106 protein-coding genes (2 of these 106 only partly in view) are annotated in these 115,343 nt (G+C 59.5%); 69 read left to right on the top strand and 37 right to left on the bottom strand.

The genetic code is table 11. The features are described 5' to 3' along the window. The 47 genes from PI739_RS10395 to PI739_RS10165 all read left to right on the top strand — a co-directional run. On the top strand, nt 1-551 hold the 3' end of the coding sequence (locus tag PI739_RS10395; protein WP_003436081.1) for a flagellar basal body P-ring protein FlgI. The gene continues 559 nt to the left of window position 1, outside the view; 551 of the gene's 1,110 nt are visible here — the last part of the coding sequence; the start codon falls outside the window, past its left edge; its stop codon occupies nt 549-551. Nucleotides 552-561: 10 nt separating this feature from the next. Further along, the gene (flgJ, locus tag PI739_RS10390; RefSeq protein WP_003436082.1) at nt 562-1,806 is read left to right on the top strand and encodes a flagellar assembly peptidoglycan hydrolase FlgJ; all 1,245 of its coding nucleotides are present in this window, start codon (nt 562-564) and stop codon (nt 1,804-1,806) included. Between the two features lie 10 nt (nt 1,807-1,816). Then, nucleotides 1,817-3,877, top strand: a complete 2,061-nt coding sequence (gene flgK, locus PI739_RS10385) for a flagellar hook-associated protein FlgK (RefSeq protein WP_054081556.1) — start codon at nt 1,817-1,819, stop codon at nt 3,875-3,877. Between the two features lie 13 nt (nt 3,878-3,890). Then, nucleotides 3,891-5,483, top strand: coding sequence for a flagellar hook-associated protein 3 (locus tag PI739_RS10380; protein ID WP_054081557.1), 1,593 nt, complete (start codon nt 3,891-3,893; stop codon nt 5,481-5,483). Nucleotides 5,484-5,572: 89 nt separating this feature from the next. Continuing rightward, nucleotides 5,573-9,145: a glycosyltransferase gene (locus PI739_RS10375; RefSeq protein WP_072366884.1), complete on the top strand. Its 3,573-nt coding sequence runs from the start codon at nt 5,573-5,575 to the stop codon at nt 9,143-9,145. Between the two features lie 114 nt (nt 9,146-9,259). Further along, nucleotides 9,260-12,166, top strand: coding sequence for a TIGR00180 family glycosyltransferase (locus tag PI739_RS10370; RefSeq protein WP_271351803.1), 2,907 nt, complete (start codon nt 9,260-9,262; stop codon nt 12,164-12,166). Nucleotides 12,167-12,473: 307 nt separating this feature from the next. Further along, nucleotides 12,474-13,400 carry a ketoacyl-ACP synthase III gene (locus PI739_RS10365; RefSeq protein WP_003436094.1) on the top strand — a complete coding sequence of 309 codons (927 nt, stop codon included), beginning with the start codon at nt 12,474-12,476 and terminating at the stop codon, nt 13,398-13,400. Nucleotides 13,401-13,728: 328 nt separating this feature from the next. Then, nucleotides 13,729-14,577: a flagellin domain-containing protein gene (locus PI739_RS10360; protein WP_003370106.1), complete on the top strand. Its 849-nt coding sequence runs from the start codon at nt 13,729-13,731 to the stop codon at nt 14,575-14,577. Nucleotides 14,578-14,649: 72 nt separating this feature from the next. After that, a complete protein-coding gene (locus PI739_RS10355; protein ID WP_003370107.1) occupies nt 14,650-15,042 on the top strand; it encodes a flagellar protein FlaG in 393 nt (130 codons plus the stop codon). Between the two features lie 83 nt (nt 15,043-15,125). Continuing rightward, the gene (fliD, locus tag PI739_RS10350; RefSeq protein ID WP_003370109.1) at nt 15,126-16,607 is read left to right on the top strand and encodes a flagellar filament capping protein FliD; all 1,482 of its coding nucleotides are present in this window, start codon (nt 15,126-15,128) and stop codon (nt 16,605-16,607) included. A 124-nt stretch (nt 16,608-16,731) separates the two neighbouring features. Then, nucleotides 16,732-17,121, top strand: coding sequence for a flagellar export chaperone FliS (gene fliS / locus PI739_RS10345; protein ID WP_003370112.1), 390 nt, complete (start codon nt 16,732-16,734; stop codon nt 17,119-17,121). A gap of 24 nt (nt 17,122-17,145) precedes the next feature. Then, complete coding sequence (fliT, locus tag PI739_RS10340; RefSeq protein ID WP_003370114.1) at nt 17,146-17,442, top strand: flagellar protein FliT; 297 nt, start codon at nt 17,146-17,148, stop codon at nt 17,440-17,442. A 177-nt stretch (nt 17,443-17,619) separates the two neighbouring features. Further along, nucleotides 17,620-19,095, top strand: coding sequence for a transcriptional regulator FleQ (fleQ, locus tag PI739_RS10335; protein ID WP_003316803.1), 1,476 nt, complete (start codon nt 17,620-17,622; stop codon nt 19,093-19,095). A gap of 122 nt (nt 19,096-19,217) precedes the next feature. Next, complete coding sequence (locus PI739_RS10330; protein WP_003370117.1) at nt 19,218-20,432, top strand: sensor histidine kinase; 1,215 nt, start codon at nt 19,218-19,220, stop codon at nt 20,430-20,432. Beyond that, nucleotides 20,432-21,847: a sigma-54-dependent transcriptional regulator gene (locus PI739_RS10325; RefSeq protein ID WP_054081562.1), complete on the top strand. Its 1,416-nt coding sequence runs from the start codon at nt 20,432-20,434 to the stop codon at nt 21,845-21,847. The genes PI739_RS10330 and PI739_RS10325 overlap by 1 nt, the downstream gene beginning before the upstream one ends. 243 nt (nt 21,848-22,090) lie before the next feature. Then, nucleotides 22,091-22,420, top strand: coding sequence for a flagellar hook-basal body complex protein FliE (gene fliE, locus PI739_RS10320; protein WP_002554293.1), 330 nt, complete (start codon nt 22,091-22,093; stop codon nt 22,418-22,420). Nucleotides 22,421-22,435: 15 nt separating this feature from the next. Beyond that, the gene (fliF, locus tag PI739_RS10315; protein ID WP_003436100.1) at nt 22,436-24,220 is read left to right on the top strand and encodes a flagellar basal-body MS-ring/collar protein FliF; all 1,785 of its coding nucleotides are present in this window, start codon (nt 22,436-22,438) and stop codon (nt 24,218-24,220) included. After that, on the top strand, nt 24,213-25,229 hold the full coding sequence (gene fliG / locus PI739_RS10310; protein WP_003316807.1) for a flagellar motor switch protein FliG: 1,017 nt from the start codon (nt 24,213-24,215) through the stop codon (nt 25,227-25,229). The genes fliF and fliG overlap by 8 nt, the downstream gene beginning before the upstream one ends. A 15-nt stretch (nt 25,230-25,244) precedes the next feature. Continuing rightward, nucleotides 25,245-26,063: a flagellar assembly protein FliH gene (gene fliH / locus PI739_RS10305; RefSeq protein WP_003370126.1), complete on the top strand. Its 819-nt coding sequence runs from the start codon at nt 25,245-25,247 to the stop codon at nt 26,061-26,063. After that, nucleotides 26,053-27,411 carry a flagellar protein export ATPase FliI gene (gene fliI, locus PI739_RS10300; RefSeq protein WP_003370128.1) on the top strand — a complete coding sequence of 453 codons (1,359 nt, stop codon included), beginning with the start codon at nt 26,053-26,055 and terminating at the stop codon, nt 27,409-27,411. The genes fliH and fliI overlap by 11 nt, the downstream gene beginning before the upstream one ends. A gap of 6 nt (nt 27,412-27,417) precedes the next feature. Continuing rightward, nucleotides 27,418-27,867 (top strand): flagellar export protein FliJ, encoded by a 450-nt coding sequence (gene fliJ / locus PI739_RS10295; RefSeq protein WP_002554288.1) that lies wholly within the window; start codon nt 27,418-27,420, stop codon nt 27,865-27,867. A gap of 83 nt (nt 27,868-27,950) precedes the next feature. Continuing rightward, nucleotides 27,951-28,298: an STAS domain-containing protein gene (locus PI739_RS10290; protein ID WP_003370131.1), complete on the top strand. Its 348-nt coding sequence runs from the start codon at nt 27,951-27,953 to the stop codon at nt 28,296-28,298. Next, nucleotides 28,258-29,964: a fused response regulator/phosphatase gene (locus PI739_RS10285; protein ID WP_003370133.1), complete on the top strand. Its 1,707-nt coding sequence runs from the start codon at nt 28,258-28,260 to the stop codon at nt 29,962-29,964. The genes PI739_RS10290 and PI739_RS10285 overlap by 41 nt, the downstream gene beginning before the upstream one ends. 34 nt (nt 29,965-29,998) lie before the next feature. Further along, entirely contained in the window at nt 29,999-30,355 is a 357-nt protein-coding gene (locus tag PI739_RS10280) for an Hpt domain-containing protein (protein WP_003370135.1), read from the top strand. 108 nt (nt 30,356-30,463) lie between these two features. Next, entirely contained in the window at nt 30,464-31,867 is a 1,404-nt protein-coding gene (locus tag PI739_RS10275) for a flagellar hook-length control protein FliK (protein WP_054081563.1), read from the top strand. Nucleotides 31,868-32,489: 622 nt separating this feature from the next. Further along, entirely contained in the window at nt 32,490-33,002 is a 513-nt protein-coding gene (gene fliL, locus PI739_RS10270; RefSeq protein WP_003370139.1) for a flagellar basal body-associated protein FliL, read from the top strand. A 9-nt stretch (nt 33,003-33,011) separates the two neighbouring features. Beyond that, nucleotides 33,012-33,980 (top strand): flagellar motor switch protein FliM, encoded by a 969-nt coding sequence (fliM, locus tag PI739_RS10265; protein WP_003412410.1) that lies wholly within the window; start codon nt 33,012-33,014, stop codon nt 33,978-33,980. 61 nt (nt 33,981-34,041) lie between these two features. Beyond that, nucleotides 34,042-34,500 carry a flagellar motor switch protein FliN gene (fliN, locus tag PI739_RS10260; RefSeq protein ID WP_003370145.1) on the top strand — a complete coding sequence of 153 codons (459 nt, stop codon included), beginning with the start codon at nt 34,042-34,044 and terminating at the stop codon, nt 34,498-34,500. Continuing rightward, entirely contained in the window at nt 34,501-34,941 is a 441-nt protein-coding gene (gene fliO, locus PI739_RS10255; protein WP_003436111.1) for a flagellar biosynthetic protein FliO, read from the top strand. Next, nucleotides 34,941-35,693 carry a flagellar type III secretion system pore protein FliP gene (gene fliP, locus PI739_RS10250; RefSeq protein ID WP_003370151.1) on the top strand — a complete coding sequence of 251 codons (753 nt, stop codon included), beginning with the start codon at nt 34,941-34,943 and terminating at the stop codon, nt 35,691-35,693. The genes fliO and fliP overlap by 1 nt, the downstream gene beginning before the upstream one ends. A 25-nt stretch (nt 35,694-35,718) precedes the next feature. Next, nucleotides 35,719-35,988, top strand: coding sequence for a flagellar biosynthetic protein FliQ (locus PI739_RS10245; protein WP_002554277.1), 270 nt, complete (start codon nt 35,719-35,721; stop codon nt 35,986-35,988). 6 nt (nt 35,989-35,994) lie between these two features. After that, nucleotides 35,995-36,780 (top strand): flagellar biosynthetic protein FliR, encoded by a 786-nt coding sequence (gene fliR / locus PI739_RS10240; protein ID WP_032609911.1) that lies wholly within the window; start codon nt 35,995-35,997, stop codon nt 36,778-36,780. Then, complete coding sequence (gene flhB / locus PI739_RS10235) at nt 36,781-37,917, top strand: flagellar biosynthesis protein FlhB (protein ID WP_003370155.1); 1,137 nt, start codon at nt 36,781-36,783, stop codon at nt 37,915-37,917. Nucleotides 37,918-38,166: 249 nt separating this feature from the next. Continuing rightward, a complete protein-coding gene (flhA, locus tag PI739_RS10230; RefSeq protein ID WP_003436113.1) occupies nt 38,167-40,296 on the top strand; it encodes a flagellar biosynthesis protein FlhA in 2,130 nt (709 codons plus the stop codon). An 11-nt stretch (nt 40,297-40,307) separates the two neighbouring features. Next, nucleotides 40,308-41,636, top strand: a complete 1,329-nt coding sequence (flhF, locus tag PI739_RS10225) for a flagellar biosynthesis GTPase FlhF (RefSeq protein WP_003436114.1) — start codon at nt 40,308-40,310, stop codon at nt 41,634-41,636. Nucleotides 41,637-41,751: 115 nt separating this feature from the next. Next, nucleotides 41,752-42,585, top strand: a complete 834-nt coding sequence (gene fleN / locus PI739_RS10220; protein ID WP_003412391.1) for a flagellar synthesis regulator FleN — start codon at nt 41,752-41,754, stop codon at nt 42,583-42,585. Next, nucleotides 42,582-43,322 (top strand): RNA polymerase sigma factor FliA, encoded by a 741-nt coding sequence (gene fliA, locus PI739_RS10215; protein ID WP_002554271.1) that lies wholly within the window; start codon nt 42,582-42,584, stop codon nt 43,320-43,322. Before fleN ends, fliA begins: the two co-directional genes overlap by 4 nt. 256 nt (nt 43,323-43,578) lie before the next feature. Continuing rightward, on the top strand, nt 43,579-43,953 hold the full coding sequence (locus PI739_RS10210; protein ID WP_161420660.1) for a chemotaxis response regulator CheY: 375 nt from the start codon (nt 43,579-43,581) through the stop codon (nt 43,951-43,953). 19 nt (nt 43,954-43,972) lie between these two features. Then, entirely contained in the window at nt 43,973-44,758 is a 786-nt protein-coding gene (locus tag PI739_RS10205) for a protein phosphatase CheZ (protein WP_003370183.1), read from the top strand. 33 nt (nt 44,759-44,791) lie between these two features. After that, nucleotides 44,792-47,068: a chemotaxis protein CheA gene (locus tag PI739_RS10200; protein WP_054081565.1), complete on the top strand. Its 2,277-nt coding sequence runs from the start codon at nt 44,792-44,794 to the stop codon at nt 47,066-47,068. Between the two features lie 50 nt (nt 47,069-47,118). Continuing rightward, nucleotides 47,119-48,279 (top strand): protein-glutamate methylesterase/protein-glutamine glutaminase, encoded by a 1,161-nt coding sequence (locus PI739_RS10195; RefSeq protein ID WP_003436116.1) that lies wholly within the window; start codon nt 47,119-47,121, stop codon nt 48,277-48,279. Continuing rightward, nucleotides 48,279-49,019: a flagellar motor protein gene (locus PI739_RS10190; protein ID WP_003436124.1), complete on the top strand. Its 741-nt coding sequence runs from the start codon at nt 48,279-48,281 to the stop codon at nt 49,017-49,019. The genes PI739_RS10195 and PI739_RS10190 overlap by 1 nt, the downstream gene beginning before the upstream one ends. Nucleotides 49,020-49,025: 6 nt before the next feature. Continuing rightward, nucleotides 49,026-49,913 carry a flagellar motor protein MotD gene (gene motD, locus PI739_RS10185; RefSeq protein ID WP_003370193.1) on the top strand — a complete coding sequence of 296 codons (888 nt, stop codon included), beginning with the start codon at nt 49,026-49,028 and terminating at the stop codon, nt 49,911-49,913. Between the two features lie 45 nt (nt 49,914-49,958). After that, nucleotides 49,959-50,747: a ParA family protein gene (locus PI739_RS10180; RefSeq protein WP_003370196.1), complete on the top strand. Its 789-nt coding sequence runs from the start codon at nt 49,959-49,961 to the stop codon at nt 50,745-50,747. Between the two features lie 75 nt (nt 50,748-50,822). Continuing rightward, nucleotides 50,823-51,725, top strand: coding sequence for a CheW domain-containing protein (locus PI739_RS10175; protein WP_003436127.1), 903 nt, complete (start codon nt 50,823-50,825; stop codon nt 51,723-51,725). A gap of 57 nt (nt 51,726-51,782) precedes the next feature. Further along, a complete protein-coding gene (locus PI739_RS10170) occupies nt 51,783-52,262 on the top strand; it encodes a chemotaxis protein CheW (protein WP_003370201.1) in 480 nt (159 codons plus the stop codon). Beyond that, entirely contained in the window at nt 52,263-52,664 is a 402-nt protein-coding gene (locus PI739_RS10165) for a DUF2802 domain-containing protein (protein WP_003370204.1), read from the top strand. A gap of 318 nt (nt 52,665-52,982) precedes the next feature. On the opposite strand, the gene PI739_RS10160 is transcribed toward PI739_RS10165, so the two are convergent. Both PI739_RS10160 and fnr read right to left on the bottom strand, forming a co-directional pair. After that, nucleotides 52,983-53,531, bottom strand: a complete 549-nt coding sequence (locus PI739_RS10160; protein WP_003370206.1) for an adenine phosphoribosyltransferase — start codon at nt 53,529-53,531, stop codon at nt 52,983-52,985. Nucleotides 53,532-53,592: 61 nt separating this feature from the next. Further along, a complete protein-coding gene (gene fnr / locus PI739_RS10155) occupies nt 53,593-54,327 on the bottom strand; it encodes a fumarate/nitrate reduction transcriptional regulator Fnr (RefSeq protein WP_003370208.1) in 735 nt (244 codons plus the stop codon). A 152-nt stretch (nt 54,328-54,479) separates the two neighbouring features. Here fnr and PI739_RS10150 point away from each other — a divergent pair, with 152 nt between their 5' ends. Further along, nucleotides 54,480-54,947 (top strand): hypothetical protein, encoded by a 468-nt coding sequence (locus tag PI739_RS10150; protein WP_003436132.1) that lies wholly within the window; start codon nt 54,480-54,482, stop codon nt 54,945-54,947. A gap of 14 nt (nt 54,948-54,961) precedes the next feature. On the opposite strand, the gene hemN is transcribed toward PI739_RS10150, so the two are convergent. From hemN to PI739_RS10110, 8 genes are all read right to left on the bottom strand, one after another. Continuing rightward, nucleotides 54,962-56,344, bottom strand: coding sequence for an oxygen-independent coproporphyrinogen III oxidase (gene hemN, locus PI739_RS10145; protein WP_054081566.1), 1,383 nt, complete (start codon nt 56,342-56,344; stop codon nt 54,962-54,964). 95 nt (nt 56,345-56,439) lie between these two features. Next, on the bottom strand, nt 56,440-57,123 hold the full coding sequence (locus tag PI739_RS10140; protein WP_054081567.1) for a sulfite exporter TauE/SafE family protein: 684 nt from the start codon (nt 57,121-57,123) through the stop codon (nt 56,440-56,442). Next, nucleotides 57,116-57,319, bottom strand: a complete 204-nt coding sequence (gene ccoS, locus PI739_RS10135; protein WP_003370219.1) for a cbb3-type cytochrome oxidase assembly protein CcoS — start codon at nt 57,317-57,319, stop codon at nt 57,116-57,118. The genes PI739_RS10140 and ccoS overlap by 8 nt, the downstream gene beginning before the upstream one ends. Further along, complete coding sequence (locus tag PI739_RS10130; RefSeq protein WP_054081568.1) at nt 57,298-59,772, bottom strand: heavy metal translocating P-type ATPase; 2,475 nt, start codon at nt 59,770-59,772, stop codon at nt 57,298-57,300. The genes ccoS and PI739_RS10130 overlap by 22 nt, the downstream gene beginning before the upstream one ends. Before the next feature lie 2 nt (nt 59,773-59,774). Next, nucleotides 59,775-60,311 (bottom strand): FixH family protein, encoded by a 537-nt coding sequence (locus PI739_RS10125; RefSeq protein ID WP_054081569.1) that lies wholly within the window; start codon nt 60,309-60,311, stop codon nt 59,775-59,777. A 10-nt stretch (nt 60,312-60,321) separates the two neighbouring features. Next, entirely contained in the window at nt 60,322-61,734 is a 1,413-nt protein-coding gene (gene ccoG / locus PI739_RS10120) for a cytochrome c oxidase accessory protein CcoG (RefSeq protein WP_054081570.1), read from the bottom strand. Nucleotides 61,735-61,798: 64 nt separating this feature from the next. After that, complete coding sequence (locus tag PI739_RS10115) at nt 61,799-62,251, bottom strand: type II toxin-antitoxin system VapC family toxin (protein ID WP_003436144.1); 453 nt, start codon at nt 62,249-62,251, stop codon at nt 61,799-61,801. Beyond that, nucleotides 62,251-62,502: a type II toxin-antitoxin system prevent-host-death family antitoxin gene (locus PI739_RS10110; RefSeq protein WP_002554250.1), complete on the bottom strand. Its 252-nt coding sequence runs from the start codon at nt 62,500-62,502 to the stop codon at nt 62,251-62,253. The genes PI739_RS10115 and PI739_RS10110 overlap by 1 nt, the downstream gene beginning before the upstream one ends. Nucleotides 62,503-62,975: 473 nt before the next feature. Here PI739_RS10110 and PI739_RS10105 point away from each other — a divergent pair, with 473 nt between their 5' ends. Next, nucleotides 62,976-64,649 carry a metallophosphoesterase gene (locus PI739_RS10105; protein WP_271351799.1) on the top strand — a complete coding sequence of 558 codons (1,674 nt, stop codon included), beginning with the start codon at nt 62,976-62,978 and terminating at the stop codon, nt 64,647-64,649. Nucleotides 64,650-64,719: 70 nt separating this feature from the next. Here PI739_RS10105 and ccoP read toward each other — a convergent pair whose 3' ends face one another. The 4 genes from ccoP to ccoN are packed head-to-tail and all read right to left on the bottom strand — an operon-like array spanning nt 64,720 to nt 67,941. Next, complete coding sequence (ccoP, locus tag PI739_RS10100; RefSeq protein ID WP_003436155.1) at nt 64,720-65,697, bottom strand: cytochrome-c oxidase, cbb3-type subunit III; 978 nt, start codon at nt 65,695-65,697, stop codon at nt 64,720-64,722. Continuing rightward, nucleotides 65,694-65,885 carry a CcoQ/FixQ family Cbb3-type cytochrome c oxidase assembly chaperone gene (locus PI739_RS10095; RefSeq protein WP_003436156.1) on the bottom strand — a complete coding sequence of 64 codons (192 nt, stop codon included), beginning with the start codon at nt 65,883-65,885 and terminating at the stop codon, nt 65,694-65,696. The genes ccoP and PI739_RS10095 overlap by 4 nt, the downstream gene beginning before the upstream one ends. A 5-nt stretch (nt 65,886-65,890) precedes the next feature. Continuing rightward, a complete protein-coding gene (gene ccoO, locus PI739_RS10090; RefSeq protein WP_003370233.1) occupies nt 65,891-66,499 on the bottom strand; it encodes a cytochrome-c oxidase, cbb3-type subunit II in 609 nt (202 codons plus the stop codon). Beyond that, entirely contained in the window at nt 66,499-67,941 is a 1,443-nt protein-coding gene (gene ccoN, locus PI739_RS10085) for a cytochrome-c oxidase, cbb3-type subunit I (protein WP_003370235.1), read from the bottom strand. The genes ccoO and ccoN overlap by 1 nt, the downstream gene beginning before the upstream one ends. A 673-nt stretch (nt 67,942-68,614) precedes the next feature. Between ccoN and PI739_RS10080 the strand changes: the two genes are divergently transcribed. Continuing rightward, entirely contained in the window at nt 68,615-69,304 is a 690-nt protein-coding gene (locus PI739_RS10080) for an alpha/beta family hydrolase (protein ID WP_223886382.1), read from the top strand. Between the two features lie 318 nt (nt 69,305-69,622). On the opposite strand, the gene PI739_RS10075 is transcribed toward PI739_RS10080, so the two are convergent. Both PI739_RS10075 and PI739_RS10070 read right to left on the bottom strand, forming a co-directional pair. After that, nucleotides 69,623-71,215: an immunoglobulin-like domain-containing protein gene (locus PI739_RS10075; protein ID WP_271351797.1), complete on the bottom strand. Its 1,593-nt coding sequence runs from the start codon at nt 71,213-71,215 to the stop codon at nt 69,623-69,625. A gap of 51 nt (nt 71,216-71,266) precedes the next feature. Next, nucleotides 71,267-73,147: a hypothetical protein gene (locus PI739_RS10070; protein ID WP_032609916.1), complete on the bottom strand. Its 1,881-nt coding sequence runs from the start codon at nt 73,145-73,147 to the stop codon at nt 71,267-71,269. Nucleotides 73,148-73,915: 768 nt separating this feature from the next. Here PI739_RS10070 and PI739_RS10065 point away from each other — a divergent pair. Next, nucleotides 73,916-75,781, top strand: coding sequence for an autotransporter outer membrane beta-barrel domain-containing protein (locus tag PI739_RS10065; protein WP_187599598.1), 1,866 nt, complete (start codon nt 73,916-73,918; stop codon nt 75,779-75,781). Nucleotides 75,782-75,845: 64 nt separating this feature from the next. Here the strand turns inward: PI739_RS10065 and PI739_RS10060 are convergent, their stop codons facing one another. The 3 genes from PI739_RS10060 to acnA all read right to left on the bottom strand — a co-directional run bounded on the left by PI739_RS10060 (nt 75,846) and on the right by acnA (nt 81,662). Beyond that, nucleotides 75,846-76,370 carry a hypothetical protein gene (locus PI739_RS10060; protein WP_187599530.1) on the bottom strand — a complete coding sequence of 175 codons (525 nt, stop codon included), beginning with the start codon at nt 76,368-76,370 and terminating at the stop codon, nt 75,846-75,848. 748 nt (nt 76,371-77,118) lie between these two features. Beyond that, complete coding sequence (locus tag PI739_RS10055) at nt 77,119-78,684, bottom strand: methyl-accepting chemotaxis protein (protein ID WP_003436183.1); 1,566 nt, start codon at nt 78,682-78,684, stop codon at nt 77,119-77,121. Between the two features lie 233 nt (nt 78,685-78,917). Continuing rightward, entirely contained in the window at nt 78,918-81,662 is a 2,745-nt protein-coding gene (gene acnA, locus PI739_RS10050) for an aconitate hydratase AcnA (RefSeq protein WP_003436185.1), read from the bottom strand. Between the two features lie 192 nt (nt 81,663-81,854). Here acnA and rlmM point away from each other — a divergent pair, with 192 nt between their 5' ends. Beyond that, nucleotides 81,855-82,928, top strand: a complete 1,074-nt coding sequence (gene rlmM / locus PI739_RS10045) for a 23S rRNA (cytidine(2498)-2'-O)-methyltransferase RlmM (RefSeq protein ID WP_060708020.1) — start codon at nt 81,855-81,857, stop codon at nt 82,926-82,928. A 645-nt stretch (nt 82,929-83,573) separates the two neighbouring features. Here rlmM and PI739_RS10040 read toward each other — a convergent pair. From PI739_RS10040 to PI739_RS10020, 5 genes are all read right to left on the bottom strand, one after another. Beyond that, complete coding sequence (locus PI739_RS10040) at nt 83,574-85,034, bottom strand: aldehyde dehydrogenase family protein (RefSeq protein WP_003436187.1); 1,461 nt, start codon at nt 85,032-85,034, stop codon at nt 83,574-83,576. Between the two features lie 184 nt (nt 85,035-85,218). Beyond that, nucleotides 85,219-86,079: a GNAT family N-acetyltransferase gene (locus tag PI739_RS10035; RefSeq protein ID WP_271351795.1), complete on the bottom strand. Its 861-nt coding sequence runs from the start codon at nt 86,077-86,079 to the stop codon at nt 85,219-85,221. A gap of 38 nt (nt 86,080-86,117) precedes the next feature. Next, nucleotides 86,118-87,302 (bottom strand): NAD(P)/FAD-dependent oxidoreductase, encoded by a 1,185-nt coding sequence (locus tag PI739_RS10030; RefSeq protein ID WP_271351794.1) that lies wholly within the window; start codon nt 87,300-87,302, stop codon nt 86,118-86,120. Nucleotides 87,303-87,321: 19 nt separating this feature from the next. Continuing rightward, entirely contained in the window at nt 87,322-87,714 is a 393-nt protein-coding gene (locus tag PI739_RS10025; RefSeq protein ID WP_271351792.1) for a RidA family protein, read from the bottom strand. Continuing rightward, on the bottom strand, nt 87,704-88,840 hold the full coding sequence (locus tag PI739_RS10020) for a DSD1 family PLP-dependent enzyme (protein WP_054081580.1): 1,137 nt from the start codon (nt 88,838-88,840) through the stop codon (nt 87,704-87,706). Before PI739_RS10020 ends, PI739_RS10025 begins: the two co-directional genes overlap by 11 nt. Before the next feature lie 96 nt (nt 88,841-88,936). Here PI739_RS10020 and PI739_RS10015 point away from each other — a divergent pair, with 96 nt between their 5' ends. Then, nucleotides 88,937-89,821, top strand: coding sequence for a LysR family transcriptional regulator (locus tag PI739_RS10015; protein ID WP_003370269.1), 885 nt, complete (start codon nt 88,937-88,939; stop codon nt 89,819-89,821). A 110-nt stretch (nt 89,822-89,931) separates the two neighbouring features. After that, complete coding sequence (gene recR, locus PI739_RS10010; protein ID WP_003370271.1) at nt 89,932-90,534, top strand: recombination mediator RecR; 603 nt, start codon at nt 89,932-89,934, stop codon at nt 90,532-90,534. A gap of 21 nt (nt 90,535-90,555) precedes the next feature. Here recR and PI739_RS10005 read toward each other — a convergent pair whose 3' ends face one another. Next, nucleotides 90,556-90,879 (bottom strand): EscU/YscU/HrcU family type III secretion system export apparatus switch protein, encoded by a 324-nt coding sequence (locus PI739_RS10005; RefSeq protein WP_003370273.1) that lies wholly within the window; start codon nt 90,877-90,879, stop codon nt 90,556-90,558. Beyond that, complete coding sequence (gene fliK, locus PI739_RS10000; protein ID WP_271351791.1) at nt 90,879-92,504, bottom strand: flagellar hook-length control protein FliK; 1,626 nt, start codon at nt 92,502-92,504, stop codon at nt 90,879-90,881. Before fliK ends, PI739_RS10005 begins: the two co-directional genes overlap by 1 nt. Nucleotides 92,505-92,693: 189 nt before the next feature. Between fliK and ccmA the strand changes: the two genes are divergently transcribed. Genes ccmA through PI739_RS09950 form a run of 10 tightly spaced genes read left to right on the top strand, consistent with a single transcriptional unit; the run spans nt 92,694 to nt 100,081 of the window. Beyond that, nucleotides 92,694-93,335, top strand: coding sequence for a cytochrome c biogenesis heme-transporting ATPase CcmA (gene ccmA, locus PI739_RS09995; RefSeq protein WP_032609920.1), 642 nt, complete (start codon nt 92,694-92,696; stop codon nt 93,333-93,335). Further along, entirely contained in the window at nt 93,332-94,003 is a 672-nt protein-coding gene (gene ccmB, locus PI739_RS09990) for a heme exporter protein CcmB (protein WP_003370279.1), read from the top strand. The genes ccmA and ccmB overlap by 4 nt, the downstream gene beginning before the upstream one ends. 54 nt (nt 94,004-94,057) lie before the next feature. Then, nucleotides 94,058-94,861: a heme ABC transporter permease gene (locus PI739_RS09985; protein WP_248695708.1), complete on the top strand. Its 804-nt coding sequence runs from the start codon at nt 94,058-94,060 to the stop codon at nt 94,859-94,861. Continuing rightward, nucleotides 94,858-95,034, top strand: a complete 177-nt coding sequence (ccmD, locus tag PI739_RS09980) for a heme exporter protein CcmD (RefSeq protein WP_003370283.1) — start codon at nt 94,858-94,860, stop codon at nt 95,032-95,034. Before PI739_RS09985 ends, ccmD begins: the two co-directional genes overlap by 4 nt. After that, complete coding sequence (gene ccmE, locus PI739_RS09975) at nt 95,031-95,498, top strand: cytochrome c maturation protein CcmE (protein ID WP_003370285.1); 468 nt, start codon at nt 95,031-95,033, stop codon at nt 95,496-95,498. The genes ccmD and ccmE overlap by 4 nt, the downstream gene beginning before the upstream one ends. 3 nt (nt 95,499-95,501) lie before the next feature. Continuing rightward, nucleotides 95,502-97,475: a heme lyase CcmF/NrfE family subunit gene (locus PI739_RS09970; RefSeq protein ID WP_099266293.1), complete on the top strand. Its 1,974-nt coding sequence runs from the start codon at nt 95,502-95,504 to the stop codon at nt 97,473-97,475. After that, nucleotides 97,472-98,008: a DsbE family thiol:disulfide interchange protein gene (locus PI739_RS09965; RefSeq protein ID WP_187810170.1), complete on the top strand. Its 537-nt coding sequence runs from the start codon at nt 97,472-97,474 to the stop codon at nt 98,006-98,008. The genes PI739_RS09970 and PI739_RS09965 overlap by 4 nt, the downstream gene beginning before the upstream one ends. Then, a complete protein-coding gene (locus PI739_RS09960) occupies nt 98,005-98,472 on the top strand; it encodes a cytochrome c-type biogenesis protein (protein WP_187810171.1) in 468 nt (155 codons plus the stop codon). The genes PI739_RS09965 and PI739_RS09960 overlap by 4 nt, the downstream gene beginning before the upstream one ends. Next, complete coding sequence (gene ccmI, locus PI739_RS09955) at nt 98,469-99,662, top strand: c-type cytochrome biogenesis protein CcmI (RefSeq protein WP_103736387.1); 1,194 nt, start codon at nt 98,469-98,471, stop codon at nt 99,660-99,662. The genes PI739_RS09960 and ccmI overlap by 4 nt, the downstream gene beginning before the upstream one ends. An 11-nt stretch (nt 99,663-99,673) precedes the next feature. Continuing rightward, nucleotides 99,674-100,081: a hypothetical protein gene (locus PI739_RS09950; protein ID WP_103736386.1), complete on the top strand. Its 408-nt coding sequence runs from the start codon at nt 99,674-99,676 to the stop codon at nt 100,079-100,081. Between the two features lie 59 nt (nt 100,082-100,140). Here the strand turns inward: PI739_RS09950 and PI739_RS09945 are convergent, their stop codons facing one another. Further along, a complete protein-coding gene (locus tag PI739_RS09945; protein WP_003436204.1) occupies nt 100,141-101,139 on the bottom strand; it encodes a sulfate ABC transporter substrate-binding protein in 999 nt (332 codons plus the stop codon). A gap of 103 nt (nt 101,140-101,242) precedes the next feature. Next, nucleotides 101,243-102,076 (bottom strand): ion transporter, encoded by an 834-nt coding sequence (locus tag PI739_RS09940; protein ID WP_054081586.1) that lies wholly within the window; start codon nt 102,074-102,076, stop codon nt 101,243-101,245. 234 nt (nt 102,077-102,310) lie between these two features. Here PI739_RS09940 and PI739_RS09935 point away from each other — a divergent pair, with 234 nt between their 5' ends. After that, entirely contained in the window at nt 102,311-102,853 is a 543-nt protein-coding gene (locus PI739_RS09935) for a GNAT family N-acetyltransferase (protein WP_060708011.1), read from the top strand. Between the two features lie 20 nt (nt 102,854-102,873). On the opposite strand, the gene PI739_RS09930 is transcribed toward PI739_RS09935, so the two are convergent. Genes PI739_RS09930 through PI739_RS09910 form a run of 5 tightly spaced genes read right to left on the bottom strand, consistent with a single transcriptional unit; the run spans nt 102,874 to nt 107,927 of the window. Then, the gene (locus tag PI739_RS09930) at nt 102,874-104,307 is read right to left on the bottom strand and encodes an efflux transporter outer membrane subunit (RefSeq protein ID WP_003370304.1); all 1,434 of its coding nucleotides are present in this window, start codon (nt 104,305-104,307) and stop codon (nt 102,874-102,876) included. Next, nucleotides 104,304-105,188 (bottom strand): efflux RND transporter periplasmic adaptor subunit, encoded by an 885-nt coding sequence (locus PI739_RS09925; RefSeq protein WP_003344172.1) that lies wholly within the window; start codon nt 105,186-105,188, stop codon nt 104,304-104,306. The genes PI739_RS09930 and PI739_RS09925 overlap by 4 nt, the downstream gene beginning before the upstream one ends. Beyond that, nucleotides 105,185-105,394: a DUF1656 domain-containing protein gene (locus tag PI739_RS09920; protein ID WP_003315925.1), complete on the bottom strand. Its 210-nt coding sequence runs from the start codon at nt 105,392-105,394 to the stop codon at nt 105,185-105,187. Before PI739_RS09920 ends, PI739_RS09925 begins: the two co-directional genes overlap by 4 nt. Further along, a complete protein-coding gene (locus PI739_RS09915) occupies nt 105,391-107,478 on the bottom strand; it encodes an FUSC family protein (protein WP_044308509.1) in 2,088 nt (695 codons plus the stop codon). Before PI739_RS09915 ends, PI739_RS09920 begins: the two co-directional genes overlap by 4 nt. Continuing rightward, nucleotides 107,475-107,927, bottom strand: a complete 453-nt coding sequence (locus tag PI739_RS09910) for a MarR family winged helix-turn-helix transcriptional regulator (protein ID WP_003417773.1) — start codon at nt 107,925-107,927, stop codon at nt 107,475-107,477. Before PI739_RS09910 ends, PI739_RS09915 begins: the two co-directional genes overlap by 4 nt. A 535-nt stretch (nt 107,928-108,462) precedes the next feature. On the opposite strand from PI739_RS09910, the gene PI739_RS09905 reads away from it, so the two are divergent. Then, the gene (locus PI739_RS09905) at nt 108,463-109,131 is read left to right on the top strand and encodes a polysaccharide lyase family 7 protein (RefSeq protein ID WP_011268396.1); all 669 of its coding nucleotides are present in this window, start codon (nt 108,463-108,465) and stop codon (nt 109,129-109,131) included. A gap of 19 nt (nt 109,132-109,150) precedes the next feature. Here PI739_RS09905 and PI739_RS09900 read toward each other — a convergent pair whose 3' ends face one another. Continuing rightward, on the bottom strand, nt 109,151-110,539 hold the full coding sequence (locus PI739_RS09900) for a heavy metal sensor histidine kinase (protein ID WP_271351790.1): 1,389 nt from the start codon (nt 110,537-110,539) through the stop codon (nt 109,151-109,153). Further along, nucleotides 110,518-111,207, bottom strand: a complete 690-nt coding sequence (locus tag PI739_RS09895) for a heavy metal response regulator transcription factor (RefSeq protein ID WP_002554192.1) — start codon at nt 111,205-111,207, stop codon at nt 110,518-110,520. Before PI739_RS09895 ends, PI739_RS09900 begins: the two co-directional genes overlap by 22 nt. Nucleotides 111,208-111,377: 170 nt before the next feature. Between PI739_RS09895 and PI739_RS09890 the strand changes: the two genes are divergently transcribed. From PI739_RS09890 to PI739_RS09880, 3 genes are all read left to right on the top strand, one after another. Then, nucleotides 111,378-111,983: a hypothetical protein gene (locus PI739_RS09890; protein ID WP_002554191.1), complete on the top strand. Its 606-nt coding sequence runs from the start codon at nt 111,378-111,380 to the stop codon at nt 111,981-111,983. Between the two features lie 74 nt (nt 111,984-112,057). Next, complete coding sequence (locus PI739_RS09885) at nt 112,058-112,678, top strand: cytochrome b/b6 domain-containing protein (protein WP_003370324.1); 621 nt, start codon at nt 112,058-112,060, stop codon at nt 112,676-112,678. Then, nucleotides 112,675-113,445: a molybdopterin-dependent oxidoreductase gene (locus PI739_RS09880; protein WP_003370326.1), complete on the top strand. Its 771-nt coding sequence runs from the start codon at nt 112,675-112,677 to the stop codon at nt 113,443-113,445. Before PI739_RS09885 ends, PI739_RS09880 begins: the two co-directional genes overlap by 4 nt. A gap of 676 nt (nt 113,446-114,121) precedes the next feature. Here PI739_RS09880 and efeO read toward each other — a convergent pair. Continuing rightward, nucleotides 114,122-114,946: an iron uptake system protein EfeO gene (efeO, locus tag PI739_RS09875; RefSeq protein ID WP_003370329.1), complete on the bottom strand. Its 825-nt coding sequence runs from the start codon at nt 114,944-114,946 to the stop codon at nt 114,122-114,124. A 29-nt stretch (nt 114,947-114,975) separates the two neighbouring features. Beyond that, a protein-coding gene (gene efeB / locus PI739_RS09870) for an iron uptake transporter deferrochelatase/peroxidase subunit (RefSeq protein ID WP_003370331.1) crosses the window boundary here: on the bottom strand, nt 114,976-115,343 show its final stretch. 955 nt of this gene lie beyond the right edge of the window; 368 of the gene's 1,323 nt are visible here — the last part of the coding sequence; its start codon lies off the right edge, out of view — the gene reads right to left on this strand; its stop codon occupies nt 114,976-114,978.

Genomic DNA, 115,343 nt, shown 5'->3' with positions numbered 1-115,343 from the left:
GCAACACCCTGACGCTGAACCTGAATCGCTCCGACTTCACCACTGCCAAGCGCGTCGTGGACAAGATCAACGACATGCTTGGCCCTGGCGTCGCTCAGGCGCTGGACGGTGGTTCGGTGCGCGTGACTGCGCCGCTCGACCCAAGCCAGCGTGTGGATTACCTGTCGATTCTGGAGAACCTGGAAATCGATCCGGGCCAGACCGCTGCCAAGGTCATCATCAATTCGCGGACCGGCACCATCGTCATCGGCCAGAACGTCAAGGTTTCACCTGCTGCCGTCACCCACGGCAGCCTGACCGTGACCATCACCGAAGACCCGATCGTCAGCCAGCCGGGCGCATTGTCCGGCGGCCAGACTGCGGTAGTGCCTCGCTCGCGGGTTAACGCCCAGCAGGAACTGCACCCGATGTTCAAGTTCGGTCCAGGCACCACGCTGGATGAGATCGTTCGCGCGGTCAATCAGGTGGGCGCTGCGCCCGGTGACCTGATGGCCATCCTCGAAGCCCTTAAGCAGGCCGGCGCGTTGCAAGCCGACCTGATCGTGATCTGAGGATTCGAGCATGGATATGCCCAAGAGCGGAATTTCGTCGGCGGTCGATTCGGGTGCCTACACCGACGTCAACCGTCTGGCGTCGCTGAAGCATGGCGACAAGGACAGTGTGGAAAACCAGAAGAAGGTGGCCCGCGAGTTCGAGTCGCTGTTCGTCAGCCAGATGCTCAAGGCCATGCGCTCGGCCAACGAAGTGCTGGCCAAGGACAATCCGATGAACACCCCGGCCACGCGGCAGTATCAGGATATGTATGACCAGCAGTTGGCGGTCACGCTGTCTACCCGTGGCAACGGTATCGGTTTGCAGGACGTGCTGATGCGCCAATTGTCGAAAGACAAGGGGATAAACCACGCTGCGCCGGTCAATACGACCGACGCTGCAACGGCCGCTACTGACGCTGCGCCGGCCAAGACCGGTCTGGCGACCAGCGTCTATCAGCGTCCGTTGTGGGCCACGCGCTCGGCGGCTGCCGATCAGGCGGCGGCTGCGGCCTCGGCGTCCGGAGAAGGGCGCAACGACATGGCGCTGCTCAACGCGCGTCGTCTGTCGCTGCCCGCCAAACTTACCGATCGTCTGCTGGCCGGCATCGTGCCTTCTGCCACCACAGCCGTCAGCAACAGCCCGGTGCCGGCTCGTGCGACAGCCGGTACTTCAGGCAACAACGGCGACTGGACACTCGATCCGAACCTGGCACCCGCGCCGGAGTATGTGCGCTCCATGGCCCAGCCACCGCTGGCACCGGCCAAGCGCGCGTTCAGCAACGCCGATCAGTTCGTCGAAACCATGTTGCCACTGGCCAAGGAAGCCGCAGCGCGTATCGGCGTCGACCCGGTCATGCTGGTGGCGCAGGCGGCACTGGAAACCGGTTGGGGCAAATCGATCATGCGTCAGCAGGACGGTAGCAGCAGTCACAACCTGTTCGGCATCAAGGCGGCGGGCAGCTGGAAGGGTGCCGAAGCGCGTGCGATCACCAGCGAGTTCCGCGACGGCAAGATGGTCAAGGAAACGGCGGATTTCCGTTCCTATGATTCCTACGCCGACAGCTTCCACGACCTGGTCAGTCTGTTGCAGAACAACAGCCGCTATAAAGAAGTGGTCAATTCGGCCGATAAACCGGAACAGTTTGTAAAAGAATTGCAGAAGGCCGGTTACGCCACTGACCCGGACTATGCCAGCAAGATTTCGCAGATTGCGAAGCAGATGAAGAGTTACCAGACTTACGCCGCTGCAGCGGGCTCTTCCACGACTTTATAAGGTTTGACTCATGTCGCTGATTTCAATTGGGCTCTCAGGTATCAATGCCAGCAGTGCCGCGATCAACACCATCGGTAACAACACGGCGAACGTGGATACCGCAGGTTACTCGCGTCAGCAGGTGCTGACCACGGCTTCGGCGCAGATCGCTCTTGGTCAGGGTGTAGGCTACATCGGTACCGGCACTACGCTGTCGGACGTACGTCGCATCTACAACAGCTATCTGGACACCCAATTGCAATCGAGCACCGCCCTCAGCGCGGATGCAGTGGCTTATTCCGGTCAGGCCAGCAAGACCGATACATTACTGTCAGACAATGCGACGGGGATCTCCGTGCAATTGGCGGACTTCTTCACCAAGATGCAGGGCATCGCCACCAGCGCCACGCAGTCGGCCGAACGCTCGTCGTTCCTGACCCAGGCTGGCGCGTTGAGCGCACGCTTCAACTCGGTTTCGTCGCAGTTGTCCACGCAGAACGATAACGTCAACACGCAGCTCAACACCTTCACCAAACAGGTCAACGAGCTGACCACCACCCTGGCGAGCCTGAACAAGCAGATCACACAAGCGTCTGCGGGCAACGCCACGCCGAACACCCTGCTTGACTCGCGCAGTGAAGCGGTTCGTCAGCTCAACGAGCTGGTCGGTGTGAAAGTGGTCGAGAACAACGGTAACTTCGACATCTATACCGGTACCGGACAATCACTGGTCAGTGGCGGCACGTCCTACAAGATGTCGGCCAGCCCGAGCCCGTCCGATCCGTTGCAGTACAACGTGCAGGTTGCCTACGGCCAGACCCAGACCGATGTGACCTCAGTGCTCACTGGCGGCTCGATCGGTGGTCTGTTGCGTTACCGCAACGAAGTGCTGGTGCCTGCGACCAACGAACTGGGCCGTACCGCGATGGTATTGTCGGACCAGGTCAACAGCCAGATGAACCAGGGCATCGACAGCAAGGGCAATTTCGGTTCGAACCTGTATTCCAGCATCAACAGTGCCGAAGCCATTACCCAGCGCAGCATCGGCAAAACCACCAACAGTGTCGGCTCCGGCAACCTCAACGTCACCATTGGCGACACCAGCAAGCTGACCGCCAACGATTATGAAGTGACGTTCAGCGACTCGTCGAATTTCACCGTACGTCGTCTGCCCAACGGCGAGAGCGTCGGTGCCGGTTCGCTGGCTGACAATCCGCCCAAACAGTTCGACGGCTTCAGTGTGAGCCTCAACGGCAATACGCTGGCAGCCGGTGACAGTTTCAAGGTTATCCCGACCCGCACTGGCGCGTCGGGGATCTCGGTGGTTCTGACCGACGCCAAGGATATTGCAGCGGCCGCGCCCTTGACGGCAACGGCGGGATCCAGCAACTCCGGTACTGGTGGCTTCACCCAGCCGGTGCTGAACACCAGGTCGGATATCTACGACAGCACCCAGACCGCTGACCTGCGCAATGCGCTCAAAGACTCCACCCCGATGAAACTGGTGATGGGTGCGGTCAGCAGTACCGGCGTGCAGAGTTACACCCTGATCAATGCGAGTGGCGGAGCGGTGCTCGACCAGAACGGCAATGCCGTTGGTGGCTCGATCATCCAGGGCCAGGCCAACACGATCAAATTGAACGTCGGCTATACCGACACCACAACGACGCCGAGCAGCAGCACTGCGTTCCAGCTGGAAATGACCATTTCCGGCTCGCCGGTTGCCAATGACACATTCAGCATCGGCATGACCGGTGGCGGCTCGTCCGACAACCGCAACGCGTTGGCAGTGGTCGGCCTGCAGACCGCCAAGACCGTCGGTGTCGTCAACGGTGGCGTGGGCACCAGCCTGTCCGGTTCGTATGCAGATACGGTATCGGTTGTGGGTACGCTGGCGAGCCAGAGCAAGAACGATGTGACCGCCACTGCGGCCGTTGTCAGCCAGGCCAAATCGTCACGCGACTCGGTCTCGGGTGTATCGCTCGACGAAGAGGCGTCCAACCTGATCAAGTATCAGCAGTACTACACCGCCTCTTCGCAGATCATCAAGGCGGCACAAACCATTTTCAGCACGCTGATCAACAGTCTTTAAGGAATCGTGAGCCATGCGTATCTCGACTACCCAGTTCTTCGAATCCACGAACACCAATTATCAGCGTAACTATTCGAACCTGAACAAGACCAGCGAAGAGGTCTCCAGCGGCATCAAGCTCAATACCGCAGGCGATGATCCGGTAGGTGCCGCGCGCGTACTGCAACTGGCGCAGCAGAACTCCATGCTGACCCAGTACGAAACCAATATCGGCACGATCAATACCAACGCGGTGACCACCGAGACCACGCTGACCAGCATCATCGACACGATGCAGGCTGCGCGGGAGCAGATCGTATCGGCAGGCAGTGGCGCGTTTACCGACTCGGACCGGCTCGCCAAGGCTGCGGCCCTCAAGCAGTACCAGAGTCAGATTCTGGGCTTGATGAACAGCCAGGACCCTAACGGTCAGTACATATTTTCCGGTTCCAAGGCCTCGACGCCACCGTATTCGCTGAACGCCGATGGCTCCTATAGCTACAAGGGCGACCAGACCAGCGTCAATCTGGCGGTAGGTGATGGTTTGGTCATGGCCAGCAACACGACAGGTTTCGAGGCCTTCGAGCAGTCGGTCAACACAACCCGTACCTCTGCCACACTGCTTTCGCCTGCAACCGATGACGGCAAGATCGGCCTCAGCAGTGGCCTGGTGACGTCCACTCCGACCTATAACTCCAGCTACCAGGGCGGCGAGCCCTATACGCTGACTTTTCTCAGCGGCACTCAATTCAAGATCACTGATGCCAGTGGCACTGACGTGAGTTCCGATACCTCGACTGGCGGCAAGTTTTCCCACGGCTCGTTCGATGCCCAGACGTTTACCTTCCGCGGCGTGGAAATGACGCTCAACGTCAACCTGCCGGCCGCTGACCGGGTCTCGGACGCTACCGCAGATGCGGCGCTGGCCAATCGCAGCTATCAGCTGGCGTCGACACCGGACAGTGTTTCCACCTCGCGCAGCGCCGGCAATACGTCAACGGCGACCGTCAGCAGCTCTGTCGTGGGCAATACCGCTGCGGACCGGACTGCTTTCAACAATACCTTCCCGACAGACGGCGCGATCCTCAAGTTCACCAGCCCGACCGATTACGAGCTGTACGCTGCGCCGTTGACCACCAGCAGCAAGCCAGTGTCCAGCGGCACCATGACCGGCTCGACGGCCAACGCCTCCGGTGTGAACTTCAATATCAGCGGTACACCGGCTGCCGGTGATCAGTTCATCGTCGAGTCTGGCACGCACCAGACCGAGAACATTCTCAATACGCTGACAGCGGCGATCAAAGCCCTGTCGACGCCCACCGATGGCAACCTGGTGGCCTCGCAGAATATGACGGCAGCGCTGAACTCTGCGCTGGGCAACATGAGCAGCGCCATCGAACAAGCTTCTACGGCACGTTCCAGTGGCGGCGCGCGTCAGCTGGCGGCAACCGCCCAAGGTACGACCAACGATCTGCTCAAAGGCAACAACACTACTGAGCAAGGTACTTACGTAAACGCTGACATCGTCGAGGCGACCACCCGCCTGACATTGCAGAAAACCATGCTGGACGCTTCTCAGCAGGTGTTTACCATGCTATCCAAGTTGAACCTGTTCAGTCAGCTTTGAGTTCTGACGTTGAGCATCCGCCGTCTTTTTTCAGCGGTGAGGGGGGCCACTCGACTGAAGGGCCCCCAGCCGCTCGCGAGTCAGTCATAGTGAATTCAGTCCCCCTCGTCAGTATTGTCATTCCCGCCTTCAATTCGCGCTTCTTCCGCGCAGCGCTGCAAAGTGCGCTCGACCAGGTCTACGACAATCTCGAAATCATCGTCTGTGACGATTGCCGTAGCGACGAGATCAAGGCGATTTTCGACGAGCTGGTAGCTCCCGACAGCGACCGGGCCCGTTACCTGCGCAATCCTCAGCGCCTGGGATTTCAGGGCAATCTGCTCAAGTGTCTGGAGCAGGCGAGCGGCGAATACATCAAGTTTCTCTGCGATGACGACCGCCTCTATAACTACTGCGTTGCGCATCAGGCGCAAACCCTCGATACCTACAAGGATGTCCAGCTCGTCGTCAGCAAACGCCATCTGGTGGACGTCGATGATTATGTCCTGCCGGCCCGCATGGAAAACGTTGGTCTGGTGCCTTACGACGCTGTGTTCAAGGGCGAGGACATGCTGGCGATTTTCGAGCGCACGCCGCGCAATTATCTGGGCGGTTTCAGTGGCGCGATGATGCGTCGCGCCGATGTGCAGGAATACCTGCCGTCCATTGCGCTGCCGCAAGGCTTCGTTGCGCTGCTGGATTTCACGCTGTTCATCTGCCTGCTGCGGCGCGGCAATCTGGTTGTGCTGCACAGCATCCAGAGTACCGAACGCCTGCACCCGGGGCGCTTCAGCAGTCAGGGCGATATGTACCAGAAAGCCACCACCGAATGGGGCTGGCTGAACGAAATGCTCAAGGCGCGCAGCGGCGAAGACGCACCGGCTCAGGGCTGGGTACGTTTTCTGCCTCTGCGCCGCGCGCACGAAGAGCCGCGCGAGTGGGACGAGGTCGGCCTTTACGGGGTGATGGCGGGTCGCCAGGGCGTGATGATGAGCCGCGTCGGCAGTGCCAGTGACAGCTATGCCGAACTGTACGCCGAATGGCTGTCCTGCCGCCGGTTTTCCGAGCCGCAAAAAAAGCTGCTCGAACAACGCATAGTGAGTTGGGCATGGCAGCCACGTATTGTGCCGGTGATCATCGATCAGCAGGGTGATGCCGAAGCCCTCGACATCACCTTGCGCAGCCTGGCCGAACAGGACTATGCCGCAGACTCGGTGGTGGTACTGACCAACGCCAGTGTCGACGATCCGCAGGTGCTGCGTTTTTCTCTGCAGCCGGACTGGGCTCGGCAGCTGAACGAAGTATTGCCACTGCTGGAGAGTGCCGACTGGGTCTACCTGTTGCGCGCCGGTGACCGGCTGACGCAGCCGGCGCTGCTGATTCTGGCCGAGCGTATTGCCCAGACTCCCGGTCTGCTGTGTGTCTACAGCGACGAAGGCGCGCTGGTTGAGGACGAGTCCAGAGAGCCTATTTTCAAACCGGGCTTCAACCTGGATCTGCTGCGTGCCTATCCCTATGTCGGGCGCACGCTGGCGTTCGAGCGGCGAAATCTGCTGGACATGGGTGGTTTCGATCCGGCCTTCGATGAACTCGCCCCGCACGATGTGATCTGGCGTCTGGTCGAGGGGGCAGGGCCGCAGAGCATCGAGCACATCGCCGAAGTGCAGGTCGAGTCGCGTCTGGCATTCGCCGACTGGCTGTCACTGCCTTGTGTCATCGAGCACAGCGAACCTCTGGTTGCGGCCCACCTGTCGCGGATCGGCAGAGAGCACGTCATTCATCACGATCAGTTGCCGTTGCTCAATCGCATCGAGTACGTTCATCCGTCGCTGCCTCTGGTCTCGATCATCATCACCGCCAGGGATCAACTCGGCGCCCTGGAGCGCTGCATAGACAGTCTGCTCAGCAACACCACCTACCCGAATTACGAAGTCCTGATCGTCGACAACGCCAGCGAAAGCGCCGAAGCGCGGGCATGGTTCACGGCGATGAGTGAGCTGGGCAGCGACAAGCTGCGGATTGTTTCCCTGTCCGAGGCTGGCAGCGAAGCAACCGCCCAGAATCATGCCGCCGGTCAGGCGCGTGGTGATTATCTGCTGATGCTCAGCGCCTATGCCCTGATCCATCAGGCGGACTGGCTGCAGGGGCTGATCCACCATGCCCAGCGTCCCGAGGTCGGGATCGTCGGTCCACGCATCCTCAATCCGCAAGGCAATATTCTGTACGCCGGCATGGTCATGGGCATGGATGGCCTGGCCGGTCGGCCGTTCATCAATTTCCCCGCAGGGGCCAGCGGCTACATGCAGCGTCTGCAGTTGACCCAGAACTGGAGCGCGGTCAGTGGCAATTGCCTGATGGTGCGCAAGGAGGTGTTCGACGCTGTTGGCGCACTGGAGGCGGCGACCTTCACGCAGGGTCTGCAGGACCTGGACCTGTGCATGCGCGTCGGGCGCGAGGGTTACCTGATCGTTGGCACCCCGGATGCATCGCTGGTACTGGCCGAGCCTGCTGCCGTTGAACGTAATGAGGCGTCTCGCCAGGCGCTCGATGACGAGCAGAAATCGTTCTTTCAGAAGTGGCTGCCGAAAATGGCCAGGGATCAGGCCTACAATCCCAACCTGTACCTCAACGAGGCGCTGTCGTTCACCCTCGATCCCGGTCTGCTGGCGGGCTGGAGTCCGTTCTCCACCCGCCATCTGCCTTTCATTTTCGGTATGGCGGTCAACTCTTCGGCGGTGGGTCACTACCGGGTCAGCCAGCCTCTGCTGGAGTTGATGGCGGCCGGGCGGGTGGTTGGCCGTATGACTTACGAGACCGCGACGCCCGTCGAAATCGAGCGCCAGTCGCCAGATGTCATCGTCTTTCAGGGCCGGTACACAGAAGCCAAGGTCCCGGACATCGAGCTGGCAAAGAACTACTCCAATGCCATGCGTATTTTCGAGCTCGATGACTACATCGCCGATGTCCCCGAGCGCAATGAGCACAAGCGCAACATGCCGGACAATATCGGCGCCATGCTGCGCAAGGGCATAGGTCTGTGTGATCGCGTGGTGGTCTCGACTCACCCGCTGGCCGAGGCGTTGTCGGGCATGCACAGCGACATTCGCGTCGTGCCGAACATGCTGGCGACGCATTTGTGGAGCAATCTCAGGAGCCAGCGTCGCAGCTCCGACAAGCCGCGTATCGGCTGGGGCGGCGGAACCAGCCATCGCGGGGACCTGGAGCTGATTGTCGATGTGGTGCGCGAACTGGCTGATGAAGTCGAGTGGGTATTCTTCGGCATGTGCCCGGACCTGCTCAAGCCCTACATCCATGAGTTCCATCCGGGGGTCAGCCTGAAAACCTACCCGGCCAAGCTCGCCAGCCTGAACCTTGATCTGGCACTGGCGCCGCTGGAATTCCATATTTTCAATGACTGCAAAAGTAACCTCAGGTTGCTTGAGTACGGCGCCTGCGGCTACCCGGTGATCTGTTCCGACACCGAAGCGTATCGGGGCCATCTGCCAGCGACCCGTGTGTACACCAACAGCTCGGATGAATGGTTGCAGGCAATCCGCATGCACTTGTCCGACCCCAATGCCAGCTACCGCATGGGTGACGAGTTGCGCGAGACAGTACTGCGCGACTTCATGTTGCGCGGCGAAAACCTGCAATATTGGGCCAACGGCTGGTTGCCGGACTGATCCGATCCGTTTGAACACGCACCAGCAGGTTGCCTGCCGGCGCGGTCACGCTACGCTCTTGCTTCAACGCCCGCTGCGGTTGAAGGCGCAATCGATTCGTTATAAGGAAAGATCATGCAAAGCCATTCGGGAAATGAACATAACGCTTTGAATCAGCGTCTGACCCTGTTGTTGATGGCCAGGGACCAGCCAGACTTCCTGCGCCGCGCCTTGAAGTATTACAGCGAGTTTCCGTGCAACCTGGTAGTGGTGGATGCATCGGCCCAGCCTGATGCGGAAATTGCCGCGAGCGCTGGCTTGCATTACCTGCAGAGTGACGCGCTGGTCAATGCCAGCCTTGGCGTCAGGGTCGCAGAGGGGCTCAAACAGGTGACCACACCCTTCGTGGTCCAGGCTCCGGTCGACAGTTTTTTGCTGCCTGATGCACTGCGCGCAGCGCTGAGCTTTCTCGAGGCCAACCCGACCTACGGTGCCTGTCAGGGCTACAGCCTGAGCTATCAGGCGCAGGTCGGTCAGGTGGACTATTTCCGCCGCGATCGCAAAACCTGCGAAGACTATGCCGCAGATGATGCGGGCGAGCGGGTTCTGGGTTTCATGAGCGAAAGTCTGTCGCTGCTCAGCGCAGTGACGCGCACGGAACTGGCGCAGCAGTGGTTCACCTCGGTTGCCGATGACACCGAGCCGCACTGGCAGGAAATCGGCCACATGAACTACCTGGTTGCTGCGGCCCGCCTGCGCATCCTGCCAATCCCTTATGCACTGCACTTCACCTCGGGCAAGCAGGTCGAGCTACGTCACGGCACCGCCATTGCCGCAGCCGTCAGACACACTGATCCCAAAGCCAGGGCCGCCCGCGACGCATTCGCCGAAAAACTGGTCGCGCTGCTCGGCGAAGGCTCGGGCTTTGAAGGCGCACAGGGCCTGCAAAAGATCCAGGCTGGCCTTGCAGTCATGGGCGAATGCCTTAAGACCCAGGCTTTCCAGGGCGATGAGAAAATCATCAGCGCGGTGTGGAATGTCGGCCTTGAGCAATCGGACGCGCTGTTCGAGCCTTGTCAGTTTGTCGAAATGCCGTTCTACAACCAGGCGTTGTTCGATGAGCTGGCCAAAATCGAATTCCTGATCCACATCATGCCAGCGGGTCGTTTGCAGCTGGAAGGGCTGGAAGCGGTGCTGCTCAAGCAGGCTGAATTGTTGCGCGAGCAGAGCAACCCGGATGCTGAAGCGCGCATCAGCCGCCTGTGGTATGCCTACGAAACCTACGCTTTTAACCTGGGTGTCGTGCAGAGCCTGATCGCGGAGTTGATCAGCAGCAAAGGCAAGGACAGTGAAAAGCAGATCGAAATGGTTTCGGCCTGGAGCCAGCGTCTGCAGGCGGCATCCGGTTTCGACAACGGTCGGCTGTTCGATGGCATGGCTTCCGGTCGACTGCTCAACTGGCTCGATTCGCGCGATCCGGCGCCTGAGGCCCTCAAGCAGATCAGCGACAGGCTCGCCAGCAAACCGGCCGGGTCGCAGATCGGTATCTTGCTGCTGGACCTGGACGCGGACGTCTTCAAGCTGCAGGCCACGTTCGACAGCCTGATCAACAGTCACTACAAGGCCTTCAGGGTGGTGGTGTTCACCACCGGGGAATTGCCAGCGGTGACCACGCTGCACAATACCCTGCACTTTGTGAAAGTCACCGAAAGCAACTACGTCGACAAGATCAACCAGGTCGTCAAGCAGTCACCCAGCGACTGGCTGATGCTGGCACGGGCCGGCGAAGAGTTCACCCGCAGCGGTCTGCTGCTGGCCAGCGCCGAGCTGATCGATGCGGCGCAATGCCGGGCTGTTGCCGTGGACGAGATTCAGCGTCAAGCCAATGGCACACTGACCCCGGTGTTCCGTCCCGGCTTCAACCTTGATCTGCTGCAAAGCCTGCCGGCATTGATGGCTCGTCACTGGCTGGTGCGCCGTGAGTTGCTGGTCGAGGCGGGTGGTTACTCGCGCGAGTTTCCCGAGGCGCTGGAATTCGATCTGTTGCTGCGTCTGATCGAGCAGGGCGGCATGAGCGGTCTGGCCCATCTCAGCGAACCGTTGCTGATCTGTGATGCGCCCGAACTGAAAGACAATCCGGACGAACAGAAAGCGCTCAAGCGCCATCTTGGCAAGCGCGGTTATCAGGCGGAAGTCAGCTCGGCGCAGCCTGGCACCTACAAGATCGATTATCGCCACGCCCATCGGCCGGTGGTTTCGATCCTGCTGCACAGCCAGGACAACCTGCCCGAATTGCAGCGCTGCCTGCAAAGCATTCTGCAACGCACCCGCTATCAGCGTTATGAAGTGCTGATCGGTGACAACGCCAGCACCTCTGCCGAACTGTCGACCTGGCTTGACCGGCAGGAGCAGGTGTCGGGTCGCGTGCGGGTGTTCCGTGCCGAACAGCGCATGAGCCCTGCGGCCCTGCGCAATCTGATCAGCCAGGAAGCCGGTGGCGAATACCTGATCCTGCTGGATGCCGAAAGTCAGATCGTCAATGTCGGCTGGATCGAATCACTGCTCAACCAGGCGCAGCGCCCGGAAGTGGGCGTAGTAGGCGCCAAGCTGGTGAATGGCGAAGGCGCAGTGACTCAGGCCGGTCTGGTGCTGGGACTGAATGGCGGCGTGGGTTCGGGGTTTGTCGGCGAGCCGAAGACCGCCACCGGCTACATGCAGCGCCTGGTGGTCGAGCAGAACTACTCTGCCGTGTCATCGGCCTGCCTGATGATTGCCAAGGAGCTGTACAACGCTGTGGGCGGTCTGGATGAAGATCTATTCGCCGAAGCGCTTGCCGATGTCGATCTTTGCCTCAAGGCTGCGCAGGCCGGCTACCTGACGGTATGGACGCCGCATGTGCAGGTGGTGCATTCCGGTGTGGTGCATGCCCCGCAGCAGGCGCGCGAAGCATTGATGGACAAGTGGTCAGCGCAGTTCGCACAGGATGAGGCCTACAACGCCAATCTGGATCTCGACGGCAAGGGTTTCACTCTGGCCGGCTGAGTCGTCCGCCCTCGTAAAACCGGCTGCTTCGCGGCCGGTTCGCTGCCTTGAAGGCTTCCTCGCAGAGAGCAGTCGGCAAGGATCAAGTGCCTGTTCCCTCGACGCAAATTATCGTAAAGCATGCAGACGGGAGTGACCTGCGGGTCATAACGTGCATCTCCACTGTATTGTTTTACAGGGAGCGACATGCGCCTGACTTGCTTTAACCTGCCAAGCGCCCTGAAAATGTCCGTAAATCACCCCTATTCGGTAGCGCTCCGATTTCATCGGGACGAAAAATGACCTGTTTACTCATCGGGAAGCCATGATGATTGGCATTAAAAGCATAGCGAGTTACGTGCCTGTTGCAGGTGTCGATAACTACGCTCAAGGCGCCAAATTCGGCAAGGATGAAGAATTCATCCTTGGGAAGATCGGCTCCACCTTTCTGCCGCGCAAAGACGCCGGCCAGGAAACCTCGGATCTGTGCGTTGAGGCAGCCAATACGCTGTTTGCCAATAACCCGCAGCTCAAGCGCGAAAGTATCGATGTGCTGATCGTCGTCACCCAGAATGGCGACGAGGAAGGGCTGCCGCACACCGCGGCCATCGTTCAGGACAAGCTGGGGCTGTCGACCAACGTTGCTGCATTCGACATTTCGCTGGGCTGTTCCGGCTATGTGTACGGCATTTATGCGATCAAGGGCTTCATGGAAGCGGCAGGCTTGAAAAACGGCCTGTTGATCACTGCCGATCCGTACTCGAAAATTGTCGACCCGGAAGACCGCAATACCACCATGCTGTTCGGTGATGCTGCGACGGCCACCTGGATGGGCGAGGGGGCCGAATGGCAGCTGGGCAAGGCGAAATTCGGTACTGATGGTTCCGGTGCGCCACATCTCAAGGTCAGCAACGGCATTTTCTTCATGAACGGTCGCCAGGTGTTCAACTTCGCACTGTTGAAAGTGCCAGCGCATCTGCACGAGCTATTGGCCGAGTCTGATTTGACCCCCGACGACATCGATGCCTTCTGTATTCACCAGGGCAGTGCGGCGATCGTCGATGCGGTCGCGCGGCGCTTTGAAGACAAGCCCGAGAAGTTTCTCAAGGACATGGTCGAAACCGGCAATACCGTGTCATCCAGCATTCCGCTGCTGATCGAAAAGCACGTGCTCGGCTCTTCATGGACGCGCGTCGCCTTGAGTGGTTTTGGTGTGGGGCTTTCCTGGGGCTCTGCAATTATCTATAAAGGCTGAGTTTACTTCGCCTGACAAAGAACGCCTGCGGATAAATCCCCAGGCGTTTTTAAATTAAATAGTGATCCACGTCACACTTTTAACTTCGTGGCACAACGCACTCGCCTGTCGCCACTTCTGACTGTCACGAATTTCTCTCTGTTGCGTCGCGGGTTTATGCCCCCAAACCCTTGTTTTATAAGGGGTGTCACGGTGATGGCAAAATATTAAAAAAAAACACTCAAGCAACCTGCCATCGCGACGATAACTATTACGAAGGTTCTCTAGGCACACCCGGCGCTTGCAGGGGCCGGAAGCCACGTAGTACCAAACCAACGAGGAATTCATCATGGCTTTAACAGTAAACACCAACGTAGCATCGTTGAACGTCCAGAAGAACCTGGGTCGCGCTTCCGACGCCCTTTCGACCTCGATGACTCGTCTGTCTTCCGGTCTGAAAATCAACAGCGCCAAAGACGACGCTGCTGGCCTGAACATCGCCACCAAGATCAACTCGCAGATCAAAGGTCAGACCATGGCGATCAAAAACGCCAACGACGGTATGTCCATTGCTCAGACCGCTGAAGGCGCGCTGCAAGAGTCGACCAACATTCTGCAGCGTATGCGTGAACTGGCTGTTCAGTCGCGAAACGACAGCAACAGCGCTACTGACCGCGTTGCACTGAACAAAGAATTCACCCAGATGAGTTCTGAGCTGACCCGTATCGCCAACAGCACCAACCTGAACGGCAAAAACCTGATCGACGGTTCTGCCAGCACCATGACTTTCCAGGTTGGCTCCAACTCCGGCTCCGCGAACCAGATCACTCTGACTCTGAGCGCCAGCTTTGATGCAAACACCCTGGGTGTCGGTTCGGCAATCACCATCGTCGGTTCCGACAGTGCTGCTGCAGAGACCAACTTCTCTGCTGCAATGGCCGCTATCGACTCGGCTCTGCAGACCATCAACAACACGCGTTCTGATCTCGGTGCTGCACAAAACCGTCTGACCAGCACCATCTCCAACCTGCAGAACATCAACGAAAACGCCAGTGCTGCACTGGGTCGTATCCAGGATACCGACTTCGCTGCTGAAACTGCACAGCTGACCAAGCAACAGACTCTGCAACAGGCTTCCACCTCTGTTCTGGCTCAGGCTAACCAGCTGCCATCCGCTGTACTGAAACTGCTTCAGTAATATCAGCGTGAGTTTTAGCGGGGGAGTACTTAACAGTGCTCTCTCGCTTTTTTACTTTCTGAGGTGATGGTCATGGATATGAGTGTGAAGTTGAACGTGACTTATCCGGCCGTTCAACCGACGAGTCAGGCCCCTGTGCCGGACGCGTCCGTTGACAAGCCTGCCGATAAGGCGCCCGTCGAGCGTGTTGCCGCCACGGCTGAAAGTAAAGGCTCCGGTCTGCACAAGGATGATTCCAAGGACGATGCCAAAGTCAAGGCAGCCGCCGAGGACATCCAGAAGTTCTTTCACGAGGTCAAGCGCAATCTCGAGTTTTCGATCGACGAAGATTCTGGCAAAGTCATTGTCAAAGTGATTGCAAGCGATTCCGGTGAAGTAGTACGACAGATTCCCAATGCAGAAATCCTGAAGCTGGCCGATAGCCTGAGTGATGCGAACAGTTTGTTGTTCCGCGCCAAGGCCTGATCGCCGGTACGGTATGTGTTGTCGGGTCATTCGCCTTTTGAAAGGGCGGCGAACCCCGCAGCATTCTTGAAGGGAGAAGCACCATGGCAAGTCCGATTACATCTTCAACAGGCCTGGGTTCGGGGCTGGCAATTTCCGCCATCGTCGAAGGTCTTGTCGGTGCTGAAAAAGCGCCCAAGCAAAACCAGATCGACAAGCAGAGCGCCTCCACGACTGCATCCCTGTCGGGTGTCAGCCAGTTGACGTCTGCACTGGCTGCTTTCCAGAAAACACTGGACACTCTCGCCAGTTCCACCACACCTGCTTTCCAGGGCTTTGCTGCCACGTCTGCCAATGAAGCGGTGGTCAAGGCCACTGCGGGCAACACGGCAGTCAATGGCACCTATGCGATTAATATAAGCCAGTTGGCAACACCTTCGAAGGTGGCTACCGCCGCGCTGGACTCGACGCAGTCGAGTGCTATTCCGAGTGGTACGCTGAAAATCACTCAAAATGGCACTGATTACAACGTGGCGATCGACAAGACCTCGACGCTGCAGGAAGTGCGCGACAAGATCAACTCGACGCTGCAGGGTAAAGGCATCACCGCCAACATCATCAACGACAACAACGGTTCCAGGCTGGTGTTCAGTTCGACGACCACCGGCAAGGGCAGTGACATTTCGGTGACGGGTGCTTCCGGCCAGGAAGCACTTAACATCGATGGCACCAAGTTGATGAGTGAATCCAGTACTGGCACTGATGCCAATGGAAACGCCATTCCTGGCGCCGGTGCGATTACCGCTGTCGCCAAGGACGCCGCATTCACGGTCGATGGCCTGAGTCTGACCAGCAAGACCAATACCGTGAGCACGGCCATTTCCGGTCTGACATTCGAGCTGGTCGCGCCCAGCGCTTCTTCTGCTGCTTCGGCATCGACCACGGTCACGGTCGCCACCAACACCGATGGTCTGAAAACCTCATTGCAGTCGTTTGTCGACTCTTACAACACGCTGGTTTCACTGGTGTCCTCGTTGACCAAGGGCACTGTCGACAGTGAGGGTAAATACACTGCCGCTGCATTGACCGGCGACTCCACCCCGCGTGCGCTGTTGGCAACGATACGCGACCAGATTTCCACTGCCACGTCGAATGCCGGTTTGAGTTCCCTGGCGCAATTGGGGATCAAAACTCAGCAGGCTGACGGCAAGTTGTCGTTGAACACCACCGAATTGACTACAGCGTTGAGCGACAAGAAGCTGGGCAGCCAGATTCAGGCGATGTTCACCGGTGTGACCAGCGCTGACGGCACGACCTCGGGTGGCTTGATCGCACGCTTGAACACTGCGCTTGAACCCTATACGAAAGCCGACGGCGTTCTGGCTGGCAAGACCACCAGCCTCAATAAAGTGCAGACTCGACTGGCCAGTGATCAGGAGGCGCTCAACCGTCGTATTACCACGTTGACGGCAACCCTCACCAAGAAATACAACGCAATGGACTTGGTCGTCGGGCAGTTAAAGGCAACGGCTTCAAGCATTACTTCGATTTTTGAAGCGATGAACGCCCAGAAAAACGCCTCGTAAAAAAACGAGTGTGGAAGTATCAGCAACCCGACTCTGTGTCGGGTTTCTGCTTTTGGGCTAAAGTTTCTGCGCACTGCGTCGATAGCTTGAGTATCAGTATTCTGGATTTGTTACGAGGCCCCTTATGAATCCGATGTTAGCGTTGCGGCAGTATCAGAAGATCGGCTCCCAGGCTCAGACCTCAGAGGCCAGCCCTCATCGTCTGGTGCAAATGTTGATGGAAGGTGGCCTCGACCGCATCGCTCAGGCCAAGGGCGCCATGGCGCGCAGGGACGTCGCCAACAAGGGCGTACTCATCAGCAAGGCCATCGACATTGTGGGCGGTCTGCGTGAGGGGCTGGATCTGGAAAATTCACCCAGTGACACGCTGCTCAGGCAGGACAGCCTGTATCACTACATGATGACGCGCCTGGCGGAAGCCAACGCTCGCAATGATCAGAAGATACTCGATGAAGTCGCTGGCCTGTTGATCACCGTCAAGGAAGGCTGGGATGCAATCGGTACCATGCAATAACCCGCTGTTCCGAGGAGAATAGAAATGAGTGCTGCGCTCAAGCGTATCGAAGAAACCCGGGAAGCCTTGGTAGGGGCACTGGCCGAGCGTGACTGGGAGGCTATCGTCAAGCTTGATCTGGCGTGTCGCGAGTGTGTCGACGCGGTGGTGAGCGAAGCGCCCGATGACGAACCTGCTCTGCGCAGCAACCTTGAGGAGTTATTGGGGGTCTATCGGCAATTGATTGATGTTGCCACCGGCGAGCGTCAAGCGGTTGTCGAAGAAATGACTCAAATCCAGAATGCGAAGAGTGCTACGAAGGTATACCATCTGTTCGGTTAATGTTTAATTGTCATTTTTATTGTTCGACAAGAATTTCGCCATAAATTTGACTGTGTTCGTTTTTTTGACTTAACTAGTGATGTTTACTATTTTCTGGCGTCTCAAGGTTTATACATCTGAGAAGCCAAGCTGCCCCCCAATCATGGGCATTGAGTTGACTAGGGAAGTTGCTATTGCATGTGGCGTGAAATCAAGATTCTGCTAATCGATGACGATAGCCAGCGCCGCCGGGATCTGGCGGTGATCCTGAATTTTCTTGGCGAAGAAAATCTCTCCTGTTCCAGTCAGGACTGGCAGCAGGTGGTCGGCTCTCTGGCGTCTCCACGAGAAGTACTGTGCGTACTGGTCGGCAGCGTAAACGCGCCGGGCAGCCTGCAAGGGCTCCTTAAGACCATCGCGGCATGGGATGAGTTCCTTCCCGTGCTGCTGATGAGTGAAAATTCCTCTGTCGAATTGCCCGAGGATTTGCGCAGGCGAGTGCTCTCCGCACTCGAAATGCCACCCAGCTACAGCAAGCTGCTCGATTCGCTGCACCGTGCCCAGGTCTACCGCGAGATGTACGACCAGGCGCGCGAGCGCGGCCGTCATCGTGAACCGAACCTGTTCCGCAGTCTGGTAGGTACCAGCCGCGCGATTCAGCACGTGCGGCAGATGATGCAGCAGGTCGCTGACACCGACGCCAGCGTACTGATCCTTGGTGAGTCGGGGACGGGCAAGGAAGTGGTTGCGCGTAACCTGCACTACCACTCCAAGCGCCGAGATGCGCCGTTCGTGCCGGTCAACTGCGGTGCCATTCCGGCCGAACTGCTCGAAAGCGAGCTGTTCGGACACGAGAAGGGCGCGTTTACCGGCGCGATCACCAGCCGTGCCGGCCGCTTCGAGCTGGCCAACGGCGGCACCTTGTTCCTTGACGAAATCGGCGACATGCCGCTGCCGATGCAGGTCAAGCTGCTGCGCGTCTTGCAGGAGCGCACGTTCGAGCGTGTGGGCAGCAACAAGACGCAGAGCATCGATGTGCGCATCATCGCCGCAACGCACAAGAATCTCGAGACCATGATCGAGCTGGGCAGCTTCCGCGAAGATCTTTACTACCGTCTCAACGTGTTCCCGATCGAGATGGCGCCGTTGCGTGAGCGTGTCGAAGACATCCCGCTGCTCATGAACGAATTGATTTCGCGTATGGAGCACGAGAAGCGCGGTTCGATTCGCTTCAACTCCGCAGCCATCATGTCGCTGTGTCGCCATGCCTGGCCGGGCAACGTCCGTGAGCTGGCCAACCTGGTCGAGCGCATGGCGATCATGCATCCGTATGGTGTGATTGGTGTGGCCGAGCTGCCAAAGAAGTTTCGCTACGTCGACGACGAAGACGAGCAGATGGTCGACAGCATGCGCAGCGAGATCGAAGAGCGTGTGGCGATCAACAGCAATACGCCGAACTTCGCTTCCGGCGCGATGCTGCCGCCTGAAGGGCTCGATCTGAAAGACTACCTCGGTGGTCTGGAGCAGGGCCTTATTCAGCAGGCGCTGGACGATGCCAACGGCATCGTTGCTCGCGCTGCGGAGCGCCTGCGCATTCGTCGGACCACGCTGGTCGAGAAGATGCGCAAGTACGGTATGAGTCGTCGTGAGGGCGATGAACAGGCAGATGATTGACGCCGGTTTTTTGTGCCAAAAACCAAGCCCCTGATTTTTCAGGGGTTTTTTTTAGGCACGGGGATTGCTAAGTCTCTCTTAACACACCGTTTACTGACGGTTCGCCACGAGAGAGATGAATCATGTCCCAGGCCGCCCAACTGACTTCCGCCCTATCTGTTCAGGCTCAGTACTCCCCGGAACTGGAAAGTCGTCAGGGGCTTGAGCAGGCATTCTCGCTGTTCAATCAAATGTCGGCGCAACTGACCGACTCCTACGGCTTGCTTGAAGCGCGCGTCACTGAGCTCAAGGGCGAACTGGCTCATGCCGGTGCCCAGCGCCTTCAGGAGCTGGCGGAAAAAGAACGCCTGGCCAACCGACTGCAGAATCTGCTCGATCTGCTGCCCGGCGGGGTGATCGTCATTGATGGCATGGGCGTCGTGCGCGAAGCCAATCCGGCGGCCATCGATCTGCTTGGGCAGCCGCTGTTGGGGATGCTCTGGCGTCATGTGATCAGCCGCTGTTTTGCACCCCGTGAAGATGATGGCCACGAAGTCTCGCTCAAGGATGGCCGCAGGCTTTCCATTGCCACGCGTTCGCTGGATGCCGAGCCAGGGCAGCTGGTGCTGCTCAATGACCTGACCGAAACCCGTCATCTTCAGGAACAGCTGGCTCGTCACGAGCGCCTGTCGTCACTGGGCCGTATGGTCGCTTCTCTGGCGCATCAGATTCGTACACCGTTATCCGCTGCCATGATCTACGCCAGCCATTTGACCGAGCAGGAACTTCCGGTGGAAACCCAGCAGCGTTTCGCTGCGCGGCTCAAGGATCGTTTGCATGAGCTGGAGCATCAGGTTCGCGACATGCTGGTGTTCGCCCGGGGCGAGCTGCCGTTGACGGATCGTCTGGCGCCCGGTGCTCTGTTTCAGGCGCTGCAAAATGCTGCTGCGACGCATGTTCAGGGCGTGTCGGTACGCTGGCAGTGCGACAGCATCGATGGCGAGCTGCTGTGCAATCGCGACACATTGGTCGGCGCACTGCTCAATCTGATTGAAAACGCTGTCCAGGCCAGCGCTGGCCGGACACTGCTGAAGATTCACGCCTACAGTCGCGGCAATGTGCTGCGGATCTGCTTCAGCGATAACGGCAGCGGCATTGACAAGGCCGGTCTGGCTCGCATCGGTGAGCCGTTCTTTACCACCAAGACCACCGGCACAGGGCTTGGTCTGGCCGTGGTAACTGCGGTGTCGCGTGCGCATCAGGGGCGCGTGCATTATTTGTCGCGGGTTGGCCGTGGTACCTGCGCCATTATCAGTCTGCCATTGATCCCGGCTTCCAGTTCGACAGGTAATAACTGATGCCGATCAATGTGCTGCTGGTCGAGGATGACCGTTCGCTCCGCGAAGCGCTTGGGGAAACCCTCGAGCTGGCCGGTTATGGCTATCAGGCGGTCGGTTCCGCCGAAGAGGCGCTGGTGGCCGCCGAGGCGCGGCCCTTCAGTCTGGTGATCAGTGACGTCAACATGCCGGGCATGGACGGTCACCAGTTGCTGAGTCTGTTGCGCAGCCGGCATCCGCAATTGCCGGTGTTGCTGATGACTGCGCATGGCGCAGTCGAGCGCGCGGTCGAGGCCATGCGCCAGGGGGCTGCGGATTACCTGGTCAAGCCCTTCGAGCCCAAGGCGCTGATCGCGCTGGTTGGGCGGCACGCACTGGGTCGTCTGGAGCCTGCCGAGCGCGATGGGCCGATTGCTGTCGAGCCCGCCAGTATCCAGTTGCTGAACCTGGCCAGCCGCGTGGCGAAAAGCGATTCCACCGTGCTGATCTCCGGCGAGTCCGGGACCGGTAAAGAGGTTTTGGCGCGTTTCATTCATCAAAACTCGCCCCGTGCCGATAAACCTTTTATTGCGATCAACTGTGCAGCGATTCCGGACAATATGCTGGAAGCCACGTTATTCGGCCATGAAAAGGGTTCGTTTACCGGCGCCATTGCGGCACAGGCTGGCAAGTTCGAGCAGGCGGACGGCGGGACAATCCTGCTGGACGAGATTTCCGAAATGCCTCTGGGGCTGCAAGCCAAATTGCTGCGTGTGTTGCAGGAACGCGAAGTCGAGCGCGTCGGTGCGCGCAAACCGATCCTTCTGGACATTCGCGTCGTGGCGACCACCAACCGCGATCTGGCGGGTGAGGTGGCGGCGGGGCGTTTCCGTGAGGATCTGTTTTATCGCCTGTCGGTATTTCCACTGGCATGGCAGGCGTTGCGTCAAAGGACTGCCGATATTCTGCCATTGGCCGAGCGGCTTCTGGCCAAGCACGTCAATAAAATGAAGCATGCGCCGGTGCGTCTTTCCGCCGAAGCGCAACAGTGTCTGGTGAGCTATCCATGGCCCGGAAATGTCCGGGAGCTGGACAATGCCGTGCAGCGGGCCTTGATTCTGCAGCAGGGCGGGGTGATTCAGGCGCAGGATTTCTGTCTGTCCGGGCCGGTCACCAGCCTGCCTGTTGCTGCGCCTGTCGAGGCGGCAGCGGCTGTGATTGGCACTGTCGTGGCGGAGAATGCAGGTGCCGGTGTCAGTCCGGAATCGGTCGGCGCGCTGGGCGATGACCTCAGGCGTCACGAGTTTCAAATGATCATCGACACCCTGCGTTCTGAACGGGGACGTCGCAAGGAGGCTGCGGAACGCCTGGGTATCAGCCCGCGTACATTGCGTTACAAGCTGGCGCAGATGCGTGACGCCGGAATGGATGTGGAGGCCTATCTGTTTGCCACATGAGCAACGCACAGTGATTGCCGTTCCCGATCGGCGGTCCCTGAATATTTTTGCTGTGATGCAAGCCTGAAATTAAACCCGGCGCCCCGTGAATACGGGCGGTCCGGCGCGACCTCGTGTCAAGCGACATGATGCACTCATCTGGTGTGGCAAATAGCCGCCATCTAGCTGGCATCGTTGTTGCTATACCTTCTGTACCCGCTGAATCAGTGTCAAAAATTTGCGGGCCTTACGAGAGATATGTCCATGAGCCAAGGTGTTGAATTTAATCGCTTGATGTTGGATATGCGGGCCATGCAGATGGACGCGATGTCTGCGCCCAAGCCCGTGTCCGGTGCGCAGGAAGCCGGTGCCAGCAGCTTCGCTGACATGCTTGGTCAGGCCGTCAACAAGGTCGCGCAGACCCAGCAGGCTTCCAGCCAGTTGGCCAATGCATTCGAAATCGGCAAGAGCGGCGTGGATCTGACCGACGTCATGATTTCGTCGCAGAAAGCCAGCGTGTCTTTTCAGGCGTTGACCCAGGTACGTAACAAGCTGGTTCAAGCTTACCAAGACATCATGCAGATGCCGGTTTAAGGGACGTACTGAGTCATGGCTGAAGCAGCTGCCGATACCGTTCCTGCAAGAGCGGGCGCTTCCGAAAGAAAACCGTTGTTCGGTATGTCTTTTCTGGAAAATCTTTCCGAAATGACCATGCTGCGTCAGATCGGCCTCATGGTCGGTCTTGCCGCGAGCGTGGCCATCGGCTTCGCCGTGGTGCTCTGGTCCCAGCAGCCTGACTATCGTCCGCTTTATGGCAGTCTGGCGGGCATGGACAGCAAGCAGATCATGGACACCCTGACTGCAGCGAACATCAACTACACCGTCGAGCCGAACTCCGGTGCGCTGTTGGTGAAGTCCGATGATGTGCAGCGTGCGCGCATCCAACTGGCTCAGGCGGGTGTGGTACAGAACGACGCCAACATCGGTTTCGAAATCCTCGACAAGGATCAGGGGCTGGGCACCAGTCAGTTCATGGAAGCCACGCGTTATCGTCGTGGCCTGGAAGGCGAGCTGGCGCGTACCATTTCTGCGTTGAACAACGTCAAGGGTGCCCGCGTGCACCTGGCGATTCCGAAAAGCTCGGTATTCGTCCGTGATGACCGCAAGCCAAGCGCTTCGGTACTGGTCGAGCTGTACGCCGGTCGTTCGCTGGAGCCGAGTCAGGTCATGGCCATCATCAATCTGGTGGCCACCAGTGTTCCCGAGCTCAGCAAGTCGCAGATTACCGTCGTTGACCAGAAGGGGGCTCTGCTTTCCGATCAGGCGGAAAACTCCGAGCTGACAATGGCCGGCAAGCAATTCGACTACAGCCGTCGCATGGAAAGCATGCTCACCCAGCGCGTGCAGAACATTCTGCAGCCGATTCTGGGCAATGACCGCTATAAGGCCGAGGTCTCGGCAGTGGTTGATTTCAGCGCTGTCGAATCGACCGCCGAAAGCTTCAACCCTGATCAACCTGCCTTGCGCAGCGAGCAGTCGGTCAATGAACAACGTTCCAGCAGCTCAAGCTCGGGCGGCGTTCCGGGGGCGCTGAGCAATCAGCCGCCCGGCCCGGCGACGGCTCCGCAGACTGCAGGCGGTGGTGCAGCCGGTGCAGCCGGCCCTATCGCTCCAGGCCAACCCCTGCTGGATGCCAATGGTCAGCAGATCATGGACCCGGCAACCGGTCAGCCCGCGTTGGCGCCATACCCGGCCGACAAGCGCGTGCAGTCGACCAAGAACTTCGAGCTTGACCGTTCCATCAGTCACACCAAGCAGCAGCAGGGCCGTCTGACCCGCCTTTCGGTTGCGGTAGTGGTCGATGACATGGTCAAGACCAACGCGGCCAATGGCGAAGTCACCCGTGCTCCATGGAGCGCGGCGGATCTCGCTCGCTTCACGCGGCTGGTACAGGATGCCGTCGGTTTCGACGCCAGCCGCGGCGACAGCGTCAGCGTGATCAACGTGCCGTTCTCCAGCGAACGCGCTGAAGTGCTGCCTGAAGCGTCGTTCTATTCGCAACCCTGGTTCTGGGACATCGTCAAGCAGGCTGTTGGCGTGATCTTCATCCTGATCCTGGTGTTCGGTGTACTGCGCCCGGTGTTGAACAACATCACCAATGGCAAGCGCAAGGAACTGGCAGGTTTCGGCGGCGACGCCGAACTGGGTGGCATGGGCGGTCTGGACGGCGAATTGTCCAACGATCGCGTAAGTCTGGGTGGCCCGCAGAGCATTCTGCTGCCAAGCCCGACCGAAGGCTATGACGCACAGCTGAATGCAATCAAGAGTTTGGTGGCTGAGGATCCTGGCCGTGTGGCTCAGGTTGTGAAAGAGTGGATCAACACTGATGAATGAACGAGCCATGGTAGCCAAACTCTCCAAAGTTGAAAAAGCGGCTGTACTGTTGCTCTCGCTGGGCGAAACCGATGCGGCTCAGGTGCTCCGGCACATGGGCCCCAAGGAAGTCCAGAAAGTGGGTGTGGCGATGGCGCAGATGCGCAACGTGCATCGCGAGCAGGTCGAAGAGGTCATGAGCGAATTCGTCGACATCGTCGGCGATCAGACCAGCCTTGGCGTCGGTTCCGACGGCTATATCCGCAAGATGCTGACCCAGGCACTGGGCGAGGACAAGGCCAACGGCCTGATCGACCGGATTCTGCTGGGTGGCAATACCAGCGGCCTGGACAGCCTCAAGTGGATGGAGCCGCGTGCGGTCGCCGACGTGATCCGTTTCGAGCACCCGCAGATTCAGGCCATCGTGGTCGCCTATCTCGATGCCGATCAGGCGGGCGAGGTGCTTGGGCATTTCGATCACAAGGTGCGCCTCGATATCATCCTGCGCGTGTCTTCGCTCAACACCGTACAGCCAGCGGCTCTCAAGGAATTGAACCAGATTCTCGAGAAGCAGTTCTCCGGTAACGCCAACACGTCGCGTACCACCCTGGGCGGTATCAAGCGTGCGGCCGATATCATGAACTTTCTCGACAGCTCGATCGAAGGTTCGCTCATGGACTCGATCCGCGAGGTCGACGAAGACCTGTCGGTGCAGATCGAAGACCTCATGTTCGTCTTCAACAATCTTTCCGACGTGGACGATCGCGGTATCCAGGCGCTGCTGCGCGAAGTATCCTCGGACGTGCTGGTACTGGCGCTCAAGGGCTCCGACGAAGCAATCAAGGAAAAAATCTTCAAGAACATGTCCAAGCGTGCCTCCGAGCTGCTCCGCGACGACCTGGAAGCAAAAGGTCCGGTGCGTGTCAGCGATGTGGAAACCGCCCAGAAAGAAATCCTCACCATTGCACGTCGTATGGCCGAGGCCGGCGAGATCGTACTCGGTGGCAAGGGTGGCGAGGAAATGATCTAAGGATTCAGCCGACTCATGTCCAGTTCCAATAAAGAATCGGCCAGCGACCTCATTCGCGCCAAGGACGCCGGGTTACTCGACATCTGGGCGCTGCCCAGCTTCGATCCGCACGTGGAGCCAGAACCAGAACCGGAGCCCGAGCTGGTCGACGAACCGGCCGAGATGGAAGAAGTGCCGCTGGAGGAAGTCCAGCCACTGACTCTGGAAGAGCTGGAAAGTATTCGCCAGGAGGCCTGGAACGAAGGCTTCGCCACCGGTGAAAAGGAAGGTTTTCACAGTACTCAGCTAAAAGTGCGTCAGGAAGCGGAGGTCGTTCTTGCGGCAAAAGTCGCCAGCCTGGAACAACTGATGGGTAACCTGCTGACACCCATCGCCGAGCAGGACACTCAGATCGAAAAGGCCGTCATTCTCCTGGTCGAGCACATCGCGCGTCAGGTTATCCAGCGTGAACTGGTCACAGATTCTGCGCAGATTGCCAGCGTCCTGCGCGATGCCCTCAAGCTATTACCGATGGGCGCGCAGAATGTGCGAATTTTCATAAACCCTCAGGACTTTCTGCTGGTCAAGGCCATGCGCGAACGTCATGAGGAGTCGTGGAAGATCGTCGAAGACGAAGACTTGCTGCCGGGCGGTTGCCGTATCGAAACCGAGCATAGCCGCATCGATGCCAGCGTCGAAACACGCATCGCCCTGGCAATTTCCAAGATGCACGACCAGTTGCATGAACAGGTAACCCATCCTGCGGCAGCCGATCTGAGCGTCGATCTGGATGCCTCGCCAGGCAATGCAGCCAATGTTGAAGAATCCGACGCGGATACCCTCGATGCGCCTTGAACGCACCAGTTTCGCCAAGCGCCTCGGTTCCTATGCCGAGTCGATCAGTTTGCCTGCCCAACCCGTAGTGGAAGGCCGCCTGCTGCGCATGGTAGGCCTGACGCTTGAGGCTGAGGGGCTGCGTGCGGCAATGGGTAGCCGCTGTGTGGTCATCAATGACGACAGCCATCATCCGGTTGAAGTCGAAGCCGAAGTGATGGGTTTTTCCGGTAGCAAGGTGTTTCTGATGCCGGTCGGCAGCGTGGCGGGCATCGCGCCTGGCGCGCGGGTCGTGCCGCTGGCCGACACCGGTCGCCTGCCGATGGGCATGAGCATGCTGGGCCGGGTGCTTGATGGTGCCGGTCGCCCGCTGGATGGTCGCTCGCCGATCAAGGCCGAAGACTGGGTGCCGATGGATGGCCCGACCATCAACCCGCTCAAGCGCGACCCCATCAGCCAGCCACTGGATGTCGGCATTCGCTGCATCAACGGTTTATTGACGGTTGGCCGCGGTCAGCGTCTCGGGCTGTTTGCCGGTACGGGCGTGGGCAAGAGTGTGCTGCTCGGCATGATGACGCGCTTCACCGAGGCAGACATCATCGTCGTCGGCCTGATCGGTGAGCGGGGCCGTGAGGTCAAGGAGTTCATCGAGCACATTCTCGGCGAAGAGGGCCTGAAACGTTCGGTGGTGGTCGCCTCGCCAGCCGATGACGCGCCTCTGATGCGCTTGCGAGCAGCGATGTATTGCACGCGAATCGCCGAATACTTTCGTGACAAGGGCAAGAATGTCCTGTTGCTGATGGACTCCCTGACCCGTTTTGCTCAGGCTCAGCGGGAAATCGCACTGGCCATTGGCGAGCCGCCGGCCACCAAGGGCTATCCGCCTTCGGTCTTCGCCCGCTTGCCCAAACTGGTCGAACGCGCCGGCAATGCCGAGGCGGGTGGTGGTTCGATCACCGCGTTTTACACGGTGCTGTCGGAGGGTGATGACCAGCAGGACCCGATTGCCGACTCGGCGCGTGGCGTACTCGACGGTCACATCGTGTTGTCCCGGCGCCTGGCCGAAGAGGGGCATTACCCGGCCATCGACATCGAAGCGTCCATCAGCCGGGTCATGCCCGCCGTGGTCAGCCCCGAGCACATGGCGCGTGCGCAGCATTTCAAACAGTTGTGGTCACGCTATCAGCAGACTCGCGACCTCATCAGCGTGGGGGCCTATGTAGCAGGCGGCGATCGCGAAACGGACATGGCCATTGCGCTGCATCCGGTCCTGGTGCGCTACCAGCGTCAGGGCCTGCGTGACAACGAAAGCATACAAGGCAGCAGCGAGGCGCTGGCGTCGATCTTCGCACCAGCGCCTGGCGGCTGATAATCCATGGCCCAGAGTCGAGCGGCGCGTCTGGCGCCAGTGGTCGAGATGGCAGAAGCTGCCGAGCGAACCGCCGCCCAGCGCCTTGGGCACTTCCAGGGGCAGGTCAACCTTGCCAACAACAAGTTGCAGGAGCTTGACCAGTTTCGCCAGGATTATCAGCAGCAATGGTTGCAGCGCGGCAGTGCCGGGGTTTCCGGGCAATGGCTGCTGGGTTATCAGCGCTTTCTCAGTCAGCTCGATGTCGCCGTTGCCCAGCAATACAAAAGTCTCGAATGGCACAAAGCCAATCTGGATCGGGCGCGCAGCGCCTGGCAGGATTGCTACGCGCGGGTAGAGGGCTTGCGCAAGCTGGTGCAGCGCTACATGGACGAGGCGCGCAGGCTGGAGGACAAGCGCGAGCAGAAACTGCTCGACGAGTTATCGCAGCGCCTGCCGCGCCATGAACAATTCTGACGTTTGACTCAATCAGACCGCAGTGATCTCTCTGGCTGGTCTACGCTATCAATGTCTCGGTGATGAAACACCTCGAGGTTCCCATGACTGTCACTTCCGAACGTTCTGCCGATGGCCAGACGCTGACCCTTTTTATCGAAGGACGCTTCGATTTCAATTCCCATCAGGCGTTTCGCGCTGCCTATGAGGACTATCCGCAGTCGCTAAATTACGTGGTCGACCTGCGCGGTACTCATTACCTGGACAGCTCTGCGCTGGGGATGCTGTTACTGCTGCGCGATCACGCCGGGGGTGACAAGGCATTGGTGCGCCTGGTCAACTGCACGCCCGATGTGCTGAAGATTCTGGCCATTTCCAATTTCTCGAAGCTGTTCGAATTGAGCATACCCAGTGCAACCAGCCCTGAAAAAACTGTGCATTCTGATCGCTGACGACAGCGCCAGTGACCGGCTTCTGCTTTCAACTATCGTAGCGCGGCAGGGGCATCGGGTTCTTAGCGCTGCCAATGGTGTCGAAGCGGTCGCCATCTTCAAGGCTGAAAGCCCGCAGTTGATTCTGATGGACGCCATGATGCCGGTCATGGATGGCTTCGAAGCGGCGCGAAGGATCAAGGCATTGACCGGCGAATCGCTGGTGCCGATCATCTTCCTGACCTCGCTCACCGAAGGCGAAGCGCTTGCACGTTGCCTGGACGCCGGTGGCGACGATTTCATGTCCAAGCCTTACAACCCGCTGGTACTGGCCGCCAAGCTCAACGCCATGAACCGTCTGCGGGTATTGCACGAAACTGTCCGCCAGCAGCGTGACCAGATCGCCAGGCACCATGAGTATCTGCTCAATGAGCAGCGTGTCGCCAAGGCGGTGTTCGATCAGATCGCCCACGCCGGTTGCCTGGGGGCGAGCAATATCCGCTACCTGCAGTCCCCCTACGCACTGTTCAACGGCGACCTGATGCTGGCCGCCTACACACCCGCCGGGCACATGCAGGTGCTGCTCGGGGATTTCACCGGACATGGCTTGCCGGCTGCGGTGGGTGCGATGCCACTTGCAGAAGTGTTCTACGGCATGACCGCCAAGGGCTATGGCCTGGTTGAAATCCTCCGTGAAATGAACGCCAAGCTCAAACGCATCCTCCCGGTCGATATGTTTTGTTGTGCGACGCTGCTGTGTATCAATCTGCCGCAGCGGCAGGTCGAGGTCTGGAGCGGTGGCCTGCCCGACGGCTACCTGTTGCGCGGCGCGCAGGGCGAGCATGTGCCGCTGGCCTCGAATCATCTGCCATTGGGCGTATTGAGCGTCGATGCCTTCGACGCGCGCACCGACGTGTATCCGTTGGCGCCGGGTGACCGCATATTTCTGCTGTCCGACGGCGTGCTTGATACCAGTAACAGTCAGGAAGAGCTGTTCGGCGCGCAACGTCTGCGACAGGTTCTGTCTGCCAATCGCGAGCCGCACTTGCTGATCGAGGAGATCCTCGTGGCGCTCAACGAGTTTGGCGGCAAGGCGCGTGACGATGTCAGCCTGTTGGAGGTCAGCGCTGTCGAGGCGCCGCTGGAAAATTTGCCTGTCATGATGTATTCGGACAGCGGCGCCTCCAGCCCGCTGGACTGGTCGGCCAGTTTCGAGTTTCGTGCCTCGACGCTCAAGCGTTTCAACCCTCTGCCTTATGTCCTGCAATTGCTGCTGGAGGTACATGGCCTGCGTGATCAGGGTGCCGCACTGCACATGGTGCTCGGCGAGCTGTACAGCAATGCGCTGGAGCACGGTGTGCTAGGGTTGGATTCGGCGCTCAAGCACGATGCAACGGGGTTCGCGCTCTATTATCAGCAGCGGGCAGAGCGTCTCGACAGGCTGCAGTCAGGCTTCATCCGGGTGAGCCTGCAGGTCGAAGCGGTCGAGCAGGGCGGTCGGCTGACCCTCAGTGTCGAGGACAGCGGCCAGGGTTTCGATGTGGAAAAGACCCGGACGCTGACGCCTGCCAGCAATGAACTGTATGGTCGCGGGCTGCATCTGGTCTGTGAATTGAGTCGCGAGGCCAGGTGGTCCAGGGATGGCAGGACCGCCTGCGTGGAATTTTGCTGGGAGGGAGTGGCATAATCCCCGCCTGGAGTCTTGATCAAGGAGTGAACAAGTGTCGATTCATCTGGATTACAGCGTTTTGACTGCCTTGCAGGAGGTCATGGAGGACGAATATCCAACCTTGCTGGATGTTTTTCTCAAGGATTCCGAGCAGCGTATCGCGCAGTTGCGTCTGGCTGTCGGGTCGCGCAATCCTGATTTCCAGGAACTGAGCCTTAACGCTCACAGTTTCAAGGGCAGCAGCAGTAACATGGGCGCCTTGCAGCTTTCCGAGCTATGTCGCCAGCTCGAGGAGCAAGCCCGCCAGCAGCAGTTCGCAGGTCTGGCAGAATTGATTGGCACAATCGACAGCGAATACATGACGATTCGCGGGTTGTTCAATTCCGAGCGGCAGCTGTTCGTCAGCTGAGCCCTGAAGTCTCCCTCGATTCCCGTTATGGAGATCATTTAAAAATTGGCCCGCATATTGCTAGCTACTCTGGTAAGGCGATAACCAGCAGCTGATGCGGAGACCGAAATGCCCCTTGCTACCAATGCGCTTCTTCAGGCCACAACCTCTGTGACCGCCAGGTCCGGTGTGGCCAACAATGCGGTCAAGTCTGCTGACAGCAGCAAGGACGGGGCCTCCAGCTTTTCCAATGTCTATGCAAAGCAGGCGAAAGACACCGTCCCTGCGCGTGACGATGCGCCCGTAAAACCAGCTCGCGACAAGACCGCGCCTGACAAGGACAAGGTTGCCGCTGGCAAGGACAAGCCTGCAAGCGATCAGACGAATGCCGCCGACAAGTCGAGCGTTGCCGATAGCGGCAATGATTTGCCAGCCAAGTCGGCAAGTGCGGATGATGATGCGGCGCATTCCGACTCGAAGCAGGACGATGCGCAGGCCTCTGCCGATCCGGCGCTGACTGAGGGCCAGGCGGTCGTCGATCCGGCCCTTGACCCGGCATTGCAGGCAATGGCCGCACAGGCTCCCGCGGCGCCTGTAGCCAAGGCACCACCAAGTGCGGAAGTTGTCACCGCACCAGTGGTCTCGGCGCTCACCACCGCTCAGGCGGCACCGCCAGTCGTGGCCGAAGACGCCTTCAATCCCGACGCCGATCCGCTGGACGGTCTGGATGCCGTGCAGTTGGCGCTGGAAAACGCCACTGCCAAGACTCAACTGGCTGCGCAGAACGCCCAGGCTGCCAACAAGGCGACGCCGAGCAACGCTGAAGCTGACCCCAATCAGAATATCGTCAATAACCTGTCGGTCCTGAGCGAGCAACTTCCCTCCGAAGGCAGCAGCACTGAAAGCAGTGACAAGTCATTCAGCGGTTTGATCGGTGAGGGTCTGAAGGATGTCAAAGGCGCCGCCGGCGACACGCGCGTCGACAACTTTGCCGATCGCCTCGCTGCGCTCAGTCAGGCCGCGCAACCCGCACGCGCGGCGGCAGCACCTGCCGCGCCCTTGATGAACCAGCCGTTGGCGATGCATCAAAGCGGCTGGACCGAAGGCATCGTCGACCGCGTCATGTACCTGTCGAGCCAGAATCTCAAGACCGCCGATATCAAGCTGGAACCTGCCGAACTCGGTCGTCTCGATATTCGTATCAACATGGCGCCTGAGCAGCAGACCCAGGTGACCTTCATGAGCGCCCATATGGGTGTACGTGATGCACTGGAAAGCCAGATGTCGAAGTTGCGTGAGTCGTTCGTGCAGCAGGGGCTTGGCAACGTCGACGTCAATGTTTCCGACCAGTCGCAACAGCAGGCCCAGCAACAGGCTCAGGAGCAGGCCAGCCGTGCCCAGCGCAGCGGTCGTGGCGGTGGCATGAGTTCCAGCGATACCTCCGATGAAATCGCAGGCATCGATGCAGCCATACCGGTCAGCCAGCCAGCGGCACGTGTGATCGGCACCAGCGAGATCGATTATTACGCGTGAGGCTCTTGAGTTGCATGGCAGCCGCGACGCGATGTCATGCATTGCATGAACTTGATGGCGCAGAAATGCTTTTTTAACGCGATGGCACAGACGACCCAGATTGCGACGTAAGTGACAGGGCGAAGGAGCCCGACGAGGTCGGGCCGGAAACGGAGTTGCGGGTTGTGCCTACTTTGGCCCCATCAAAGCAGGTCGCCGAGGGGCGAAAAGGTGATTTGAGTCGAACCTCAATCCACCTGAGAACGAAAAACCATTGTGTGACGCGAAGCGTCACGAACTGCATTCCCACGCGGAGCGTGAGGACGATAGTCGTGGCAGCCGCGACACGACGTCATGAACTGCATTTCCACGCGGAGCGTGGGGACGATAGTCGTGGCAGCCGCGACACGACGTCATGAACTGCATTCCCACGCGGAGCGTGGGGAACGATAGTCATTAGCTCCCGAACTGTGCCTTTAGCCAAACTGCCCTAAAGTGCTTTCACAAGAATCACGATCCCTCCGCGCCCAGGCGCGTAACCGTTTGTGTCCAATACATCTCCGCCTCGTACAACTCTGGCATAACACTTGCTCTGCCTCTGTCACGTATTGAAGAACCTCTTGAATAGTGACGGATTATTGGCATGGCGCAGAGCGAAGAAGTTAAAGACCCCGCGACCACAGGCAAAGGTAAAGGCAAACTCAAGCTCATTATCATCGCCGTCGTGGCGCTGCTGCTGGCCGTAGGCTTGTCGGTGGGCGCGACCTGGTTCCTCATGCACAAGAGCGAAAGCAAGGAAGATCCAGCGGCGGCCGCAGCAGCAGCCAACGTCAAGCCAGTGGCGGTGTTCGAACCGATGACCCCGGCCTTCGTGGTCAACTTCAACGCCAATGGCCGCCAACGCTACATGCAGGTGAGCATCACCATGCTGGGCCGTAACGCAGCCGACATGGAAGCGCTGAAGGTCCACATGCCATTGATCCGCAACAATCTGGTCATGCTGTTTGCAGCCATTCCCTTCGAATCGCTGGCTTCGCCGATCGGCCAGGAAATGCTGCGTCAGAAAGCGACCGCCAGCATTCAGGAAGTCGCGCAGAAAGAACTCGGCAAGACTGTGATCGAACAGCTGCTCTTCACTAACTTCGTATTGCAGTAGGACTCTCACATGGCCGTGCAAGACCTGCTCTCCCAGGACGAGATCGATGCGCTGCTGCATGGCGTCGACGATGGGATGGTCCAGACTGACAACAACAGCGAACCTGGGAGTGTCAAAAGTTACGACCTGACCAGCCAGGACCGGATCGTCCGCGGACGCATGCCGACGCTGGAAATGATCAACGAGCGCTTCGCCCGCTACACACGCATCAGCATGTTCAACCTGCTGCGCCGCTCGGCGGACGTGGCGGTGGGCGGTGTTCAGGTCATGAAGTTCGGTGAGTACGTGCATTCCCTGTACGTGCCGACCAGCCTCAATCTGGCCAAGATCAAGCCGCTGCGTGGCACCGCGCTGTTCATTCTTGACGCCAAGCTGGTGTTCAAGTTGGTGGATAACTTTTTCGGCGGTGACGGTCGTCACGCCAAGATCGAAGGCCGAGAGTTCACGCCAACCGAACTGCGTGTCGTGCGCATGGTGCTGGATCAGGCGTTTGTCGACCTCAAGGAGGCCTGGCAGGCGATCATGGAAGTCAATTTCGAGTACATCAACTCGGAAGTGAACCCGGCCATGGCCAACATCGTCGGGCCGAGCGAGGCTGTAGTGATCTCCACCTTCCACATCGAACTCGATGGCGGTGGCGGCGATCTGCACGTGACCATGCCGTACTCGATGATCGAGCCGATCCGCGAAATGCTCGACGCCGGTTTCCAGTCCGATCTGGACGACCAGGACGAGCGCTGGGTCAACGCGCTCAAGGAAGACGTGCTGGACGTCAACGTTCCGCTCACCACGACCATCGCCCAGCGCCAGTTGCCATTGCGGGACATCCTGCACATGCGCCCTGGTGATGTGATCCCTGTGGAACTGGGCGATTCGCTGGTCTTGCGTGCCAATGGCGTACCTTCGTTCAAGGTCAAGCTTGGCTCGCACAAGGGCAAGATGGCCCTGCAAGTAATCGAACCCATAGCGCGACGCTGACCAGTCTGGTCAACGTCGGAAATTGTTGCGTAACTGAAATACTGCGTGCAGAGGACAACCGATGGCTGATGAAAACGATACGATGTCTGCTGAAGATCAGGCATTGGCGGATGAGTGGGCTGCTGCATTGGGCGAAGCTGGCGACAGCCAGGCTGATATCGATGCGCTGCTGGCTGCGGATGCCGGAAATTCGGGTAGCCGGATGGCGATGGAAGAGTTTGGCAGCGTGCCGAAAAGCACCGGTCCGGTTTCTCTGGATGGTCCCAACCTGGATGTGATTCTCGACATTCCGGTGTCGATCTCCATGGAAGTGGGCAGTACCGACATCAACATCCGCAACCTGCTGCAGCTCAACCAGGGCTCGGTGATCGAACTGGATCGTCTGGCAGGCGAACCCCTTGATGTGCTGGTCAACGGCACACTGATCGCGCATGGCGAGGTGGTGGTGGTCAATGAAAAGTTCGGCATCCGTCTGACCGACGTGATCAGCCCGAGCGAACGCATCAAGAAGCTGCGCTAAGTGAGGCGCTGGCTGAGTGTTCTGCTGACCCTGCCATCGCTGGCCTGGGCCGCCGAACCCGCCGTTCAGGCGGCGCCTGCACAAGTGGCCAATACGGTCTCCGGCGGTATGGGCGGGCAGGTGGTGCAACTGCTGTTCGGTCTGATCCTGGTGATTGGCCTGATTTTCGTACTCGCGTGGCTGATGCGCCGGGTGCAGCGCGTCGGGCCGAACAGCAATCAGGTGATCGAGCTGGTGAGCTCGCGCGCGCTGGGGCCGCGTGATCGGCTGGTGCTGGTGCAGATCGGCAATGAACAAGTGCTGCTGGGCATTACGCCCGGGCGAATCACGCCTTTGCATGTGCTCAAGGAGCCCGTGCAGGTGCCGGTGCGCGAGCAGGCTACCCCTGAATTCGCTCAGCGCCTGATGGAGCTGATGGGCAAGGATAAGGACAAGAAGTAATGGGCGCCTTGCGTTTCCTGATACTGCTGTTGCTGGTGATGGTGACGCCCGCTGCGCTGGCGGCCGATCCGCTGTCGATCCAGGCGATCACGCTGTCCAATGGTGCCGATGGTCAGCAGGAGTATTCGGTCAGTCTGCAGATTCTGCTGATCATGACCGCGCTGAGCTTCATTCCGGCGTTCGTCATGTTGATGACCAGCTTCACGCGGATCATCATCGTCTTCTCGATTCTGCGTCAGGCCCTCGGCTTGCAGCAGACGCCGTCGAACCAGATCCTCACCGGCATGGCGTTGTTTCTGACCATGTTCATCATGGCGCCGGTATTCGACCGGGTGAATCAGGATGCCTTGCAGCCTTATCTGGCCGAGAAGCTTTCGGCGCAGGATGCGGTGGCCAAGGCGCAAGTGCCGATCAAGGACTTCATGCTGGCCCAGACGCGCACCAGCGACCTCGAGCTGTTCATGCGTCTGTCCAAGCGCACCGACATCCCGACCCCGGATGCCGCGCCGTTGACCATTCTGGTTCCGGCGTTCGTGATTTCGGAGCTCAAGACAGCGTTTCAGATCGGCTTCATGATCTTCATTCCGTTTCTGATCATCGATCTGGTGGTGGCCAGTGTGCTGATGGCGATGGGTATGATGATGCTGTCGCCGCTGATCATTTCTCTGCCGTTCAAGATCATGCTGTTTGTGCTGGTGGACGGCTGGGCGCTGATTGTCGGCACCCTGGCCGGCAGTTTTGGTGGCGTATGAGCCGTTTCACTGAGGAGTCTGCCCGATGACGCCGGAAGTAGCCGTCGATCTGTTCCGCGAGGCCCTGTGGCTGACCACTGTGCTGGTTGCGATTCTTGTTGTGCCAAGCCTGTTGTGCGGTCTGCTGGTGGCAATGTTTCAGGCGGCCACGCAGATCAACGAACAGACCCTGAGCTTCCTGCCGCGCCTGCTGGTGATGCTCGTCACCCTCATCGTCATCGGCCCGTGGCTGTTGAAAATATTCATGGAATACATGCTGTCGTTGTACACCAGTATTCCGACTCTGATCGGCTAGCATCGCATGCAGCCGATGCTCGCGCTGACCGATACCCAGATCAGTACTTGGGTAGCCAGCTTCATGTTGCCGCTGTTTCGCATCATCGCGTTGCTGATGACCATGCCGATCATCGGCACCACGCTGGTCCCGCGTCGGGTGCGCATGTACCTCGCCGTGGCGATCACCGTGGTGGTCGCGCCTGCGCTGCCAGCCATGCCGCCCGTGCAGGCGCTCGACCTGAGCGCGCTATTGCTGATCGGCGAACAGATCATCATCGGCGCCGGGATGGGCCTGTCGCTGCAGTTGTTCTTTCATATCTTTGTGGTCGCGGGCCAGATCATCTCCACGCAGATGGGGATGGGCTTTGCTTCGATGGTCGACCCTACCAACGGTGTCTCCTCCGCCACCATTGGCCAGTTCTTCACGATGCTGGTCACCCTGTTGTTCCTGGCCATGAACGGTCATCTGGTGGTGCTGGAAATCCTCGTCGAGAGCTTTACCACGATGCCGGTCGGCAGTGGTTTGCTGGTCAATAACTTCTGGGAGCTGGCCAACGGGTTGGGCTGGGTACTGGCTTCGGGTCTGCGGCTGGTGTTGCCTGCGATTACCGCGCTGCTGATCATCAACATCGCTTTTGGCGTCATGACCCGTGCCGCGCCGCAGCTCAACATCTTTTCCATCGGTTTCCCGCTCACGCTGGTGTTGGGCATGGTCATTCTGTGGATGACCATGGGCGACATTCTCAATCAGTATCAACCGATCGCTACGCAGGCCTTGCAGGCGTTGCGCGACATGGTGAGGGCTCGTTGAATGGCAGAAAACGAGAATGGCCAGGACAAGACAGAAGACCCCACGGAAAAAAAGGTCAAGGACTCACGGGCTGACGGCCAGATCGCTCGCTCCAAGGAGCTGACCACGCTGGTGGTGATGCTGATGGGGGCGGGCGGGCTGTTGATGTTCGGCTCCGATATCGCCCTGATGATGTCCGAGCTGATGCGTGACAACTTCACGATATCCCGCGAAACCCTGATGGATCAGTCCTACATGGGCAAGGCGCTGCTCAGTTCCGGGATGCACGCGCTGATCGTGGTCCTGCCGTTTCTGATCGCCATGCTGGTTGCCGCACTGGTGGGGCCGATCATGCTCGGCGGCTGGCTGTTCGCCACCAAATCATTGATGCCCAAGTTCAGCCGCATGAATCCGGCAGCAGGGCTCAAACGCATGTTTTCGCCGCATGCGCTGGTCGAATTGCTCAAGTCTTTCGGCAAATTCCTGATCACTCTGGCGGTTGCGCTGGTGGTCCTGAACAATGAGCGCAAGGACCTGGTCGCGATTGCCCACGAGCCGCTTGAGCAGGCCATGATTCACAGCCTGATGGTGGTGGGCTGGAGCAGTTTCTGGATGGCGTGTGGCCTGATATTCATCGCGGCGGCGGACGTGCCGTTCGTGTTGTATGAGGCGCACAAGAAGCTGCTGATGACCAAGCAGGAGGTGCGCGACGAGCACAAGAACAGCGAGGGCAGCCCAGAGGTCAAGCAACGTATTCGCCAGTTGCAGCGTGAAATGTCCCAGCGACGCATGATGGCCTCCGTCCCTGAGGCTGACGTGATCATTACCAACCCGACACACTTCGCCGTCGCCCTCAAATACGATCCCGAGCAGGGCGGGGCACCGATGTTGCTGGCCAAGGGTACTGATCTGGTGGCGCTGAAAATTCGCGAAATCGGCGCGCATAACGAGATCCTGATTCTGGAATCTGCGGCACTGGCGCGTTCCATTTACTACAGCACCGAGCTCGATCAGGAAATTCCCGCCGGCCTGTATCTGGCCGTCGCCCAGGTGCTGGCCTACGTCTATCAGATCCGCCAGTTCCGCGCCGGCCAGGGCAAGCGCCCCGACCCTCTGGGCGACATCAAAATCCCTCCCGACCTGCAGCGCGACGCGTAGTCCGGTCCCCTCTCGCGACGTTCGGGCATCAATCTGAAAGGCCCAGGTTTCAGACGCTCCGCGTCCGCTCTTGCACAGGCAAACGAGAAGATTTTTCTGACTGCGCTCAGCGCACTGGATTTACGTGACTTCTGTGTCTAAAGCCTTACTGCCACTGGCTTTGTAAAAGTTGGACAGCTTTTTGCAACAGGGTCGATACAGGGCGCCATCGGCGTCAATGTTTTGATCTAGTGCGCAGGTAACGAATCAGTGGATCGCTCTCAATTACTCAGTAGCGCACGCAGCAATATCACAGGCCTGGGCCGTGGTCAGTTGGGCGTTCCGTTGTTGTTGCTGGTCATGATGGCAATGATGATGTTGCCTATGCCGCCATTCCTGCTGGACGTGTTCTTCACGTTCAACATCGCACTCTCCATCGTCGTGCTGCTGGTGTGTGTGTACGCCCTGCGGCCGCTGGACTTCTCGGTATTTCCGACCATTCTGCTTGTCGCCACGTTGCTGCGTCTGGCGCTGAACGTCGCTTCCACTCGGGTGGTCATGCTTCACGGGCAGGACGGCCACGCCGCTGCGGGCAAGGTGATTCAGGCCTTCGGTGAAGTGGTGATCGGTGGTAACTATGTCGTTGGTATCGTGGTGTTCGCGATTCTGATGATCATCAACTTCGTGGTAATCACCAAGGGTGCCGGCCGTATTTCCGAGGTGAGCGCGCGCTTCACCCTCGACGCGATGCCCGGCAAACAGATGGCGATCGACGCCGACCTCAACGCCGGCCTCATCGATCAGCCCGAAGCCAAGCGCCGCCGTGCCGAAGTTGCCCAGGAAGCCGAGTTCTACGGTTCCATGGACGGTGCCAGTAAATTCGTGCGCGGCGATGCGATTGCCGGTCTGCTGATTCTGTTCATCAACCTGATTGGCGGCATGCTGGTCGGTATCCTGCAACACAACATGACCTTCGCCGACGCAGGCCGCGTTTACACCCTGCTGACCATCGGTGACGGTTTGGTGGCGCAATTGCCATCACTGCTGCTGTCCACCGCCGCCGCGATCATGGTGACCCGTGCTTCCGGTTCGGAAGAGATGGGCAAGCTCATCAATCGTCAGATGTTCGCTTCGCCCAAGGCGCTGGCGGTTTCCGCTGCGGTCATGATCGTGATGGGGCTGGTGCCGGGCATGCCGCACTTCTCCTTCATCAGCCTCGGCCTGGTGGCTGCAGGCGGCGCGTATCTGCTCTGGAAGAAAGAAAATCAGGTGAAAGTCGAGGCGCTGGCCGAAGTGCAGCGTCAACAGGACCTGCTGCCTTCGCCGACCCGCGTTCAGGACGCCAAGGAACTGGGTTGGGATGACGTGACGCCCATCGATATCATCGGCCTGGAAGTGGGTTACCGCCTGATTCCGCTGGTGGATCGCAACCAGGGCGGTCAGCTGCTGGCGCGTATCAAGGGCGTGCGCAAGAAGCTCTCGCAAGAGCTCGGCTTCCTGATGCCCACCGTGCACATTCGCGACAACCTCGATCTGGCGCCCAGTGCCTATCGTCTGACGCTGATGGGCGTGATTCTGGCCGAGGCCGAGATCTACCCTGATCGCGAACTGGCGATCAACCCCGGTCAAGTGTTCGGCACCCTGAACGGCATTACCGCCAGAGACCCGGCGTTTGGTCTGGAAGCCGTGTGGATCGAAATCAGCCAGCGCAGTCAGGCGCAGTCGCTGGGGTACACCGTCGTCGATGCCAGTACTGTAGTGGCAACCCACTTGAACCAGATTCTCTACAAGCATTCGCATGAGCTGATCGGCCACGAGGAAGTCCAGCAATTGATGCAGTTGCTGGCCAAAAGCTCGCCCAAGCTGGCTGAAGAGCTGGTGCCTGGCGTGCTGTCGCTGTCTTCGCTGCTCAATGTGCTGCAGGCGCTGCTGGCTGAACACGTACCTGTGCGGGACATTCGCAGCATTGCAGAGGCTATCGCCAACAACGCCGGGAAGAGTCAAGATACCGCCGCTTTGGTGGCCGCAGTGCGAGTGGGTCTGAGCCGCGCAATCGTCCAAAGCATTGTAGGCGTTGAGCCGGAGCTGCCTGTTATCACTCTGGAACCAAGGTTGGAACAGATATTGCTCAATAGTTTGCAGAAGGCTGGTCAGGGTCAGGAAGAAGGCGTTCTTCTTGAGCCAAGCATGGCTGAGAAGCTCCAGCGTTCGTTGATTGAGGCCGCCCAGCGTCAGGAGATGCAAGGGTTGCCGGTAATTCTTCTGGTAGCAGGGCCTGTCCGGGCGATGCTGTCACGATTTGGACGATTGGCTGTACCGAACATGCATGTTCTGGCGTATCAGGAAATTCCGGACAACAAGCAAGTAACCATCGTAGCGACTGTCGGGCCAAACGGCTGAGGTAGTGAGTCATGCAAGTTAAGCGATTTTTCGCCGCCGATATGCGTCAAGCCATGAAGCTGGTTCGCGATGAGCTGGGCGCTGAAGCGGCCATCATCGGTAACCGGCGCATTGCTGGTGGCGTAGAGCTGACTGCTGCTCTGGATTACAAGCTGTCCGCCCTGGCACCGCGTGTGCCGAACATGGAGCTGGAAGACGAGCTGCGCAAGACTCAGTCGCGCATCGTCTCCGCCCAGGCCGAATTGAACAACCGCAGCGACAGCGACGCATCGGTCAACCTGCAGCTGTTTTCCGGCAAGCCGGTCAACCCTGCCGATACGCACATCGAACCGACGCTCGAAGAGCCGCCGCGCCCATTCGCGTACGCACCGCCACAGGCCGCCGAGCCTGCCGTTGGCCAGCGCGCCTATGACTCGATGCGCTCCGAATTGAACGGCCTGCGCGAGCTGCTGGAAGTCCAGCTCGGCTCGCTGGCCTGGAACCAGTTGCAGGGCAGTCGTCCGCAGCAGGCCAATCTGTGGCGTCGCCTGCAACGTGTCGGCTTGTCCGGCCCGCTGTCACGCGATCTGCTGTCGATGATCCCGGAGATCGACGAGCCTCGTCAGGCCTGGCGCATGCTGCTGGCTCATCTGGCACGCATGATCGCCGTGCCGGAAGTCGAGCCGCTCGAGGAGGGCGGCGTGATTGCAATGGTCGGTCCTGCCGGCATGGGCAAGACCACCACCCTGGCCAAACTGGCAGCACGTTACGTGTTGAAGTACGGCCCGCAGAATATCGCACTGGTCAGCATGGACAGTTTCCGTATCGGCGCGCAGGAGCAGCTCAAGACCCTTGGGCGCATCCTCAACGTGCCGGTCACCCATGTCGATCCTGGCCAGTCTCTGGTTCAGGCGCTGGAACCGCTGCTGCGCAAGCGCGTGGTGCTGATTGACACCGCCGGGCTGCAGGCCAGTGATCCTGCGCTGCGCATGCAGCTGGAAAGCCTCGCGGGTCGCGGCATCAAGTCGCGCAACTATCTGGTGCTGGCAACCACCAGCCAGAAGCAGGTGCTGACAGCCGCGTATCACAGTTACAAGCGTTGTGGCCTGGCCGGATGCATTCTGACCAAGCTTGATGAAACAGCCAGCCTCGGCGAAGTCCTGAGCCTGGCGATCAGTCACGAATTACCTGTGGCCTATCTCACGGACGGACCACGCATTCCTGATGACCTGCATATTCCGCGTCGTCATCAGCTGGTAAGCCGCGCGGTGAGTGTGCAGATGCAGGATGAGCCTAGCGAGGAAGCAATGGCTGATATGTTTGCTGACCTCTATCACACCCCTGGCAAGAGAGTGGGTTAAGTGATGGATATTATTGGAATGTCCCTGCGTCAACGGTCTGCCATGCAGTGTTCATACGCGAACGTGCAGCCCTCGATGTGGTTTCGGTCTACGCAAGACAAGGTAAAGAAATAACATGGGCAGCATGCATCCCGTACAGGTTATCGCGGTGACCGGTGGCAAAGGTGGCGTCGGTAAGACTAACGTGTCAGTGAACCTTTCACTGGCCCTTGCCGAGCTTGGCCGTCGCGTCATGCTGCTGGACGCCGATCTGGGTCTGGCCAATGTCGACGTGCTGCTCGGGTTGACGCCCAAGCGCACGCTTGCCGATGTCATCGAGGGGCGTTGTGAGTTACGCGACGTGCTGTTGCAGGGGCCGGGCGGGGTTCGAATCGTACCCGCTGCTTCCGGCACCCAGAGCATGGTGCATCTGTCGCCCGCCCAGCATGCCGGCCTGATCCAGGCGTTCAGCGAGATTGGTGACAACCTCGATGTGCTGGTGATCGACACGGCTGCCGGTATCGGCGAGTCGGTGGTCAGCTTCGTGCGCGCCGCTCAGGAAGTGCTGCTGGTGGTGTGCGACGAGCCCACGTCGATCACCGATGCCTACGCCCTGATCAAACTGCTTAACCGCGATTACGGCATGAACCGCTTCCGGGTGCTGGCCAACATGGCACAGAGCCCGCAGGAAGGGCGCAACCTGTTCGCCAAGCTGACCAAAGTGACGGATCGTTTTCTCGATGTTGCGCTGCAGTATGTAGGTGCCGTGCCGTACGACGAGTGCGTACGCAAGGCGGTACAGAAACAGCGCGCCGTCTACGAAGCATTCCCGCGTTCCAAATGTGCACTGGCCTTCAAGGCCATTGCCCAGAAGGTTGATACCTGGCCGTTGCCAGCCAACCCGCGGGGTCATCTCGAGTTCTTCGTTGAGCGACTCGTTCACCAGACCAGTGCAGGGCCTGTGCAATGACTGCGAGCGGCTACCAGATGTACAGCAAGGCTTCCCGTAATTCACAATACGAGTTGATCGAGCGCTATGCGCCACTGGTCAAACGTATCGCTTATCATCTGCTGGCGCGCTTGCCGGCCAGTGTGCAGGTCGAGGATCTGATCCAGGCCGGCATGATCGGCCTGCTTGAAGTCTCCACCAAGTATGATTCCACCAAGGGTGCGAGTTTCGAGACCTATGCCGGCATTCGCATCCGGGGTGCGATGCTCGATGAGGTGCGTAAGGGGGACTGGGCGCCACGCTCGGTACACCGTAATACGCGTATGGTCAGTGACGCAATTCGGGCAATTGAAGCTAAAACCGGCCGTGACGCTAAAGATCACGAGGTTGCGGCCGAACTCCAGTTGAGTCTCGATGATTACTACGGGATTTTGAATGACACCTTGGGCAGCCGCCTCTTCAGTTTCGACGACCTGCTGCAGGACGGCGATCATGAAGGGCTGCACGAGGATGGCGCAAGCGGATCGCTTGAGCCGTCGCGCGACCTGGAAGACGAGCGCTTCCAGGCTGCGTTGGCCGATGCAATTGCCAATCTGCCAGAGCGCGAGCGTCTGGTGTTGGCGCTGTACTACGACGAAGAGCTGAACCTCAAGGAAATCGGAGAGGTTCTCGGGGTCAGCGAATCGCGGGTCAGTCAGTTACACAGCCAGTGCGCAGCTCGTTTGCGAGGGCGTTTGGGGGAGTGGCGAGCGCGTTGACAGGCAATGTGCGGTCTATGGCCGCGCGTTGACTGCAAGCCGGCTGTGCAGAGCGTTACGTGGTAACGGGGTGGACCCGTCAGAAGCCTGTCAGGTATTGCCTCGATGGGCTTGTTTCTCAGGTCCTTGCCTGTTGTTGTGCCAAGCCCGTCGTCGTTTCGTACAGCCGGGGGTGTGCTGTGCCAGTATTGAGTGAACAGCGTGTTCAGGTGCTGAATGCGTTAAAGACTGCTTGGAGGTCGAATTGGACAAGAACATGAAAATCCTCATCGTTGATGACTTCTCAACGATGCGGCGGATCATCAAGAACCTTTTGCGTGATCTGGGGTTTACCAACACATCGGAAGCGGACGATGGTCTGACCGCATTGCCGATGCTGCAGAGCGGTGCCTTTGACTTTCTGGTGACGGACTGGAACATGCCTGGCATGTCCGGTATCGATCTGCTGCGCGAAGTCCGCAAGGACGAACGCCTCAAGAGCCTTCCCGTGCTGATGGTCACTGCCGAAGCCAAGCGTGAGCAGATCATTGAAGCTGCCCAGGCTGGGGTGAACGGTTATGTAGTCAAGCCATTCACTGCCCAAGCCCTGAAAGACAAGATCGACAAGATCTTTGAACGCGTCAATAGCTGATGCAAGCCGCGAGGGCGCTATGGATAACAATGATTCGATGGCCGACTTTGAGTCGACCTTAAAAAGACACGCGCAGGAACTTGTCACCAGCCTTGAAAAGGGTCGTTTCGGTGACGCTGTGCAACTGATCCACGAACTCAACCAGACACGCGACCGCGGCCTTTATCAGGAAGTGGGCAAGCTGACTCGTGAGCTGCACAGTGCAATCGTAAACTTTCACATCGATCCGCACATGCCTCAAGCCGAGGAAGTGTCGCAGATCACGGATGCTACCGAACGCCTGTCGTATGTGGTGAGGCTGACCGAGAATGCGGCCAACCGCACCATGGACCTGGTGGAAGAGAGTACGCCGGTCATGAACGGCCTGAGTTCCGACGCCAAGGCGTTGAGCGATGACTGGGGACGTTTCATGCGCCGCGAAATCGGTGCCGAAGAGTTCCGCGAGCTGGCCAAGCGGGTCGATGGTTTTCTGACGCGTACCGAGAAGGAAACCCATCAGGTTTCCGCGCATCTCAACGACATTCTGCTCGCCCAGGATTACCAGGACCTTACCGGTCAGGTCATCAAGCGTGTGACGCAACTGGTGACCGAAGTCGAGAGCAATCTGCTCAAACTGGTGCTCATGGCCAGTCATGTCGATCGCTTCGCAGGCATCGAACATGACGAACAATCCATCCTCGATGAAAAAGATCCTAAAAAACATCTCACTCAGGGTGAAGGTCCGCAGATTCATGCCGATAAACGTGAAGACGTCGTATCCGGACAGGATGATGTAGACGATCTGCTATCGAGCCTCGGCTTCTAAGATCTGTAGACGGTTAATTTTAGGGAGCACCCCATGAGCTTCGGCGCCGATGAAGAAATCCTTCAGGATTTTCTGGTAGAGGCCGGCGAAATTCTGGAGCAGTTGTCAGAGCAATTGGTCGAGCTGGAAAGCCGACCGGATGATGCTGATCTGCTCAATGCAATTTTTCGCGGTTTTCACACTGTAAAAGGGGGCGCCGGCTTCCTCCAGCTCCATGAGCTGGTGGAGTGCTGCCACATCGCCGAAAACGTGTTCGACATCCTGCGCAAGGGTGAGCGTCGCGTTGATTCCGAACTGATGGACGTGGTCCTGGAAGCACTGGACACCGTCAACAGCATGTTCGGTCAGGTACGTGAACGGACTGACGTAACTCCGGCGACGCCAGAACTGCTGGCCGCGCTGTCGCGTCTGGCCGAGCCACAATCCGCCGACGAGGCCGCGGCTCCCGAGCCAGAGCCCGAGCCGGTGGTCGAAGTCCAGGCTGCTGCGGTTGCAGAGCCAGCGGCTGGCGACGAGATTACCGATGATGAATTCGAGCAACTGCTCGATTCGCTGCACGGCTCCAGCCCGGTGTCTGCAGCGCCTGCACAGGCGCCAGCAGCAGCGGCTGCGCCGGCGGGTGACGAAATCACCGATCAGGAATTTGAATCCCTGCTTGATCAGTTGCATGGCAAGGGCAAATTTGCGGCCGATGCTGCAACCGCTCCGGCCCCTGCACCTGTGGCGCAGGGCAGTGCAGCGCCTGCCGGTGACGAAATCACCGACGACGAATTCGAAGCGTTGCTCGATCAACTGCACGGCAAAGGTTCGTTTGACGCCGCGGTAGCGACGCCAGCAGCTGCTGCACCCGTAGCCGTTGCTGCCAAGGCGCCCGCTGCTGCGGCCGCGTCGGACGAAATCACCGATCACGAATTTGAAAACCTGCTCGACGAATTGCACGGCAAGGGCAAGTTCGAGCCTGAGGCGATTGTTGCCAAGGCATCTGCTCCGGCAGCCGCAGCGGCTGCTCCGCCACCGCCGCCACCTGCTGCCAAGCCTGCTCCGGCGCCTGCTGCGAAAGCAGAGCCGGCCAAACCTGCTTCGGCGCCAGCCCCTGCGCGCGCTCCTGCACCCAGCGGCGAAAAGCCGGTGGCGACAGAAGCCGAAACCACGGTTCGTGTCGATACCGCCCGACTGGACGAGATCATGAACATGGTCGGCGAGCTGGTGCTGGTGCGTAACCGCCTGGTACGCCTGGGTCTCAACAGCGGCGATGAAGCCATGTCCAAGGCGGTTTCCAACCTGGATGTGGTCACCGCCGATCTGCAGACTGCGGTGATGAAAACCCGCATGCAGCCGATCAAGAAAGTCTTCGGTCGCTTCCCGCGTCTGGTTCGCGACCTGGCTCGCCAGCTCAAGAAAGAGATCAACCTGGAGCTGGTCGGTGAAGAGACCGACCTCGACAAGAACCTCGTAGAGGCGCTCGCCGATCCGCTGGTCCACTTGGTGCGCAACGCTGTCGACCACGGTATCGAAACGCCGGAAGAGCGCGAAGCCACGGGCAAGTCCCGCGGCGGTCGTGTGATCCTTTCGGCGGAGCAGGAAGGCGACCATATCCTGCTGTCGATCTCCGATGACGGTAAGGGCATGGACCCTAACGTCCTGCGCTCCATTGCTGTGAAACGCGGCGTCATGGACAAGGATGCAGCCGATCGGTTGAGTGACACCGATTGCTACAACCTGATCTTCGCGCCGGGCTTCTCGACCAAGACCGAGATTTCCGATGTGTCGGGTCGCGGTGTGGGCATGGACGTGGTCAAGACCAAGATCTCCCAGCTCAATGGCTCGATTAATATCTATTCGACCAAGGGCCAGGGTTCGAAGATCGTCATCAAGGTGCCGTTGACCCTGGCGATCATGCCGACCCTGATGGTGATGCTGGGCAACCAGGCCTTCGCTTTCCCGCTGGTCAACGTCAACGAAATCTTCCACCTGAACCTGTCGACTACCAACGTGGTTGATGGCCAGGAAGTGGTGATCGTACGTGACAAGGCCTTGCCGCTGTTCTACCTCAAGCGCTGGCTGGTCAGTTCTGCGGCTCATGAGGAACAGCACGAAGGGCACGTAGTGATCCTGACGGTCGGCACTCAGCGCATCGGTTTTGTCGTCGATCAGCTGGTCGGTCAGGAAGAAGTGGTCATCAAACCGCTGGGCAAGATGCTGCAAGGTACGCCGGGCATGTCGGGCGCCACCATCACCGGTGACGGTCGCATTGCCCTGATTCTCGATGTACCGAGCATGCTCAAGCGTTACGCCGCACGGCGTATCTGAACCCGGGGTTGCGGGCAGCCTGGCTGCCTGCGACACCTATTGGAGTGTTTATGGCAGTCAAGGTCCTGGTGGTGGATGATTCCGGTTTTTTCCGCCGCCGCGTTACGGAAATTCTTTCTTCGGACCCCAACATTGTAGTTGTCGGCACCGCCACCAACGGCAAGGAAGCGATTGAGCAGGCGCTGGCACTCAAGCCGGATGTCATCACCATGGACTACGAAATGCCGATGATGGATGGCATTACGGCAGTTCGCCACATCATGCAGCGTATCCCTACCCCGGTATTGATGTTCTCGTCGCTGACGCACGAAGGTGCGCGCGTGACGCTGGATGCTCTTGACGCCGGTGCGGTGGATTTCCTGCCCAAGAATTTCGAAGATATCTCGCGCAATCCGCAGAAGGTCAAGCAACTGCTGTGCGAGAAAATCAACAGCATTTCACGCAGCAACCGCCGTTCCAGCGGCTTCGGTTCAGCCAGTGCAGCTCCGGCCGCACCGGCTCCTTCGACGTTGTCCAGCCGCGCGTCTGCGCCAGCCCCTGCACCTGCCAGGACGGTGCCGTCACGCACGGCGACACCTGCTGCGGCTCCGGCTGCTCCGGCCACTCATGCGCCGGCGCACCCGACTACTTCAGGCACAGCCAAGCGTAAGGCCTACAAACTGGTGGCCATCGGCACCTCAACCGGCGGTCCGGTCGCGCTGCAACGGGTGCTGACTCAATTGCCAGCCAATTTTCCGGCACCACTGGTGCTGATTCAGCATATGCCTGCGGCGTTTACCAAGGCATTTGCCGAACGTCTCGACAAGCTCTGCAAGATCAGCGTCAAGGAAGCGGAAGACGGCGACGTGCTGCGTCCTGGCCTGGCGCTGCTGGCGCCGGGTGGCAAGCAGATGATGGTTGACGGGCGCGGTACGGTGAAGATTCTGCCGGGCGACGAACGTCTCAATTACAAGCCGTGCGTCGACATCACCTTTGGCTCGGCTGCCAAGTCCTACGGCGACAAGGTGCTCTCGGTGGTCCTGACTGGTATGGGTGCCGACGGCCGCGAGGGCGCGCGACTGCTCAAGCAGGCCGGCAGTACCGTGTGGGCGCAGGATGAAGCGAGCTGCGTGATTTATGGCATGCCGATGGCCATCGTCAAGGCCGAACTCGCGGATGCGATCTACAGCCTCGACGACATCGGTCGGCACTTGGTAGAGGCCTGTCTCTGATGGATGTACTGAGCCTTATCGGTCTGATTCTGGCGTTTGTCGCAATCATTGGTGGTAATTTTCTCGAAGGCGGGCACCTCGGTGCCTTGCTCAATGGCCCGGCAGCTCTGATCGTGCTGGGCGGTACGCTCGGTGCTTCGCTGTTGCAGTCGCCGATGAGTGCGTTCATGCGTGCCATGAAAATCATCCACTGGATCATTTTCCCGCCACGTATCGATCTGCCCGGTGGGGTTGACCGGGTCATCGGCTGGAGCATGACCGCCCGCAAAGAGGGCTTGCTGGGTCTTGAAACCGTAGCCGATTCCGAGCCCGACGGTTATGCCCGCAAAGGGTTGCAACTGTTGGTCGACGGTGCCGAGCCTGCAGCGATTCGCAGCATTCTTGAAGTGGATTTCATCACCCAGGAAACCCGCGATATCCAGGCTGCGAAAGTATTCGAAAGCATGGGCGGCTACGCGCCGACCGTGGGTATCATCGGCGCGGTCATGGGCCTGATTCATGTCATGGGCAACCTGGCTGACCCCAGTCAACTGGGCAGCGGTATCGCCGTCGCCTTCGTTGCCACGATCTATGGCGTGGCCATGGCCAACCTGATCCTCCTGCCAGTGGCGAATAAGCTCAAGGCCATCGCCCACCGTCAGGCGCGCTATCGCGAAATGTTGCTTGAAGGTCTGTTGTCCATCGCCGAGGGTGAGAACCCGCGCTCCATCGAACTCAAGCTGCAAGGCTTCATGGAGTAACAGCGCATGGCTCGCCGTCGTCAGGTCGAAGAACATGAAAATCACGAACGCTGGCTGGTGTCGTATGCCGACTTCATTACCTTGCTGTTCGCGTTTTTCGTGGTGATGTACTCGATTTCCTCGGTCAACGAAGGCAAGTACAAGATTCTGTCCCAGGCATTGGTCGGTGTGTTCAATGACACCGAACGCACCATGAAGCCGATCCCCATCGGTGAGCAGCGCCCGGTTTCAGTCAAGCCCGCCGAGCCGCTGGTCAAGGACAGCGAGCAGACTGACGCAGGCATAGGTCAGGCGTCCGATGACCCGTTGCAGACCATTGCCCAGGACGTGCGCGATGCGTTCGGTGACCTGATCAAGTCCGACCAGATGACTGTGCGCGGCAACGAACTGTGGATCGAGATCGAACTCAACTCCAGCATGCTTTTCGGCAGTGGCGATGCGATGCCCAGCGACAAGGCCTTCACCATCATCGAAAAGGTCGCCGGGATCGTCAAACGCTTCGACAACCCGATCCATGTCGAGGGCTTTACCGACGACCAGCCGATCAGCACTGCACAATTTCCGACCAACTGGGAGCTGTCTTCAGCACGTTCTGCCAGCATTGTGCGCATGCTCGCCATGGACGGTGTCAATCCGGCGCGTCTCGCTTCGGTGGGCTATGGTGAGTTTCAGCCGATCGCCCCCAACACCAGCACCGTCGGACGCGCCAAGAACCGCCGTGTAGTGCTGGTTATCTCGCGCAATCTGGATGTTCGCCGCAGCCTGACCAGTGCTGGATCGGCCAATGTGCAACCGGATGCCGCATTGAGGCGTGCTGGCACACAAACTGCACCGGTGCCAGCAAAGCCGCCGGTACGCGCGAACGCCGTCAATTCTCCGTCACCCGCCCCCTAAACATCGTATCGGTATGGTCGTCGCTGTACGGAAGGAAAAACATTAATGAGAGTCTGGGCAGTAGCCAACCAGAAAGGTGGAGTCGGAAAGACCACCACGACCATTGCCCTGGCCGGTTTGCTGGCCGATTCAGGCAAGCGCGTGGTCGTGGTCGATCTGGACCCTCACGGCTCCATGACCAGTTATTTCGGGCATAACCCGGACGAACTGGAACACAGTGCTTTCGATCTGTTTCTGCATAAAGGCGCGGTGCCGGAGGGTCTTCCCGGCCAGTTGCTGCTGCCTACCAGCGATAAACGTATCTCGCTGATACCCTCCAGCACCGCGCTCGCCACACTGGAGCGTCAATCACCGGGTCAGAGCGGCCTGGGCCTGGTTGTCGCAAAAAGTCTGGCTCAGTTGTGGCAGGATTTTGACTATGCGTTGATCGACAGTCCGCCGCTGCTGGGCGTTCTCATGGTCAATGCTCTGGCGGCCAGCCAGCAGCTGGCGATTCCGGTGCAGACCGAGTTTCTGGCCGTGAAAGGTCTGGAGCGCATGGTCAATACGCTGACCATGATCAACCGTTCGCGCAAGGTGCCGCTGCCTTATACCATCGTGCCGACATTGTTCGACCGTCGTACCCAGGCATCGCTGGGCACCTTGAAATTGCTGCGCGACAGCTTCCCCGAGCATGTCTGGCAAGCCTATGTGCCGGTCGATACACGATTGCGCGATGCCAGCCGACTGGGGCTTACGCCGTCGCAGAACGACAGCAAGAGTCGTGGTGTGATCGCTTACCGGGCATTGCTCAAGCATATGCTCGCCGAGCAGCTCAATGCGCAGGTGGCCTGACGTGAACGTCTACTCTTTCTACATTGTTTGCTCAAGTGATGCCTCAATGCGGCCGATAACTGTATCAGGCTGCACATGCTCCATTTTTTGTTGGGCCCCGGTATGAACCGCCCTGTAGAAGTTGCAACACGACCCAAACTGGCTTTGCAGTCCTACCTGGACGCATTGTTGTACGACGCGACTGAAGTGCTCGAAGAGCCCGTCAGCAGCATCGATGAATTTCAGGCGGCTGTGCTCGAAGAGCAGGCCTTTGATGCGCGGATGCAAGCGCAGATCAAGCCGCTGGCCGTCGCCGTTGCCGCACCGGCTCCGGTGGCGGTAGCGGTCAAGGTTGAGGCGCCTGCGCCAGTGGTTGAAGTCGCTCCGGTGATCGTTGCCGAAGCGCTGCAGGTTGAAGTGGCTCAGGTTGAGGAGGCAGTGCCAACCGTTGCGCTGGTAGAACCGGTCGCCGAGTTGAGCACGCTGGCAGCCCAGCGTACACCGACACCACCGCCGACCAGTGATGGTCGTCCGGCATGGGCTGCCGAGCCGTTCGAATGCCTGTTGTTCGATGTGGCCGGTCTGACACTGGCGGTTCCGTTGGTGTGCCTGGGGTCGATTTATCCGCTGGCGGGGCAGGAGCTGACGCCGCTGTTCGGTCAGCCGGACTGGTTTCTCGGGATCCTGCCTTGTCAGGCAGGCAACCTGAAAGTGTTGGATACGGCGCGCTGGATCATGCCTGATCGCTACCGCGACGATTTTCGCCAGGGATTGCAGTACGTGATTTCGGTGCAGGGATACGAGTGGGGGCTGGCGGTGCATCAGGTCAGTCGTTCGTTGCGTCTTGATCCGAACGAGATCAAATGGCGCGCGCAGCGAGGTCATCGTCCATGGCTGGCGGGCACGGTCATCGAGCACATGTGCGCGTTGCTGGATGTTGCAGAGTTGGCCGAGCTGATAGCCAGTGGCGCGGTCAAGCAGTTGAACAAGTCGAAATAATCATGGGTCGGTGCCAGTGGCGTCACCTGCAAAGAACACACGTGAGGGGTTGGGGTTATGAATAAGTCGTCTGCACAAGGTTCCGAAGATCCTATTCTGCAATGGGTTACGTTCCGCCTGGACAACGAGTCCTATGGCATCAACGTAATGCAGGTGCAGGAAGTGCTGCGCTACACTGAAATCGCCCCGGTGCCGGGTGCGCCAAGCTACGTACTGGGCATTATCAACCTGCGCGGTAACGTCGTGACCGTGATCGATACCCGTCAGCGTTTTGGTCTGGCCCCGGTTGAAGTCAGCGACAATACGCGTATCGTGATCATCGAAGCCGACAAGCAAGTGGTCGGTATCCTGGTCGACAGCGTGGCGGAAGTGGTTTACTTGCGTCAGTCAGAAGTTGAAACTGCGCCTAACGTCGGTAACGACGAATCGGCCAAGTTCATTCAGGGCGTTTGCAACAAGAACGGCGAACTGTTGATTCTGGTTGAACTGGACAAAATGATGTCCGAAGAAGAGTGGTCCGAGCTGGAGAACATCTGATTGATCTTTGAGGTAGCTGTCGTCTTCCTGGGCATTCTCTGGGTTGTCACCCTGTTTATGTTCCTGGCCCATACCAGGCGTCAGCGCAAGCTCGACGCCGGGCGTGACGAGGCGGCTGCCTTGCGGGATCAGCGGATCAAGGAGTTGGCCAGGCGTCTGGACAACTACCAGAACGGCACGGTGCGCATGGGCGAAGCGTTGCATGAGCTGCGTGCCGTCGTTGCGCCGTTGCCCGACAAGCTCACCGCCCTGGAGCAGCGCGATCCCTCCACGCTGTCCTTCGCCCAGGCCGCCCGTCTGGTCGGCATGGGTGCCAGCATCGACGAGCTGACCCAGTCCTGCGGCCTGACCCAGGCCGAAGCGCAATTGATGACCAAACTGCACGGTAATACAGCGAGCTAGTTTCTCGTTCGTATGGCTATCGTTCCCATGCTCCGCGTGGGAATGCAGTTCGTGACGCTCCGCGTCACACAGTGGTTCTGTGATGTCAGGTAGATTGGGGTTCGACTCAGGTCACCTTTTCGCCCCTCGGCGAGTTACTTTGACGTGCCAAAGTAACCAAACCCCCTCGCTCCTGTTTCCGGCCCCACTTCGTCGGGTTCCTTCGTCCTGTCACTAACGTCGCACTCTGCGTCGTCAGTGCCATCGCGATAAAAAAGCGCATTTACGATAGCCGTGAGCGCTGGAGAGTTTGGAACCTGTAACTCAGTCCCTGCGCCCTTACTGCTCGTCCAGCGCAAACTCGGTCAGACAGAACGTCGGGATCTTCAGGTCGTTAAGACGCTTGGAACCGCCCAGTTCCGGCAGGTCGATAATCGCAGCGGCCTCGTACACTTCGGCACCCATACGGCGGATCAAATTGGCGGCGGCGATCAGCGTGCCTCCGGTCGCGATCAGGTCATCGAACATGATGACCGAGTCACCTTCGCACAGGCTGTCGGCATGCACCTCCAGATACGCTTCGCCGTATTCGGTCTGATACGCCTCTGACAGTACATCGGCAGGCAGTTTGCCTTGTTTGCGGAACAGCACCAGCGGCTTGTTCAACTGATAGGCAACCACCGAACCAATCAGAAACCCCCGCGCGTCCATGACGCCGATATGGCTGAACTCGGCATCGATGTAGCGCTGCACGAAGCTGTCAATCACCTGACGGGTGGCCTTGGGCGATTGGAACAGGGGCGTGATATCGCGGAAGACCACGCCCGGCTTGGGAAAGTCCACGACCGGGCGGATGAGGGATTTGAAGTTCGATTGATCGAAAGTCATCAGGGGGTTCCATGGCAGTTTTGGCCGACAGTTTAAGCCGACCCGCCAAAGATCGCACGTTTCAGCTTTGCATCGACCCGCCAGCCAGCGCACACAGCTCGATGGGGGCGAGGATGTGAATCTCTTTGCCCTCGGCAGAAATCAGCTGATTTTGCTGGAACCGGGTGAATACACGGGACACCGTCTCGACTGCCAGACCCAGGTGATTACCGATTTCATTGCGCGACATGCTCAGTCGGAACTGATTGGCCGAAAAGCCTCTGGCGCGGAAGCGTGCAGACAGATTGATCAGAAAGGTGGCGATACGCTCATCGGCGGTCTTTTTCGAGAGCAGCAGCATCATTTGCTGATCGTCGCGGATCTCACGGCTCATGACGCGCATCAACTGCCGACGCAGCTGCGGCAGTTTCACGGACAGTTCGTCCAGACGCTCGAAAGGGATCTCGCAGACCGATGTGGTTTCCAGTGCCTGCGCCGAGACCGGGTAAGCCTCGGCGTCCATGCCTGACATGCCCACCAGTTCGCTGGGAAGGTGAAAGCCGGTGAGCTGTTCTTCACCGCTGTCACTGATATTGAAGGTTTTCAGTGCCCCGGAACGCACCGCGTAGACCGACTCGAAGGTGTCCCCCTGACGAAACAGAAACTCGCCTTTTTTCAGGGGGCGGCCGCGTTTGACGATCTGGTCAAGGCAGTCCATGTCTTCGGTATTCAACGAAAGGGGCAGGCACAACGGCGCGAGACTGCAATCCTTGCAATGAGCCTGGGTTTGAGCGCGCGACTTGACTGGCTCGGACATCACTTAATTCCTTGTGGGAAATCACACATAAGCTGTAAGGGTAACTCACCCGTGCTTGTCGGGGCCAGCCCGCAAATCTTTCGCAGTCATCAAGGTCGCAGACTGTCTGCCGATAACCCTGTATTCCTTCAGCCACATCAGGATGCCTTGGCATGTCAACGACACTCCCGTTGATCAACAGCATTACGATACGGACTGCGACCTCGCAGACCACCTACAGTTATGCCGAGCAAAGCACTGCCGAGACATCTGCAAGCGAGACAAAGGGCATACAGGTCAATTTGTCCGCAGAAGGCAAGGCGGCTGCTTCATCGTCCTCCAAAAACGCCGATATCGAGCAGAGCGGCCTGCCTGCTTCCGTGCAGAAGATCCTCAAGGCGATTCGCGAGCTTCAGCGCAGGATCGAGGAAACCATGGAGCAGATCCAGAAGGCCCTGAATGACCCCAGCCTGAGCCCCGAGGAGCGACGGACCAAGGCCGCGGCACTGCAGACCGTGCTCAGCACGTTGCAGGCGCAGGTGAGCAATTCCACGGCCGATATGTCGTCGCTCATGAACGGCCTGGGCTCCAGTGACGCCGACAAGACCAAGGCGGGGATGCTGGTTCTGGCCAAAATGTAGAGCCTGGACGCGGGTCATATCACTCGGGAGAACTGCTGTCTGTTGTGCCGGGTCAGGTAAGCATCGAAGACCATGCACACTGCGCGTACCAGCAGTCGGCCTGCCGGTCTGACTTCAATGCCCGTCTCACTCAGCGAAATCAGCCCGTCGCTGGCCATGCCGAGCAGTTGCGGCCACGCTTCGCTGAAATAGTCCCTGAAATCGATGCAAAAGGTCTTCTCGATCTCGCCGAAATCCAGGGTGAAGCCGCAGATCAATTGCTGAATGATGGCGCGCCTGATGCGGTCGTCATCGTGGCAGATCAGTCCACGTCGAGTTGCGGGCTGGTCGCTGTCCAGCAGCCTCAGATACTCGCTCAGGTCGCTGCTGTTCTGGCTGTACAGCTCACCGACCTGACTGATGGCCGAGATACCCAGGCCGATCAGGTCGCAGTGACCGTGCGTGGTATAGCCCTGAAAGTTGCGTTGCAGGGTCAGGTCTTCCTGAGCGATGGCCAGCTCGTCGTCGGGCAGGGCGAAATGGTCCATGCCGATGTAGCGATAACCGGCGTTGCCCAATTGCTCGACGGTGCGCTCCAGCATCAGCAGTTTGCTCGCTGCATCCGGCAGATCCGCAGCGTCGATGCGCCGCTGCGGCATGAAGCGCTCGGGCAGATGCGCATAGTTGAACACCGACAACCGGTCGGGCTGCAGATCGATGACCTTGTCCACTGTGTGGCTGAAAGTCTGCGGGTTCTGTGCGGGCAGGCCGTAGATCAGATCAATATTCACCGAACGAAATTGCAGCGTGCGCGCCGCTTCGACTATCGCGCGGGTCTCTTCCAGGCTTTGCATGCGGTTGATCGCCCGCTGCACCGTCGGGTCAAGGTCCTGCACGCCCAGGCTGACCCGGTTGAAACCCAGCTCGCGCAGCAGTCCCATCGTCGACCAGTCCGCTTCGCGAGGATCAATCTCGATGCCATAGTCGCCGGAATCGTCGTCCAGCAGGTTGAAGTGTGAGCGCAGTTGCGCCATCAAGCGGCGCAGTTCGTCGTGACTGAGAAAGGTCGGCGTGCCGCCGCCCAGGTGCAGTTGCTCTACCACCTGATCGGGCGCCAGGTGACAGGCGAGCATTCGCATCTCGTGTTCGAGCCGTTTCAGGTAGGCCTGAGCGCGTCCGCGGTCCTTGGTGATGACTTTGTTGCAGGCGCAGTAGTAGCAAATGTTCGCGCAGAAGGGCAGATGCACGTAAAGCGACAACGGACGTGATGCCTTGCGGCTTTCGCGCAGCGCATGCAGCAGGTCGAAGGCGCCCACTTGGGTATCGAACTGCGCTGCAGTCGGATAGGACGTATAGCGCGGCCCCGCCACATCGTAACGATGGATCAGGTCTGAATCCCAACGAATGGCGTCAAACATGCGCGCGTTTCCCGGTCTGGCTGGCGATGTCGCGAGCATACGCAGGAGGCCGGGGGGCGGCGTTGATGTGGATCAAGTGGCAAGAGTTGCCAGCGTCAGTGCCCCATCAGCCAGTGCTGGTGGGGGCCTGGCAAGGTCCAGACACCGAAGACCATCACCAGCAAACCTCCCGCCATGCGCACACCACGCTTGCGTAACAAGACCGTGGTGCGCTCGGCAGCCAGACCGGTGGCCAGCAGAACCGGCCAGGTGCCCAGCCCGAAGGCCAGCATCAGCAGCGCGCTGTCGAGAGGGTTGCCCTGACTGGCGGCCCACAGCAGGGCGCTGTAGACCAGCCCGCAAGGCAGCCAGCCCCACAGCGCACCGAGCACCACGGCGCGCGGCACACTGGACACCGGCAACAGGCGACTGGCCAAGGGTTGCAAATAGCGCCACAGGCCTCGGCCGAGACGCTCTATATAAGTGAGCCCGCTCCACCAGCCGGCCAGGTACAGCCCCATCATGATCAGCAATACGGCAGCGACGATGCGCAAGCCCGTCGCCAGCGGACTTTGTGCCACCGCCCAGCCGACCAGTCCGGAACACAGGCCAGCTGCGGCGTAACTGAGAATGCGCCCTAGGTTGTAGGCCAGCAGCAAACGAAACCGGCGACTGCGCTGTTCCTTGGGGATGGCCAGCGTCAGGGCGCCCATCAGGCCACCGCACATGCCCAGGCAGTGACCACCGCCCAGCAGCCCGAGAATGAACGCCGAGAACAGCATCGAGGCGAGTTCAGACATCGCGTTTCTCGTCCGGGCCCGACTGCGGAGACTCAGGCGGGACATGCTCCACAGGCGGCGTGTCATCGAACAAGATGCTGTGTGCCGGACCTTCCATGTCGTCGTACTGACCGCTGTCCACTGCCCAGAAGAACACGTAGATCGCCACGCCTACCAGCAGCAGAGCGGCAGGGATCATGATGTAAAGCGCGGGCATGAAACCTCCGGTGCAGATTGGGGGGCAGAGGCACGACGCGGCAGGCGGGTCAGGCGCAAGGCGTTGAGCACTACCGTCAGTGAACTGATCGACATGCCGATCGCCGCCCACACCGGAGTGATCCAGCCCAGGGCCGCGAAGGGCAGCATGAGGCCATTGTACAGACCGGCCCAGAGCAGGTTTTCGATAATGACGCTACGCGTGCGTCGGGCCAGATTCAGCGCGTCGATCAGCACCGGGAGGCGGTTGCACAGCAGCACCGCGTCAGCGCTGGTTTTGGCGAGGTCGGTGGCCGAGCCCATCGCCACACTGATGTCGGCTGCTGCCATGACCGGTACGTCGTTCACCCCGTCACCGATCATCAGCACCTTGCGCCCCTGAGCCTGAAGCCGGCGCAGCACCTCCAGCTTATCGTCCGGGCGCATGCCGCCACGCGCCTCGTCGATGCCCAGCGCCTGCGCGACGCTGTCAACCATCGGTGAGCTGTCGCCTGACAACAGCAGCGTTTTCCAGCCTCGCGACCGGCATGCCTGTAACAGGATGTCGGCATCCTCGCGCAGTCGGTCGTCCAGCACCAGCCATGCGAGCGGGCCCTGCGCATCGCCCAGCAACAGCCATTGGCCGCAACGCCCGGTTGGCAAGGGTGTTTCAGCACCGCTCAGCGCGCAGACGAATGCCGCCTCGCCGATGCGCAGCAGATGCCCGTCAACACGACCTTCCAGCCCCAATCCCGGTGTGCTGAGCACCTCTTCGGCAGCCTTTGGTGCTCGACCGAACGCGCGGGCGATGGGGTGCTCGGAGCGGTTTTCCAGGGCCGCCGCCAGTTCCAGGCAGCGATTGGCGTCCAGCTCGCGCAATGGGTGAATGCTGCGCAACGTCAGGCGTCCTTCGGTCAGAGTGCCGGTCTTGTCGAAGATGACCGTGTCGATCTGGTTGAGGCCTTCGAGCACATGACCCCGGGTCAGCAGCAGGCCGAGTTTGTGCAGCGTGCCGGTCGCCGCAGTCAAGGCGGTCGGTGTCGCCAACGAGAGTGCGCAGGGGCAGGTGGCGACGAGCATGGCCAGGACGATCCAGAATGCGCGCGATGCGTCCAGCTGCCACCAGATCACCCCGATCAGTGCGGCCGCGATCAGCGAAAACAGCAGAAAGGTCTGTGCCGCCCGGTCGGCAATCTGCGCGAGTCGGGGCTTTTCTGCCTGCGCGCGTTCGAGCAGCCGGACAATGGCCGAAAGACGGGTTTCGTGGCCCAGCGCCGTCACGGCAACGGTCAGTGGGCTTTCGACATTCAGCGTTCCTGCGGTGACCGCATCGCCCACTCTGCGCATCTGTGGCAAGTATTCGCCGGTCAACAGCGATTCATCGATACTGGAGCGACCCTCAAGGATTTTGCCATCGGCCGGTATCACTGCACCGGGCTGTACCAGCACCCGATCGGCCAAGTGCAGTTCGCTGAGCATGATGCGCTGGCTCTGGCCGTCGTCGCTGAGGCGCAGGCATGAGGCGGGCAGCACGTTGACCAGTTGGGCCGTGGCCGCTGCCGTGCGCTCGCGGGCGCGGCGTTCCAGGTAACGTCCTGCCAGCAGGAACAGTGCAAACATGCCGACGGCATCGAAATACAGCTCGCCAGCGCCGGTGACGGCGGTCCAGATCCCCGCGGCGTAGGCCGCGCCTATTGCCAGCGACACCGAGACATCCATTGTCAGGTGACGGCTGCGCAGGTCGCGCAAGGCACCGCGAAAGAATGGCGCGCAACTGTAGAAGACGATCGGCGTGGTCAGAAACAGCGCCACCCAGCGCAGAATGGTGTGCATCTGCGGGCTGAGGTCGATATTGAATTCCGGCCAGGTGGCCATGGTGGCCATCATGGCCTGAAACCACAGCAGGCCGGCTACGCCCAGTTGTCGCAACGCCAGACGATTGTCACGCGCCAGGCGTTCGGCTGCGCGGTCGGCCTGCCATGGATGGGCGACATAGCCAATCGCGTGCAGCTCGCTCAGCAATTGGCTGAGCGCAAGCTGGTCGGGGTGCCAGCGTACCAGCAGGCGATGAGTGGACAGATTCAGGCGCGCTTCGGCCACTGCTGGCAGCCGCCCCAAGCGTTGCTCGATCAGCCAGCCGCAGGCCGCGCAACTGATGCCTTCGACAAGCAGGGTGGCTTCTGAAAGGTCGCCGTCGTGGCGCACGAAGGGCGCCTGTACGTCGGTGCGGTCGTAGAGCACCAGTTCCTCGAACGATTGGCTGGGCAGGCTTTCCGGGTTGGCCGAGGTTTCACTGCGATGGCGGTAATAGTTGTCCAGACCGCTGGCGACGATGGCCTCGGTCACTGCCTGACAACCGGGGCAGCACAGCTGTCGGGTGGCACCGAGCACTACCGCGTTGAAATGGCTGCCCGCTGGAACCGATAAGCCGCAGTGGTAGCAGTGCAGCGGAGCAGGAGAGGAGGGCTTGGCCACGCTCAGTCTTTCCGGCGTTGCGCGGCTTGCAGGGGCTCGTCACCCAGGGTCACGTCGTCAGTGCCGATCTGTTCCTCCTCGAAGAGGCGCCAGGTCTGCTCGCCTTCGACACCCAGCAGTTCCACAAAACGCCGACCATCGACCTTGTCCTGCAACTGACCGATGTAACGGCCCGGTTCCGACGGGCTGCGGGTCAGGAACACCCGGCGATCACTGGCAGGGCGCGTGGGCGAAATGAGGTTGAGTTCCAGACGCTCCGGGTTGCTGTTGCCGCTCAGGTCCAGCCCGACTTCTCCGGTCAGCTCATCCAGGTGCAGGCGCGCGTGCAGTTTGAGGGTCTGGGCGAGCACTTCGCGATTCAACGAGCGATTGATGCCTTTGCCGGCCTCGTAATAGTTATCGGTGACCAGCGGATCCGGGTGGGTCACGGCGATGAACACCATCGACAGGCTCAAGGTCACCGAACCGGTGAGGATGGCGATGATGATCCATGGCCAGAGGTGCCGGTACCAGGGGCTTGCAGCAGTCGCAGCGGGCATGACGGTGCTCTTAACGAATGGGTGGGCCGAGGAAGCGGCTTTGGGTCTCGACCTGAGTATCGCTGTCGATGTCCTTGAGGGTAAAGGTTACCTCGTTGCTGTGCGACGGCAGTTTTTCCGGCGCACTGGACAGCTCCACCGGCAGGCTGACGATTTCGCCCGCCGGGACACTGATTTCCCGACGGCCCTGCAGTCTCAGGTCGGGCAGGCCGCTGGCCTGCAGCACATAGGTGTGGTCCACCTGATCCTTGTTCATCACTTTCAGGCTGTAGACGTTTTCGATCCGGCCTTCGGCGTTTTCCCGGAACAGCATGCGGTCCTTGCTGACCTCCAGACCCACCAGCGTGCGCATGCAGAAAGCAGCCGTCAGCAGCGCAATCATCAGCAGCAGGACCAGCGCATAACCGACCAGACGTGGGCGCAGAGTGCGGGTGCGTTGCCCGGACAGATTGTGTTCGGTGGTGTAGCGAATCAGGCCGCGAGGGTAGTCCATCTTGTCCATGACCGTATCGCAGGCATCGACGCACGCCGCACAGCTGATGCACTCCACCTGCAGGCCGTCACGAATGTCGATGCCGGTCGGGCAGACCTGCACGCACATCGTGCAGTCGATACAGTCACCCAGCCCCAGTGCATGAGGATCAGCCTCCTTCTTGCGCGGGCCTCGGGCTTCGCCACGATTCTGGTCGTAGGAGATGATCAGTGTGTCCTTGTCGAACATCACGCTCTGGAATCGCGCATAGGGGCACATGTAAATGCATACCTGTTCGCGCAGCCAGCCGGCATTCAGGTAAGTGGCCAGGGTAAAGAAACCGACCCAGAAATAGGCCCAGCCATCCGCCTGGCCCGTGAACAGATCCACGCACAGCGCGCGGATGGGTGAGAAATACCCGACGAAGGTCATGCCGGTGGCAAGCCCGATCAGCAGCCACAGGCTGTGCTTGGCGAACTTGCGCAGCAGTTTGCCGGCACTCATCGGGGCATGGTCGAGCCTGATACGCTGGTTGCGGTCGCCTTCAGTGACTTTCTCGCACCACATGAAGATCCAGGTCCAGACACTCTGCGGGCAGGTATAGCCACACCAGACCCGGCCGGCATAAACGGTGATGAAGAACAGCCCGAACGCTGCAACGATCAGAATGCCGGACAAGAGGATGAAATCCTGTGGCCAGAACGTCGCGCCGAAGATGTAGAACTTGCGTTCCGGCAGGTTCCACCAGACCGCCTGATGCCCGCTTCGATTCAGCCAGACCGTGCCGAAGAAGATAAGCAGCAACAGGGCGCCGCCGAGCATCCGCACATTTCGAAACAGACCCTTGAACGCGCGGGTCTGGATTTTCTCGCGCGAAGCGTAGAGGTCGGTGAATTCGCCGTTTATTTCGGATGCCGGGGTGATGTCGTGTACTGGAATCTGCTTGGTCATCGATGAGTCCAGCGGCGGTGGCCTGGCCCCGGCCTATAAAGGTCTGGCAGGTTCACACCCGCGTTCAACGTGATGCACGTGAATAAACGGCCGCTTCTTCATTCAACTGGCTGACCCAGGGATTGAGCAGCGCGACCCCGCACGACTGAAAGTCCATTGTGTTGCGTGTGACCACGGTCATGCCATGCACCAGCGCAGTGGCGGCGATCAGCGCATCGCTTTCGCTGCGCGGGTCGGGAACGTGCAATTGCGCGCAGCGCCTTGCGACCTGAGTGTCGACTGTCAGGATACGTCCGGCGAACGCCTTCATTACATGCTGCTCAAGCCACATTCGCAATGCTGCGCCCTGTGCCGGGTCGCGGCGTTCGATACGCAGGATACCTGTTTCGAGCTCAAGAATCGTGATGGACGAGATGAACAGGCTGGAGGCCATCTGTGTTCGCGACCAACGGAGCACGTTCGCATCGGCGTTGCGTTTTCTGAGTTCGGACACCACGTCGGTGTCGAGCAGGAACATCAGGACAGGTCAACCTGTCGGGGCGTGATCACGGCGCGCTGAGGCTCGAACTCGATATCGATGTCAGTGGGCATTATCAGCATGTCGGCGATGCTTGCCGCACTGCCGGTCAGCTTCAGGTAATCCTCGATGCAAAGCAGCACATGGGCCGGGCGGCCGCGGTCGGTAATGAACACCGGACCTTCGTTAGCCGCTTTCTTGGCCCCGCTGGTGTCTTGGTTGAATTCGCGGCTTGAGAGGGTTGTTGTCATGAAAGCGACCTCTGGAATGGGCAGACACATCGTTGTCATAATGAGCAATTCTAAGCGTGTAGAGATGTAACTACAATGCGTGCAGTGACGCAAATTACTACCGCGCACTGCTTGCCTGGTATCCCGATGCTAAAAATCCACTTGGTCTGATGGTTCCTGACGCAGCATATGGGTCAGCTTTGCTGACTACGGCGTATGCAGTGCTTATCTGCATGCGCGTCAGTGCGCGTCGCCAGCTTCTCTTGGTATTTCAGATTGTAAAAATGCAAAATTTATTACCGAAGCCCGTCACGTAGGCGTGGAGTAATAAGCAGCCCCTATGACTGGGCTACTTATTAAACGTCGTGCCGTTTGTCACTCAAAGAACTGCCATCGGTATCTAATAGCCGACCTATCAGTTCTGATAGTAGAGTTTTAGCAGATGTTTGTAATAATGAGTACAGCCGAAATGCTCTGAGTAACGCTCTCTGTCCGTGTTTTGGTTCTGGGGTTTTAGTTTTCATGAGGGTTTTGATATGTCTAACTACAGGCTTTTTCCTTGTGCGTTGTTCAGCACATTGTTATTGATGTGCGGGTGCGTTAGTGATGTGAAAAATGAAAGCCCAGACGCTGTGGCGAGCGCGGTCGGGCCGAAGGGCATAATAAGGCATATTATATTTGCTTCTGACCCTCAATACCCTTGGTCAAAGGATAAAAAAAACATAGAGGACAGTCTGGGCGCTTTGCCGCACCAGCAATCGCAGGACGTCCTACTGCCATCCCGTTCCTCGGTTAACGAGGTCAGTACTGAAGACCTCATCAGAAATCAATATTCTGCGATACAAAAATGGCGTGCCGGAGCCATGGGCGGGACAGGCAATAACCCGGTCATCATAAACGGAGACATGACGGCGTTTGGCCATGGCGATGAAAGGGCATTTTTGTACGGGACACTGGATTCAATATTGTCGACGAATTGGTATTTTGGACTGGGTAATCATGATTATAAGAACAATGTGGGTAACTGCCAAAACAACGGCTGCGCCAGAGACAGTATGAACGACCTCATTGGCCGGATGGGCGGTAATAATATGGATTACAGTCTGGATAATGGCGGTGGTCTTCCTCCAACCAAGCGATATTCCGGAAGCTTTGCTTACTATAAAGATTTGGGTAGGGTACGGTATATTCAATTGAATCTGGAGCCTTCTTATATCAACTGGTTTTATTCCTTAGGCACACCGCTGGTCAGGTCAAAGTATGAGTTTGATATCCAGTCACCTGTCGAAAATGGTTGGCTGGAGCGTGTGCTGATAGATGCAAGGGCTCAGAGGAAATTCGTTATTATCGGCATGCATGATCCGGCTGAATGGACGTATTCCCCTAACTCGCGCACGAGAGAAATATTGACTCGGTTCCGTAACTTACTAAAGCTCTACGATGTTTCAGCTATCTTTGCGGGCCACTTCCACGCCAGCGCTGGACGCTACTCCAGCACTTATGATGGGGTGCCTGTTTTTCTGAGTGGCTCGGCAACTGAAGAAACTTTTCTCATTGTTGATGTCAATGAAAGTTCTAGTCTTTTTCAGGTTTGGCTCGTTAAGAACAATAATCCGCAAGCCGCTCAATATTTGGGTGCGTTGCCGTTGAAACTGTCCGTTGCTGTTCCTCCCGTTGACGAATATGACAATGCAGGGCTTTGGGGGCGCTGGGGGGGCACGGCATCTTGTTCAGAGACGCAGCATATAAATGGTTTTCAGGTCAAAGCGGAAAAGTGGCAAGGTAACAGTGACGATACAGCCATCAACGCGATCGTTATGTATTGCAATAATAATCAGGTATTAAGGAGCGAGGAAGCGGGCTGGGGAGACTGGACCGCGATCGTTCGCTGTCCTTCAGGCAAAGCTGTGGACGGGTTTCAGTTGAAAATGGAGGCTCATCAAGGAAACGGTGACGACACTGCGGTGGACTCCGTCAGGCTCGTCTGTGAAGGAGGTCAGTATATAGCTGCACCTTACGACACAAACTATGGTGTCTGGAGGAAAATTTACCGTTGCCCCACCGGAATGGTTGCCACCGGCTTTGAAACCCGCGTCGAAATCTATCAGGGTAGCGATGACGATTCTGCGTTGAACGGCATGCGGATGAGATGCAGTCCCAAGCCTTGATCTGTCGCTGATGGCAGTCGTAGTTTTTTGCGCTATCACGATGCCAGGTTTTGCTATCGGCAAAACAACATCACTTGGGCTCTGCCGGTTTCTCCTGACGCGACAGGCTGTAAACATAGGCAGCCAGAATGTGAACCCGGTCATTGCCTTGCAGTGCCTGCTGAGCAGGCATCTGGCCCTGGCGGCCATCACGAATGGTCTGCTGCAACTGCGCGAAGCTGGAACCGTAGATAAACGCGTTGGGGTGGGTCAGGTCCGGCGCGCCGAGAATCGGCATTCCCTTGCCCTCTGGCCCATGACAGGCAACGCACAGGCTGGCGAAGGTCTTTTGTCCGGCCACCGGGTCAGCTTTCGCATCCTCCGGTAGCGGGCGGGCGTCCAGCTGCGTCAGCACGTAGGCCGCCACATCGCGAACACCCTGTTCGCCGAGCACGCTGCCCAGAGCCGGCATCACGCCCATACGCCCGGCGAGGATGGAGGTCTTGATCGCCTGGGCATCGCCTCCCCAACGCCAGTCGGCATCGGTCAGGTTGGGGAAGCCGTAGGCACCTTTCGCGTCAGAGCCGTGGCAGACCGAGCAGTTGGAGGCAAACAGGCGTGCACCGATTTTCAACGCCTGCGGATCTTTGGCCACTTCCTCGACGGGCATGGCGGCGTACCTGGCAAACAGCGGCCCGTAGCGGGCTTCGGCGTTTGCCACTTCCCGCTCCCATTCGTGGACACTGGTCCAGCCTTGCTGGCCGTCGGCGAATTGCGTCTTGCTGTCTTGGTCCCGGTATTCATAACCCGGCAGCAAACCCTGCCAGTTGCCCAGTCCCGGGTACAGGAGCAGATAGCCCAGCGCAAAGACGATGGTCGCCAGAAACAGGTAGAACCACCATCTGGGCAATGGGTTGTCGTATTCCTCGATACCGTCGAACGTGTGGCCGACGGTTTCATCTGTCGGTTCGTCGGGCTGACCTTTGCGCGTGGACAGCAGCAGCCAGAGCATGGCGATGATGGTGCCCAGGGTCAGGACCGCGACGTACAGGCTCCAGAAGGTACTCATGGTTGGTCTCCCCGTTCAGCTCTGGCGCGCTCGACCTTGCCGATGGCCTCGGGGTCATCCGCGAAAGGCAGCAGAGTCGCGTCGTCGAAGTCTGCCTTGCGGGCAGGGCTGAACACCCACAGCATCAGGCCGATGAACGCCACCATCACGACCAGTGTGCCAAGGCCTCGAATCATTCCGATGTCCATCATGATCACCGTTTGCTCTTGATGAGCGTGCCAAGGCCTTGCAGATAGGCCACCAGCGCGTCCATTTCGGTCTTGCCCTGCACCGCAGCCGCCGCACCGGCGATATCCGTGTCGGTGTAAGGGGTGCCGAGGGTACGCAGCACCTGCAGCTTTTTCGCAGTCTGCGTGCTGTCGATGGTCTTCTCGGCCAGAAACGGATAAGCCGGCATGATCGAGGTCGGGACCAGGTCGCGCGGGTTGTTCAGGTGTACACGGTGCCACTCGTCCGAGTAACGACCGCCGATCCGTGCCAGGTCCGGCCCGGTGCGTTTGGAGCCCCACAGGAAAGGATGATCCCAGACGCTTTCGCCTGCCACCGAGTAATGCCCGTAGCGCTCGGTTTCGGCGCGCAGCGGTCGGATCATCTGCGAGTGGCAACCGACGCAGCCGTTGGCGATGAATACATCACGGCCTTCCACCTCAAGCGCGCTGCGTGGCTTCATGCCCTCGATAGGCTGGTTGGTCACGTCCTGAAAAAACAGCGGGACGATCTGCGTCAGTCCGCCGATGCTCACGGCAATCACCATGAAGAAGGCCAGCAGGCCGATGTTTTTTTCCAGCGCATCATGCTTCATCAATGCGCCCCCGCGACTGCGATGCGGGTGGCCGCTTCGGCCGCCTGCGGGTCCGATGCACGTATCGTACGCACGACGTTGTAGGCCATCAGCAACATACCGCTGGTGAAAATCGCGCCGCCGATGGCCCGCACGATATAGCCCAGGTGGCTGGCCTGCATGGTTTCGATGAAGGAATAGGTCAACGTGCCATCGTCGTTCACCGCGCGCCACATCAGGCCCTGGGTGATGCCATTGACCCACATCGAGGTGATGTAAAGCACGGTGCCGACGGTCGCGAGCCAGAAGTGTGTGTTGATCAGGCTGACGCTGTACATATGCGGTCGGGCATAGAGTTTCGGAATCATGTGGTAGATCGACCCGATGGTAATCATCGCGACCCAGCCCAGCGCCCCGGCGTGGACATGGCCGATGGTCCAGTCCGTGTAGTGCGAAAGCGAGTTGACGGTCTTGATTGCCATCATCGGGCCTTCGAAGGTCGACATGCCATAGAACGCCAGCGAGACCACCAGAAAGCGCAGTATCGAATCGGTCCGCAACTTATGCCACGCGCCCGACAGCGTCATCATGCCGTTGATCATCCCGCCCCAGCTGGGCACCAGCAGAATGATCGACATGACCATGCCCAGCGACTGCGCCCAGTCCGGCAGCGCGGTGTAGTGCAGATGGTGCGGACCGGCCCAGATATACAGGGTGATCAATGCCCAGAAATGCACGATGGATAAACGATAGGAGTAGACCGGGCGCTCGGCCTGCTTGGGCACGAAGTAATACATCATGCCGAGAAAACCGGTGGTCAGGAAAAAACCGACGGCATTGTGTCCGTACCACCACTGGATCATGGCGTCGGTCGCGCCAGCGTAGGCCGAATAGGATTTGAACAGGCTGACCGGCAACGAGATATGGTTGACGATGTGCAGCATGCCGGTCACCACGATGAACGCGCCGTAGAACCAGTTGGCGACGTAGATATGCCGGGTGCGGCGTTTGACGATGGTGCCGAAAAACACTGCAGCGTAGGCGGCCCAGACGATGGCCAGCAGAATCGCCACCGGCCATTCGAGCTCGGCATATTCCTTGGTGGTGGTGTAGCCCATCGGCAGGGTCACGATGGCGCCGACGATCACGGCCTGCCAGCCCCAGAAGGTGAAGGCCGCCAGACCATCGGAAATCAGCCGCGTCTGGCAAGTGCGTTGCACCACGTAATAAGAGGTGGCGAACAGCGCGCAGCCGCCGAAGGCAAAGATCACCAGATTGGTGTGCAGCGGGCGCAGGCGTCCGAAGGTGGTCCATTCAAGTTCCAGGTTCAGCCCTGGCCAGACCAGTTGCGAAGCAATGAACACGCCCAGGCTCATGCCGACCACACCCCAGACCACAGCCATGATGGCAAACTGGCGCACCACGGTGTAGTTGTAGGTTGTAGGACTGATTGTTGTGCTCATTGCAGACTTCCACGATTCAGAGGGTTACCGCAGACGTAATCGGGCCAGGGCGATGCAGCGCTGGCAATCGCATCGAAGCACACCGAAGAGGCAGGGGCAGGAACAGACAGGCACATCAATGAGCGTCAAAGGGCTGCGGCAGACGCGTGTCACGAGTTTAGCGTTGAAACAGGGGATGTGGGAAGTCGCAGGTTCTGTACGAAAAGATGCTGCGCAATGCGTCAGCGAGTATTCCGCACCCCGTTGCAGGGTGCGGAGTTCACGCATCGCCGCTGGACTGGAACACAGCGGTGGCGACCTTCGCGTACAGACGAGTTGATCAGGACCCGCGCAAAGACTGTCACGTATGTTCAGTCGGCAGTAACACCTGTCATTGCCCAGCAATCGGCCTGAGCAGGCATATGACTCTGGTGACCGACTCAGCGGTGTTGTTGCAGTGTGCGAGGCCAGTGCCGTCAATGAAACCGCCCGGCGGTGTCAGGTTTGGGGCGCTCATCGCCTGGGTACTTTACCTAGTGCACCTTGACAGAGTACCCGGGCAGACCTGAATGGCGGCTGTCCGACGGGGCGGGGCGTCTCGATGCGCCGTGCGCTCGCGATTCGTACGGGATTCGCGACCCGGTTCGCCGCTATAGTGATGGGCTACTTTGCGACCCACCTGAATGAGGCAAACATGAGCAACGGCTTTAAGCCCGGTATCGGTCAGGATCAATGGCTGCAGCTGGTCAGTGAAAGAGGCTGGCTGTGGACGCCCGCGCAACTTGCGGGTGCGCTGGACGCGCCGACCCTGTTGCTGGCGCATGGTGCAGGTGCACCGATGGACAGCGACTTCATGAACCGCATGGCGGCTGATCTGGCGGCGCAAGGTATCAGCGTCCTGCGCTTCGAGTTTCCTTATATGGCGCAGCGGCGTCGGGGCGGCAGCAAGCGTCCACCCAATCCACAGGCACAATTGCTGGAATGCTGGAGAGAGGTGTTCGCCTGTGTGCGTGCTCACATCCGCGGGCGTCTGGCGGTCGGCGGCAAATCAATGGGTGGGCGGATGGCCAGCCTGATCGCCGATGAGCTTGAGGTCGATGCGCTGGTGTGTCTAGGGTATCCGTTCTACGCCGTGGGCAAGCCTGAAAAACCACGCGTGGCGCATCTGGCCGACCTTAAGACTCCCACGCTGATCGTGCAGGGCGAACGCGACGCGCTAGGCAATCGCGAAGCCGTAGAAGGCTATGCATTGTCGAGTGCCATTCGGCTGCACTGGTTGCCGACTGCCAATCACGACCTCAAACCCCTGAAGGTCGTGGGTATCAGTCATGAGCACTGCCTAGGTGAGTCCGCGAGAGAGATTGCCGGGTTCCTGCGCGCCTGAGTCACCGGCAAGGCAGGCCGATGGTGGTTCGCATTTTACCCACCTTGCCGTCGGCGATGACCTGCCATATCCACTGAGCGGGGGCCTGTTCCAGCTCCGATCTCAGCGTCAGCCGACCTGTCAGTGAGGACGTCCTGAAAGGCTGTGAGTTGATGCTCGCGGCAAAGCGGCCTTCATGGGTTGCAGGTTGAACGCAGCGTTGGCGTGAGGGAGTCGGACGGTGCATGGGCTGGCCCTGGGAAACTCCTGAAAACGGTGACAGGGCGTTACGCCTTTAGCGCAACGCCCTGCCGGATGAACAATGGGTTCAGCAATCGGTCATCTGATGCCTACGCCGAGACTGGAATTGTGACTCTTCAGTTTGAAGTTGCCGCCAGTGACCATGTTTTTCACGTAATACCAGTTCCATCCGCCGATGCCGGCGCTTGAAACAGTCGACGACCAATAGTTGCCGTTGCCCATCGGCCAGCGATTGCCGTACAGGTTATAGATCTCCACCAGTTCGTGAATGGTCGGAATCCTCGCGCTGTTGTTGCCCGCGTTTTTGCTGATCTGAGAAAAGCTGCCGCTGCCCAGACCGATGCAATGGATGACGCCGGTGACGGTGATCAGGTAGCTTTTACTCGCGCCCGAAGCATCGGTCGCCGTAATGGTGGCTGTGCCGTTGCCTCGAACCGAGGTCAGGCCATTGCTGTCCACTTTCGCGACCAGCGGGTCGCTCGAAGCGTACTGATAGGGTGCCTGTCCGCCACTGGCCTGACGCAGAAGGGTGGTATCGGACGCGAAGTTCGGCAACAGGTCCGGCGAGCCCGGAAGCAGATACACCTTGCCAGCCAGCGTGACCGGCGAGGTGTCCAGCAGCAGCTCGGGCTGCGCCGCCAGAATCTGCAAGGCCAGCGTGCCGGATACCTGCACCAGACCGTTGACGCGATTGACCACATAAGAAATCGCCACCGTCTGCCCGGCGTTTGCCGTTACCAGAGCGAACGCAAACAGCATCTCCAGCGTCTTGCCGGCTTCTGCGCTCGACAGGGTCTTCTCCTGGGTGTCACTGCCGTTCGGCCCTTGCCATTGCACGATCACCTGATCGCCGGCTTTCAGGTTGGCGGTGGCGTCGATCACCACGGTTGCACCGGATGAAGCGTTGGCCGGGTCGAGTATGGTGCCGATGGCTTCTTTTATGGTTGGGGTGGGCAGGGGCGTTGCTTGCGCGAGTTGCAGCTTCACGTCCACCGACTCCGAGGCCATGGACAGATTCCCTGCCAGATCTGTAATCGTGTAGTAGACCGGCGCCTCAATGTCGCCGATCAACTCCAGAAACGGCCTGGCGAAGTCGACCATTGTTCGTTTAAGACCCACGTCATCACTGCTCACCACCGCCATCGGACCGGGCAGATCATTCCAGTAGGTGCGGACAACATCGCCCTCCTGCATGCCGTTGTAGCTGGCAATCGTCCCTGAAAGCACGTTACCCATGGTTTGCAGTTCTTCTGAGGTCAGACCGTTCTGTACCTGCGTGGGAAAAATGATGGGGGCCAGCAGCGGATCGCCAGGCGGGGTAAGGTCTACGATTACAACTGTCTCGGCAGAAAACTCGACGACCATATTGATCGGGTTTTCGACCGCGTAAGCCACCGAGTGACGACCTTCCGTCAACAGCTCGGATGGAATGTGCAGCATGAGGTCGTCACCTGGCATCTGCGAAAGCAGTATCTCTTTCTTGAGACCAATAAGCACTCCATCGAAGTACAGCTGATAGGTATAGCCGGGGCGCGCGCCTTGCCAGACGTTCAACAGCACTTCGAGGGGCGTGTTCAAACTGTCGACGGGTAATAGTCCACCGTTCAAGGCGGCTGCGATGACTGGCGAAGTCAGCACGTTTTCTTTTTTTTCAGTCGCAAGGTTATACATGGGCGTTCCTTCTACGTGTAAAAGTTGCGGGCCTTGTGAGCCCGCAACGGTTTAGCGACTCAGACAGGTAAAGTCGGTAGGTTTAAGCATATGCACGATGACGCGAGTGACCGTGGAGGTTGCCGGACTTTGATTGCTGCCTTCGACAGGGTCGACGGTATAACTCGCCTCCGCAAACCCGGTGCAAATAAGCAGTGTGTTGATCTGAGGGACCTTGAATACATGCCCTTGCACAACATCCACTTCATCGAGCTTACGAGTCGTCACATAAGTAGCGGCTTCGATGGGATTGTTGAAGTCGTCAAAACCCTTGAACGTGAAGGTGATCTTCTGGCCCTCGGCAATATTTACATAAGGTGAGACTTTTACATCGGCACCGTCTGGATTTTCATTGGGCCCCAGCACTCCGTTGGACGTGAGATTGAACGTGGGCCCGGTCAATCCGTTTTCGCCACCGGGTTGCTCTTCTCGAGACCGTACTGTTACAGGCTGAGTCGGACTCGTCATACTGTTTGGGTTTCCTGTACGCGTGACTGTGAAGTACACCGGAATGGCCTCGCCGGTGCCTTGCAACTTCATCAGCTCGTTATCAATCGGAATAATCAAGTCTCTTGCCGCTGCAACGTCGCTAGACCGTATTTGATACCACTGCGTTTTTAACTGATTGCCCCAGTACAGGTTCAAATCATCATTGATTTCGAATCCCGTATTCCAGAGCACTACGCCTCTGCCGTTCAACTCGTAATCGTCTTCGTCGATGAAGTTGTCCTGGGTGTTCGGGTTTTGTACGCTCGTCCCTTGTATCGTCAAATTGTTCAAGGGGGTGGGGAAGGGAAGTGTTGTAAAAACGTCTATGTGGGTGTCCAGCGATGTGCCGGTCAGTTCGCCGTTGCGAAACACTTCATAATGAACCGCGGTGTCGCCTTGCGGACCTTGGGCAATGGCCTCAAATGGCAGTTTCAACGTGAGTATGACGGCTTCATTTTCGTCGCCAGGTGCAACGAAGACAGGGGTCAAGGGATTATTGGTGCCCCAGAATAGCTGGATGCTATCAAGCGCTGCCGCGCCTGGATAATGGGGGATGTCGACCAATACGCCGGCCTGAGCTTCCAGATAATCAATCAGATCGCCTACCGCTTGATCAATGACAGGTGCCGGATAATCAGAAGGCAAGTCGTTCAGCCTTAATTTCACCGCTACAGTGTTCGAGAGGATTGAAGGGTTACCTGCACGGTCGATGACCTGGTAACACACCTGCTTTTCTTCCTCCCCCAACGTTTGCAGAAACGCTCGTGTAAAAGTGACCGAGACCTTGTCCAGACCCATGTCGGTTTCGTTGACGACGGCAGTGGGGCCTACGATATCTCCCCACCTGGTCAGAATGCGGTCATGCTTGGCCATACCGGTGTAGCCGGGAATCTGCACATCAAGTTGGCCACCCAGTTGATCGAGCTCGGCGGCAGTCAGACCGTTCTGGATCTCGGCTGGGAACTGTATGGCAGCAAGCTCCGGAGCGCCTGGCGCTGTCCGGTCGATCTGAATCCGGAAAATTTCCGATCTCTGTTCTACCTGATTGATCGGATTGACAACGACGTACGCGACATCGTGGAAACCTTCCAGCAACAGCTCGGCCGGGATCTCCAAGTGCAGGGGGTCTCCTGGTGCATGTGAGGGCAGAATCAGTTTTTGGGGGCCAGTCGCGATACTGTTGAACAGCAGTTGATATGTGTAACCAGGAAGTGCCGCTGGCCATACAACGAGATCGACCGTCAACGGTTGTGATGCCTCAGCGACCGGTATGAGCCCTGGCGTATCCTGATCATGAAATGCGACTGCAATATCGGGTGCAGCCAATACAAGATTCAAGTTTCTATGCCTGTTTCCGGAAATTGAAACAGGTGTCGGGAGATAGTTGTTTGAGCAATTTTTCATGTGTAGAGGCCTTATCATTAAAATTTTGTAGGGGATTTCCTACTTTTTTTCGAACGTGTTTCTGAATGAGATTTTTTTGGTTGGTACTTGGCGAAAGAGTCAATGATGTTCTCAGTCACAATTGGACGTAATAGGGTTTTGGTGGGCTGGTCAAGTGGTTGTGTGGAGATTATTTAATTAGTTTGAGAGTTTTTTGCTTGGCGCCCATTTGGATGCTCGCTGTAAGAAACTTCTTATATTATTTTGGGAAGGCTCCTACGTTTTGGGTATTGAACAGGGCCAGGGTTTATGAATTAAGTAAGCTATCTTTCCACTCTCAAAAAAACGAGGAGATGGACGGTGTCTAGTAGAAAAAGTAACGTCGTTAAGTCGCGGGGTGGCGCGTTTCAACTTGCCGTGATTGCCTTTGGCGCTCTCGCTAATGTACAGGCGTCGGCAGCGGCATCGGGCGATAATAATGGTCTGCCTTTAGACACTGCAGCAGTCACCGGATTGTGGCCGGATGAAGAGTTGCCAGATGAAACCGTTAGACGGGCTGAAATCATTACCGTAGGTCCTGATACTCCTTTCGATTCTTATCACATTGGTTATCAAAGTGTTCTTAATATTGTCGGTGGCCGAGCAGACCAGGTGGTCGTGAGAGACGCTACGGTCAATATTCAGTCCGGCGTGGTTGAGAGCGGTATCAGCCTTTCCGATGCGCTGGGTAATCTCTCCAACGCTACCGTGAAAAACGCGACAGGTAGCGGCATCGTTCTTCATGGAGTGATGGGCTCTATCAACCCTGGCTCCACGGTATCGGCTCATTCAAGCGATGTATCGGGATCGGGCGACGGTATTTCAGTCGGGTTGTGGGGGGCGCTTAGTATTTTCAATACCGATGTGCGCGGGTTTGCGTCGCAAAGCAAAAGTGGCCAGGGGATTTCTGTTTCTGGCGCCAATGTGCTGATCGCCGACAACAGTCATGTGACAGGCGACATGAATGGAATCCATCTGGTAGATGGATCCCAAGCCGGAATACTGGTCGGAAACAAGTCCGTTGCTGTGATTGACCGATCGATAGTCCAGGGTTTGGCCGGGGCCGCCATCAAAGTAAACCAGCGCGTTGCGCTCGACATCGAGGCCGACATTGCTGTGCAAAACCATTCCGAGCTATGGGCCGGAAATGGCAACCTGCTGGAGGTGGAAGATCACAGCACTGTCAACTTCAACGTCGACAACAGCACCCTCAATGGCAACCTTGTCGCCGATGACACCAGCACCCTGAACATCACGCTGCAAAACGGCGCGCAATTGAACGGCGACATCGTCAATGGCAACCGTCTGGCGATTACCTCGGGCAGTCACTGGCAGATGCAGGGCGACAATGCCGTCAGGTCGCTTTCCCTGCACGGGGGGAGGGTTTCGTTTGCTGATGAAGGGTTCCATACACTTTCGCTGAATGAGTTGTCAGGGGGCGGCACGTTTGGTTTGCGCGTGGATCTGGACAACGGTGTCGGAGATCTCATCGACGTCAACGGCCAGGCCAGTGGTCAGTTCGGGTTGCGGGTGCGCAACACGGGGGTGGAGGTTGTCTCTGCTGACATGGCACCGCTCAAGGTGGTGCATACCGAAGGTGGTGACGCGCAATTCAGCCTGCTGGGCGGGCGTGTCGACCTCGGCGCCTATTCGTATTTGCTGGAACAGCAGGGCAATGACTGGTTCATCGTCGGTAAAGACAAGGTCATAAGCCCCTCGACCCAGAGCGCGCTTGCCCTTTACAGCGCGGCACCTGCCATCTGGATGAGTGAGCTCTCTACCCTGCGTTCGCGCATGGGTGAGGTTCGTGCTAGCGGCAGGGCGGGCAGCTGGATGCGCGCCTATGGCAGCAGGCTGAATGCCACGACCAGTGACGGTGTCGACTATCGGCAGAAGCAAAGTGGCCTGTCGCTGGGGGCCGATGCGCCCGTCGAGGTCAGCAACGGCCAACTGGTGGTCGGTGTGCTGGGAGGGTACAGCACGTCCGGTATCGATTTGAGCCGTGGTACTACGGGTAAAGTCGACAGCTACTATGCAGGCGCCTATGCCACCTGGCTGTCGGACGATGGCTACTACGTTGACGGCGTGATCAAACTCAACCGCTTTCGCAACAAGGCAGATGTTGCCATGAGCGATGCAAGTAAGGCCAAGGGTGACTACACCAACAACGGGGTAGGGGGCTGGGTAGAGTTCGGCCGCCACATCAAGCTGGCTGACGATTACTTCCTTGAGCCCTTCGCTCAGCTGTCCAGCGTTGTCGTTCAGGGGCAGGAACTGCGCCTGGACAACGGTATGAAGGCGAAGAACGATCAGACCCAGTCGGTATTGGGCAAGGTTGGCACCTCGCTGGGCCGCAGTGTTGCGCTCAAGGATGGCGGGGTGTTGCAGCCTTATGTGCGTGTCGCCATTGCACAGGAGTTTTCGCGCCGTAACGAGGTGAAAGTCAACGACGTGACGTTCGATAACAGCCTGTTCGGTTCGCGCGGCGAACTGGGCGCCGGGGTATCGGTGTCGCTGTCCGAGCGTATGAAACTGCATGCAGACTTCGATTACATGAAAGGTCGGCATATCGCGCAACCCTGGGGTGCGAATGTGGGGCTACGCCTGGCATTCTGATTCTTAAGGCCAGTGCCTGAGCAACACCAAAGCCCCCGGTGAGTGATCACCGGGGGCTTTTCAGTTATTGATCGGTAAACCTGCGTTTGCGTTGCCTCTGTCGGGACGTGACAGGCACCGCGTAGTTGACGTTCACCCGCAACACCGGCGATGTGCCGATCAGGCGATGATCACGATAAAGCTCGTAATACAGGTCAACCAGGCCGTACTGAACATAGGGCGTGAAGTTGTAGGAAATACACAGCACACGTACCACGCTGTTTTCGCCTACCCGATGGAAAAGCGTTGTCGATGACAGGTTTTTTCCCCAATAGAAATGGATTTCGTCACCCCAGCACATTTTGACTGACCCGGGGATATGAATGGTAATGCCCGCATGTGCCTGCTCGTGACTGATGGAATCAGGATCGATGTTAGGCAACACAGGTGCTTTCAGCGTACTGGAAATATCGGATGGAAGGTGGAGGGGGGTCGCCTGTCGGTAGAGACTCTCGTGAGGTTGGGCTTCTTGAACAGCACTCGCGCTTTTGGGGTTGTTTTTTTCTTTTTGGGTGCGCGCCGCTACATCCGTGGATTGTTCTTTATCCATCGTAAACTCTTTTATTGACATTAAGTTGAGTTGTTATATGCGTGCCGGCAGTTGTCGGCAACAGAATTATTACAAGGCACATAAGTGTGCAGGTCAAGTGTCTGCCGATATCAAAGACACGCCAAGCTTGTGTGAGGTTATGCAGTTATATTTGGTATCATGTGCACAGTGAGTTATCGCTCGTTAGTGTTGGAGATGCTGTAAATAAAGGGTGTGGCTTGGTGTGGGTGTTCTTTCAGGGCTTTTTGTGTGTGAAATACCTGTAGGACATTAACTACAGATAAGTCTTACAGAAGGTGAAAAAGTAGGTTTTGGCTGAATTCCCACTCCTGCGTAGGAATATTCACTCAACTTTATCATTAGGGTCTCGCACGCGTTAGCGTGCGAGGCCGTCAAGGTTGTGGGCGGAAATGTAGGCTGCTGTGTTTAAACTTGTATTGACGGTGCCGGGGTGTCCAGACCGAACAGGAATGCTTTGCTGAAAACGATCTGCATGTCGACGTAAGGGGTAATAAATAACTACCGCATCAACTGAATTTCAACTAATCGGAGTATGCGTCCACTGTCAATAGGCAAAAGTACTGCATTGCTGTCATTGAAGATGTTAAAAAATATCCTGCACGTTCTTCAGATGGCTTCTCAAGTTCTGTCAGACTTGAAGAGAGGGCTAACAGTGCACACTATTGACGCTCATAAAAAAGCCCCGACCAACCGAAGTTTGTCGAGGCTTGGCATACAGTCTCAGGCCTTAGCGATTAAACCGCTCTACCAGTGAATACTGTGAGTTGGCCGTGTCGGTCAGTTCACCACTTAATACGGCAGAGCGACGCGCTTCGTCAGAGGTCTGGTCTGCCAGGCTGGCGATGGTGGCGATGTTGCGATTGATTTCCTCGGCCACGGCGCTTTGCTCTTCCGTGGCGGTGGCGATTTGCGTGGTCATGTCGGTGATATTGGCGACGGCCTCGCTGATGCCCACCAGCGCCTGATCTGCCTCCAGTACCCGGGCTACGCCTTCTTCGGCCTGACGGCGACCGGTGTCCATGGTGTGAACCGCGTCGGTTGCGGTCTGCTGCAGTTTGGCGATCAGGCCATGAATCTGTCCGGTGGACTCGGCGGTGCGTTGCGCGAGCTGACGCACTTCATCTGCCACAACCGCAAAGCCGCGACCCATCTCACCGGCGCGCGCCGCTTCGATCGCGGCGTTGAGCGCCAGCAGGTTGGTCTGGTCGGCAATGCCTTTGATCACATCGACCACGCCGCCGATTTCATCGCTGTCCTTGGCCAGGCGGGTCACGGTCAGGCCGGTTTCGCCCACCGAGGTGGACAGGCGCTGAATGGCTTCGCGGGTTTCACCGGCGATATCGCGACCGCGACGCGTCAGTTCGTTGGCCTGCTGGGTGGCATCAGCGGCACGGTTTACGTGATTGGCGACTTCCTGAGTGGTGGCGGCCATCTGGTTGATGGCGGCGGCAACCTGCTCGGTTTCCACACGCTGACGTTCCAGCCCGATCGAACTGGCATTGGCCAGCGAGTTGGACTGGCGGGCCTGACTGTTCAGGTGTTCGGCGGTGTCCTGCAAGCGCGTCAGGCAGGTTTTCATGCGCGCTTCCTGGCTGAGGATCGACATTTCCAGACGCGCTTGCGGGCCACGGCTGTCGGTGTACATCTGCGCGATCAACGGGTCGGAAGTGGTCTGTTCGGCCAGGCGTAACAAGCGTTTGGTGCCACGCTGCTGCCAGGAAAGCCCCAGCAGCCCGAGCGGTACCGACAACGCCGCAGCCAATGCAAAACCCCAGTGTGAATTGAGCCACACGCCGATCAGGAAGCTCAGTTGGCTGACCAGAATGAACGGCAGCCAGTCCTGAAGTACCGGCAGCCACTTGTCGCGGTTTGGTACGGCGCTCTTGCCCTTGTTGAGGCGGGTGTAAAGCGCCTCGGCACGGCGGATCTGTTCGGCGGTCGGCTTGATACGTACCGACTCGAAACCCACCACCTGGCGGTTTTCCAGTACCGGCGTCACGTAGGCATTGACCCAATAATGATCGCCGTTCTTGCAGCGGTTCTTGACGATGCCCATCCACGGCTGCCCGGACTTGAGCGTGGTCCACATGTGCTCGAAGACTGCAGGCGGTACGTCCGGATGACGTACGGTGTTATGCGCAGCACCCAGCAATTCAGCCTCGCTGTAACCACTGATGTCGACAAAGGCATCGTTGCAGTAGGTGATGGTGCCTCGGGTGTCGGTGGTGGAAATCAGTCGTTGTTCGGCAGGGAATGTCCGCTCATGTTGAGTGACGGGCTGGTTGTTGCGCATGGGATTTCGATCCTTCGATCCGGAAGACTGTGGCGTGGTTATCGGCGGGCACGTCGATAAATTGAGCGACGTGCGACAAGTGACCGGAGAGTCAGCCGTGTACGGCCAGCATGGGACAGGTGAACAGCCCGTAATACATCAGGCTGGAGGTGGGCGGAGCAGGAGCGAGGTTATAGAGATTTTCATGTCGGGGCCTGACCCTTAAGCAGGATGCAGGCCCCATTTATGAGATATCAGGAGGCGATCAGCTGGCGCAGCACGTAATGCAGAATGCCGCCCGACTTGAAGTATTCCACTTCGTTAAGCGTATCGATGCGGCACAGCACGTCGACGGTTTCCTTGCTGCCGTCTTCGCGGTCGATATGCAGGGTCAGGCTCATGCCCGGCTGCACGTCTGCGTTGGTCAGTCCGGTGATCTTCAGCGTCTCCTTGCCGGTCAGGCCGAGGGTCTTGCGCGTCTGGCCGTTCTTGAACTGCAAAGGCAGCACGCCCATGCCCACCAGGTTCGAGCGGTGAATCCGTTCGAAGCTTTCGGCGATGACCGCCTTGACGCCCAGCAGGTTGGTACCTTTGGCTGCCCAGTCGCGGCTTGAACCCGTGCCGTATTCCAGACCGGCAATGATCACCAGCGGCGTCCCTTCTTCTTGATAACGCATGGCCGCGTCGTAGATCGCCAGCTTCTCGCCGGAGGGCACATGCACCGTGTTGCCACCTTCCTCGCCGCCGAGCATTTCGTTGCGGATACGGATATTGGCAAAGGTCCCGCGCATCATCACTTCATGGTTGCCACGGCGCGAGCCGTAAGAGTTGAAGTCCTGATACGTGACGCCTTTCTCCTGAAGGTAGCGCCCGGCAGGGCTGTCGACCTTGATATTACCGGCAGGGGAGATATGGTCGGTGGTCACCGAGTCGCCCAGCAGGGCCAGGATGCGTGCGTTTTCCACGTCTTCGATAGCCGGCAGCGGACCGTCGATGCCGTCGAAGAACGGCGGGTGCTGAATGTAGGTGGAATCGTCCTGCCAGACGTAGGTGGCAGCCTGCGGCACTTCGATGGCTTGCCATTGTTCGTCGCCGGCAAAGACTTCGGCGTATTCCTTATGGAACATGCCGGTGTTGACGCTGGCCACGGCGTCGGCGATTTCCTGCTGACTCGGCCAGATATCGCGCAGATAGACCGGTTTGCCGTCTGCGCCTTCGCCCAGGGGTTCGCTGCTGATGTCGATGCGCACCGAGCCTGCCAGTGCATAGGCGACTACCAGGGGGGGCGATGCCAGCCAGTTGGTCTTGACCAGCGGATGGACGCGGCCCTCGAAGTTGCGGTTGCCCGAAAGCACCGACGCGACTGTCAGGTCGGACTGTTGAATGGCTTTCTCGATAGGCTCCAGCAGCGGTCCGGAATTGCCGATGCAGGTGGTGCAGCCGTAACCGACCAGATCGAAGCCCAGGGCATCGAGGTATTGGGTCAGACCTGCTGCGTTGTAATAATCGGTCACCACTTTGGAGCCGGGTGCCAATGAGCTTTTCACCCACGGCTTGCGCTTCAGGCCTTTCTCGACGGCTTTCTTCGCGACCAGCCCGGCTGCCATCATGACGCTGGGGTTGGAGGTGTTGGTGCAGGACGTGATCGCCGCGATCACCACAGCGCCGTCTTTCAGATGATAGGTCTGGCCGTTGTATTCATATTGGGTTTCGCCGCTGACCTGGGCCTCGTTGCCAACCGCGACACCGCCACCGCCTTCGCTCTCCAGGCGACCTTCATCGACCTTGGCAGGCTTGACCTGCAGACCGAGGAAATCGCTGAAGGCCTTGGACACATTCGGCAGCGCTACACGATCCTGAGGGCGCTTGGGGCCAGCAAGGCTGGCTTCGACCGTGCTCATGTCCAGTTCCAGGCTGTCGGTGAACACCGGTTCCTGGCCTGCCAGACGCCATAGACCCTGAGCCTTGCAATACGCTTCGACCAGCTTGACGGTCTCGTCGGGACGACCCGACAGACGCAGGTAATCCAGCGTGACGTCATCGACCGGGAAGAAACCACAGGTTGCGCCGTACTCGGGCGCCATGTTGGCAATGGTCGCGCGGTCGGCCAGTGGCAGATCGGCCAGGCCGTCGCCGTAGAACTCGACAAACTTGCCGACCACACCTTTCTTGCGCAGCATCTGGGTGACGGTGAGCACCAGGTCGGTAGCGGTGATGCCTTCCTTCAGTTTGCCGGTCAGCCGGAAACCGATGACTTCCGGGATCAGCATCGACACCGGTTGGCCAAGCATCGCCGCTTCGGCTTCGATACCGCCCACGCCCCAGCCCAGTACGCCCAGGCCATTGATCATCGTGGTGTGCGAGTCGGTACCGACCAGCGTGTCGGGGAATGCGTAAGTGCGGCCGTCCTCTTCCTTGGTCCATACCGTGCGGCCCAGGTATTCGAGGTTCACCTGATGGCAAATGCCGGTGCCGGGCGGCACCACGCTGAAATTATCGAAAGCGCTCTGGCCCCAGCGCAGGAACGCGTAGCGCTCACCGTTGCGCTGCATCTCGATGTCGACGTTCTCGCCGAACGCCTCGGCGTTGCCAAACTTGTCGACCATCACCGAGTGGTCGATCACCAAGTCCACCGGGGACAGCGGGTTGATGCGTTGCGGGTCACCACCAGCCTTGGCCACGGCAGCACGCATGGCGGCCAGATCGACCACGGCCGGCACGCCCGTGAAGTCCTGCATCAGCACGCGGGCAGGGCGGTATTGAATTTCCCGGTCCGAACGGCGCTCGGTCAACCAGTCGGCAAGCGCCTTGAGGTCGTTGCCGGTTACTGTCTTGTTGTCTTCCCAGCGCAGCAGGTTTTCCAGCAGCACCTTGAGTGACATGGGCAGCTTGTCCAGATCGCCGAGGGAGCGGGCGGCTTCCGGCAGGCTGAAGTAGTGGTAGGTCTTGTTATCGATTTCGAGGGTTTTAAGGCTCTTCAGGCTATCGAGGGAGGGCATGAATGTCTCCTTTGAGGAATGTTCTCCGAACATCGGTTCACGGGCTCCATGTGCATCAGGTCGGGAGCGCCGCATCAGGCTTCAAGTTCTGTGGACTGTTCGGCCGCACCAGTGGTTCCTGGATTGGGCTATCATGCGCGGCTTTCAAGTCTGCGGGGTTACGCCCGAGTGCCCACTGCCCAGGAGTAACCCATGAATACACTGTTTATGCACTGCCGACCCGGTTTTGAGGGCGAAGTCTGCTCGGAAATAGCCGATCACGCCGCGCGCCTGGACGTGGCCGGGTATGCCAAGGCCCGTCCCGACACCGCCTGCGCCGAATTCATCTGCACCGAGGCGGATGGTGCCGAGCGGTTGATGAACGGTCAGCGCTTCGACAAGCTGATCTTTCCCCGGCAGTGGGCGCGGGGGCTGTTTCTCGAGTTGCCGGAAACCGATCGCATCAGCGTGATTCTGGCGCAGCTGGCGGCGTTCCCGATCTGCGGCAGTCTGTGGCTTGAGGTGGTGGATACCAACGACGGCAAGGAACTGTCGAATTTTTGCAAGAAGTTCGAAGCGCCGCTGCGCAAGGCTCTGACTCAGGCAGGCAAACTGGTGGATGACCCGCGCAAGCCGCGTCTGCTGCTGACCTTCAAGAGTGGTCGCGAGGTGTTTCTCGGTCTGGCCGATGCGGACAACTCTGCCATGTGGCCGATGGGCATCCCGCGCCTCAAATTTCCCCGCGAGGCACCCAGCCGTTCTACCTTGAAGCTGGAAGAGGCATGGCACCATTTCATCCCCAGAGACCAGTGGGACGAACGCCTTTCCGGCGACATGACCGGCGTGGACCTTGGTGCCGCACCGGGTGGCTGGACGTATCAACTGGTGCGCCGCGGCATGCTGGTGACGGCAATCGATAACGGGCCGATGGCGGAAAGCCTGATGGACACCGGGCTGGTCCAGCACTTGATGGCTGACGGTTTTACCTACAAACCCCGGCACCCGGTGGACTGGATGGTCTGCGACATCGTCGAGAAGCCTGCGCGCAATGCCGCGCTGCTGGAAACCTGGCTGGGCGAAGGCCTGTGCCGCGAAGCAGTGGTCAACCTCAAGCTGCCGATGAAACAGCGTTACGCTGAAGTACGCCGACTGCTCGACCGCATCGAAGAGGGCTTTCAGGCGCGAGGGGTACGGGTGTCCATCGGCTGCAAACAGCTCTACCACGACCGCGAAGAAGTCACCTGCCACCTGCGCAGGCTTGATGTGGCCAAAGCGGCGAGAAAGTGATTTCTCACACTCGCGCCGCATGCTTCAGTGACTATAGGATTTCAGTGACTATCGGATTATCGTGCCAATGCTCCGCGTTGGTACGCAGTTCGTGACGCTCTGCGTCACAAATCATCGATACTAAACAATGTCATGCCTTACACGCAGTCGCTGCCAACTCAGTGCTTTTCAACCGCGATGGCACTGACGACGCAGAGTGCGACGTTAGTGACGGCTGAGTCCTGGCGCTGATCCGGGGGTAGCCTGGCAGGACGCCAGGCTAGCCGCACCGGGCCATGGATGGCCCGTTGCGGCGACCCCCGGATCAGTGTCAGGGCGAAGGAACCCGACGCAGTCGGGCCGGAAACAGGAGCGAGGGGGTTTGCCTACTTTGGCCCCATCAAAGTAGGTCGCCGAGGGGCGAAAAGGTGACTCAAGTCGAGCCTGAATCTCACTGAATCGCAGAACTGTGTGACGCAGAGCGTCACGAAAGGCATTACCACGCGGAGCGTGGGAACGAGAATCTGGGCCGAACGCCAATCCAGCTGACGCCACAGAATCGCTGTGTGACGCAGAGCGTCACGAACTGCATTCCCACGCGTAGCGTTGGAACGATCCTCATCGTAGTCTGAGCCCCATTTTCCGGACTTTCAGCACCAGCGCCACTCAACCAAACCCCACAATAGCCTTGGTCTCCAGATACTCTTCGAACCCCTGCACGCCATACTCGCGACCGTTGCCAGAGCGCTTGTAGCCGCCGAACGGGGCCATCGGGTTCCAGGCGGGGTAGTTCAGGTGCACTTGCCCGGCACGAATGCGCGAAGCGACCGAGCGCGCCAGGTCAAGGTCCTGCCCCTGTACATGCGCACCCAGGCCATAGACCGTATCGTTGGCAATTGCGATAGCCTCCTCAATCGTGTCGTAGGCCATCAGGCACAGCACCGGGCCGAAAATCTCTTCCCGGGCGATACGCATGGACGAATCCACCTCGGAAAACACCGTTGGCCGGGTATAGAAGCCTCGCTCATGGCCCAGCAACCGTCCCGGCCCGCCGCACACCAGCGTCGCGCCTTCGCTCAGCCCTGCATCGATCATCGCCTGGACACGGTGAAACTGCGCCTCGTTGGCGATAGGGCCCAATACCGTGTGCTCCGACTGCGGATCACCCACAACGATTGCCGCGGCCGTTTCGGCAGCCAGCGCTTCGACTTCCGCCAGTCGGTTCCTGGGCACGATCATTCGCGTTGGTGCGCTGCACGACTGACCCACATTGCGGAACGCGGCCATCACGCCGGGCGGCACCGCTTTGGCGAAGTCGGCGTCGGGCAGCAGGATATTCGGTGATTTGCCGCCCAGTTCCTGAGTCACTCGTTTAACCGTCGGTGCGGCGGCCTGCGCCACCAAGGCGCCTGCCCGATTGGAACCAGTGATCGAGATCATGTCGATATCAGGGTGAGCCGCCATAGCGCCGCCGACTTCGGGGCCGCTCCCATTGACCAGATTGAACACCCCGGGCGGCAGACCGGCGTCATGCACCAGTTGCGCGAACAGCAGGGCGCTCAAAGGCGACAATTCGCTGGGCTTGAGCACCACCGTACAACCCGCCGCGATGGCCGGGGCGACTTTGGCGGTGATTTGATACAACGGCCAGTTCCACGGCGTGATCAGGCCACACACCCCGATGGGCTCGCGTTCGATTGCCGTGCCGCCTTCAACGGTCTGGAAGCGATAGGTCGCCAGCAGGTCACGTGCGACACGCACATGCTCGGCGGCCAGTGGCACCTGCATGGCCCGCGCCGAACTGATGGCTGCGCCCATCTCCAGCGAGATCGCCTGCGCCAGTTGTTCCTTGCGCTCGAGAATAAGCTCGTGGATCCGACCGATTATCTGTGCCCGGGCGTGTGGCGAGGTGCCGGACCAGCCGGCAAAGGCTGCCCGCGCTGCTGCAACCGCACGGTCGACATCGGCGGCCGAGCCACTGGCGACATGCGCCACCACCTCTTCGGTCGCAGGGTTGATCACCGCAATACTGACCGGGTCGAGCGGGGCGGACCACCCCCCATCGATATACAGTTTCAGCGCGGTGTCCGGATCAACGTGATGGCTGTTCAAGGACTGTGAGGTCATCCAGCGGGCTCCCTGGAGCAATAATGGTCAAGGCCAGGCACTTTGCTGTCAGGCCGTTCGATACCCATAAGCTAACAAAGCAGTCTGGATAAAAAGCGCCGATCTGCCGGGTTGCAAAGAATAATCTGCTGTATGCAACCCGCTAACATGGCGGACCTGTTTTGGCCGTTTATCCGCGCTGTTTTCAGCCGATCGCCTGAGTCACCAGCGCGAATTGCTGCACATCCGGGACGGAGGCGGGCGGCGTCCCGAGCACCATGCGCGGTGCCCTGTCGACACATGGCAGCCCCAGCCCTTCGAGCCACGCTGCCAGTCCGCAGTCAGCCAGAATGTCGAAGCGCACGAACATGCCGGGTATCTGTTGCAACAGGTGTTCAATCAATCGTTGTGCCTGATCGACATCACGGGCGACCACCGGACCGATGATATGACCGCGCCCGAAGCGGCGCAGCAGGGCGATGCCTTGCAACTGACCTGCGTATTCAATCCCGACCGCGCGTTCTGCATCGCGCGACAACAGGTCAGTCAACACGGCAGTGCGATCCAGGCCGCTGCCCGCGTTGGCCAGTCGGATCAGTTCTGCGTGGTCGGTCGGACCCAGCGTACGAATCGGCAGGTCGTCTTTCGGTGCCAACAGACCTGACAGGTCAGCAATGCCCTGATGCTGCTGGATGCGGGCAAAATCCACGAAACCCAGACTCTGGTAAAGCGGCGCGCCCAGTTCCGTAGCGTTGAGGACTGGCGTGCTCGGTGCCGTCGCGTCGAGACACAGCTTCATCAAGCGGCGACCGATGCCTTTGCCTTGATGATCATCGCGGACGATCACCAGCCCGATCGAGGACCAGTCGCCCTGATGGCAGGTAAACGCTACGCCAACCAGCTGGCCATCATGCTGGGCGACAAAGCCCTCGGAAGTACGTTGCACCATTGCCCAGTCCTGTTCGCGATGTGGCCATTTGAGGCTCACTGAAAGGGCGTGGGCTGCCGGGATATCCTCCGCAGTCACCGGGCGATACTGGTAGTGAGCGTCTGTGGTTGCAGGCATGGCGCCTCCGTTGCGATGGGGTGGGTGAGTGGTTGGGCTCATACCAGCTTTCCAGTGCTCATCAGGCTGGACATGAGCGGCATCTCGATGGCCGTCGGGTCAGTGAAGCGGCGAATATCGAACGGGCTGATCAAGGTGCGCGTGCTGCCGGTGCTGATCAGCTCGGCCATGACATCGCCGACGCCGGGGCCGAGCTGAAAGCCGTGGCCGCAGAAGCCAAACGCATAGAACAGGCCGTCCACCTTGCCGCTGCGGCCCATGATCGGCAGCGAATCCGGCGTATAGCTCTCGATGCCGCTCCAGACACGGATGATGTTCAGCTTCTCTGCGCCCGGTAACAGGCGTTTCATCTGCTTCATCTGGTTGATCAGGCTTTCCGGCTTGAAGTAGGCGCGGCGATTGAGCATGTCCGGTTTGTTGCGATTACCACCGCCGATGATGATGTTGCCGCGCGGTATCTGGCGGAAATAGATCACTTCTTCCTTGATTTTGGTGAACACTCCGATCACCGTCGGCAGGGCGTAGGGCACCGGTTCGGTCACTGACATTTGCGGCCCGTTGGGCTCCAGCGGAACCGGCTCGCCGAACTGCTCGGCCAGCTTGGCCGCCCAGGCCCCGGCGGTGATCAGCAATTGCTCGGCGACGAACAACTGGCCGTCGGTGGTGCTGACGTGAAACTCGCCGCCGACCTTCTGCACCTCTGCCACCTCGGTGCGCTCTTCGATTCTTGCCCCGGCGCGAATCGCCGCACGGGCGAAGGCGGGTGCGGCCAGGCGCGGGTTGGCGTGCCCGTCGTGGGGCGCATAAGAGCCGCCTTTGACCTCCGGGCCGAGAAACGGGAAGCGCTCATGCAGCGTCTTGCCCCTGATGACCTGCAAATCCAGCTCGCGGGCTTCGGGTGCGGCGGCATAGGCCTCCAGTTCAGCGATTTCGTCTTCGCGATAACACACGCGCATATGGCCGCTTGGAATGAACTCCAGGTCTTCGCCGATCAGTTCGGGCAGGCGTTTCCACAGCGCCCAGGAGCGATTGGAGAGTTCCAGCTGGCCGAGAAAGCGGCCCTGGCGGCGCACGTTGCCGAAGTTGACGCCGCTGGCGTACTGGCCGATCTGGTCGCGCTCCAGCAGAGTTACCGAGCGCCCGTGCTGGCGCAGGAAAAACGCTGATGACGAGCCCATGAAGCCGCCGCCGATAATCAGAACGTCGCTTTTTTGCGGGGTCATGAGGTGCTCCCGATAGTGTTCATCGTACGGTTCGCGCCAGGGCCTCGATCTCGATCAGATAGCCGTGGTGCAATTCTGGAACCGGCACCACGGCGCGGGCCGGGCGATGGTCGCCCAGATAGCCTGCATAAATGCGATCGAAGGCCTGCCAGTGCTGGATGCCTGCGATGTAAATGGTCACTTTCAGCAGGTCATCGGTCGTGCATCCTGCTGCCTCAAGAATGGCAGCCAGGTTGTCCAGCGCAATAACGGCCTGCACCTCGAATGGCTCGTCGACGCTGTGGCTGCCGTCAGCGCGCACCGGCAATTGTCCGGAAACATGCAGCGTGCCCTGATGCAGCATCGCCTGCGAATAATGCCCACCGGGTGCGGCGGCCAGGGACGTACTGATCGGTTTCATCTCACCAGCCATGCAGGCGACTCCAGGTATGGATTGCGCCTTCGCTGTCGCAGGCGTGGTAGTCCGGGAATTGTGCGCCGGTGGCGCAGGCGTGATTGGGCAGAATGCGCAGTCGGCTGCCAATGGGAAAACGCTTGCTGATGTCGGTCTCGCTGCCCGTAGCGAGCGTGATGATGCCGTGCTCCTGATTGGCACCGGTGACCCGTGCACCGTCGATCCACTCGCCGCTTTCGCTGCACACCTGGCCGTAGCCGAAATCCTCGCGCTGGCGCTGAGTGCCACGGTCGCGGCTCATGGCCATCCAGCCCGCGTCAACGATGATCCAGCCCTTGTCCTGCTGGTGGCCGATGACCGTGGTCAACACGCTCAGGGCCAGCTCATCTGCCTGGCATACGCCGATGTTGTGCATCACCAGGTCGAAGAACACATACACGCCGGCGCGAACTTCGGTCACGCCGTGCAGGCTCTGCGCCGACAGGGCCGTCGGTGTCGAACCAATGCTGACGTCCGCACAGGGCAGTCCTGCTTGACGAATCCGCTCGGCGGCGCTGACGCAGAGCCGGCGCTCCTGTTCGGCGAGGGCTTGCAGGGCTGCGGGGGTGTCGAGGTCATAACTGGACCCGGCATGGGTCATTACCCCACGCAGTTGCATGCCACCGTCGACCAGCGTGCGCGCGACCTCGACGAGCGATGCATCGTCGACGGTCAGGCCGGAACGATGACCGTCGCAATCGATTTCAATCCAGACGTCGAAACGTTCGTCATGCGCCTGGCCGAAGACCACAATCGCCCGGGCAGCCGCCACGCTGTCGGTCAGGAGGCTCAGGCGGCAGCCCTTGCGCCGCAGTCTGAGTGCCTGCTCCAGCTTGCCGGGCGCAATGGCCACGGCATAGAACACATCGTCGATGCCCTCGGCAAAGCAGTGTTCGGCCTCCTTTAATGTCGATACCGTGACGCCGCTGGCGCCCGCTGCAATCTGCGCCTGAATGACCGGCAGGCATTTGCTGGTCTTGACGTGTGGGCGCAAGCGCACGCCCAGTTCATTCATGCGTTGTTGCATGCGCTGGATGTTGTGCTGCATGCGCGACACATCGAGCAGCGCGACAGGCGTATCGAGAGAGGACAGGGAGGCTGACATGGAAAGCGCTCATGTGGCTGGGTACGGCAGCCACTCTACGCAGCGATGATGAAGCTGTGGTTCAATGCGTGATCATCAATCATTAAGCTGAAGTGAATGATAGCCATCGAAGACCTGCGTTTGGCCGTGACCCTGTCGCGCTGCGAATCGCTCAGTGCTGCCGCCAGAATCCTCAACGTCTCGCCGCCGGCGTTGTCGATGCGCTTGCGCAAACTGGAGGCGCAACTGGGCATCACCCTGGCCAATCGCGACGCCAGACGCCTGAGTCTGACCGCTGATGGCGAGCGTTTCGCACGCGAAAGCGCACAGTTGCTGGAGCAATTGGAGGCGCTCCCGGAGTCCTTTAAGCAGCGTGACGAACGGCTGGTGGGTACGCTGCGCCTGGCAGCGCCATTCGGTTATGGGCGCCAGCGCATTGCGCCGCTGCTGGCGCGCTTCGCCAGGCTGCACCCGCAGTTGTGTCTGCAGTTGGACCTGCGCGAAACACCTTGGCCGGACCGTCATGACAGCGATGCGGTGATACACATCGGTAGCCTCAATGACAGCCAGTGGATCGCCAGACCGCTGGCGCAGAACCATCGCTGGCTATGCGCCAGCCCGGCATATATCGAGCAACATGGTGTGCCCTCGACGCCCGAACAGCTGGCTGCCCATCGCTGCATCTGTATTCGCGAAAACGATGAAGACGTCACCCTCTGGCACCTGAGCAAGGGCCAGACCAAAAAGACCCTGCGCATCGAGCCCGCGCTGCTCAGCAACGACGGTTCGGTCGCCCGGCGCTGGGCCGAGCAGGGGCTGGGCATCGTGTTGCGCTCGCAGTGGGACGTCAGCGACGCCATTGCCAGCGGCAGGCTGGTAAGGGTGCTCGCCGATTGGCAACTGGCCAGTGCGCCGATCAACCTGCTGGTGCCTGTACGCAAGCATCGCAGCGCACGGGTGCAGGCGCTGACCGAGTTTCTCGAGACAGCTCTGAAAGCCTGATTCGGCAAAGCAACGGCACGCTGTTGGTCGCAGGGTTGAATACCTTAATTGACGCTCACGGCAACGCGCGGGTATAAACCGCGTCTTGTGTTTTTGTCGGATTTTTCTCCATGAGCTTCAGCCCCCTGATTCGCCAGTTGATCGATGCCTTCCGCGTGCTGCCGGGCGTCGGTCAGAAAACCGCTCAGCGCATGGCGTTGCAGTTGCTGGAGCGTGACCGCAGCGGCGGTTCGCGGCTGGCGCAGGCACTGGGGCAGGCGATGGACGGCGTGGGTCACTGCCGCTCGTGCCGCACGCTGACCGAAGAGGAACTCTGCCCGCAATGTGCAGATACGCGTCGTGATGACACGTTGTTGTGCGTGGTTGAAGGCCCGACGGATGTCTATGCGGTGGAGCAGACCGGCTACCGCGGTCGTTACTTCGTGCTCAAGGGCCATCTGTCGCCACTCGACGGCCTGGGGCCGGAGGCCATCGGCATTCCGCAGTTGATGGAACGCATCAGTCAGCAGGGCACCTTCACCGAAGTGATTCTCGCGACCAATCCGACCGTGGAAGGCGAAGCGACGGCGCATTACATCGCCCAGTTGCTCCATGACAAGGGCCTGGTCGCGTCGCGCATCGCCCACGGCGTTCCGCTGGGTGGCGAGCTGGACCTGGTCGACGGCGGTACCCTGGCGCACTCGTTTGCAGGGCGCAAGCCGATTTCGATGTGATACCGGCCAGCGCTTCTGCTATCAGTAGCGCGGTGTAATATCGCGCTCGACAGGTGGCGCGTCCGGGTCCTGACCTGCCGGAAACTTGCCTTTCAGGTGCCAGGCGAACGCGATGATTTCGGCAATCGTGCGGTACAGCGGCTCGGGAATGCTGTCGCCCAGCTCCATGCGTGCCAGCAGCTTGACCAGTTCGGCATTCTCGTAGATGGGCACTTCGTATTCGCGAGCAATGGCCAGAATCGCCTCGGCCAACTGGTCGTCGCCCTTGGCGCTGAGCGTCGGAGCATGCTGGCCGTCATAGCTGAGGGCGATAGCCTGGCGCGGAGTGTGGTCGGGTAGGCTCATCAGGCGTTCTCGTCGATCCAGCGTTGTTCGAGCGCGGTACGCGGACCGCTTGGCGGTGTGCCGTGACTGCAGGCCAGTTCGCCCACTGCCAGGCCGCAGGCTATCAGCCGTTCGCGCAGATACCCCAGCTCATGTTCGATCAATGCCGCGCTGTCGGGGCGCTCGGCCCACAGCTGGCTGGACAGCGTGCCCCGCAGTAACTGTGCATGCACCTGCAAGGGGCCCAACGGCTCGAGGTCGAACGCCAGATCGACTTTCCAGAGCTTTTCCCGGGTGTCCTTGATCTCGCCATCATCACGGTCTTCGGCGGCTTCCTGATCCGGCGTGTCTTCGCGCTGCACCTTGACCTGCAAGGGCACGATGTCGTGGGCGTTGCGCATTGGCACTTCCAGTTGCCAGGTGGTCACCTGGGTGCCGTCGGCGTTGGTACGTGTCTGCTCCAGACCGCCCAGTTGATGGCTTTGCAGGCGTGATACGGCAGCCGCAGCGAGCTTGAGGAGGATTTCCAGATCGTCCTCCTTCTCGCCTCCGCTGACCGTGCGCGATGGCAGCGGAAAAATGCTTGGCTGAGTGCGTGCCGCGACCAGGCCCAGGGTGCCCAGCGCATTGCGGATTGCATTGGGCATTGTGCGCGCCAGGGTATTGGACGCCGCAGCTGCGCCATAGGACGTGTTATCCGGCAGGCCGGGAAGGATCTGGGCGATCAGGCGCATCAGATTGGCTTTCATGTCCGGCATGTGCGCCGGGTTCAATCCGGCCAGCAGCTTGGCTTCCAGAAATACACCGCTGGCGTTGAGCGCCTGGGCGACGCCTTTGGGCGTGGTCATCTGCTCAACGTCGGGCAGGTCGGCAAGTAACTGGTTGATACTGGCCTGCAGCGGCGCGCTGATGGCCGGGCTGGTACTGGTCGGGCTGCCGGACTGCAGGTTTTGCAGGGCGTTGATCAGAGTGTCCAGCGAGCCTTGGCGATTTTGCTGTGCGGACAGTTGCTGCGCCACGGCCAGTTGGTCGAAACGACCGGGCAGGGCAACGAAGTTGAGTGCCTGATTGCCTTGTACCTGAGCGCTCAAGAGGCTGCCGACCGTCAGCGGCTGCGGGCTCTCGATGGTCAGGCTGAAACCCGCCAGCGCTGTGTTGAGCAGCATCACGATGGACCGGTAGGTGGGCGTCGCAGCGGCCGGGTTCTGGCCGGCCAGTTGATTGACTCCCTGAGCGATCACCTGGCTGGTCATGACTTTGCCCTGCAGCAACGTGCCGACCGGTAATTGTCGGGTATCGATGCTGGTCATCGAGTTTTTCAGCGCGCCGTTGAGCTGCTGCAGCGTCAAGGTCAGCTCGTTGGCCGACGCCTGCGCCACTTGCAGCAGGCTGCCGGGCGTGAACGGGACGCTGCTGGTGACCGGTAAATTGGTCAGGCTGCCGTTGGCGAGCACCAGTCGCAACAACAGCTGGAAGTTCTGGTTGACCTGCTTGAGGGTCAGCACTTCGGCGTTGACGGTCTCGCCTTCGGGGATCAGATTTTCCGCCGATTGCAGCATGGTCAGCACTTGCGCCGGGGAGATGCCGTTGCGCAGCAGTGTCATGGTGGCGTTTGTTGCCGGAACGCTGGTGATGTCGCCTGTCATTGAACTATCGACCCGAGGAAATTGCCCCTTTGATAACAGGACTCGCATGTATAATACCGGCCGAAACCGGACCAGCCGCCATTAACTTCTCTTCATGTAACGGCCGTATCAACCCCGACTTGAACCGCGTTTTACTCCGTATGTGTCTGTTTTGGCACATTTCGCGACGCAAAGCACTGGAAACGCTCGATGATCCCAGCCACCCCATTTTTGCAAGCGACGGCTCTGGCGTGTGAGCGGGACGGGCGGATGCTGTTCGAAAACCTCGATCTTCAGTTGCACACAGGCGACATGTTGCAGATCAGCGGTCCCAACGGCTGCGGCAAGACCAGCCTGCTGCGCCTGCTGTGCGGGTTGATGCAGCCAACGGTCGGGCAGGTAGTGCTCGACGCGCAGCCAGTGGGTCGTGAGCCCGCGGCACCGGGCAGCAAGCTGTTGTGGATCGGTCATGCGCCAGCGCTCAAGGATGTGCTGACGCCGCTGGAAAACCTGTCCTGGCTCAGTGCACTGCACCAGCCAGCCGATGCCGACGCCATAGCCACCGCCCTCGATGCGGTCGGTCTGGCAGGTTTCGAGGACGTGCCCTGTCACACCTTGTCGGCCGGGCAGCAGCGTCGCGTCGCGCTGGCGCGTCTGTATCTGCCGGGTCCGCCACTCTGGCTGCTCGACGAGCCGTTTACCGCGCTCGACCGCCAAGGCATCGAGCAACTGGAAAACCACCTTGCCGGGCACTGTGAACAGGGCGGCATGATTGTCATGACCACCCACCACAGCCTGAGCCGGGTGCCTGCGGGCTATCGGGACCTCGACCTGGGGCAGTGGTCAGCATGAGCAATGTGTTTGTCCTGCTGATGCTCCGTGAGGTGCGGCTGCTGGCGAGGCGTCCCGCAGAGCTAGCTAACCCACTGGTGTTCTTCGCGATCGTGGTCGCCCTGTTTCCGCTGGCGCTGGGACCGCAGACGCAATTGTTGCAAACCTTGTCGCCGGGGCTGGTCTGGGTGGCGGCGCTGCTGGCCGTGCTGCTGTCGCTGGACGGGCTGTTGCGCAGTGATTTCGAGGACGGCTCGCTGGAGCAGTGGGTCCTTTCGCCGCACCCGCTGGCCCTTCTGGTGCTGATCAAAGTGCTGGCACACTGGGTTTTTTCCGGGCTGGCACTGGTACTGTTGTCACCCTTGCTGGCCTTGATGCTCGGCCTGCCGGTGCAGTGCCTGCCGGTGTTGATGGTTTCGCTGCTGCTGGGCACACCGGTGCTCAGCCTGCTGGGGGCATTGGGGGCGGCATTGACCGTGGGGTTGAAGCGTGGCGGCCTGCTGCTGGCATTGTTGATACTGCCGCTGTATATCCCGGTGCTGATTCTGGGCAGCGGTGCGTTGCAGGCCGCGTTGCAGGGCATGCCGACGACCGGCTATCTGTTGTGGCTGGGCAGCCTGGCGGCGCTGGCGATCACCCTGACACCCTTTGCGATAGCCGCTGGCCTGAAGATCAGCATCGGCGAATAATTGTGGTTCCGGGATCGAGACTTCGATGCCGTTCAATACCCTGGATGTACCCTGATGAAAAGCAACGCCATGAAAAGCAGCATCGGTTGGGCCTGGCTGCACACGCTCGGCTCACCGAAAGGGTTTTATCGCGTCAGCGCACGCCTGCTGCCCTGGTTGAGTGTTGCCGCCGTGCTGTTGCTGGTCATCGGCATGGTCTGGGGCCTGGCGTTCGCGCCGCCGGATTACCAGCAGGGCAACAGCTTCCGGATCATTTATATCCACGTACCTGCCGCGATGCTCGCCCAGTCCTGTTACGTCATGCTGGCCGTGTGCGGGCTGGTCGGGCTGGTCTGGAGAATCAAGCTGGCCGATGTCGCACTGCACTGCGCTGCACCTGTTGGCGCGTGGATGACCGCGCTGGCGCTGGCGACCGGCGCGATCTGGGGCAAGCCCACCTGGGGAGCATGGTGGGTCTGGGACGCGCGACTGACCTCGATGCTGATTCTGCTGTTCCTGTATTTCGGCCTGATCGCGCTGGGCAATGCCATCAGTAACCGCGACAGCGCCGCCAAGGCCTGCGCGGTGCTGGCCATCGTCGGTGTGGTGAACATTCCGATCATCAAGTATTCGGTCGAGTGGTGGAACACCCTGCACCAGGGTTCGACGTTCAGCCTCACCGAGAAGCCCGCCATGCCGGCTGAAATGTGGCTACCGCTGCTGTTCACCACGCTGGGTTTCTACTGCTTGTTCGGCGTGCTGTTGATGATGCGCATGCGTCTTGAAGTATTGCGTCGCGAAGCGCGCACGCAATGGGTCAAGGCCGAGATACTGCGCAGCCTGGGTCACTCAACCGCGCAGTCGGAGAACACGCTTTGAGTTTTGCATCGTTCAGCGACTTTCTTGCCATGGGCCGCCACGGCGTGTTTGTCTGGTCGGCCTACGGTCTGTGCCTTGTGGTACTGCTGGTCAACGTGGCGCTGCCGCTATGGGCACGGCAGCGGTTTATGAAACAGCAGGCGCGTCGCCTGAAGCGGGAGAATCGCCCGTGAACCCGTTGCGCAAAAAACGCTTGTTGATCATTGTCGCGCTGCTGGCCGGTGTCGGTCTGGCCGTGACCCTGGCCCTCAGCGCTTTGCAGGAAAACATCAACCTGTTCTACACCCCCAGCCAGATCGCCAATGGCGAGGCACCGCTGGATACGCGCATTCGGGCTGGCGGCATGGTCGAAAAGGGCTCATTGCAGCGCTCGGCCGATTCGCTGGACGTGCGTTTTGTGGTCACCGATTTCAACAAGTCGGTGACCATCACCTACCGAGGCATTCTTCCTGATCTGTTTCGTGAAGGGCAGGGCATCGTGGCGCTGGGCAAACTCAATGCACAGGGCGTAGTGGTGGCTGATGAAGTACTGGCCAAGCATGACGAGAAATACATGCCCCCCGAGGTCACCAAGGCGCTGCGTGACAGCGGTCAGGCGGCACCGGCTGCGTCTTCCACACCCGTCAAACAGGGTTGACCGATGATTCCCGAACTCGGCCAGCTGGCCATGATTCTGGCATTCTGCTTTGCGCTGGTGCAGGCCATCATTCCGCTGATCGGCGCATGGCGCGGTGATCGCTTGTGGATGAGCCTTGCCCGTCCGGCAGCCTGGGGCCAGTTCAGCTTTCTGATCTTCGCCTTCGGTTGTCTGACCTACGCGTTCATGGTTGACGACTTCTCAGTCGCCTACGTTGCACAGAACTCCAACACCGCGCTGCCCTGGTACTACAAATTCAGCGCCGTGTGGGGTGCGCATGAAGGTTCGCTGCTGCTCTGGGCGTTGATTCTTGGTGGCTGGACCTTCGCCGTGTCGGTGTTTTCCCGGCAACTGCCACAGGTGATGCTGGCGCGGGTCCTCGCCGTGATGGGCATGATCAGCCTGGGTTTTCTGTCGTTTCTGATCCTCACCTCCAACCCGTTCGCGCGTCTGTTGCCGCAGATGCCTGCCAACGGACGTGATCTGAACCCGCTGTTGCAGGACATTGGCCTTATCGTGCATCCGCCGATGCTGTACATGGGCTATGTCGGCTTCTCCGTGGCCTTTGCGTTCGCCATCGCTGCCTTGCTCGGCGGCCGACTCGACGCCGCCTGGGCGCGTTGGTCCAGGCCGTGGACGCTGGTGGCCTGGGCCTTTCTCGGCATCGGCATCAGCCTTGGCTCGTGGTGGGCGTATTACGAACTGGGCTGGGGCGGCTGGTGGTTCTGGGACCCTGTGGAAAACGCCTCGTTCATGCCCTGGCTGGTGGGCACTGCGCTGATTCACTCGCTGGCGGTCACGGAAAAACGTGGCGTGTTCAAGAGCTGGACGGTATTGCTGGCCATTGCTGCGTTTTCTCTGAGCCTGCTGGGCACTTTCCTGGTCCGTTCCGGAGTGCTGACCTCCGTTCACGCCTTTGCCTCGGACCCGGCGCGCGGCGTGTTCATCCTGATGTTTTTGCTGTTCGTGGTCGGCGGTTCGCTGACCCTGTTTGCGATTCGCGCACCGGTGGTCAAAAGCCACGTCGGGTTCGGTCTGTGGTCGCGGGAAACCCTGCTGCTGGGCAATAACCTGTTGCTGGTGGTTGCCGCGTCCATGATTCTGCTGGGCACCCTTTATCCGCTGGTGATCGATGCCATGAGCGGCGCCAAGATGTCGGTCGGCCCGCCTTACTTCAACACGCTGTTCGTGCCGTTGATGGGCCTGTTGCTGGCGGTCATGGCGGTCGGTGTACTGGTGCGCTGGAAGGACACACCACTGAAATGGCTGCTCGGCATGCTGGCCCCGGTACTGCTCGGCAGCGTCGTTCTGGCAGTGCTGGCCGGTCTGCTGCTGGACGATTTCCAGTGGGCGGTGCTGGCCGCTCTGATGCTTGCCGCCTGGGTGCTGCTGGCCGGGGTTCGCGACCTGTTCGACAAGACCCGCCACAGGGGGCTGCTCAGTGGCGCACGCAGTCTGACCCGCAGCTACTGGGGCATGCAGCTGGCGCACCTTGGCATTGTCGTGTGCGCGCTGGGCGTGGTGCTGTCGAGCCAGAACAGCGCCGAGCGCGATTTGCGCATGGCCCCCGGCGAATCCACCGAACTGGGTGGGTATACCTTTGTCTTCGAGGGCGCCCGGCATTATGAAGGGCCGAACTTCACCTCGGATCGGGGCACCGTTCGCGTGTTACGCAACGGCGTTCAACTGACCGAACTGCACCCGGAGAAACGCCTCTACACCGTGCAGCAATCGATGATGACCGAGGCGGGCATTGATGCCGGTTTCAGTCGCGACCTGTATGTCGCCCTGGGTGAACCGCTGGGCGATGGTGCGTGGGCTGTTCGGGTTCATGTCAAACCGTTTGTGCGCTGGATCTGGCTTGGCGGCCTGCTGACCGGTCTGGGTGGGGTGCTGGCGGCGCTCGATCGGCGTTATCGCATCCGGGTCAAGAACAAGGTGCGCGAGGCGTTGGGTCTGTCGGGAGCTGCACAATGAAACGCTGGTTCATGGTACTGCCACTGGTGCTGTTTCTGGGCGTGGCGGCGTTGTTGTATCGCGGTTTGTATCTGGACCCCGCCGAGCTGCCCTCGGCACTTATCGGCAAGCCTTTTCCGGCATTCTCGCTGCCGGCGGTGCAGGGCGAGCGGATGTTGAGCCGTGCCGATCTGCTCGGCAAACCTGCGCTGGTCAACGTCTGGGGCACCTGGTGCGTGGCCTGCCGGGTGGAGCATCCTGTCCTGACCCGGCTGGCGCAGCAGGGCGTGCTGATCTACGGCGTGAATTACAAGGACGTCAACGCGGACGCGCTGAAATGGCTCAAGGAATTCCATGATCCGTATCGGTTGAATATTCGTGACCAGGAGGGCTCTCTGGGGCTCGACCTGGGGGTGTACGGCGCGCCGGAAACCTTCCTGATCGATGCTCAAGGCGTCATCCGTTACAAACACGTCGGGGTCATCGACGATGCGGTGTGGCGCGAAAAGCTTGCCGCGCGTTATCAGCAACTGGTCGATGAGGCGCGGCCATGAAGCGCTGTCTGTTGATCGTCCTGCTCGGCATGCTGTGTTCCGGTATTGCTCACGCGGCCATCGACGCTTATGCCTTTCGCGACGACGCCGAGCGCGCGCGCTACAGCGAACTGACCAGAGAACTGCGCTGCCCGAAATGCCAGAACCAGGACATCGCCGACTCCAATGCGCCGATTGCCGCCGATTTGCGCAAGGAAATCTACCGCATGCTGGGCGAAGGGCAGAGCAATCAGCAGATCATCGATTTCATGGTCGATCGCTATGGCGATTTCGTTCGCTACAAACCGAGCCTGACTGCGCGTACCTGGCTGCTGTGGTTCGGGCCGGCCTGCCTGCTGGTCGGCGGGCTTGTGGTGATCGGGCTTATCGTTGGCCGCCGCAAGGCACAATCCGCACAGGCCGACGGACTCTCCGAAGATGAGCGGCAGCGTCTTGCCACCTTGCTGGATGAGCACCGCCCATGATCGATTTCTGGATGGCAACCGGGCTGTTGCTGCTGGTCGCGCTGAGCTTTTTGCTGTTTCCGCTGCTGCGCGGCCATCGCGCGCAACGGGAAGAAGACCGCACGGCTCTGAACGTGGCGTTGTATCAGGAGCGACTGAGCGAGTTACAGGTTCAGCACGAGCAGGGCGTGTTGTTGGCGACGCAATTGCAGGCTGCACGTGCCGAAGCAGCGCGCGAGCTGCTCGCCGACACCGAAGGCGCAGAGCCTGCCCGGACATCGCGTCTGGGCAAGCCCTTGCTGGTGCTGGCTGCGGTGCTGGTCCCGGTGTTGGGACTGGCGGGCTATCTTCAACTGGGTGCCAGTGACCGGGTTGAATTGAGTCGCGAATTCGCTCGACCACCGACCTCGCTGGCAGACATGACCCAGCGCCTTGAGCGCAGCGTGCAGGCTCAGCCGGATTCCGCCGAAAACCTCTATTTTCTGGCGCGCAGCTATATGGCGCAGAACCGCCCCGGTGATGCCGCGCAGATGTTCGAGCGCTCGGTGGCGCTGGCCGGAAGGCAGCCCGAGTTGCTCGGGCAATGGGCTCAGGCGCTGTATTTCGCCCGCGACAAGCACTTCACGCCACAGGTGCAGGCGCTGACCGACGAAGCGCTGCAGGCTGACCCCAGGGAAGTTACCAGCCTTGGCCTGCTCGGGATTGCCGCGTTCGAAACACAGCGCTATCAGGCGGCCGTGGATTATTGGACCCGGTTACTTGCCGCACTGCCCGCAGATGACGCATCGCGTTCGGCACTGGAAGGCGGCATTGCCCGCGCCAGAGATAACCTTGCCAAACGCGCTGCAGACGCGGCGCCGGCAGTGAAGGCGAAGTCGATAAAAATTCATGTCGAGCTGGCTCCCGGGCTTCAAGGCAAAGTAAGGCCGAGCGACAGCGTGTTCATCTTCGCCCGCGCCATCAATGGCCCGGCGGCACCTCTGGCGGTCAAACGCATTACCGTGGCGGACTTGCCTGCCGACGTGGAACTGAGCGATGCCGATGCGATGATGCCGCAACTGAACCTGTCGAACTTCGCGCAAGTCCAACTGGTTGCGCGAGTGTCTCGCGCGGGGCAGCCAACCACCGGTGAGTGGGTCGGCCGCAGTCAGCCTCTGGCCAGTGATACTGCGGCGCAGCAGGCATTGACCATCGACAGTCCGGATAACTAGAGAAATCGCTTATGTACCGTACCGCACGCATCACCTTGTTGGGTCTGGTCGTTGGCCTGAGTGCCTGTGCTGTCCAGCATCCGGCACCGCCTCACAGCCAGGATCCGATTCTTAACCTGCCGGGTGGCCAACAGCCCGGCGCGCCGCGTCCGAGTACCGCACCTTCGGAGCCTGTCAAGGCACCTGCCGCAGCACCGAAGACTTCGGCCAGCTTCGCGCCGCCACCGGGTGGCGGCAGCCATTGGGACCCGCGCCTGGGCGTGTACGTGATGGACGATCAGCCCAACACTTTCTATCGCCAGCGCACCTATTACCAGTGGAATGACGGCTGGAGCTGGGCAACCAGCCCCAACGGTCCGTGGCAGGCGACCGATGTCAGTGGTGTACCGGCAGGGCTGGGCAAACAGTTCAGTAAATGATTCAGGCTTCAATAAAAACGGCGACCTCGAAGGTCGCCGTTTTGCATTGCCTGAGCGGCTTATTTACCCGGATAGATCTGGTCGAACACCCCACCATCGATGAAATGGGTCTTCTGCACCGTGCGCCAGTCACCGAAGGTTTTCTCCACCGAGAGGAAGTCCACTTTCGGGAAGCGATCGGTGTACTTGGCCAGCACCGCCGGATCACGTGGGCGCAGGTAGTTTTTGGCAGCGATTTCCTGGCCTTCCGGGGACCACAGGTAGTTGAGGTATTCCTCAGCCAGGAGGCGGGAGCCTTTCTTGTCCACGACCTTGTCGACCACACTCACCGGTGGCTCGGCTTCTGCCGACACGGAGGGATAAACCACTTCGAACTGATCGCGACCGAATTCGCGGGCGATCATTTCCGCTTCATTCTCGAAGGTGACCAGCACGTCGCCGATCTGGTTGGTCATGAACGTCGTGGTCGCGCCACGGCCGCCGGTATCAAGCACCGGCACATGGCTGAACAGATCACCGACGAATTTCTTCGCCGCCGCTTCATCGCCACCTTTTTTCAGGGTGTAACCCCATGCCGAGAGGTAGGTGTAGCGACCGTTGCCCGAGGTTTTCGGGTTGGGCACGATGACTTCCACGCCATCCTTGATCAGGTCCGGCCAGTCTTTGAGGGCCTTCGGATTGCCCTTGCGCACAATGAACACCGTGGCCGACGTGAAGGGCGCGCTGTGGTTCGGCAGGCGGCTGACCCAGTCTTTCGGCACCAGCTCGCCGTTGTCGGCCAAGGCGTTGATGTCGGTGGCCATGTTCATGGTGATCACGTCAGCCGGCAGCCCGTCGATGACCGAGCGCGCCTGCTTGCTCGACCCGCCGAAGGACATCTGCACGGTCACATCTTCATTCTTCTCGGCTTTCCAGTGTTTCTGGAAGGCGCTGTTGTAGTCCTTGTAGAAATCACGCATCACGTCATAAGAGACGTTGAGCAGCGTTGGAGCTGCCTGGGCAGCGCTGGCAAAAGCCAGGCCGGCGGCCAGTAGCGAGGCGGCGAAGAGTTTATTCACTGCAGGGTCCTTGAGATGAAGAGTGGTGTGACAAGCCTGATGGCGTAATGCCGCGACACTATCAGCATCGCGCCTGCGGTTTAAAGACCGAAAAGATCTTTGCTTATGCCTTGTGCTCGGTTTTTTTGAACAATTGATTGCCACATCTTGAGCAGAACGCCGCGCCATGCTCGTGAAGGTTTTTCGAGCACACGGGGCAGTCGTGTTTCAGTTGCTCGCCGCGCATGGCATTGGCCAGCTCGGCGGTGAATATCCCGGTAGGCACGGCGATGATTGAGTAGCCGGTAATCATCACCAGCGAAGAGAGCATCTGGCCGAGCGGGGTCTTGGGCACGATATCGCCAAAGCCCACCGTCGTCAGGGTCACGATAGCCCAGTAAATGCCCTTGGGAATACTGGTGAAGCCATGCTCTGGGCCTTCGATCACGTACATCAGCGTGCCGAACACCGTGACCAGTGTAGACACGGTGACCAGAAACACGATGATCTTCTGCTTGCTGCCACGCAGCGCCGCCAGCAAATAGTTGGCCTGGCGCAGGTAGGTGCCGAGCTTGAGCACCCTGAAGATCCGCAGCATACGGATGATCCGCACGATCAGCAGGTATTGCGCATCGCTGTAATAGATCGACAGCACGCCGGGCACGATGGCCAGCAGGTCCACCAGCCCGTAGAAACTGAATGCGTACTTCAGCGGCCGTGGCGAGCAATAGAGGCGCAGGATGTATTCGATGGCGAACATCAGCGTAAAGCCCCATTCGACCCATGCGAAAAGCATCGCGTAATCACGATGAATACTCTCGATGCTGTCGATGATAGTGACCAGCAGACTGAGCAGAATCGCGACCAGCACCGCCTTGTCAAACATCCGCCCGGCAGGCGTATTGGCCTCGAAAATAACAATATGCAACCGCTCGCGGCGGCTGAGAGAGCTGTCCATGGTGCTTCCCGAATTAAAGATCGGGTGAGCCTAGGAGCATGGATCGGCAAGTGCAAGCACACAAGCGAGCTTGCTCGCGAAGAGGTCGTTACAGCCGCGTAAAGGTGACCTGAGCCGACCCCCAATCCACCTGATATCGCAGAACCGCCGTGTGACGCAGTGCATCACGAACTACATTCCCACGCTGGAGCGTGTGAACGATAATCCGGGTAGTGACTGACACGGGGAGTAAACATGCAGTATGCAGGCGAAGGCTTTTCTCTCAGGATATTGGCATTTGATGATGCCGAGCTGATCAGCCGTTATGAAAACACCCATCGCCAGCATCTGCAGCCCTGGGAACCGCTAAGGGACGATGACTATTTCATCCTCGAAAACACCCGATCAAGGGTCCAGCAGCAATGGGAAAGCATGCAGACCGGCAGCGCGGTCTTTTTCCTCATAACAGCTCCGGGCGGCGAATTGCTGGGACGCTGCAGCTACACCAACATCGTGAGAGGCGCTTTCCAGGCCTGCAACCTCGGCTTCTCACTGGCAGAAACCGCTCAGGGGCAGGGCTTGATGAAAAGATCGCTGGAAGTCACCAATCGCTACTGTTTCGAACAGATGGGGCTGCATCGAATTATGGCCAGCCACATGCCAGCCAATGTACGCAGCGAGCGACTTCTGCAATCACTCGGCTTCGAAAAGGAAGGGCAAGCGCGCGCCTACCTGAAAATTGCCGGTGTCTGGGAAGACCATGTCCTCAGAGCACTGATCAATCCGAACCACGCCTGATGGCGTGGCGAACGCGCATCCTACTGCTGCGCCACGTCATCCTTCTCCCAGCCGCCGCCGAGAGCCAGAAACAGATTGATCTGCCCCATCGCCACCTGCGTGTTGGCCTCTGCCATCTGCGCGCGTACGTCGGTGTAAGTGCGCGTGGCTTGCAGGTCGGCGAGGAACGAGGCGCGCCCGGCCTGATAGAAGCGGTGCGTCTGGTCAGCCGCTTCTTTGGCAGATTGCTCGGCTTCTCTGAGGGCGTCGCGGCGGTCGAGCAGGGCGGTGTATTGCGCCAGGCCGGTCTGGGTTTCACGGATGGCGTTGAGCACCACACCATCAAAGCGCGCAAGGGCCGCCTGCGCCGAGGCTTCGGCTTGATGGATGCGGGCGCGCGAGCCATTTGAAGGGATGGTCCAGTTCAGCAGCGGGCCGAAGCCCCAGCGATTGGCCGCCGGTTTGCCGAGGTTCTCGATCAGGCCGGTGGTGCCAATGCTCGCGCCGATGCTGATGTCCGGATACAACTCGCCGGTGGCAACGCCGATCTCGGCAGTCGACATCGCCAGATGGCGTTCAGCCTGACGCACATCCGGGCGGCGTTTGAGCAGTGCTGCGCCGTCGCCCACAGGAATGACCTGCGCAATCTGCGGCAACTGGTTGCAGGCGCTTACCCCGGCGGGCAGTTGCTCGACAGGTTTGGCCAGCAACATCGACAGGCGAAACATCGCGGCCTGACGGCGCGCTTCGTAACGGGGCATTTCGGCGCGCAATGACTTGAACTGCGTCTGCGAACGAGTGACCTGGGTTTCATCGCCACGCCCGGCATCGCGCAGGCGCTGGTTGAGGGTCACGCTCTGTTGTTGCAGGTCCAGCGATTCGCGGGCGATATCGAGCTCTTCGTTGGCGGCACAAATCTGCGTGTAGGCGCGCACCACATCGGCGACCACTGTGATACGTGCCGTATCCACCGCCGCCTGATTGGCATCGACATTGGCCTGCGCCGCCTCGATGCCACGCTGCAAGGTGCCGAACAGATCGAACTGGTACGAAGTGGTCAGACCCACGTCGCCGACATTGGCCACCGGCACCTTGTCGGTCAGCAGAAACGCCTCGCCGGACTCCTGCACGCGCTGAGCGCCGATCTTCGCGCCGTTGGTAAAGCCGCCAGCCGCCTCGGCTTCCGAGGTCTGATAGCGAGCACGCTGCAGGTTGGCGGCGGCGATGCGCAGGTCGGTATTGGAAGCGATGGCCTGGCGCACCAGCTCATCCAGCCGCGCATCCTGATACAGACGCCACCAGTGCGCCGGCACCGGGGCGGAAACCGTGTTGACCGAGCGGCCCGCCAGTTCACCCTGCAGGTCCGGACGGTTGATCGCGCCCTCCTTGGGCAACCGGTAATCCGGGCCGACCATCTGGCAGGCCGACAGCAAGGCGGTAAAGCCGAGCGCGGCCACGCGTAAAGCACGTTTCATCGGCTGCGCTCCTGCGTGTCGTCGATGATCGACACCGTCGCGGTACGTCCGGCAATCATGCGGAAGTCGGCGGGCACGTCATCGAAGGCGATCCGCACTGGAATCCGCTGCGCCAGACGCACCCAGCTGAAAGCCGGGTTGACGTTGGGCAGCAGGTTCGAGCCACTGCTGCGGTCGCGGTCTTCGATACCGGCAACGATGCTCACCACATGGCCGGTCAGCCGCGCGTTGTCGCCGATGACGCGGATGTCGACGCCCTGGCCGACATGGATGCCATCGAGCTTGGTTTCCTCGAAATAGCCGTCGATGTGGAACGACGTCGAATCAACCACCGAAAGCACTGGACGCCCGGCAGTGACGAACTCATGTTCGCGGGGCGCGCGGTCGTTGAGGTAGCCGTCCACCGGGCTGCGTATCACCGAGCGATCCAGGTTCAACTGCGCGGCGTCCACTGCAACCTTTGATTCGCCCAGTGCGGAAAGGGCTCGGGCTTCGCGTGACTGGCTTTCTTCCAGTTGTTCGCGGGCGACCAGATTGCCCAGGCCACGGTTACGTTTGTTCTCACGGCGTGCCTGCTCCCAGGTTTCCTGACGTTCGGCGACCGTCGCCTGCGCCTGGCGCAGTGCCAGACGGAAGCGGTCCTGATCGATGGTGAACAGGACCTGGCCCTTGTGCACGGGCTGGTTGTCAGTGACTTCGACCTTCTGGATCAGCCCGGAGACGTCCGGTGCGATTTGCACGATGTCGGCGCGGATATGCCCGTCGCGCGTCCACGGTGCATACATGTAATACATCACCATGCGCCATACGACCACGGCGGCCAGGGTGACAACCAGCAGGGTCAGGACCACGCGGCCCAGTGTCAGTATCGGTTTTTTCATGTCATCAGGTATCGACTTAGAGTATCCACGGCGCCGAGCAACAAAGCGTATAGACCTACGTTGAACAAAGCCCGGTGCCAGACCAGACGGTAGAAGTGGGCACGCGACAGCACCGCATGCACGACAAGAAACAGCAGATAGGCGATGCCCATCATCGCCAGAAACGTGGGGATGAAGATCCCGCTGATATCCAGATCACCGATCACAGGGGCGCTCCATCGATGTTATGCGGCAGTTGTTCGGTCAGTTCCCCGCCCACGGTGACGATCTCGACCCCCGGCAGCAGCGCCAGGCGCAGGCCGCTGAGAGCATGCAGCAGGTGCAGTCGGGCCGGGTTGTCGCCCATCTCCTGATCGGTCAGTGAACGGCGTGCGCGGTCCATGGCCATCAGCAGGCCTCTGGGCGCGGGCAGTCGTTCACCGGCCTTGCGGCACTGTTTGAAATAGCCGCTGACTTCGTCGATCACCTGACGCAGCAATACCTGAGCCGCAGGCGTGGCGCGGCGGGTGTAGGCCAGCAGGTCGAGCATGTTCAGCGCGACGCGCAGCTCACGCAGGGCAATCCCGGTGTCCTGAGCGGTGAGCGTCAGGCGCGGCAATTGCTGCATCAGGCGGTCGAGCATTTGCACGCCCATGCGCCGGTGTTCGGCCAGAGAAGCGTTTTCACTGAGGCTGGCGATGTCACGCCAGCTGAAACGGGTCAGACGCTTGACGGCCAGTTCGACGCCGAACGGGCGGAACACCAGGGTCCAGATGAAGGCGAACAACAGCCCGGCAGGACCCGCCAGGTTGGAGTTGAGGAAGTTCATGAAGTCCGCGTCATAAGCGCTCTGGATGCTGATGAACGACGAGGTGTTGACGATGGTCAGCAGCGTGCCGAGAAAGAAGCGCGGTTGCACGGTCAGGGTACCGACGCAAATGAACGGCACGGAAAAGGCCAGCACCAGCATCGGGAAGTCATGCAGGTTGGGCAGCACCACGAACAGGTACAGGCTGGCGAACACTACCGAGAGCAGGGTCCAGAAGAAGAACCGGTAGATTTGCGGAGCAGGGTCGTCCATGGCAGCGAAGAAGCTGCACGACACCGCTGCCAGTGCCACGGCACTTGCGCCGTCTTTCCAGCCGAGCAGAATCCATAACACCGACGCAGCAATGATCGCCAGTACTGTCGAAGTCACCGAATAGAGCATCAGGCCGCGGTCGAGAAACGGGGTCAACCGGCCCAGGCGCCAGTGGCGATAGACCGCGCGCCACTGTGACTGATCGTCGGTCTTGATCGCGTATTGCAGGGTTCGGCAATCCAGCCACAGGTCGATCCACTCACCCAGCCTGAACAGCGTATTGGATAGCAGGAGTTGATCGCGATCGTCCAGTTGCGCGGAATCTGGTTGCAGGCTCTGCAAGTCGCGGTGCAACTGTTGCCATCCTTCCAACTGCGGCGCGTCGGCAGTGCTTTCGAGCCAGTCACAAGCCTTTTGCAACAAGGGCTTGATGCTGGCCAGCAGCTCGGGCGTGCGCCGCTCCAGCGCCCACAGCGCGTCATCCAGCGCATCGATGACCGGCAAGAGGTGGATCATCCGGCCGCGCAGTTCATTGGCGTTGCGCACGGTTTGCTTACGGGCGCCTTCGTGGCTCAACTGGCCGATCATCATTTCCAGCGAGTTGAAGCTGCCGACCATCGAATTGCGCAGCGTGCCGATTTCTTCGGGCTGACAGGTACGGCTGATAAAGCGCTGACTGTAGGTCGCGGCATCACTGAACCATTTCTCCGTGGTGGCCTGAAACACAGGTGCCAGGCGCCTGGGCCAGAACATCGCACCTACGACGGCGGCGCAGATGATGCCGAGAAAAATCTCTTCGGTACGCGACACCGCGATGTCGAACACAGCCTGCGGGTTGTCGACCACCGGCAGCGAAATCAGCGGCATGGTGTAGCCGGCCAACATCAGGGCGTAGCTGTTGGCGGTGCGCAAGTGCAGGGACAGAAACAACAGGGTCCCGGTCCACAGCCCGACCACGATGGCCAGCAACAAGGGCGTTTGTACGAACATCGGCACCAGCAGCACCGACGCCGCTGCACCGGCCAACGTCCCGGCCGCTCTGTACAGCGCCTTGGAGCTGGTCGGGCCGACGAAGGGGCTGGAGACGATGTACACCGTGGCCATCGCCCAGTAGGGGCGGGGCATTTCCATCAACAATGCGATGTACAGCGCCAGCATCGACGCGCCGAAGGTGCGCACACCGTAGAACCAGTCACGTGCCGGCGGAACGCTGGAGAAAAATCCGTTCAAGCCTGGCCCCCGTGTTCGCGCTGCGCCGCATCAGCAAAGGCCTGTAACACACGCAAGGTGGCCTCCAGATCGGCAGGCTGCAGACCTTGCAGCACTTCGGCGCGCAAGCGGGTCAGCTCGGCTTCGATGGCGCAGGCCAGTGCGCGACCTTTGCGAGTCAGGCTCAAGGCCTTGGCGCGGCGGTCATTCGGGTCTTCAGTGCGGCAAACGATATCGGCCTTGCACAACTGGTCGAGCAGACGCACCAGCGTCGGGCTCTCCATGCCAGCCGCCTGGGCGACTTTCACCTGATGTGCGCCATCGCCCAGACGCGCAATGGCCAGCAACGGACCTGCGCAGGCTTCGGAAATGCCATAGGTCACCAGCGTGTTCTGGCAGATGCGTCGCCATTGGCGAGACGCGGCCACCAGGCCACTGCTGATTGTCCGATGCAGGGATTCGACAGACATGGAAACACCAGGAATTTAGTTAGGAGCGATATTGTTAGCAGGGAGATAAATAGCTTGCTAACTAATATCCCGTAACAACTGCTTACAGTCAACCCGAAGCCGCCCGGCGGAGGCGCTTTTTTAACCCGGCGAAAGCATATTTCGAGGCGGTGTAGCGTTGATGAAGGGGCGCCTTTGTCAGTTTCAAGTGCCATAAGTTCATTTTTCATGAAGATAATTGCTACCGTCTGTCGGTAATTTGCGGCTTTTTGCGCTGTATCGGCCTCGATACATTCAAAAAAATGACGCGCTTCGCAAAACACTTCTTCACGTTAATCAACGCTTACAGCTTGGTGGTGGCACATAGCCTCATCGCAACAATTGATATCGTAATGATGTCATTGGCTATATTTAGACGTTTTGTTGACGCCAAAGCATTGTCGATGCTGTTTAAAAAATAAACGATTCAGCCGATAGTCTGGATGACCAAACGGGCCAGCACACCCGTTCCAGAGCCATTCAGTTGGTGCGCGATGCGCACCTTGCGAGCTACGCCATGATCGACCTTGCTACCTGGAATCTCTCCGTCCCTGTCGGAAGCCCTGCGACCATCATCGAAACCCCCAAATTGGTAAAGGGCTATCGGGATGGCTATTTCCAGTCCGGGGATACGCTGTTCTTCTGGGCACCGGTGACGGGTTCAACCACCGAAAACGCCAAGTACCCGCGTTCCGAATTGCGCGAGACGACGTCGGACGGAAGAGTCTTCAACTGGGCCTACTCCAGTGCCGACAACTTTCTGCGCGCGACCCTGGAAGTCGATCAGGTGCCTTCCAGCGGCAAGATCGTGATCGGTCAGATTCACTGCTACCAGAGCACCGAACCGCTGCTGAAGGTGGAGTATCAGTACAAGGAGAAGCTGCAGACCGGCAATATCGTCGCCAAGTTTCGCCGTACGCCGGACTCGGAAATCGAGGTCATCAACATCGCTCAGGGTGTGCCGCTCAATAAGCAGTTCAACTACACCATCAACCTGTCGCCGTCTGGCGATCTGACGGTGAATGCCTTCGACGCAGTCTGGTACGCCAAGCTGGATTCAGCCTGGGCCAGCAAACTGTTCTATTTCAAGGCAGGGGTCTACACCCAGGACAACACCGGCTACACCACGGAAGGCGGCTCGGCCACGTTCTACAAGCTGGCCATTGCCCACGAGAAAAAGAATTGATCCTTTCGCGCCGCAGGCTTCAGGCCGCCGGGAATATCAGACTGAAGCAGATTCTGCCGACGGCGGGTTGAGCGACTTCGACCCGACCGCCGTGCAGTTGCATGATTGCCGCGACGATCGCCAGCCCCAGGCCGTTGGAATCCGAACGCTCATGGCGTGAGGCATCACCGCGATAGAAACGATCGAACAAGCGTGCGAGGGTGGCTTCCGGCAGCACCGGTCCACGGTTCTCCACATCGATCTTCCAGTGCCCGTCCACAGCCGTCACCTGCATCAGAATCTCGCTGTCTTCATCGGCGTAGCGGATCGCATTGGCGACCAGATTGCTCAATGCACGCCGTAGCAAAATCGGATCGGCCTGCAACGTACCTTGTCCGTGGGGGCTCAGGGTCAGGTTGCGTTCTTCGGCCAGCCCTTCGAAATAGCCGGCAACCCGTTGCAGTTCATCATGCAGATCCAGCGATTGACGCTCCAGAGCGGCCTGGGCTTCGTCCGCCCGTGCCAGAAACAGGATGCTTTCCACCAGCCGCGAGATGCGCTCCAGCTCTTCCAGATTGGAGGCCAGCAGCGCCTGATATTCATCGGCGCTGCGGTTCTGGCGCAAGGCAACCTGACAATGGCCCATCAGCGAACCGACCGGTGTGCGGATTTCGTGGGCCAGATCGGCAGAGAACTGCATCAGGCGTCGGTAGCCATCGTCCAGACGGTCAAGCATGGCGTTGAAGGCGTCGCTCAATTGTTGCAGCTCGACGGGCGTATCACGGCTGTCGAGGCGTTTGTGCAGGCTGGCCGGGGTGATTGCGGCGGCATGGGCAGCCATTCTTCGCAGTGGACGCAAGCCGCGACGCAGCAGTACATAACCCAGGGCTGCGGTGATCAGAAACGCCAGGGCCACGGCTATATAGATGCGCTGACGGAAGCTGGCGAGCATGGCCATTTCCTTGACCATCAGGTGCGCTGCCTGCAAACGTACTTCGACACCGTTGGACATAACCTGTACGGCAGCAGCGCGCAACGGCACGCCTTGCAGGCTCATGCCGCTGCGCAGGTCATCGACACGCAGCGGTTGGTCCTGCGCCACGGTCGGCAGTTCCGGCAAGGGCGCGTGCTGCGGGTTGACGGAGATAACCGGTGACTTGCCCGGCTCGCCGATGATGAAGATGTCTTCTTCGCTGTCGAGCATGTTCTCGAACAGCTGCGGGCTGCCCTTGAGGTTGTCCATGGTCAGGTCATAGCGCAGCAGCTTGCGAAAGTGGTCCAGTCGCGCGAGCACGGCATGGTCACTGCGTTGCATCACTGTTGCTTCGATTGACTGATACAGATACAGGCCGGCACCGCTGACGGTGAGCATCGCCACCAGAGCAAATGCCAGGGTCGAGCGCAGGGTCAGGGAAGGCTGGCGTCGCATGGCCGTACCTCGCACACATAACCAATGCCGCGCACGGTGTGGATGAGCTTGACCGGGTAGGGCAGGTCGACCTTGCTGCGCAGACGCTTGATGGCGACGTCGACGACATTGGTGTCGCTGTCGAAATTCATGTCCCAGACTTCCGAGGCAATCTGTGCCCTGGACAGTACGTCGCCTTCGCGGCGCAATAACAGGTGCAGCAGGGCGAACTCCTTGTTGGTCAGCACGATAACCTGTTGCTGACGCGTCACCCGGCGGCGCAACAGGTCCAGTTCCAGATCGGCGAGATGAAAATGGTCCGCCTCGCGCACCACGCCCCGGCGCAGGATGGTGCGGATGCGCAGCAGCAGTTCAGTGAAGGAAAATGGCTTGACCAGATAATCGTCGGCGCCCAGTTCCAGGCCGCGAATCCGGTCCTGCAACTGGTCGCGCGCGGTGAGAAACAGCACCGGCACGTCCTGCCGGGCGCGCAGTACTTCGATGATTTGCCAGCCGTCGATGCCTGGCAGCATCACGTCCAGCACGATCAGGTCGTAGCGGTTTTCCAGCGCCAGGTGCAGGCCGTCGGCCCCGTGCTGGGTCCAGTCCACCTTGTAGCCGGACTCACCCAGACCCTTCTTCAGGTACTCGCCGGTTTTGGTGTCGTCTTCAATCAGCAGGATATGCATCGTTTTGTCCGCTACGCTTTTGCCTGCACCCATGGTGCGCCGATGCCGGAGTCTAACCAGTTGCCGACAAGGTGTCCGGCGAATGACAAAAATGTCATTGCCCGGTCATTCTGCGGTGCCGGTAACGGTGCAAGGATGGGTTTCAGATATCAACTGCCAAGGAAGTACCGATGAAGACTGCACTCTCTACTACGTTCGGCCTGCTGTTGCTCAGCGCTGCTGTCATGACTCAGGCTGCTGACATGAAGGTGGTTAAACCGATGCGCGGGACCGTCGACAGCGTCAGCGCCGACACCCTCGATTTCACCACCCGCTCGGGTCAGCACGAAAGTATCAAGCTGACTGACAAGACCGGTATTCGTCTTGTGTCCGAAGCTGACTTCAAGCAAATCAAAGGCGACAGTTTTGTCGGTTCGGCTGCCATCCCGCAGGCGGACGGCACACTGAAAGCGCTGGAAGTGACCGTTTTTGAAGCCAGCCTCAAAGGCAGCGGCGAAGGCCACTATGGCTGGGAAAACGCTGATGGCAGCACCGGCACCATGACCAATGGCACCGTTGGCACGTTGGCTGGCACCGATGGCCGCACGCTGACCGTCAAATACGAGGGTGGCGAGAAGAAGCTGGTGGTGCCGCAGGATGTGCCTATCGCCTACGTCGAGCCAGGCAAGGTTGATCAGTTGACCAAGGGCGCCAAGGTCGTGGTGTTCCCGGCTGACGACGGCAAGTCTGCCCGTGGTGTGGCAGTCGGCAAGGACGGGTTTACCCCGCCGATGTAATCACCGCCAGGGCTGTCAGGGGCGCAAGGCTGCCCCTGGCAGCCTTTTCCATGCCTGATCAGAGGGATCTCGACATGAAAACCCGCCCCATTCATCCGTGGCCGGTGCGCCTGACGCACTGGGTCAATGCCGTGGGCATGGTCTGTATGTTCATGAGCGGTTGGGCGATCTACAACGCATCGCCACTGATGCCGTTCACCTTTCCCAAATTCCTGACACTCGGCGGCTGGCTGGGCGGTTCCATTGCCTGGCACTTCGCGGTGATGTGGCTGTTGGTCATCAACGGTCTGATTTATGTGCTGTATGGCGTGTTCAGCCGCCATTTCAAACGCGACCTGCTGCCGGTCCGGCCGTCCGAAGTGACGCGTGACATGAGTGACGCGTTGCGTTTTCGACTGGTCCACGTCAAAGGCCGTTACAACGCGGTGCAACGGCTGATGTACTGGCTGGTGCTGGCCATGGGTGTGTTGGTGGTGCTGTCCGGCCTGGCCATCTGGAAACCGGTGCAGTTTCAGGGGCTGGTCAGTCTGCTGGGCGGATTCGATTTCGCCCGTTGGGTACATTTCGGGGCGATGACCGCCATCGGCGCATTTGTCATCGTCCATCTGCTGCTGGTCGTGCTGGTGCCCAGTACTTTGCTGCCGATGATTACCGGCGGCCGCCAGCCGAACGAAGACGGAACTGCGCAATCATGAACGAACCACGTAAACGCATCACTCAGCGTATCCGCCTGGAGCCCGCGCAGGAGCGTCAACTGATCGATATTCAGCGCCGCTCGTTTCTGCGCGCGGGGCTGACCGTGGGCGCGATGTCGATGCTCACGGGCTGCAACCTGCAGGATGGCGATCAGGTCGACAAGGTGCTGTGGGCCATGTCGCGCTGGAATGACCGGGTTCAGGCCTGGCTGTTCAATGGCCAGAAGCTGGCGCCGACCTACAGCAAGGCGCAGTTGACCAACCCGTTCCCGTTCAATGCCTTCTACCCTGAGTACAACGTGCCGGAGCTGGATCTTTCCGATTACCAGCTGGCGGTGTCGGGGCTGGTGCGGGACAAGCAGCCGTGGACGCTGGGGGCGCTGCGCAAACTGCCGCAACGCACGGACATCACGCGGTTGATCTGTATCGAGGGCTGGAGCGCGATAGGGCAGTGGGGCGGTGTGCCGTTGAAGACCTTCCTGGAGTACATCGGCGCTGATACGACGGCGCGCTTTGTCGGTTTCAAGTGCGCTGACCGCTATTACTCGAGCCTGGATATGCCCACTGCGCTGCATCCGCAGACGTTGCTGGCGCTGGACTTCGGTGAAGTGGCGCTGCCACCTGATTACGGTTACCCGTTGCGGGTGCGGGTGCCGACCAAGCTGGGTTTCAAGAATCCCAAGCACATCGTCGAGATTTTCGTCAGCAACGAGAATCCTGGGGGGTATTGGGAGGATCAGGGGTACAACTGGTTCAGCGGGATCTAGGAGCGGACGCAGAGCGTCGCACGATGGCGGTAGTGAGATTATCGTTCCTCACGCTCCAGCGTGGGAATGCCGTTCGTGACGCTCTGCGTCACACAGCGGTTCTGTGGTGTCAGGTGGATGTAGGCTCGACTCAAGTCACCTTTTCGCCCCTCGGCGAGTTACTTTGATGAGGCCAAAGTAACCAAAGCCTTTCGCTCCGGTTTCCGGCCCGACTTCGTCGGGTTCCTTCGCCCTGTCACTGATCCGGGGGTCGCCGCAACGGGCCATCCATGGCCCGGTGCGGCTAGCCTGGCGTCCTGCCAGGCTACCCCCGGATCAGCGCCAGGACTCAGCCGTCACTGACGTCGCAATTTGCGTTGTCTGTGCCATCGTGGTTGAAAAGCATTTCGGTGGTAGTTAATACGTTTTTGACTATCGTTCCTCACGCTCCGCGTGGGAATGCCGTTCGTGACGCTCTGCGTCACATGGCGGTTTTTTCTTTGTCAGGTGGATTGAGGTTCGGCTCAGGTCACCTTTTCGCCCCTCGGCGCCTTACTTTGAGGGACCAAAGTAAGCAAAGTCCCAGCTCCGGTTTCCGGCCCGACTTCGTCGGGTTCCTTCGCCCTGGCACTGACGTCGCACTCTGCGTCGTCAGTGCCATCGCGTTAAAAAGCGCTTTCAGGCGCGGCGTTTCAGGTCAGTTCAGGCCCAGTTTGCCGCGCAGGGTCGAGAGGTCTTCTGCCAGGGTGTTGACCGGGCCGACCAGGGCTTTGCGGTCGTTCTCTTTGACTTTGTCGTAGGTTTCAAAGCCACCGTCCTTGGTTTTGTACTTGGCGAGGATTTTGTCCACGGTGGCGAAGTTCTTGTCGACTTTGCTGGAGAAGGCCTTGTCCTGTTGTTCGATCTGCGGGCGGAACAGGTCGACGATTTTTTTCGCGCCGTCGATGTTGCCCTGGAAGTCATACAGGTCGGTGTGGCTGTAACGGTCTTCTTCGCCGGAGATCTTGGTCGCTGCCACTTCTTCCAGCAGGGCTGCGGCGCCGCCGACGACTTTTTCCGGCGGGAAGGTCAGGTCGGCCACGCGCTTTTCCAGGTCCTTGACGTCGCTCAACAGCTTGTCGGCGATAGGGCCCTGATCTTTTGTGGTGTTCTGCGAGAACAGCGCATATTCCAGACGATGGAAGCCGGTGAAGTCTTCCGCCGTCACGCCTTGTTCATGGTCGTCGACGCGTGAGTCGATGGATGCGTCCAGGTCACTGAACAGTTCGGCAATCGGTTCTACCGACTCGTAGTACACGCGGGTCGGAGCGTAGAGCTTCTTGGCCGTTGCGATGTCGCCTTTCTTCACGGCATCGGTGAATTTCTGGGTGTGGCTGACCAGCTCTTCAATGTTCTCGGTCACGTAGATCTTGTAGTCCGACACCGGGCCTACCAGATCCAGCGGCGCGGTGGCGGCAAAGGCCGCCAGCGGGGTCTGGAGCAGGCCAAGGGTCAGGAGCAAAGCCAGGGGCGTCTTTTTCATGAGTGTCTTCCGGGTCGGGAGTGGATAGGTCATGCGTTTTTAGTGGGCGCTACGGCCGCCAGCAGCGAGCGACCGATGAAATCCTGGTCGCCGGTTACCCCCGGCAGGGTGAAGAAATAGCCGCCTCCGATTGGTTTGAGGTATTCCTCCAGCGGCTCGCCGTTAAGCCGGCTCTGTACCGTAATGAAGCCTTTTTCCAGATCGGCCTGGTAGCAGATGAACAGCAGGCCCATGTCCAACTGACCGTTCTTGTTAACCCCATTGGAGTAATTGAACGGGCGGCGCAGGATCAGGTTGCGCTGGCTTTCGGCAGTACGCGGGTTGGCCAGGCGGATGTGCGAATCCAGCCGGGTTTTCTTGCCTTCCGGGTCGGCCGCATAGTTGGGCACATCGCTCT

This window comes from Pseudomonas cerasi (assembly GCF_027983475.1).
In the GTDB taxonomy this organism is placed as follows: Bacteria; Pseudomonadota; Gammaproteobacteria; order Pseudomonadales; family Pseudomonadaceae; genus Aquipseudomonas; species Aquipseudomonas cerasi.
The sequence above is the reverse complement of the archived record's forward strand: the minus strand, read 5'-3'. Positions and strand labels throughout refer to the sequence as shown.

Excerpts from the sequence above, each read along its gene's own strand:
- flgJ (WP_003436082.1), top strand. The coding sequence starts at position 562 with ATGGATATGCCCAAGAGCGGAATTTCGTCGGCGGTCGATTCGGGTGCC.
- flgK (WP_054081556.1), top strand. The coding sequence starts at position 1,817 with ATGTCGCTGATTTCAATTGGGCTCTCAGGTATCAATGCCAGCAGTGCC.
- PI739_RS10380 (WP_054081557.1), top strand. The coding sequence starts at position 3,891 with ATGCGTATCTCGACTACCCAGTTCTTCGAATCCACGAACACCAATTAT.
- PI739_RS10370 (WP_271351803.1), top strand. The coding sequence starts at position 9,260 with ATGCAAAGCCATTCGGGAAATGAACATAACGCTTTGAATCAGCGTCTG.
- PI739_RS10365 (WP_003436094.1), top strand. The coding sequence starts at position 12,474 with ATGATTGGCATTAAAAGCATAGCGAGTTACGTGCCTGTTGCAGGTGTC.
- PI739_RS10360 (WP_003370106.1), top strand. The coding sequence starts at position 13,729 with ATGGCTTTAACAGTAAACACCAACGTAGCATCGTTGAACGTCCAGAAG.
- PI739_RS10355 (WP_003370107.1), top strand. The coding sequence starts at position 14,650 with ATGGATATGAGTGTGAAGTTGAACGTGACTTATCCGGCCGTTCAACCG.
- fliD (WP_003370109.1), top strand. The coding sequence starts at position 15,126 with ATGGCAAGTCCGATTACATCTTCAACAGGCCTGGGTTCGGGGCTGGCA.
- fliS (WP_003370112.1), top strand. The coding sequence starts at position 16,732 with ATGAATCCGATGTTAGCGTTGCGGCAGTATCAGAAGATCGGCTCCCAG.
- fliT (WP_003370114.1), top strand. The coding sequence starts at position 17,146 with ATGAGTGCTGCGCTCAAGCGTATCGAAGAAACCCGGGAAGCCTTGGTA.
- fleQ (WP_003316803.1), top strand. The coding sequence starts at position 17,620 with ATGTGGCGTGAAATCAAGATTCTGCTAATCGATGACGATAGCCAGCGC.
- PI739_RS10330 (WP_003370117.1), top strand. The coding sequence starts at position 19,218 with ATGTCCCAGGCCGCCCAACTGACTTCCGCCCTATCTGTTCAGGCTCAG.
- PI739_RS10325 (WP_054081562.1), top strand. The coding sequence starts at position 20,432 with ATGCCGATCAATGTGCTGCTGGTCGAGGATGACCGTTCGCTCCGCGAA.
- fliE (WP_002554293.1), top strand. The coding sequence starts at position 22,091 with ATGAGCCAAGGTGTTGAATTTAATCGCTTGATGTTGGATATGCGGGCC.
- fliF (WP_003436100.1), top strand. The coding sequence starts at position 22,436 with ATGGCTGAAGCAGCTGCCGATACCGTTCCTGCAAGAGCGGGCGCTTCC.
- fliG (WP_003316807.1), top strand. The coding sequence starts at position 24,213 with ATGAATGAACGAGCCATGGTAGCCAAACTCTCCAAAGTTGAAAAAGCG.
- fliH (WP_003370126.1), top strand. The coding sequence starts at position 25,245 with ATGTCCAGTTCCAATAAAGAATCGGCCAGCGACCTCATTCGCGCCAAG.
- fliI (WP_003370128.1), top strand. The coding sequence starts at position 26,053 with ATGCGCCTTGAACGCACCAGTTTCGCCAAGCGCCTCGGTTCCTATGCC.
- fliJ (WP_002554288.1), top strand. The coding sequence starts at position 27,418 with ATGGCCCAGAGTCGAGCGGCGCGTCTGGCGCCAGTGGTCGAGATGGCA.
- PI739_RS10290 (WP_003370131.1), top strand. The coding sequence starts at position 27,951 with ATGACTGTCACTTCCGAACGTTCTGCCGATGGCCAGACGCTGACCCTT.
- PI739_RS10275 (WP_054081563.1), top strand. The coding sequence starts at position 30,464 with ATGCCCCTTGCTACCAATGCGCTTCTTCAGGCCACAACCTCTGTGACC.
- fliL (WP_003370139.1), top strand. The coding sequence starts at position 32,490 with ATGGCGCAGAGCGAAGAAGTTAAAGACCCCGCGACCACAGGCAAAGGT.
- fliM (WP_003412410.1), top strand. The coding sequence starts at position 33,012 with ATGGCCGTGCAAGACCTGCTCTCCCAGGACGAGATCGATGCGCTGCTG.
- fliN (WP_003370145.1), top strand. The coding sequence starts at position 34,042 with ATGGCTGATGAAAACGATACGATGTCTGCTGAAGATCAGGCATTGGCG.
- fliP (WP_003370151.1), top strand. The coding sequence starts at position 34,941 with ATGGGCGCCTTGCGTTTCCTGATACTGCTGTTGCTGGTGATGGTGACG.
- PI739_RS10245 (WP_002554277.1), top strand. The coding sequence starts at position 35,719 with ATGACGCCGGAAGTAGCCGTCGATCTGTTCCGCGAGGCCCTGTGGCTG.
- fliR (WP_032609911.1), top strand. The coding sequence starts at position 35,995 with ATGCAGCCGATGCTCGCGCTGACCGATACCCAGATCAGTACTTGGGTA.
- flhB (WP_003370155.1), top strand. The coding sequence starts at position 36,781 with ATGGCAGAAAACGAGAATGGCCAGGACAAGACAGAAGACCCCACGGAA.
- flhF (WP_003436114.1), top strand. The coding sequence starts at position 40,308 with ATGCAAGTTAAGCGATTTTTCGCCGCCGATATGCGTCAAGCCATGAAG.
- fleN (WP_003412391.1), top strand. The coding sequence starts at position 41,752 with ATGGGCAGCATGCATCCCGTACAGGTTATCGCGGTGACCGGTGGCAAA.
- fliA (WP_002554271.1), top strand. The coding sequence starts at position 42,582 with ATGACTGCGAGCGGCTACCAGATGTACAGCAAGGCTTCCCGTAATTCA.
- PI739_RS10210 (WP_161420660.1), top strand. The coding sequence starts at position 43,579 with ATGAAAATCCTCATCGTTGATGACTTCTCAACGATGCGGCGGATCATC.
- PI739_RS10205 (WP_003370183.1), top strand. The coding sequence starts at position 43,973 with ATGGATAACAATGATTCGATGGCCGACTTTGAGTCGACCTTAAAAAGA.
- PI739_RS10200 (WP_054081565.1), top strand. The coding sequence starts at position 44,792 with ATGAGCTTCGGCGCCGATGAAGAAATCCTTCAGGATTTTCTGGTAGAG.
- PI739_RS10195 (WP_003436116.1), top strand. The coding sequence starts at position 47,119 with ATGGCAGTCAAGGTCCTGGTGGTGGATGATTCCGGTTTTTTCCGCCGC.
- PI739_RS10190 (WP_003436124.1), top strand. The coding sequence starts at position 48,279 with ATGGATGTACTGAGCCTTATCGGTCTGATTCTGGCGTTTGTCGCAATC.
- motD (WP_003370193.1), top strand. The coding sequence starts at position 49,026 with ATGGCTCGCCGTCGTCAGGTCGAAGAACATGAAAATCACGAACGCTGG.
- PI739_RS10180 (WP_003370196.1), top strand. The coding sequence starts at position 49,959 with ATGAGAGTCTGGGCAGTAGCCAACCAGAAAGGTGGAGTCGGAAAGACC.
- PI739_RS10175 (WP_003436127.1), top strand. The coding sequence starts at position 50,823 with ATGCTCCATTTTTTGTTGGGCCCCGGTATGAACCGCCCTGTAGAAGTT.
- PI739_RS10170 (WP_003370201.1), top strand. The coding sequence starts at position 51,783 with ATGAATAAGTCGTCTGCACAAGGTTCCGAAGATCCTATTCTGCAATGG.
- PI739_RS10160 (WP_003370206.1), bottom strand. The coding sequence starts at position 53,531 with ATGACTTTCGATCAATCGAACTTCAAATCCCTCATCCGCCCGGTCGTG.
- fnr (WP_003370208.1), bottom strand. The coding sequence starts at position 54,327 with ATGTCCGAGCCAGTCAAGTCGCGCGCTCAAACCCAGGCTCATTGCAAG.
- PI739_RS10150 (WP_003436132.1), top strand. The coding sequence starts at position 54,480 with ATGTCAACGACACTCCCGTTGATCAACAGCATTACGATACGGACTGCG.
- hemN (WP_054081566.1), bottom strand. The coding sequence starts at position 56,344 with ATGTTTGACGCCATTCGTTGGGATTCAGACCTGATCCATCGTTACGAT.
- PI739_RS10140 (WP_054081567.1), bottom strand. The coding sequence starts at position 57,123 with ATGTCTGAACTCGCCTCGATGCTGTTCTCGGCGTTCATTCTCGGGCTG.
- ccoS (WP_003370219.1), bottom strand. The coding sequence starts at position 57,319 with ATGCCCGCGCTTTACATCATGATCCCTGCCGCTCTGCTGCTGGTAGGC.
- PI739_RS10125 (WP_054081569.1), bottom strand. The coding sequence starts at position 60,311 with ATGCCCGCTGCGACTGCTGCAAGCCCCTGGTACCGGCACCTCTGGCCA.
- ccoG (WP_054081570.1), bottom strand. The coding sequence starts at position 61,734 with ATGACCAAGCAGATTCCAGTACACGACATCACCCCGGCATCCGAAATA.
- PI739_RS10115 (WP_003436144.1), bottom strand. The coding sequence starts at position 62,251 with ATGTTCCTGCTCGACACCGACGTGGTGTCCGAACTCAGAAAACGCAAC.
- PI739_RS10110 (WP_002554250.1), bottom strand. The coding sequence starts at position 62,502 with ATGACAACAACCCTCTCAAGCCGCGAATTCAACCAAGACACCAGCGGG.
- ccoP (WP_003436155.1), bottom strand. The coding sequence starts at position 65,697 with ATGAGTACCTTCTGGAGCCTGTACGTCGCGGTCCTGACCCTGGGCACC.
- PI739_RS10095 (WP_003436156.1), bottom strand. The coding sequence starts at position 65,885 with ATGGACATCGGAATGATTCGAGGCCTTGGCACACTGGTCGTGATGGTG.
- ccoO (WP_003370233.1), bottom strand. The coding sequence starts at position 66,499 with ATGAAGCATGATGCGCTGGAAAAAAACATCGGCCTGCTGGCCTTCTTC.
- ccoN (WP_003370235.1), bottom strand. The coding sequence starts at position 67,941 with ATGAGCACAACAATCAGTCCTACAACCTACAACTACACCGTGGTGCGC.
- PI739_RS10080 (WP_223886382.1), top strand. The coding sequence starts at position 68,615 with ATGAGCAACGGCTTTAAGCCCGGTATCGGTCAGGATCAATGGCTGCAG.
- PI739_RS10075 (WP_271351797.1), bottom strand. The coding sequence starts at position 71,215 with ATGTATAACCTTGCGACTGAAAAAAAAGAAAACGTGCTGACTTCGCCA.
- PI739_RS10070 (WP_032609916.1), bottom strand. The coding sequence starts at position 73,147 with ATGAAAAATTGCTCAAACAACTATCTCCCGACACCTGTTTCAATTTCC.
- PI739_RS10065 (WP_187599598.1), top strand. The coding sequence starts at position 73,916 with ATGGGCTCTATCAACCCTGGCTCCACGGTATCGGCTCATTCAAGCGAT.
- PI739_RS10060 (WP_187599530.1), bottom strand. The coding sequence starts at position 76,370 with ATGGATAAAGAACAATCCACGGATGTAGCGGCGCGCACCCAAAAAGAA.
- PI739_RS10055 (WP_003436183.1), bottom strand. The coding sequence starts at position 78,684 with ATGCGCAACAACCAGCCCGTCACTCAACATGAGCGGACATTCCCTGCC.
- acnA (WP_003436185.1), bottom strand. The coding sequence starts at position 81,662 with ATGCCCTCCCTCGATAGCCTGAAGAGCCTTAAAACCCTCGAAATCGAT.
- rlmM (WP_060708020.1), top strand. The coding sequence starts at position 81,855 with ATGAATACACTGTTTATGCACTGCCGACCCGGTTTTGAGGGCGAAGTC.
- PI739_RS10040 (WP_003436187.1), bottom strand. The coding sequence starts at position 85,034 with ATGACCTCACAGTCCTTGAACAGCCATCACGTTGATCCGGACACCGCG.
- PI739_RS10035 (WP_271351795.1), bottom strand. The coding sequence starts at position 86,079 with ATGCCTGCAACCACAGACGCTCACTACCAGTATCGCCCGGTGACTGCG.
- PI739_RS10030 (WP_271351794.1), bottom strand. The coding sequence starts at position 87,302 with ATGACCCCGCAAAAAAGCGACGTTCTGATTATCGGCGGCGGCTTCATG.
- PI739_RS10025 (WP_271351792.1), bottom strand. The coding sequence starts at position 87,714 with ATGGCTGGTGAGATGAAACCGATCAGTACGTCCCTGGCCGCCGCACCC.
- PI739_RS10020 (WP_054081580.1), bottom strand. The coding sequence starts at position 88,840 with ATGTCAGCCTCCCTGTCCTCTCTCGATACGCCTGTCGCGCTGCTCGAT.
- PI739_RS10015 (WP_003370269.1), top strand. The coding sequence starts at position 88,937 with ATGATAGCCATCGAAGACCTGCGTTTGGCCGTGACCCTGTCGCGCTGC.
- recR (WP_003370271.1), top strand. The coding sequence starts at position 89,932 with ATGAGCTTCAGCCCCCTGATTCGCCAGTTGATCGATGCCTTCCGCGTG.
- PI739_RS10005 (WP_003370273.1), bottom strand. The coding sequence starts at position 90,879 with ATGAGCCTACCCGACCACACTCCGCGCCAGGCTATCGCCCTCAGCTAT.
- fliK (WP_271351791.1), bottom strand. The coding sequence starts at position 92,504 with ATGACAGGCGACATCACCAGCGTTCCGGCAACAAACGCCACCATGACA.
- ccmA (WP_032609920.1), top strand. The coding sequence starts at position 92,694 with ATGATCCCAGCCACCCCATTTTTGCAAGCGACGGCTCTGGCGTGTGAG.
- ccmB (WP_003370279.1), top strand. The coding sequence starts at position 93,332 with ATGAGCAATGTGTTTGTCCTGCTGATGCTCCGTGAGGTGCGGCTGCTG.
- PI739_RS09985 (WP_248695708.1), top strand. The coding sequence starts at position 94,058 with ATGAAAAGCAACGCCATGAAAAGCAGCATCGGTTGGGCCTGGCTGCAC.
- PI739_RS09970 (WP_099266293.1), top strand. The coding sequence starts at position 95,502 with ATGATTCCCGAACTCGGCCAGCTGGCCATGATTCTGGCATTCTGCTTT.
- PI739_RS09965 (WP_187810170.1), top strand. The coding sequence starts at position 97,472 with ATGAAACGCTGGTTCATGGTACTGCCACTGGTGCTGTTTCTGGGCGTG.
- PI739_RS09960 (WP_187810171.1), top strand. The coding sequence starts at position 98,005 with ATGAAGCGCTGTCTGTTGATCGTCCTGCTCGGCATGCTGTGTTCCGGT.
- ccmI (WP_103736387.1), top strand. The coding sequence starts at position 98,469 with ATGATCGATTTCTGGATGGCAACCGGGCTGTTGCTGCTGGTCGCGCTG.
- PI739_RS09950 (WP_103736386.1), top strand. The coding sequence starts at position 99,674 with ATGTACCGTACCGCACGCATCACCTTGTTGGGTCTGGTCGTTGGCCTG.
- PI739_RS09940 (WP_054081586.1), bottom strand. The coding sequence starts at position 102,076 with ATGGACAGCTCTCTCAGCCGCCGCGAGCGGTTGCATATTGTTATTTTC.
- PI739_RS09935 (WP_060708011.1), top strand. The coding sequence starts at position 102,311 with ATGCAGTATGCAGGCGAAGGCTTTTCTCTCAGGATATTGGCATTTGAT.
- PI739_RS09930 (WP_003370304.1), bottom strand. The coding sequence starts at position 104,307 with ATGAAACGTGCTTTACGCGTGGCCGCGCTCGGCTTTACCGCCTTGCTG.
- PI739_RS09925 (WP_003344172.1), bottom strand. The coding sequence starts at position 105,188 with ATGAAAAAACCGATACTGACACTGGGCCGCGTGGTCCTGACCCTGCTG.
- PI739_RS09910 (WP_003417773.1), bottom strand. The coding sequence starts at position 107,927 with ATGTCTGTCGAATCCCTGCATCGGACAATCAGCAGTGGCCTGGTGGCC.
- PI739_RS09905 (WP_011268396.1), top strand. The coding sequence starts at position 108,463 with ATGATCGACCTTGCTACCTGGAATCTCTCCGTCCCTGTCGGAAGCCCT.
- PI739_RS09900 (WP_271351790.1), bottom strand. The coding sequence starts at position 110,539 with ATGCGACGCCAGCCTTCCCTGACCCTGCGCTCGACCCTGGCATTTGCT.
- PI739_RS09895 (WP_002554192.1), bottom strand. The coding sequence starts at position 111,207 with ATGCATATCCTGCTGATTGAAGACGACACCAAAACCGGCGAGTACCTG.
- PI739_RS09890 (WP_002554191.1), top strand. The coding sequence starts at position 111,378 with ATGAAGACTGCACTCTCTACTACGTTCGGCCTGCTGTTGCTCAGCGCT.
- PI739_RS09885 (WP_003370324.1), top strand. The coding sequence starts at position 112,058 with ATGAAAACCCGCCCCATTCATCCGTGGCCGGTGCGCCTGACGCACTGG.
- PI739_RS09880 (WP_003370326.1), top strand. The coding sequence starts at position 112,675 with ATGAACGAACCACGTAAACGCATCACTCAGCGTATCCGCCTGGAGCCC.
- efeO (WP_003370329.1), bottom strand. The coding sequence starts at position 114,946 with ATGAAAAAGACGCCCCTGGCTTTGCTCCTGACCCTTGGCCTGCTCCAG.